Below are 82,524 nucleotides of genomic sequence, written 5' to 3'. Positions count from 1 at the left end.
CCCCTGGCGACTGTTCGAGTTCTGTCAAAGAGATTTTTGTAGTGACCCGTGCTACATAGCGGTCTATTGTGACCAAGGTTGGGACGGTCTACTACTTCCCTCAATATACAAGGTTGGGTGGAGGAACGGAACCCAACATTCACGCATAATTTGTTGGGTTACGCTATCGCTACACCCAACCTTACTATTCTCTTAACTGAGTTGTGAAAAAGTATTCTTTTTAACGAACCGCAAAGGGCGCATAGACACGAAGTGGCTTCCCGAAGGGTAGGACACAAAGAAAGAGAAAAAACCTACGTCAGTTTTGTTGATGTTTCAGGTTCACGTAGTGGTGGTTCACCTCCATTCATCAGAGTGATTGAATCTTCAGCTTCTTCACCCACAGACCACCACCCAGGTACGATTGTTTTATCAGTCTGTGCCAATAGTTCCAGCTTGGGTAATATCTCCTGGATGTTAAGCGCACCCGCAGCAAAACATGACCAAAATCTCACTTCAGCTTCAGCATCATCTAACCCTTGAATAATGACATTCACTGCTTGCTGATATAGATTTGCTGGTAAGTCCTGAGAGAGTTTATTACCAATTCCTTCTAACGCTTGCGCCCTGATAAAAGCAGTTTCAGATGTGTTAGCGGCTACTTCTGTCAAGACACTAATCACTTCTTGATTGACTTCGCAATTTGATAGAAAAGCCAGCGCATACACCACACTATTTCGCTGTATATGATCAGAACTAGTGGATAAAATCGACAATAAAGATTTGAGATGCTTTTCAGTCGCAATTAAACTCAAGGATGTTGCAGCCTGCATCCATAATTCAGAACGTTGACTAGACAAAATACTGATTAAAATATCAGCATCTTGATCATTACCTACTCTGCCTAATAACCAACAAGCTGTTTGTGCTTGTTCAATGTCAAGGGTATCAATCCAATCAGCACTGCGGGAAGCAAAACCGAGGCTTTCCAGTATTTCAATTTCACCCGCCGCTTCTGGAAATTGATGCTTGACTTCTTGAATATTCATATAGGATTTAGATGTGATTTTGGAAATATATTTTAGTAGGTTGGTCAAGCTAAATTAGATTGAGATAATAAACCGCAGATGGACGAGGCAGTGCGTTGGGGAGACAGCGCCGTGGGCGGGTTTCCCGACTTGAGGCGACTGTCGTCGGCTCTGCCGACTCCCTCACTGCCGTGCAGATAAACGCAGATGAAAGAGAAATATTTTTATGATAAATTTCATCTTCCAGCCCTCAATATTTGTTCGACTGTTAGTTTTAAGTCTGGAAATGTTAGGGAAATAATGGTTTGATTACCTCGAAACTGCTGAATTTCATATTCTTCATTCACTAGGGTACAAATAGATAAGGTTGGTTGTTTGGGTTTACCAATGTGTCGAGTACCACCTAAACCTGCGTAGTCTGCAATCCAATATTCAGAAATGCCTAAAACTGCGTAATCTTCAAGCTTACGGGCATAATCATTTTGCCAGTTGCTACTCACAACTTCTGCGACAAATTTAATGGAACTACCCAGGGTTAAAATTGATTGATCAGACCAAAGTGGTTCTTGAGTAAGTTGAGTGCGATCGCTAACTGCAATATCAGGACGAAATGCTGTCATACCTATGTTGTGAGGGCGTAATAGTCCTCGTTGCAGGACAAACCAAGGTAAGTTTTTTGCATCGATTTGGACACATATTTTGGTGGTAATGAAGGCTGCAACTTCTTCATGTAAGCCTGTTGGTTCCAAGTCGAATACTTCTCCATCAATTAGTTCATAACGGTTGTTGTCGCCATAATGGGCGAGAAATTCGTCAAAGCTGAGTGGTTGCTGTTGGGTGAGTTGGTTGATTGCAATGGTCATACCAGTTATGGCAAAATGCTGAGTAAAAACTTAATATTTTCAAGAGTTTCAGCCACAAACATAGTCATAAAATATGCTTCGACTGCCATAAAATATATTTCTTGAGGGAGAATCATCAAGAACAATAAAAATTTATTTGCCCTACTCCCCACTCACTACTCCCTACTTCCTATTTTCACTGCAAGTTTTTTAATAAGATTCATATCTATTAAATACTTGTAGTTCGCCGTTTTTATTAAATCCAATCACAGAAAATGGCTGTTTGGTATCTCCCATTTCCATTCCTGGTGTGCCTACAGGCATGGCTGGAACGGCTAAACCTGCAAGTTGGGGTTTTTGCTTGAGAAAACGCTTGATGTCATCGGCGGGAACGTGACCTTCCATCACATAGCCGTCAATAATTGCGGTGTGACATGAGGCAAATTCTGGGGGTAAGTTGTATTTTTGTTTAATTGCTTCTATTTCATCGGTTTTAATGTCTTGCTTGATTTTAAAACCATGTTTTTTTACGTGTTCGATCCAATCTCCACAACAGCTACAGCTAGGACTGCGATAAACTATGATTTCTTGCTTACCGCCATAAGATTCTGTTTCGTTGTCCCAAATACTAGCTGCGATCGCAGATGCCGAATTACTCGTTATGCTAACTACAGCAATAATGATTATGCTTAGGCAGATATGTAGAATTTTACTCATAATTTCTGATACCTCTTTTTAATAAGTTCCAACAACGGCAGATTTTTGCTTAGTGGTACTTTGTCTATCATACAGTTAGCATCCATTGGCTCTAAGCCTCAAGTTATACCAAGTTACAGCCCAATTTGTAGAGATTTGGACTGGAAGTGGGAATACTGGTTGTAAAAATTACTTAATATTCAAAAGAAAAAATACCTTGACGACTATTTATATTACATTGTAACATAACCATGTTTAGTATCTACCTGCTTGCCATAAAAAACTGACTATACTTGTAGTATGTAGTTATCGCCCCTGTTCATTCAGCAAATTTTTAAGTCTTGTATCAATTTAATGACAAAAATTAAGTTAAGTAATTTTTCTTGGACTGGATATACACATAGCATTCTTGAATGAGTTGTAAATAATAAATTGATTTCCAACTTCCTACTCCCTACTGACTAGTACAGGTCGGCGTAAATAAATAGACCAGAAGGAATTGCTAAAAGCCTTGTAGTATCGTTATTCTTTCTTTTTACTTTTGCCTTTTTACTTTTGCCTTGTTGTACTAGTATCTACCTTTAAAATTAGTTGAAAAATCAAATAAGACTGCTATAGTTGAGCAAACATTTTTACAAAAAGTAAAAATATGGAATTTGATTATTTTAGTGGTAACGAAAGCACATCCAATAACAATAAACAGCAAAACTTACTCACTAGTGGTTGGCGACCATTACAAAGAGATTTAGATTGGGAGTTTTTATGGCAACTGGCGCAGAATGATACTAAGGAATTTGCCCAAAAAACTTTTAATTTAGCCAGTACATTCAGTGAAGTTTTGGGGAGAAATAACTTTACTTGGTGGGCAAACTTATTTGCTGTAGCTTCAGAAAATACTCGTTATGAAGTGGAGAAGTTTTGGAATTATATTACACCAGACCCCCAATCACCAGACCATCGTTATAAAGATGTTTTGAGTACAGAAACACCGATATTACAATTTGTTAGTCGTAACAGTATACCTATTGATTATGTTTTGAATCGCTTACAGGAAATTACTGTTATTAGAGTCTTACAAATATTAGGTAGACCCACGATAATTACTCAGTATTACTCTGAGCGAGATTTTTATTTTCCTGTGGATAAATTTGTCAGTTGGGAACGTTTAGATGTTGTCAATACTGTCAACGCTTATTGGGAAATGTATGATCTTTGGCTGCAAATTGAACCTTACGATCGCGGCAGACGGCAGTATACTTTAATGGCTAGAGATTTAGCACCATTAATTAACAAAGCTACCTACGATTTAGCGGTGATGTTAAGTGGCTATCAAAGCCGTGTGGGTAAAGTTCACAGTCAATTCCCCATTCGGACATTTCCCGCCGATATTCAAAGCTTTACCGATAGCTTACAGCAAGCGGTTCTGAATCAAAATCAGTTAGCGGTGGTAGTACACGGTGAACCGGGTACAGGTAAAACTGCTTGGACTCAAGCCGTAGCCAAAGAAATTCTCATGCCTTTGGGGTTTGTGATATTTATTTTGGATCATGATGCGATCGCTAATTTTGTCCCGCCAACTTACTTAGAACGGATTTGTATTATCATTAACGAGGCTGATAATTTAGCGCAGAATCGTGCTTCAGAAATTGCCCAATCTAATAACAAAACCGAACATATTTTGAGTTTGTTGGATGGTACTTTATACCAAAGCGTTATTGATGAATCTGGGCTGCAAATGAAGCAGAGGTTAGTAGTATTGATGACTTGCAACACCACAGAAAGATTAGACCCGGCTATGTTACGCAAAGGACGGGTGGATTTGATTGCGGAATTTACTCAGAAGTTTGTATAAGTTGAGTGTGGTGGGCGTTTAGGCAAGGGAGATGAGGGAGACAAGGGAGACAAGGGGGACAAGGGAGACAAGGGGGAGTATTGACTAAGCACTCAGCACTTTCAACTTTAATAATCACAATGTCACAGCATTACTCTGTCACTGTAGACGATGTAAAAGCAGCACAGGCGCGACTGGCGGGGGTTGTGCATCAGACTCCGGTGCTGACTTCGAGAATGGTGAACGATCGCACCCAAAATGAAGTATTTTTTAAATGCGAAAATTTTCAACGCGCAGGTGCATTTAAATTTCGGGGTGCGTACAATGCCTTAGTACAGTTATCAGAAATTCAAAAACAGCAGGGTGTAATTACATTTTCCTCTGGAAACCATGCCCAAGCGATCGCTCTGGCGGGAAAGTTACTCCAGATTCCCACAACTATTGTTATGCCTGATGATGCGCCAGAAGTGAAGCAACAAGCCACCCGCAGTTATGGCGCAGAGGTGATTTTATACAGTCGCCATGAAACAGACCGCGAAGAATTAGCCAAAACCTTAGCCAGCGATCGCCATCTTACCTTGATTCCGCCTTACGATCATCCCCACGTCATCGCCGGACAAGGAACCACAGCTTTAGAACTCATTCAAGAAGTTGGGCAACTAGATTATTTATTAGTTTGTTGTGGCGGTGGCGGCTTAATATCAGGATGTGCGATCGCCACAAAAGCTTTATTACCTATGTGTAAAGTGATTGGTGTCGAACCAGAACTTGCTGATGATGCAACTCGTTCCTTTCACAGCAAAACTCTGCAAACTGTAATTAATCCACCTACAATTGCCGATGGTGTGCGGACTCCCAGCTTGGGTAAGTTAACCTTTCCCTTAGTGCTGAATTACGTCGATGACATGGTGACAGTTTCAGAAACAGCCATTATTAATAGTATGTTTTTCCTTTGGGAACGTCTGAAAATTGTCGTCGAACCCACTGGTGCATTAGCAGCCGCCGCCTTACTCAGCAATGTGCTGTCAGTAAAAGACGCAAAAATAGGTGTAATTATTAGTGGTGGTAATGTAGATTTAGCAAAGGTAGCTAAATTTATCCAGTAATTCACTGAGGAGATTTTGAACTTTTTTTCGCATTTGCCAGTCAAATAACGATGTGTTCGCCAGCCGAGAAAGGATAACTCAAGTTATGACAGTCAAACCCAGATATTTGGTATTGTTGCTGTTCATCTTGTTGGCAGGAAGTGACCCCATCTATGCAGCTAATAAGCCTGTTGACCCAAAAATATTACACATAATTAATCGGTTGAGTTTTGGGGCAAAACCTGGAGATATTCAAAAAGTCGAGTCTGTAGGTGTAGAGCGTTATATTAAAGCCCAACTTTCACCCAATTCCATATCAGAACCACCAAGCCTTACCCGCCAACTTTCGCAACTAGAAACACTCAGTTTAAATACAGTCGAAATTAGAAACTATCTTAAGGCTCCACCACAAGCAACCCCAGAAGAAAAGAAAGCCCTGCAAAAGAAAGGCGACAAAATTTTACAACAAGCAGTTAAAGCGCGGTTACTACGAGCCACTAGCAGTAACCGCCAACTGCAAGAAGTGATGGTGGATTTTTGGTATAACCATTTCAATGTTTATTCTGGTAAAGGAAATGCTCGCTACTGGGTGGGAGCGTATGAACAAGAAGCAATCAGACCTTATGCTTTAGGGCGATTTCGGGATTTACTCGGAGCCACAGCCCATCATCCTGCAATGCTAGTTTATTTAGATAACTCGCAAAACAAAGCTAGTCGTCGTCCTGGTGCTACGCCACGGGTAAACGAAAACTATGCGCGAGAATTGATGGAACTGCATACTCTGGGTGCAGATGGTGGCTACACACAACAAGATGTAATTGCTTTAGCGAGAATTTTTACAGGCTGGGGAATAGCGCGTCCAGGTGAACAGACAAATGGCAAATCGGTATTTTACTTTGACCCCAAGTTTCATGATCCCAATGATAAGGTTTTTTTAGGACGCACTATTAAAGCTAGTGGTCAAGCTGAAGGCGAACAAGCTTTAGATATATTGGCGCAAAGTCCAGCAACAGCCCATCATATTAGTTATCAATTGGCTCAGTATTTTGTGAGCGATCGCCCACCTGCTAGTTTAGTTGATCGTCTGGCACAACGCTTTCGTAATACTGATGGCAATATTCGCGCAGTTTTAGAAACTTTATTCCAAAGCCCAGAATTTTGGGATAAAAAATATTTCAACGCTAAATTTAAAACCCCATTTCAATATACTGTCTCCGCAGTCCGGGCTACAGGCCTAGAGGTTAACAACACCATACCTCTGTCTCGCAACCTGGAACAGTTAGAAATGCCTGTGTACGGTTGTCGCACTCCAGACGGGTACAAAAATACACAAGATGTCTGGTTGAATCCCGAAGCGATGAACCGTCGCCTGAGTTTTGCCACTGCGTTAGGTAGTGGTCGCTTACCACTGTTAGGTACAGCCAATAATCAACCCAAAAATAAAAGCATTAACCGTGTTCAGCCCCTGGATGCAACGCAGCTAATTAACACCTTGGGCAATTCTCTATCGCCTAAAACCCAAAGTGCGATCGCTGCTAGTCCTCCAGAACTCAAAGCCGCATTAGTCTTGGGTAGCCCCGAATTTATGCGTCGTTAGCCCCGACTCATACTTCGACTTCGCTCAGTGAACAGCACTCAGCACTTTAGATTACCAATATGAAAAGACGTGATTTTCTAATTCAAGCAGGACTGTTTTCGACAACTGCGATCGCTTCTGTTAGTTGTAATACTTGGGTAGTGCATTCTGCTACCAAGAAAAGCGATCGTCAGCGTTTGATTGTGATTTTTATGCGTGGTGGTGCAGATGGTTTAAATATTGTTGTGCCTTATGCAGAGCCAGCATACTATCAAGCCCGACCAAAAATCGCCCTTGCCAAACCCGGACAAGAAAAAGGCGTTTTAGATTTGGATGGACACTTTGGTTTACATCCAGCCCTAGCCCCATTAATGCCCTTCTGGAAACAAGGAAATTTAGCCTTTGTTCATGCTGCGGGTTCCCCTGATCCTTCGCGTTCCCATTTTGACGCACAGTTTTATATGGAAATTGGCATTCCTGGGAACCAAAGAGTGAGCGAAGGTTGGATGAATCGCTTAATGGGTACTATCTCTAATAAAACACCCATCCAAGCCGTGAGTGTGGGTACAACCAAACCGCGCATTTTAAATGGTCAAATGCCAGTTGCTAATTTAGCCTCCGGGAGAAATGCTAACAAACCAATCGCTATAGATAGACCACAAGTAAGTGCCGCCTTTAACCGATTGTATGGTGGTAACGATGCCCTCAGTCAAACTTACCATCAAGGACGCATTGCCCGTGAAGCCTTAATGACAGACTTAGCCCAAGAAATGAAAATGGCTAATAATGGCGCACCCCTACCCGATGGTTTTGTGGGTGATGCTCAAAGATTAGGCAAACTCATGGCTAAAGATCCGAGAATTGAATTAGGGTTTATGGCCTTGGGTGGTTGGGATACCCATGTCAATCAAGGTAGCGATCGCGGTTATTTAGCCAGAGGCTTAGGCAGTTTAGGTAAAGGATTAGCAGCTTTAGCTCAAAGTTTAGGCCCCGCCTATCAAAACACAGTCATTTTAGTCATGTCAGAATTTGGCAGGACATTACGCGAAAATGGCAATGGCGGTACAGATCACGGACACGGCAATGTGATGTGGGTTTTAGGCGGTAAAGTCCGTGGTGGCAAAGTTTACGGCGAATGGCCTGGTTTAGAAACAGCCCAACTTTATGAAAAACGAGACTTGGCTGTTACCACCGATTTTCGAGACGTAATTTCTGATGTCTTAGCACGACATCTATCTGTAAACGACACCCAGCTAAGTAAAGTCTTCCCCAGTTATACACCCAAGCAAAAAATTGCTTTGTTGTAAGTAGGTGAGAGGTTACAGGTTACAAGTGAAACTATTAAAAGCCTTGTCTCCCTTGTCCCTCTTCTCTCACTAAGGTTCAGTTAGTAGTAATTTGTTCTTCTCTTCGCGCTCTTTGCGCCCTACCCTGCGGGAAGCCGCTACCGCGTCTATGCGGTTCGTTTAAAAAGTGTCATTAATCACATTTTTTAACCAAATACTGAATACCAAAAGTCTCTGCTAAGATAATTGGTTACATAAGTTAACATTCTTTTCTATGACCACAATTAAGACGACTTTCCAGACACATCAACAAGAAGTCACGCGCTTGTTTTCGCATGTGCAGGTTGAGGGTAACAAACTAACTCATCAACCGGGGAGTGTTCTGGGAAGCACCGCCTTAGTTGCAGGTACAACCGTAGGCGCGGGAATTTTGGCGTTACCTGCGGTGACATTGCCTTCTGGTGTGATTCCTTCCACAGTCTTGTTAATTGGTGTCTGGCTGTATACTTTAGTTTCTGGTTTATTAATTGCCGAAGTTAGTGTTAATACCATGCGTTCGTCTGGTCGTCCCAGTGTGGGCTTAATGGCAATGATTAAAAACACCCTGGGAACTACGGGAGCAGGGATAGCTGGTGTGGCATATATGTTACAGCACTATACTTTATTAGTAGCTTATGTTACTCAAGGCGGTGAGATTTTGATGTCTGCGGTTTCTCATCTTTGGGGTGGAGAAAATGATTTACCTAGCTGGGTTGGAACAGCAGCGTTTACATTGCTGTTCGGCAGCATTATGTACTTAGGACGGGAAAAATTTATTGAAAAATTGAATAACTTCTTGGTGGGAATTGTCATTGTGTCTTTTTTGGGACTCTTTTTATTAGGAGTTACCCAAGTCCAAGGTGTACATTTCCTGTTTCAAAACTGGAGTGCATTAGGGACGGCGGTACCAGTCATGTTAGTTGCCTTGTTTTACCATAACGTTGTGCCGGTGGTGGTAACGCAGTTAGAAGGAGATAGTCGTAAAGTTCGCCAGTCAATTATTGTTGGTTCAGCAATTCCTTTGGTGATGTTTTTAGCTTGGAATGCTGTGATTTTGGGCAGTGTCAGTCCAGAGACGATTCCTAGTACAACTATTTTCGACCCCATCCAAGTGCTGCGGGCTGGTGGCGGTGGAGAATTATTAGGAGTGTTAGTTTCTATTTTTTCAGAATTTGCGATCGCTACATCCTTTATTGGCTTTGTTTACGGTTTGTTAGACTTCTTTCAAGATATTTTTGCCAAGACACAAACCAAACCCACCAGCCGCTTACCCTTATATTCCCTGGTGTTACTACCACCCCTTGGTTTAGGTGCAATTAACCCCAGCATTTTCTTTACCGCTTTAGATTTTGCTGGCACTTTTAGCATCTCAATTTTAGGTGGCATTATTCCCGCATTAGCCACATGGAAACAACGTCAACAACTGCAACACACAAATCAGTTTGTTCCTGGTGGTAAGCTGACACTGATTTTAATGATAGGAGTTGCAGTAGTTATGATATTGAAAGAAATTTTGGCGATGGCAAATTTCTGAGTGCTGAGTTAAAGATTCTACTTCTTACCCTGTCACCTATCACCTGTCACCTGTCACCTGCTATATGAATACTCCCCGCCTAGTCAAAATTAGTAAATTCTTAAGCAAATATCTCCGCCACCAACCAGAATCTTTAGGTATTAAACTTGCGCCTGGTGGTTGGGTTGCAGTGGAGGAACTTTTAGCCGCTTGTGCTAAACATAAGTTTCCCATTACTCGCCAGGAATTAGTAGCAGTAGTCGCCACTAACGATAAACAACGCTTTAGTTTCGACTCTACTGGTACTTTAATTCGCGCCAACCAAGGACACAGCGTCGAAGTTGATTTACAATTACTACCTGCTGTCCCACCTGATGAGTTGTATCACGGTACTGGACACAAAGCTGTTGAGTCTATTTTGCAAACTGGACTCAGCAAAATGTCTCGCCATCATGTCCATTTATCACAGGATATAACTACAGCCACAACTGTCGGCGCAAGACATGGTAAACCCGTAGTTTTTGCGGTGGATACAGCAACTATGTATCAGGCGGGTTACATCTTCTACTGTTCTGACAATGGTGTGTGGTTAGTAGATGCTGTTCCGCCTGAATATCTCCACCAGCTTTAAAATCTACTACTGGGGAAGAAGAGTAAATCTACGGCTTCACCAATAAATAAACCTGTTCCCGCCAAGAATGTTAACACCCGAAATGACTCTTTTTTGTCGAAGCCAGCAAAACGCATTTCTAAATCTGCTAACAATGTAGTTGCGATCGGTATTAAAAATAAACTAAACAATACTGACCAAGTTGCAACCAAAGCTACTGATGCACCTAAAGTTAAAATCACAATTAAAATTTTAGAACCAAAAGCCGTCAACTCTTCCAGCCAAGCATTACTTCTGCGGACAACTGCGATCGCCACAGCCGCAATAAAAGCCCCCACTAACCAAGCAATGTGATGCACTGCTAAATACCATCCTAGTAAGGCATAAGCCAACCACAATAGTACAAGCGGCAGCATAGGAATCTTATGCACAAATCCCGCGTTCATATTGTTGAATAATAGAAATTTAAAAAATTACTTACTTAAATTCTAATCAGAAATTGATGACAGCAATTTCTTGTCCATAGTACTTAATAGTTTGTAAATATCTCATACAAAAACGCAAGATTAGAAAACATCAACAATCTGCATATTAATACTTGCGATATTTTACTAATTGTGCATCTCAAAAACCGGAGAAATACTTTTATCCTAATTCTCAAGAAAAGTATAAAAATACACTTTATTTACGATTGCCAGAAAATAAGTTTACACAAAATTTACATAATTCATCCACCAATGATGATGATTAAGTCCTGTAAATTAGGCATTTATCACTGAATTGGTAGGAAAATGAGTAACTTGTGAACTTAAAGATTTAATAAAAATTTATAAAGAACTTTGATTATATTTACTTAAGTAGCATTATAAAATACTATGCTTATTAAAGAAAATTACTGGAAAATTTTGATCACAAATTAATAGTCATTATTTATTTAATCTAAAAAGTACATGAAAGCAACTCGCATTTTTCACCAACCACTCACCAAGCCTCAAATGTGGTTATTAGGAATAGGTGGAGGTTTAGTTGCAACACTTTTAACGATCATTTGGAAAGCAGATGATGATTCTCATTTGGGAATGACAGTTTTAGCTTTATTCGCTGTCTTCTCACTATTAGGCGATAAAAAACATAACCTGAAATTAGAAAGTGAAGTTATTTCTAGTGTTTTAGGTACAGTTTTAATCGGTGTTGTACTTTGGTATAGTACTCACTTTCCGCCTGGAAAATTATTTGCAGTTTACACTCACGTAGCGCCTTTTGTGGCGGCGTTGGGACTCAGTTTACTGGCTTCTGGCTGGCAGGGCTTAAAGCAATATTGGCAAGAATTAGTAATTATTTTTTTTGCTGGTGTTCCTAAAGTTTTAATCTTTGCTTTACTAGATATTAAACCCTTATCTATTTTAACTGCCAAATTATCTACATTAATGCTTTGGTATGCTGGGTTTGAAGTCTATCTCCAAGATGTCTATATAAATTTACCCACAGGTGGCATTAAAGTAGCAGAAAACTGTGCCGGTATAGAGTGGATATGTCATCTTTTAGGGTTAGCTGTAATTGGTTTATTAATGTTTCCTCCAGAACGAAAAAAAAGAATATTTGTACCGATAGTGGCTGTCATTATTGCTTTTATTGTGAATGCAGTCAGAGTGGCAATTTTAGCTGTTATGGCAGCGAATCAAAATCATAATTCTTTTAAATTTTGGCATGTCGGAGACGGTTCTTTAATATTTGGGATGATTACAGTCATACTTTTTGGTATATTTTACTGGTTCTTACTCAATCAAAAAGCAGATAAAGACAAGAATATTACAAGGGCTGAAAGCTAATGGAAATTTGGAGTAAACTGCGGATTTTATTATTAGTTGTCACTCTAGGCTGTGTGGTTGTAGTTTTCTTGAATGCTCTCCAAAAGCAGCCATTTAAAAAGCCGAAATTGGAGGAAATCAGAAGCGAAGTTTACATTGATGAACTTCATACAACAGAAATTACAAGTCAAACTTAGATTTTATCGTTACATAACATTTGCTAGAAATTATGACCAAATCAAACACTGATAAACTGATTCCCGTAATTCAAGAGTTGCAGGAATTTGCCTTCAACCAAGTAGGCTCTATGACGATTTTACGAGTCCTTGGTTATGGATTATTGTTATTGGCGTTATTTGATATAGTGGAAACTTTTGTGCCACCTAGTATTATGAATCCTGTTTGGGAATTTCAAGCTTTTGGTGCATTAGTTGAAAGAATACCTGTAACTTTAATTGGTTTAGCGTTAGTATTTTTTGGTGAATTAAATGCTAGAGCTAAATGGGAATTTTTGGCTGTCAGGTTGCTATCTTGGTTAAGTTTGTTATTAGCAATTATTTTTATATTACTGATTCCTGTAGGTGTAAGTAATACTGTTAGGCTAAGTAAACAAAGTTATAATCAAATTAACAACTTATCTCAGCAGCAAATAACTCAAGCCGAACAAGTTGAACAGCAATTGAGCCAAGCTAAACCAGAGCAAATCGAAAGTTTTCTGAAAAGTCAAGGTCGTTCAGTAGATGCAAGTAATCCCCAAGAATTAAAAACAAAAGTTTTGTCTGAAGTTTCTCAAGCTAAAGAGAGAATCAAACTACAAGCGCAAGCTAATCAATCGACTCAGCGATTAAATTTACTCAAAAATTCTGTGAAATGGAATCTTGGGGCTTTAGTTTCAGCTACTTTATTTTTTGTCTTTTGGAAAACTACCAGTTGGGCGAGAAGCAAGTCATAGTGATGAGTGATGAGTAATGAGTAATATGTGAAGGAAGGGAACCCAACATTCACGCATACTTTGTTGGGTTACGCGATCGCTACACCCAACCTACTATTCTCTTAACTAAACCGTATTGATTTATAGGATGCTTAAAATTTAAATTTAGTAAAGCAAAAAAATAGGGTGGACAATTTAATATTGTCCACCCTGTTTTAATTAATGCAAAACTTTATGCAATTACACTTTTGCTAGTTCTGGTGTGGGGCGTTTGCTGTTGCGGATATTGGTGATTGCTTCCGCATAATCTTTAGCGTTGAATACAGCAGAACCAGCCACAATTGCATTAGCGCCTGCTTCTAAAACTTGCCAGGTGTTGTTGGCTTTGAGTCCACCATCAACTTCAATCCAGGGGTTGAGTCCGCGTTCGTCGCACATCTGACGCAGTTTTCTAATTTTTGGTAATACACCAGGAATGAAGCTTTGACCACCGAAACCGGGGTTAACGCTCATGATGAGTACTAAGTCACAAAGTTCTAGCACGTACTCAATAAATTCTAAGGGTGTGGAAGGATTGAGTACTACCCCTGCTTGTTTACCAAGTTCTTTAATCTGACCGAGTGTGCGGTGTAGGTGTGGGGAAGCATTATGTTCAGCGTGTACAGAGATAATATCTGCACCTGCTTTTGCAAAACCTTCGACATATTTTTCTGGTTCCACAATCATCAAGTGGACATCCAGAGGCTTTGTAGTAACTGGACGAATCGCCTCCACAACCAGAGGGCCTATCGTAATATTAGGTACAAAACGACCGTCCATTACATCAACATGAATCCAATCTGCTCCAGCTGCGTCTACTGCGCGAATTTCGTCACCCAGACGACTAAAATCGGCTGATAGGATAGATGGAGCAATCACAATGGGCTTTTCAGATCGGTTTTGGGTCATGGCTAGTGGGTTTTTAAGCGTCCTCGTCTGTAGGCATTGTAACAAAATGGTGTAACAAAATATTGAGTAATTCTCGTTAATTTAGTTTTGCTTTGTCAGGAAATGGTGAGGGAAGTGTGGGGAGTGTGGGGAGTGTGGGGAGTGTGGGGGGAAAGATTTCTTCACCATCCTCCCACACCTCCCACACCCCTGGATTTCTCTCTTGTGAGAAATCCAGGTAGTGACAAATGACTAATGACTAATGACCATTGACTAATAACTATGAACAAAAAACTAAACTGGCTAATTTGGGGTTTGAGTGCTTCTTGTTTGAGTGTGCCTGTAATGGCTTCAGGTTTACAAACTTCTTTAGGAACAAATGGTATTGATGCTTTAAAACTACATCAGCCTCCTTATAATTTAATCGGTCTTAAGATAGCCATTGGTCAAGTAGAAATCGGTCGTCCGGGAATGTTTGGGTGGGATAAGGCGGTCTCGAAAAATCGCACGATATCTTTGGCGGCGGTTTTTTTACGCAATGGCCCGGCGAAGTCAAATACGGGTGTTGACCCCCACGCTTATAATGTGGCTGGGGTGATGGTAAGTACAGATAAGGCTTTACCAGGAGTAGCACCGGGAGCGAGGCTGTATTCTTCGGCTGTAGGATCTACGAAAAATATGGGTCAGCCAGAAGAGTGCATATCAGCACAGCACATAGCACTACAAAACGGTGGCGATATCCGTGCGATTAACTTTAGCTTTGGCGAACCCCTCAACCGTGATCCACGACCGGACGCTGTTCTAGATGGGAATGCTTTGTTAACGATGTGCGTTGACTGGTCGAGCCGGGTTCACGATGTTTTGTATGCGATCGCCGGCAATCAAGGTAAAGGTGGTATTCCGATTCCTACAGATAATTTTAATGGAGTTAACGTGGCTTTTTCATCCCGACGGGGTGGGATTTTTAATAAAGTAGATGTTTCTAATCTGGCTGGGCTAAATCAGGGAGTGAGTGGTAGGTTAGCCGGAAGAGAATTTAATGCTGATGGTCGTCGTGCTGTTAGTATCGTTGCGCCGGGGAGTAATATCCCTTTGCTGAATCCTGACGGCAAACTTAATAAAGCGACAGGTACAAGTTTTGCTGCGCCTCATGTTACAGCAACTGTAGCGTTGTTACAGGAATTTGGCGATCGCCAACTCCGAACCAAAAAACCTAACTGGAGTGTTGACAGTCGTCGTCATCAAGTGATGAAAGCAGTTTTACTCAACTCCGCCGAGAAAGTCCAAGACAGTGGAAATGGCTTACGCTTGGGAATGACGCGGACACTCATCGATAAACAAAATCTCAATTGGTTAGAGTCTGATGCTTACCAAGACCCGAAAATCCCTTTAGATGCTCAAATGGGGACTGGTCATTTAAATGCTTTTCGGGCTTATCAACAGTTTAGTGCGGGTCAGTGGGAACCGACAAAAGCTGTTTCCGCAGTTGGTTGGGATTATCGCCAAGTCACGGCGGGAAATGCAGTTGATTATCAGTTAGCTAAACCGTTGAAGCAAGGAAGTTTTGTTTCGATTACACTGGCTTGGGATAGATTAGTTGAGTTGAGCGATCGCAATCAAAACCAGATGTTTGATATTGGCGAAGGTTTTAGCGATAAGGGGTTGAATAATCTTGACCTATATCTAGTCAAAGCTGATGCGAAAAACTCTGAAACTGCTGCTGTTTGTTCTTCCATTAGTCCAATTGATAGTGTAGAACATATTTTTTGTCCTGTTCCGGCAAATGGTAATTACAAAATTCGTGTGCAGTTTCGCCAACAAGTCAACCTTCCCACTCAGCCTTATGCTTTGGCTTGGTGGACGGCGAATTGAGGTGTGAAGGTAAGAGGTTACAGGTTAAAGGTTACAGAAAAAGAAGGTCTGTCATTAATTCTGTTTAATTACTTAGTAGAGACGTTGTATACAACATCTCTACTGTTTATCACCTGCTATACGTGAACGTAAACGTTCAACATCTTTCACTGGTGGCGCACCGAACATCCGAGAATATTCACGGCTGAATTGTGATGGGCTTTCATAACCGACTTGATAAGCCGCATTCGTCGCGGCGGAGTTTTCGACAAGCATCAGACGACGTGCTTCCAAGAGTCTTAATTGCTTTTGATATTGCAGTGGACTCATGGAAGTAACTTTCTTGAAATGGTGATGGAAAGACGAAACCGACATACTCACCTGTTCTGCTAAATCTTCGATTCGCATTGGTTTGGTATATTCAGTTTTGATCAGTTTGATGACCTCAGCAATGCGCTGCATATTACTACCAGATGTAGCTATTTGGCGTACAGCTTCTCCTTGTTCACCCATCAATAGCCTGTAATAAATTTCTCGAATCATCATGGGTGCGAGGATGGGAATATCTTGGGGCGTATCTAAAAGCTTTGTGAGTCTGATGGCGCAATCAAGTAAAGATGCTGAAGCATTACTGATGAACAAACCTCTGACAGAGTGTTCTTTTTTAGTGGTATTTGGTTTAGTTTGGGTAATAATCTCACAGAGTTGAACTGGGTCTAAATTCAGCTTGAATCCTAAATAGGGTTTATCTGGTGTTGCTTCTACTACAAATCCATTAATAGGTAAATCAACAGAAACAACCAGATATTGACCTTCGCCATAAAAATAGCTTTCTTCACCCAGCAGCGCCTTTTTTTTACCCTGAAGCACGATCGCTAAAATTGGTTGATAAACAGCGCAGATTGCTGTATTTGGTGACGGTTCCCGCATAAATTCCATCTGAGAAATCGCTGTTTTGTGAGTCCCGTTTCCTTTAGCGGCGGTGTGCTTTTCTATTAATGCTGCTAGTTGTTGACATTCATCGATAACTGGAGTTTGCGTCAGCAGTTCCATCCCCATAATAATTTCCCATTCCTCTTCACTCACTCATTATATGAGTAAATCTTTGGAGGATTAGGCAAGGAATTGCGATATTTGTGCATTTCAACATCTTGGTATTGCCAATATTATGAACATATACAAAAGGGCAGGCGAAAGAATTAGGCAAGTAAGTAGATGCCCGAAAAATCAAGCCTCCCAAGATATATGTCTTTGAATACCAAGGAAAATTATTATGTCCAACGTGGAAAATAAAGTTATTGCCATTACAGGTGCTAGTAGTGGGATTGGAGAAGCGACTGCTAAATTATTGGCAAAACACGGTGCAAAAGTTGTTTTAGGCGCAAGACGAACTGAAAAGCTAGAAAAAATTGTTGCAGAGATTCACACCTCTGGCGGTCAAGCAGAATTCAAAGCGGTAGATGTCACTAGTCGCCAAGATGTGAAAGCGTTTATTGACTTTGCAGTAGAAAAGTTTGGGCGGATTGATGTTATTTATAACAATGCAGGTATTATGCCTTTGTCGCGGATTAACGACTTGAAAATTGACGAATGGGAAAACATGATTAACGTCAATATTCATGGTGTATTGAATGGAATTGCCGCAGGTTTACCGATAATGGAAGCCCAAGGTAGTGGTCAGTTTATTAATACTGCATCCATCGCGGCTCATGCGGTATTTCCTACGGCTGCTGTTTACTGCGCGACAAAATATGCTGTGTGGGCGATATCAGAAGGATTGCGCCAGGAATCCAAAAATATCCGCGTCACGACAATTTCTCCTGGTGTAGTTGAGACTGAACTTGGTTCTGATATTAGTCAAGAGTCAGGCAAAGATGCGTTAAAAGAATTCCGCAAAGTTTCACTGCAACCAGATGCGATCGCACAAGCAGTCTTGTATGCTGTGTCTCAACCAGATTATGTAGATATTAATGAAGTAATTGTCCGACCAACAGCCAGCCCTGTATAATTCCGTTTCACTTTAAATAGCCAGGGATAAATGCAGAGTTTTTTCTTTTATTTCTGTTACTTGGAAAGTAACAGAAGAAGGATAAATACCTCGAATAATGGATGACTAGGTGATAAGGAAAGAGATTATGCTGAAAGATTCTATTTTCTCTTTCCAATTACTGAATAGGAGATTGTTAATGAAAACTAGAAAGCTAGGGAAACAAGGGTTAGAAATTTCAACTATCGGACTTGGTTGTATGGGAATGTCTGAGTTCTATAGTGGTCGTGATGAAAATGAGGCGATCGCCACGATTCATCGAGCATTGGAACTAGGTGTTAATTTTCTTGATACTGCCGATATGTATGGGCCTTTTACTAATGAGCAATTAGTAGGTAGAGCAATTAAAGGTCGCCGGGATCAAGTAGTTTTAGCAACCAAATTTGGCAATGTCCGCACTGAAGATGGTGGTTGGAAAGGAGTTAGTGGCAGACCAGAATATGTCCATCAAGCTTGTGATGCTTCGTTACAACGCTTAGGAGTTGAAGTGATTGACCTCTATTATCAACATCGGGTAGATCCAACCGTACCTATTGAAGATACTGTAGGGGCAATGGCAGAGTTAGTGCAGCAAGGAAAAGTGCGTTATTTAGGACTTTCGGAGGCTGCACCTGCCACGATTCGGCGGGCTGCGGCAGTTCACCCCATTACTGCGCTACAAACAGAATATTCTCTTTGGAGTCGAGAACCAGAGGATGAAATTTTGCCGACTGTGCGAGAATTAGGAATCGGGTTTGTTGCCTATAGCCCACTAGGAAGAGGGTTTTTATCAGGTGCAATTACTAGTCCTGATGATCTTGCACCTGACGACTATCGCAGACATTCTCCTCGCTTTCAAGGTGAGAATTTTTCTAAAAATCTGCAATTAGTAGAGCAAGTCAAGGTAATTGCTACCGCAAAAGGGGTAACTCCTAGTCAGCTTGCACTAGCATGGCTTTTAGCTCAAGGAGAAGATATTATCCCCATTCCGGGTACAAAACGCCGTACTTATTTGGAAGAAAATGTTGCAGCTACCGAAATTACCCTGACTGAACAAGAGTTAAATCAACTTGAAACTGTTGCACCCAAAAATGTGGCAGCAGGTGAGCGATACTCTGATATGAGTAGTGTTAACCGTTGACCTCTCTGAGTGCTAGAGTTTTTTAGATTTTACTTTTGATGAGTGATCATTTCCCAATACAAAAGCGGCTAAAAATTCGATCTAAAACCGACTCGGTAACTTCTTCGCCAGTAATTTCTCCTAATGCTTGAATTGCACCACGCAAATCAATTGTCCAAAAGTCGAGGGGTAATTGTTGATCAATTGTGGCTTGTACTTGTTCTAAAGAAATTTTAGCTTGAGTTAAAGCAGCCGCTTGTCTTTGATTAATGGCTAAATCCATATCAGCCGCTTGCAGTTTACCGAGTTGGACTTTTTCTAAAATCGCCGTTTCTAAATCATCAATTCCGCGATTTTGTGAGGCGGCGGTGAGGATTTTAGATTTTGGATTTTGGATTTTGGATTGGAGGTTTTTGCTTGTAGTTTCATCAACTAAATCAACTTTATTAATGACTAAAATTAGGGGACGGTCTTGTACTTGGGCGTAAATTTCTTGGTCGCCTCCAGTCCAACCTGCACTTGCATCGATGGTGAACAAAACTAAATCGGCAGCACTAGCAGCACGACGCGATCGCTCTACGCCGATTTTTTCCACTTGGTCGGCGGTTTCTCGAATACCTGCTGTATCTAGCACTTGTACAGGAATACCGCCCACCACTAACTGCGATTCCACTACATCGCGGGTTGTGCCTGGTAAATCGGTGACAATGGCGCGATCGCTCCGACTCCAAGCATTCAACAAGCTGGATTTGCCCACATTCGGACGACCGACAATTGCCACTTTTAAGCCTGTACGCAACAATTCCCCCTTATCTCTAGTTGTTAATAAATGAGTAATTTCTGCGGCAATCTTTTCTATTGTCGATATGATGCCTTTATCATCCAACGGGGGTAAATCTTCCTCAAAATCAATTCTCGCTTCAATTTCGGCCAAAATATCTAAACAGTTGGCGCGTAACTGGCGGATGGGATGAGCTAATTTTCCTTGTAAACCAGCTAAGGCAGTTTGGGCGGCTTGGGGAGATTTCGCCCCGACTAAATCCGCAATACTTTCGGCTTGGGTTAAATCGAGTCTGCCATTTAAAAATGCCCGTAAGGTGAATTCTCCCGGCTGTGCTAATCTTGCGCCATTTTCCAGACATAATTGCAAAACTTGTTGGACAGCAATAATTCCACCATGACAATGAAATTCCACCACATCTTCGCGGGTGTAAGAACGCGGTGCTTTCATTACTAACAGTAAGACTTCATCTATTAGTTGTTGCGTTTGGGGATGGCGGATGTAACCGTAGAGAATGCGATGACTTTCCCAAACTTGCTTTCCTGGGGCGTGAAATAATGTTTGGGCGATCGCCATTGCTTGGGAACCAGACACACGCACAATACTAACGCTACCTTGTTGGGGGACAACAGCAGTAGCGATCGCGGCGATGGTTCCGGTGGTGGCAAAGATTTCGGGCATTTTTTATTTATCTCACGCAGAAGCGCAAAGGTCTTTTTGAGAGTTAATTCTTCAGTGCCAAGGTCAAGCCGTCGGCGATGGGAATTAAACTGAGGGTGATGCGGGAATCTTGGTGGAGTTTTTGATTGAAAGCGCGGATTTTTTTGGTGCGATTGTCTTGGACTTCGGGTTCTGCAACTCTACCCGACCATAAAACATTATCAATGGCAATTAATCCACCCGGACGGACTAATTTTAGCGATCGCTCATAATAATTATCATAGTTACTTTTGTCAGCATCAATGAAGGCAAAATCAAAGGTTTCGGCTTCACCACTGGCTAACAAACTATCCAAAATTTCCATTGCTGGGGCGAGATGTAAGTCTATTTTCTCGGCGACTCCGGCTTGTTGCCAATAACGACGAGCGATCGCAGTAAACTCTTCACTAATATCACAAGCTACGACTTTGCCTGTTTTTGGTAGTGCTAACGCCACAACCAAAGTACTATAGCCCGTAAACACACCAATTTCTAAAGTTTTCTGCGCTCCCATTAACTTTACCAGCAAAGACATCAACTGCCCTTGTTCTGGTGCAATTTGCATTCTTCCCATTGGATGTTGGGCGGTTTCTTGGCGTAATTGCGTTAATACTTCTGGTTCCCGCACAGAAACAAATAGCAAATATTCATATAAATTTTCTGCTAAACCCAATGTTTTAGTAGTCATCAAGATAAAAGGTGTTGTACTTGAGAATACATAGCAATTTTAAATCACTCTGGAAATAATCTCTCATTCTCTCTGTGTTCTCCCGAAGTTTGCTCAACGCGACGGCACTTCCTTCAACGGGGGGAACCCCCGCAACGGAGTGCCTTGGGAACCCGCGCACGCAACTTCTCTCTGTGTCTCTGCGGTTCGTTCTCAATATTTTTATATTTCACTCTTCAGATTGAGTTAGCAAATAATCGCTTTCCATCTAGAGGGTGATTAATACTCATAACTTAATAGATACCTTAAAAATAGATAAAGAGACTTTAATTCTTTATCGATAAGTAGAGTTGTGTACTTTATTTTCCGTGGTCAGATTAAGAGCGTGTTTAGGGTGTGGGGAGAATTAATGTCAGTAGATTAAATTTGGCTAATATCCGGGGTAAAAATGCAGCCATTTACTATATGTAAGTGAAAGCGAAATCTATCAATAAACCTTGGTTTGAGTTTTCGATCCAAGGTTTATTTATTCCTCTTTAAGAAGGCTTTTAGTTCTGACTTTTATATCGGCGAATTTTGGCACAATATTAATAGTAAGGAAAATGCGATGACCGTATCAACACAAAAAGAAACATTACAACCACCACAGCAGCAACAACCACCAGGTACTGAATCTAAGATGCAGCCAAGACCCAAAGCTGAAGATGAACAGTATCGGGGTAGCGGGAAATTAAAAAATAAAGTTGCATTGATTACAGGTGGAGATAGTGGTATTGGTCGGGCTGTAGCGATCGCATTTGCTAAAGAAGGTGCAGATGTAGCGATTGTTTATCTGAATGAACACGGAGATGCAAGAGAAACCAAAAGTTTGGTAGAAGAACAAGGACGGCGGGCGCTAACGATAGCTGGTGATATTACCGATGAAGCTGTTTGCCAAAACGCAATCCAACAAACTTTAGGTGAGTTTGGTAAACTAGACATTCTAGTAAATAATGCGGCTGAACAACACCCTCAAAAAAGCATTGAAGATATTACCAAAGAACAACTAGAACGGACTTTTCGCACTAATATTTTTTCAATGTTTTACTTAACGAAAGCAGCATTAAAACATTTGAAAAAAGGTAGTGCTATTATCAACACTACTTCTGTGACTGCTTATAAAGGCAGTCCCCAACTATTAGATTACTCTTCTACCAAAGGTGCGATCGTTGCTTTTACTCGTTCGTTATCTCAAAATTTGGTAGAAAAAGGAATTCGGGTAAATGCAGTAGCACCCGGCCCTATTTGGACACCATTAATTCCCTCAACTTTTCCTGAAGAGAAAGTCGAGAATTTTGGTAAACAAGTACCCATGCAAAGAGCCGGACAACCAGAAGAAGTCGCACCCAGTTATGTATTTTTAGCTTCTGATGATGCTTCTTATATATCTGGTCAAGTCATTCATGTAAATGGCGGAGAAGTTATTAACGGTTAACTTCAGCCACAAACATTGTTGGTGAAGATTGGGTGTAGGGGTTTTGCATACATCCCTATACCCTAATCCCCAAGAATATGAAGAAAGTGGTAAGGCGTTGCATAGTAGAGTTATTACCTCACCACTTCCTTTCATCAGTATGTTTTCACCTGCTTATCTCCAACTGAGTCATGTTTTACGCACCCTGGTTGAGATTCCAGAGGATGAACTGGCAAAATTAACCCAAATCTTTCAACCAGTCAGTTGTAAAACTGGAGAGTTTTTCATGCGTGCGGGGGAAGTTCCCAGTCAAATTGGATTTGTGATTTCCGGGATATTTCGTCTTTATTATGTGAATGCGGCGGGGACTGAATTTACTAAATCATTTTGTCCAGAAAATCATTTTGTGACTGCCTATAGTGCGCTGATTTTAAAACAACCTGCTCAGTTTTTTATTGAAGCTTTAGAAGATTCATTATTATTAATTGCGGATTATAGTCAGTATGTTCAACTATGTGCAGCACATCCATGTTGGCAGGCGGTGAATCATAAATTGGTTGAGGCATTATTTATTAAAAAAGAGAGGAGAGAAGCAGAATTACTTTTAGATGATGCCACAACCAGATACCAAAAGTTTTTGCAAGAGTATCCTAAGTTAGAACATAGAGTTAAGCAATATCACATTGCCTCTTATCTGGGTATTTCGCCTGTGTCTCTCAGTCGGATTCGGAAAATTCTTCAGCCGAATTAACATAGGTTAATGACTTCGCCATGATTTGAGATTACATCTAAACAAGATGTTATGAAATGCGATCGCTCAAACCGGGCAATAGTGAAGACAAAACTACATCCTTTTATCCTCTACACAGGCTTTCTGGCATTTTTAGGCTTCGCAGTCCTAAATCCAATTATGCCGATTTTGGCGATCGCTTTTGCGGTTGCTGTTAAGCCATCAGTACAAAAATCTTCAATGCCAACTCAAGGCAATACAGTGTTAATTACTGGAGGTTCATCAGGAATTGGCTTGGCATTGGCTAGAAAATTTATCCAAGCCCACAATACAGTAATTATTACAGGACGTGATGCCAAGAAATTAGCTGAAGTCAAAAAAATCTTGCCAGAAATTATTACTGAAGTTGCTGATTTACGAGATTTAAATGCTTTACAACAGCTTGTTAATCGCTATCCAAATGTAAATATATTGGTTAACAATGCCGGGATTCAATACAACTATGAATTTGTCAATCTAGAGATTTCCCCTGAGTTGATTGAGGAAGAATTACGCACCAATTTAATTGCACCATTGCAATTGATTAAACTGATGTTACCCCATCTGTTAACAAAGCCCAACGCTGCGATTGTGAATGTATCTTCTGGCTTGGGATTAGTCCCGAAACAAACTGCGCCTGTTTATTGCGGTAGTAAAGCAGGATTACATATTGCCACTAAAGCCCTGCGCTGGCAACTGGAAACCACATCAATTAAAGTATTTGAAATTATTGCCCCTTTAGTTGATACACCAATGACTCACGGTAGGGGTAAAGGGAAAATTTCACCAACAGCATTGGCGGATGAATTTTGGCATAATTTTAGGTGCGATCGCTATGAAATGCGAATCGGTAAAACCAAACTGCTGTTTTTCCTCCAACGTTGGTTTCCTCAAGTCGCCGAGAAAATTCTCCGCCCTGGAATTTAGATGGATTGTTGCCAAGTTAATCAGTAAACTTTACAAACATCACTCTACCTTGTCTTTGTTCATTTATTCAATATGGATTTCTCAGTTTTTGCTGTAATCTCAGTGTGTCTATTTCTTGTCTTTGTTGTAGCCTGAGTCTGTCTATTGCTAATTGTTCAAATTTTTGTGATCTGAATTGATTCTCTAAGCGAAATTGTTCGACTCGATGTTGTTGTTGCAGTCTAAGCTCATCTTGTCGCTGTCTAAATCTTTCCCATAATTCTTGAGAAGGCGATTGTCTTTTTACCTGTTTTCTTTTTTGCTCTAGATACTGTTGATTGATAATTTGATGAGTATTAGCCTTTACAGGAGCATTTATTCCTAAATTTGTTGTCACAATAGCTAGGAGTAGCACTGATTTAATTTTCAATAAATTATTCATACATAGGACTCATATTTAATTTCTGAAAAAAACAGTACATTCAAAAATCCTCTTTCCTACTCCCTACCTATACAGATAATTTCAAAAATCAAACCGACTTGTTATATTTTGCTTTATGCTTCGATTTAGGTGGCGTTCTATGCGCCCCAAAGTATTTCTCACTCCGATAACGTAGCCATACACGTAACACTTGCGGAATCTGCTCTTTTTCTTCCTTAGTTAGTTTGTTGTAAAGAGCTAATGCTCGTTCACGTTCACCTCGACAAGCAGCATTATTATGAGCATCCCAATAGCTACGTGCAACGCGAATTCGCCGACAGACTTCTTTGATTAACGCTTCACCGACAAGTGGAGTTTCTTGTTTTGTCATTTGCAAGATACTGGGATTTTTCCAATGATTACTAATGATATCGTAGCGATTTTAACTAATATGAGCAAATGACAACTCAATTTTTCATAACTGCCGGACTCAACATTATTTCCTATTTACTGAATGTTTTTGGTAAGTACCGTGCTAAAGTTATTGTTCTTGCTGCCATAAATAAAGACATAGATAGCCATAGCAGATGACTATTACGGAAATACCAAGCTGTAATCGCTAAGGGAATAAAATAGAACCCGCGTAGGCGGGTTTTGTCTATGTGCAAGATGAACCGCAACTTCAGTCGCTTGGTGTAAAATATGTACACATATAAACTACAAACCGACTAATTCTCGTGATTCATAATCAGTAAGTTGTTGGGCGATCGCTAATCTTGCCTCTAACTTCGCTACACTAAACTGGTTACGCAGATATTCTAAATGCGCGATCGCATTAGCTTTTTCTACAGTCAGTTGAATTTGGGTATCCACCGCCTTTTGATATTCGTGATTCAACAGTAGCACTTCAAACCGCCGCGCCTTGCGTTGAGCATCATTTTTCAAATCCACATCAAAAGCCGCCGCGCGATCTGCATTTCCTTCAAAGCGGTTAATTTGCTGCTGTACAGCCATCAACTGCGAGTCTAGTTCATTTACACGTTGAGCAGCCTGAGCGATCGCAGATGGATAATGATTCATTTGCATCATCAAATAATCTTCCTCTAAAAATCTCAATTCATCACATAGCAAAAGACATATCAGAAGTATGTCTAAATACTTCTATTTCTCTGCTTTCAAACTTCTTGTGGAGTAGTGAAAAAATAGTCACATCTTGAAATCAAAAAGATGCTTTTTGGCGTAGAAGACTATAACCTGTACTTGATATATCTATTATAGTAAAAATGTACTTAAATTGCCACAAAAAACCGTCTTTACAGACTAGAGTTATACAGAAATTAGTTAAAATTTCCGCTCAAGGCATTCCATCTCCCTTGTCCCCCTCTTATCCCTCAATGACGGCATAGACCAAAGACCAATTACGTAATCTTACTTAATATTATCTCAACAGAGTATTAGTAAAATTTTAATCATCACCTAAATTTATTGGGTTAAGTAAATTTTCGGTATTACTCTCAAAACCAGTGCTTATCAACTCCCAAACCAGACTAATTGCAAAAGCAAATTTTGGTTTTTTCAGTAAAAACCAAAATGAATAGGCGATTTTAAATTTCTAGTCCTGATTTACTTTTCCCTACTCCAATTTACGCAATCAGTCTACACCAGCCTCATCTAACTGGTGTCTCTCCAAAATTGTCATTAATTGTTCCCATACCCAAAAAAGCACTGTTCCTAACAGCGCCGTCATTTTGCGTGTTTAGCGAAAGTAAGCAGCCAAAAAGCTTGCTCATATTGCTGACACAACCAAAACCAATAGGAGTGAGATAAACAATGGCTACCTTTAACGTCACCAACACCAAAAGCAGTGGTCTTGGTTCATTACAGCAAGCAATCTTAAATGCCAACGCCTCAGCCGGTAAGGACTTAATTAGATTTACAGGCGGACTCTTCACCGACAACATCGCCGATACTATCAGCCTTGGCGGTAGTAGTTTGCTCATCACCGATGACTTAAGTATTGATGGCAGAGGTTCAAACTTACTGACAGTTAGCGGTAACTACAATTTTGCTCAAGATAACAACATATCTCGTGTATTTGAAATTGCTAACGGCATCACTGTTGACATTGAAGGATTAACAATTGCTAATGGCTATGCGACAGATACAAGAGGAGGTGGCGGCGTTTACAATGCTGGTAATCTGACATTAAGAAACGTCACCATTAGCAATAACTTTTCTGGTGGTCAAGACAGTTCCGGCAACAATGGTGGTGGTATCTATAATTCCAACTCTGGAGTTTTAAGGCTTAACAACAGTACAGTCACAGCTAACTACGCAGGTCAAGTTAATGCTGAGGGTACATTCTATGCAGGTGATGGGGGTGGCATTTATAACGCTGGTATCGTCACTCTTAACAACAGTGCTATTAATGGCAACTCTGCCGGGTACTACAATGACTCATATTTCCCTGATAACTTAGGCAACGGTGCAGGTATATATAACACTGGGACTTTAACAGCTAAAAACAGCACCATCAACAATAACAGAGGCACAGGTGATGGTACTGGTATCTACAGCACTGGCACTGTAACTTTAAATTCTAGCAGTGTTAATGGCAATGAATCCAGCAACCCATACTACAACGCATTTAGCGGCATTGTAAGTAATGGCAGCCTCACGATTAAAAATAGTAGTGTTAGTAATAATAGAGCAATTGATGTTAATGGTGCTTCATCTGGCATTGATAGCTCAGGCACACTGATCATCAGCTACAGCCACATAGATAATAATCAATCATATTGGTCGAGTGGAGTCATTCATTCAGGAATCCTGACAGTAACTAATAGCTCGATTAATTACAATAGCGGACGAAATTCTAGCGGACTTATTGCTACTGGTACTAGCAAAATAGACAAAACCACCATCAATGGCAACTATTCATACTACGACTTTAGTAGTGCTGGTCTTAGTCTTTCTGGTACAGCAACAGTAAATAATAGCAGCATCAGTAGTAATTCGTCAGACTACGGCAGAGCAGGTTTCAGTACTAGAGGCAACGTCACAGTGACCAACAGCACCATCAGTGGCAACATAGGAGGTTTCAATTTAGCGTTAGGATCTATTTATAGTAGCGGCATCTATAACTCTGCATCTGGCAATCTGACAGTCATTAGAAGTACCATCACTGGTAATTCCAATCCAGATGGAGCCGCAAATGGCACGATTGTTAATTATGGCACCATAACCATCATTAGTTCTACTATCAGTGATAACTTAGCAGGGTTAGGAGGTGGTATCCTCAACTACGGCACTGCATCTGTAATTAACACCACCATTAACAACAACATCGCAGGTATTGGCGGTGCCATTAACAACTCTGGCACTCTAACTGTAGTTAACAGTACCATTAGTGGCAATCAGTCATACTCCGAAGGTGGCGGAATTTACAACTCTGGTACTTTAACCGTTAGCAACAGCACGATCGCCCTCAACAAGTCTTACTATGATGAAGAAAATACTGTATCTAGCGGTGCAGGCATCTACAACGCAGCCACAGGTACAGCCACCATCAAAAACAGCATCATAGCAGGCAATAACGATGGTATTCCTGGTGCAGTTAACCCCGATGTCTTCGGTAACTTTATCAGCAACGGCTATAACCTGATTGGCAACCTTGATGGTAGTACTGGCTTTAACCCCAGCGAACAATTGCAATTCAGCATTTCCCAAGTTATTGATACTATCCTGCGTGACAATGGCGGCCCAGTCAAAACCCACGCCTTAGTTTATGGTAGTCCCGCCATTAACTCTGGTAATAACGCCGATATACCAGCCGACATTGCAGACTTAGACAGAGATGGCAATACTACCGAAGGCATACCTTTTGATCAACGCGGTAGTGGTTATAGACGTATTTTGAATGGTCGAGTAGATATTGGAGCTTATGAAGCCTCTGTAATTAATGGCACAGCATATCCTGACAATCTCCAAGGTACGGCTGCCAATGATTTGATAGCAGGCTTGAGAGGCGCAGATATGCTAACAGGAGGTGCGGGTGCAGATAGCTTTGTTTATACCAGCCTTGCTGATAGCGGCGATACAATTACAGACTTTGCCGTTGGTACAGATAAAATTGTCTTACAAGCACTCTGGCGGAGTTTAGATTTGAGCAACTTGAACTTCGCCACAGCCATTGCTGGCGGTTACTTACAGTTGCAAACATCAGGAACAGACACCTCAGTTTTAATTGACTTAGATGGTACTGCTGGTCAACGTGTGGCTTTGGAGTTAGTAAGGTTACGCAATGTATCTGCTAACGCTTTGAACGACTCTAGGAATTTTGTGTTTTAAAGTCATCAGCATACAGATGTTGAAATGCAGCGTCTGTATGCTGATAATTCGCTACGCTGCTTCTCTCATTGGCGATTGAACAGCCACCTCTGGAAAAGACAGCGAAAGTTGTTCAGCTTGCGGTACTGCGGCTTGTTCTAATACCTGTATTTCAATATTTACGCTGATTAAATAACTTCCTGTATCAGCACCAACTGCTTCGGCAATTAATCGGGAGAAGTCTGGACGTTTTGCAGTCAGTGGGTCACGTAAAATACAGCGATCCCATTCGTGCTTGGCAGTTGGATTGAGGTTGAGAATGTAATGCTTGATCATAGTTGCACTGCACTAGGATTTGTGGATGCTATATCTATTATAGTACAAATGTACTGCATTGCCCAGAGGTTGTTTTACTTGCCAATTAATTTAGGTGGGCAATTTTGCCCACCCAACAAGATTTTGACTATTGACCATTAACTGGAAGAGGCAGGGGAAAGATTCTCCCCTCTGCACCCTGCCCCCTGCTCCTTTTCCTCTTATTGACCATTGACCATTGATTCATTCCCTTTACCATTCATCTGTGCATTCAATACCTGTGCATCATTTACCCAGATGGCTTGTTGTGGTACTGGGATATTAATTCCGGCTTGGTCAAGGGTGATTTTGAGGCGGCGGCGATATTCGCGGGCGACATCCCATTGTTTAAGAGGTTGGGTTTTAATCCACACACGAATAATTAAACCGCGATCGCCAAAATTATCAATACCCAAAACCTGCGGAGTCTCGATAATTTGATGTTTCCATTGTAAATCTTGATCCATCTCTAAAGCGACTTTTTTAATCAAGTCCAAAGCATGGTCAATATCAGCTTCATAGGCGATAGGAACAGTTAAATCGGCGCGTGACCAACGGCTAGAGAGGTTAGCGACAATTTTAATTTCACTATTGGGAATGGTGATTAAGCGTCCTTCAGAATCACGCAGTTGTGTCATCCGCAAGTTGAGATTTTCCACTAAGCCGCCCACATTGCCCACATTAATCACATCACCTAAAGCATACTGGTCTTCCAGGATAATCAAGAAGCCGTTAATGGCATCTTTAATCAGGTTTTGGGAAGCCAAAGATACAGCCACACCAACTAAACCTGCACCTGCAAGTAGAGGAACAATATCTACCCCCAGAGAAACAAGGGCGAATAAAATCCCAACTCCTACCCAGATAATAGTGATAATACTTTTAGTCACGCCTGAAAAGGTAGAGACTCGTAAACGTAGACGTTCAGAAGTATCGGAGGTTAATAAAACCCCACTACTGATGAGTGTCGTTGTGAAGCGATCGATTAAAGCATAGCTGAAACGGGTAGCGACATAAGTCCCCAAGGCCACAACAGCGAGTTTTAAGGGAATTTGCGCCGCCGAGAGTATGGCTACTTGCAACGGCCGAGTGTAGGGAAATAGCCCCAAAATCAGAAAATTACCCCCTCCCCAAATTCCAGCTTGAGTCAACTGAAACAAACGCTTCTTTACTTCTTGAAAATGACGATGTTGCTGTTGATTCAGTTGAGTCGTAATTGGTTGCGCTGTCGAAGAAACTGATGGAGCTGGCTGTGCTGTTTCTTTACGAGAGCGACGCTGCCAATAATATACACCCCAACTTGTGATCACCATCACCAGGCCAATGCCAGCAGAAATTTTACCTTGATTGAGCAGATATTGAGTTTGTCGTTCTTGTTTTGCCCGTTGTAAGTCTTCTTGTAAAGCATCAGCAATTTGATTCGCTGAGATCAGCTGATCTTCTTGTCTAAGTTCTGCATCCTCAGAGGTGACAGTCATCAGATATTCACCATTTACCTGAATGACGGGTATTTCGTTAACTTTCCGCACCTCTACCTTGATTTCTGTTGCTGAGGATTGAAAGTAATTCTGGCTAATTTGATTCAAGTTTCGCTGAATATTTTGTAAACGCTCTGGCAAATTAGTTTTGGTGGCGCTGATTTGAAATAAACGACGACCATCTAGATAAATCCAGCCAGAAACATTTCTATTCTCAGATTCATTACTCAGACTGCTGGGAGTTTGCAACAGTGGTAACAACGGAATCTGAGCAGTTACTGGTGTTACAGCAACAACAGAGACTGTTATTGAACCAAAAATTGCCAAAAAATGCCAACGCACTCCAACACCTCCTTGAAGAAAATCTATTTTTGATTACTTACTTAGCCATACTCCAAAATTGACTTTAGTAATTGTACCTATCTAAAGTTAAGTTTTCTGGTTAAAGATTGCAAATTATGACATTTGCTGTTGTTTAAGTCTTTAGATAGATGACAAATAGATTCATCAACTTTTGGATATAACTGAGCAGAATATGTGATTATACTCTCACAAAAAATAAATTAAACCAAAATCCCAATAGCTTGTTATTTTTGAGTTCGGTTTCGTTTCACTCACTACATCTCAACTAATACAGGCAGATAAAGTAGTTGTAGTTAATGCCCAATCAAAATTGTTCTTGAGCAATATTCATGCTTTAAAAATCAGAGCTTTAGTTTAAAATATTGAACTTAAAGGGCTAATAATACTTCATGCGTCGAGATTCAATATTTTACAAACTATTTCAACAATCTCCTACACTCTTATTTCAATTATTAGCAACACCACCCAGCAATGCAGAAGCATACAGATTTGATTCAGTAGCCGTCAAAGAACCCAAATTTGAAATTGATGGTGTGTTTCTCCCGCCAGAAAATCAAGGTGCGGGAGTTGTGTACTTCTGTGAGGTACAATTCCAAACAGATGAACAGCTTTACGAAAGAGTATTTGCTGAATCTGCACTCTACTTTTACCGCAATCGTGCTAGATTTAGCGATTGGCAAGCAGTCATCATTTATCCATCACGCAATATCGAACAAAGTGACATTCATCCACATCGTTCCTTCCTCAATGGTGGACAAGTGCATCGAGTGTATCTGGATGAATTAGGCAATATTCGCTCTTTACCGATATGGATAGCGTTGATGGTGTTGACAACTCTAGAGGAAAATCAAGCGCCAGAAGAAGCGAGATATCTGTTAAATAAAACTCGCCAAGAAGTCACAGAGCCAGGGAATCAAGCCATAATAGAGATGATTCTCACGATTATGGTGTACAAGTTTGAACAATTAACCAGAACGGAGGTTGAGTCAATGCTGGGAATTACACTCAAAGAAACCAGAGTTTACCGAGAAATTAAAGAAGAAGGACGTGAAGAAGCAACAGTTAATCTAGTTATTCGGCTCCTAACCAAGCGGTTTGGCGAATTATCGGAAGAAATGCGCTCTAAAATTGCTGGTTTGCCTTTGCCTGTTCTGGAAGATTTGAGCGAAGCATTGCTAGATTTTACCAGTTTGGCTGATTTACAGGCTTGGTTAGACAAGTGATAGATTAAATGAGAACAGTCGGATTCATCGAATCTTATCGGAAAAATGGGGTAGGGGAATTGTAGAGTAATCTATAGTTCTAGAATCTAACTACCCTCATCGTTACATAATGAACGCTGAAGCAGCATTAGCATGGTTAGAGACCATCATTCCTGCTCAAACTGGGGAACGGTTGAGCGAATTGCAGAAAGTTATTCTTCAGCAGGTTTGGTTGGGTAGAAAATATTTAGATATTGCCCATGCTTACGGCTGTACGGAAGGACATGTTAAGGATGTTGGCTCACAGTTATGGAAGTTACTGTCTCAGGTATTGCGACAGAAGATTACTAAAAGTAATTGTCGCGCTACTTTGGAACGAGTTCTGAGAAAAACTTCTGCAATATCAGGGTTGATTAATGAGTCATTATCACCGCCACAAACTGTCCCCAGATTAGAAGATACTAATTTTATTGGGCGACAAGATGCGATCGCTCATTTGAATACTCTGGTAAATCAAGGCGCGAAAATAATTGTCATCCAAGGTGAGGGAGGTTTAGGCAAAACGACTCTCGCCCAGCAATATCTACAAACCCAGGGTTTTGACTTGGTTTTAGAATTATTAATGGCGAAGGAAAGCCAAAATATCACTGCGGCGGAACGAGTGGTAGAGGAATGGTTAAAACAAGACTTTGGGGAAGAACCGGGGATAGAGTTTGGCGTAACATTAGGACGATTGAAGCGCCAACTGCATAATCGGCGCATTGGAATTTTAATTGATAATTTAGAACCCGCATTAGATCAGCAGGGAAAGTTAATTGCACCTCACCGCAGCTATGTAGAACTATTGCGGGTTTTGGCTGATGTGCGGGTGCAGGCTGTCACCTTAATTACTAGCCGCGATCGCTTGTGTGAACCAGGGTTGAATGTCCATCATTATCGGCTTCCCGGTTTAGATCAAAGCACTTGGCTAAAGTTTTTTAGCAACCGTGGGCTAACGATTAATCTTTCTACTTTGCAACAAATACATCGTACTTACGGCGGGAATGCCAAAGCAATGGGTATTTTGTGCGGTGCAATGCAGGAGGATTTTGGCGGTGATATGAGTCTATATTGGCAAGCAAATCATGATGATCCTTTAGCCGCCACCGATTTAAAAAATTTAGCCGTTAGCCAAATTAATCGTCTACAAGCCCTTGATGCTCAAGCTTATCGTTTGCTGTGCCGTTTGGGTTGTTATCGCTACCAAGATATCCCTACGATTCCATCTCCAGGGCTGTTTTGTTTACTTTGGGATGTTCCTCCGACTGAACATCGTCAAATTATTGCTTCTTTAAGAAATCGTTCGTTAATAGAGTGCAATCAAGGTGAATATTGGTTACACCCGGTAATTCGCGCCGAAGCGATCGCCCGGTTACGTACTAGTGATGAGTGGGAAATTACAAATCATAAAGCTGCCGAATTTTGGACAGCTAGTGTTACACAAATCGCTACGTTTGAAGATGCTTTACAAGCTTTAGAGGCATACTATCATTACATCGAAATTCATGAATTTGAGTTAGCAGGTAAAGTTATTCTCAAAAGTCGCAATAATCAATGGCAACAGTTTTTACCTTTGGGTAGTACGTTATATCGTATGGGATTAATTCAGCCTATTTTGACGGCAATTAATCAAGTAATAAATAATGTTGAATCAGAAGAAAATATTATTGAATTATACAATATTTTGGGCGATTTGTATTGGATAAACGGGAAAATTAATCAAGCGATCGCCTGTCAAGAAAAAACTATCAATTTAGCCACACAAGCACTAAAATCACTTGTACCGCAGTTAGAGAATAAACATCAAGTCTATTATCTGCGAATGTTAGAAGTCGATTCACTGTTAAGTATTGGTCTTTACAAAATAGACTTATGGGAACTAGAATCAGCCCTCAAGTTATTTCAACAAGTAATTTATCTAGCTCAAAATACCGCACATCATCGCTGGGCAGAAAAAGCCTCTGTATGTTTAGCATTAGTTAATTCCTATTTAGGATTTTGTGATGTGGCTAATGAATTAGCAAATGCAGCTTATGAAAATATTGCAAATGAAAAATTACTCAAGACAGGAAGATTTGCGTATTTCATCCAAATTTTAGGTCAAACATATCTCAATTTAGGTAATTTATCTCAAGCTAACCAAATTTTTCAGCAAGCGTTGACTTTTGCAGAAGCAGGTCATTATATGCAAGTTAAGGCAAAAACATTAAATGGTTTAGCAGAAATTTATCGCCAACAAAAAGACTATCAATTAGCCCTTGTGCATCATACAGAAGCCATCGAACGTTTAGAGCAAATAGGTGCTAAATGTGACTTAGCAGAAGCGTATTTTCAGTTAGGTTTAACTTATCAACAACTCGCCAAGGCTGATATCAGCCAAATGTATTTTCAGCAAGCAATTCAGTTATTTACGGAAATCCAAGCACCGAAGCAAGTTGAGAAGATATATAAAGGTTGGTCTGTTGAGAATAGACAAGGATGACAAAGAGGACAAGGTAGATATAGAATTCTAAATCATTTATGAAATTCTCTTTCTTCTCTTTGTTTTCTTTCTTTGTGTCCTTTGCGTCCTTTGCGGTTCGTTAAAAACAATATTTTTTCACAACTCAGACAGGATTGCTATAGAAGTGTGGATAATTTATTGTTTGGAATACCCTAAACACGAAACATAAAAAAGCATGGTATTAATTAACTAATACCATGCCCATCAAATTATCCAGTAAATCTAGCGTGCCATGCCATGAGCCGAAGCGGCATCAATTGGCTTCATGAAGTACAACTTCAAGAACTGCCAACCATTGGAGACGTATAATGGCAACTTCTGGAAGAATTGTAAGAATTTAGGTGTTTTGGAGTTAGCGATCGCGCTCAATTTTTCGTTATTCTGAACACATAAATCTAGGCGATCGTAAAACTCTGGATTTTCCACATCCAACATTACCGGGAAGACTCTACCTGCGGTTTCATTGGTTTTCTTGATGACGTAGATATCATATTCCCGTGCATCTAAACCAATAGAAGCATAAAAGTCTTTGCGCTGTAAATCATTGAGATACATTGTCACAAATACAGACAACAAGAAAAAGCGACTCCAAAGTTTTGCTTTCCAGTCGTTCAGCATTTGTGGCTGCGCTCTCATGATGGCATCAAAGAAGTCACCATGACGGTTTTCGTCTTGACACCAGTTTTCAAAGAACCGGAAAATTGGATAAATTCTGTCTTCGGGATGCGATTCTAGATGGCGGTAAATGGTGATATAACGCCAATAACCAATTTTTTCGGAAAGGTAAGTGGCGTAGAAAATAAATTTTGGTTTAAAGAAGGTATAATTGCGGCTCTTTGTCAAAAACCCTAAGTCAAGAGACAAATTAAAGTCTGACATCGCTTTGTTCAAAAAGCCGGCGTGACGTGCTTCATCCCGTGACATCAGGTTGAAACACTCAGCTAGGACGGGGCTTTTATCTTTTAAACGACGGCCTAATTCTTTGTACAGCAAGAAGCCAGAAAACTCTGCTGTACAAGAACGCTCTAGAAATTCAATGAACAACTGGCGAGTTTCCCCGTCGATGTGATCCCAGGATTGTTCAAACTCGGCATCCCGAACGAAGTGATGGCGGTTATAGTCAGCGCGGAACTCTTCTAAGATGGCGATTAACTCATCTTCGTTTACAGAGATGTCCATCCGCGCCATCTCATCAAAATCGGTAGTATAAAACCGTGGTGTTAATAAGGTTTCTTTTGCCGGGACTTTAATCCCTGGCCGTATTTCTTCAAAGCCTGGTTTTTTGAGGGAATCTACCATGTCTTGATTGCCACGAGTGTCTTTATTATCTTGATTACGCCCTTCGGGTTTTGCAGTTTAGACTGCTTAACCTGAAAGTCAATGGTAATACTTTCATTGGGCGCAGCAAAGGACAATAATTAATTTGTATAAAATTCAGTCTACCAAGGTGTAGAGGAAAACTGGTATGTGAAACGTTAAGAGTTGCAACAACTCTACATAAATCCTCCAAGCTTTTTCCCAGCAACTCTGAACAATCGGCAGTTATTTCATCGTTCTTGCTTTGGACAAGCATAAGGATTGGACTTTAAAAGATTTTCCTCAGCCCCAGATGCGTGAGAAATCAGGGTAACTTCACCCGCGCTATTGAAACGCCAACCATTAGCAGGTGCGATCGCCACTGTTTTTTCCATAGCAGGTGATTTAATATTTGTGGGTTGATTTCGCCTAGCTGTCATTTCTCGCGTGCGAGTATCTGACCACACCACATCACCACCCAAAAGTTCGTAGGGGTTAGCAGGTAAACCACCACGTCCTGTTACCACAAATTGACTATTGTTATTTTCGTCTTCTTGTGAACAATCAGCAGCTAGTAACGTTGAACTGTCGACAACACTAGTTGGTAATTCACTGAACCCCTGAATCGGATCAACTTGTAATGTATTAATAGTCACCTCTCCATTGATTCCTAGTTGAGAACTAGCAGTAATATCACTAAATTGCGTATTTCGGAAGCGTGACGCAATCCCAAAAATGCTTTGTGCGGTAATATCTACTCTGCCACCTCTACCATTAAAAGCATTGGCGCTAATATCGCTATTTTCCCCAGGAACAGCAATTAAAAATTTAGTTTTGATGTTGATGTTTCCGCCATTACCGCCTGCGTTAGCTGTACCTGCATTGGCAGAAATACTACTATTATTTCGCAGCAATACAACATCTCTCACGTTGAGGTTAATATTTCCGCCTGCACCAGCCGTTGTTCCTGTTGTAATTGTTCCCTGATTATCCAGCCGTAAAAAACGAGTATTAACTGTTATATCACCAGCATTAGCGCGTTCAGTTCCGCGCACACGCGCAAATAAACCACTATTAGCACCGTCATTACTAATTGAGTTAATACCAAATTCTGCCACACGTGCTGCAAAAGTCGGGTCACTACCACTAATGTTCACTCTATTCTTTGCTTCGATGGTAATGTTCCCTGCATTTCCAATATTGGAAGCACTGGTTAAAATTTGACCACCACTAACTAAGTCAACGGTATCGGCAATAATATTAATGTTACCACCCCTACCACCGCTACTACTACTAGCACTAACTAATGCTCCATCTGTTATCTGCAAACTACGAGTTTTAATATCAATATTCCCCGCTTTACCAATCGCATTACCCACAGTGTCAGTCAATAATCCTGAAGAGGAAAATCTGAATCTTGGGTCTGAAGAAAATCCTAGCAGTTTGACCGAATCAGTAGCATTAATTTGAATGTTTCCGCCATTTCTTGACCCAGTAGTTATAGATGAAATTGCTGCACCATTCGTTAAAGTTAGGTTTCTAGTATTAATATCAATTAGTCCAGGACTAGCCGTTCCATCTACAGGAGTTCCAATAAAACTCCTGTTATTCAATAATATATTTTGAGCATTAATGATTATGTTGCCAGAAATACCCGCATTGAAGGCAGATGAGTCTAAAGAGGAAGCATCCAGAAAAATGTCTCTAGCTTGGATATTGAGGTTACTAGCATTGCCTGTACTCTCATTAGTAGTAGTAGTGCTGATGGAACTATTAGTTAAGACAACAGAATTATTAGCTCTTATCAACACTCCATCTGTATTACCTTGTCCTGAAGAAATAGCAGTTAATCTACTATTACCATTATTACTACCTAAAGAAACCGAATCACCTAGAATTTGAATACCACCTGTGTTGCCTATTGCATCACTATTAACATCACTATTAATAGCACTGTTATTTGCATAAATAGTACCCTTTGCTTCTATCAAGATTCCGCTAGTATTTCCGGTTCCATAAGTACTAGCACTCAATGTCGTATTATCCAATAATATTGAACCAGATTGAATATAGATCCCGTCAGTATTACCTATGGCTGGAAAGAATGAAGAGAAACTATTGCCTACATCACTGCTAATTGAACTATCATTCAAAAATAGTAATTTAGCTTTGATATAAATGCCACCAGTATTACCTGTGCTTGAAGTAAGAAAGTCTCCCACACTATTGGTGATGCTAGTCTGTGCAATATTTATTTTTTCTGTGGCATCAAGGATAATATCTCCCGCCTGAGTTCCATTATTGCTCAGACCACCTGTTAGCTGACTATTTATAATTTCTATATTTCTGCCATTGATGCTCAAACTACCACCACTATTAGAACTCACATTCACATTGGCAGATCCATTAATAATCAAAATATTACCTCGTGCTAAGTTATGGGCATATCTCAAACTAAGATTCTGATTATTGATATTTAATTCTACAGTTCCTCTTCCTGCTACTGCTCCTAACTCAATTCTTCCACCTGGAGCCGATAAATTTCCACCATCTATAGAGACATTACCGCCTAATAACAATAAGCTTTGACCAGGATCAACTGATAGACCAACTACAGATTGTGTGGATGGATTTTTATATCGAGATTGATTAATAATTGATGAATTACTAATTTGATTGAATAAAAAAGCCGAGGGATTAACTGTGAGTAATGTAGGATTATTAGGGACAGAAGCACTAAAAAATCCTTGATTGCCAAATGCGATCGCATTTGCTGTGGTAGCGACAAATGAGCCACCAACATTTAAACTAGCATTAGGGCCAAATAAGATCCCATTAGGATTAAGCAAAAATAAGTTTGGACTACCAACTCCAGAAGTTTTGAGAGTTCCGAAAATATCAGAACGACTGCCACCTGTTACCCGCACTAAAATATTTTGAATATTTGCACTAGTATTTATAAAATCTGCTGTGTGCATTTCAGGAATACTAAATTGCTTAAAACTATGAAACCGGTTATTACCTGCTACAGTACCTTCTGTAATTTTAAATGTTGTATTATTAGGTGTAACAACAGAGTTTTGCGGTAGTGTTGTATCTGGAACAATTTGAGCTTGAGTGACGTTTATTGTATTCAAAAAACACCAGATTATTCCACTAACTAAGCAACAATTAAAAATATAATTATTCATAATTATGTGTACTTGAGTTAATTAGGAAGTTATTTCAAAATATCTATGTGGTAAATAACTGAAAAATTATACAGATAGCTATTATTTACATATATATCGGTAGTCAAACACACTTGATTTTTTGGCAAATTTAGGGGTGAAAAGTTGTTCACCCCTACTAAATATTGATGCGAAAATCAAATCAGATTGCTATATTTTCTTGGCTAAGAAGGGCAATAGTCAGGTGAAATTTGGTAATTAACCTTATAACCTTTTAAATCCATTGTATTGGAAGTCACAGTTGGTGGAATACTAAGTCCAGAAATTGTTTGCTGCGCTTGAGTTTTGGTTGCAGCATCAGCAAACTTTACTGTTGTTGTTGTCGTGAAACATGTATTAAGATTCAGTGGTACTTCTTGTCCTGGAGCGAGTGATAAAATTTCACTTTTTTTCACACTAACTCCTTGGACTTCAACAATTACTATTCCTGCCTGACTACTAGAGTTTTTTATGGATGTTACACGCATATAGCTCCGACCTAATAGTGCTATGACAAGGGGTTTTTGCATAACTGTTTTATTGATAATTTCTATTTGTCCTGGAATTTTACTTGTAAAAGTCTCTGCTAATGCAGCATTTCCAGGAACTAGTATGATTATAGATAAAGTAACGACGAGCAATAATTTCCATAGCTGATTTAAACAAACTTGCAACATATCAACTAACTCCTGAATAACCGCAATAAATTTCGCCTATCAGTTACAAAATAATGTAATTCTCCTATATTTTGACAGCTATACTATCCGTAACATTTAGCTTATTTCACGTTATTCTGTATAACTGATTTTATAGAGAACTGAGGCTTGGATTTATACTACGGCCAAAACAGGATATTTGCTGGTTAAATTTTGTATTTTATCTAGATAAAAATAATTCAAACCAAATGAAGCATCGTAAATTTTTGGTAGCAGAAAATTAATTAAAAAAGCTCAGAAAGTAGAAGGAAAGTTGAAACCAATGTCTTCCTCTTACTGCCTGAGCAATTATTCTTTTACTAAAGCAAAGTATTGGTTTGTAACAATAGTTTACTTAGTGGCTCTTTTTACAATATCTAGTTTCTGCCAAGCCATTTTTGACTGTTCAAACGCCGCACTAAACCAAATACCAACAAATCTAGTGTAGTTTTACGTTCGTCAATTAAGAATGACTCAAGGGTACTGGGTCTTTTGCCTTCGTTGCAGGAAAAGCCTTTTTTCCCTTGAATATCTTCGTCGGGAAAATACACGTTAAATTGACGCTGACCGTTTTGCCAATTGCCAATAACTTGCCAGTATTCTTCACCGGAGGGTAAGCCAGCGATGGGCAGTTTTTGTTTAGCAAAAGTTAATTGTAAATCTTGTACGCCTTCCTCCGCGATCGCCTTTTGCAACGCTGGTATGTATTCTTGCTGGATAAACTCTGCAAACGGCTTATCTTCAACGGCTGGGGCTTTCTCTTTTTTGGCGGCTTTAGCGGCGGCTGGTTTTTCTGCACCATCGGCGGCTTTAGCAGCGTTAGGGTTAACTTTTGGGTTAGCTGCTTTGGGGTCTGGTGCGTTAGCAGTAGGTATATCTGTGGCTACTGGTTCGCTGGTACTGGGGGCTTTTGCTTCGGCGACAGTCGGAGCTTGTTTGTCAACAGTGCTGGGAGCTACCTCTCCCGCTTGATTGTGATTGGTTTCGTCTGCCATTGCTCAGGTCAATCCTTTATCTAGCTTTGAAAGCGATCGCTCACCTTTGTGTACTAATTTATCTTGATTTTGACATATCAGAGCTAGTTGATAATCAAGAGTTAATAGTCCATAGTCAAAAGTCAATGGATGCTAGTTAAATTTCCTATATTTCTAGGGAGCAAGTGTACTTTTAGTAGTTTAGGCGATCGCTTCTTGAATATCTCTGATTAATTCATCCATTCTGGCTTGAGTCGTATTCCAAGAACACATAAAACGCACTCCACCTACACCAATAAATGTATAAAATTGCCAATTTTTCTGTTTTAACTTTTGAATAACTGGCTGTGGTAGTTTAACAAATACAGCATTAGCTTCACGGGGAAACATAATTTCCACACCATCTATTTGTAATAGTTGATTTTCTAAATATTCTGCACATTGGTTAGCGTGCCGGGCATTTTTCAGCCATGCACCTGTTTCGAGTAAACCCAACCAAGGCGCAGAAATAAACCGCATTTTAGAAGCTAACTGTCCTGCTTGTTTACAACGATAATCAAAATCTTCCGCTAAATTTCGCTTAAAGAAAATAATTGCTTCTCCCAAAGCCATACCATTTTTTGTCCCACAAAAACACAACACATCTACACCACTTTTCCAGGTAATTTCTGCGGGGCTTTTATTCATCGCCGCAACAGCATTGGCAAATCGAGCGCCATCCATGTGAACTTTTAATTGATATTTTTGAGCAACTTCTTTAATTTGCCAAAGTTCTTCAATCGTATATACTGTGCCTAATTCTGTTGATTGCGTAATACTAATGACTTTAGGTTTAGGAAAATGAATATCTGTACGCTTAGTAACAATAGATTCGATGCTTTGTGCGGTTAATTTGCCATTTTCTCCTGGAGCTAGTAGCAGTTTAGAACCGTTAGAAGCAAATTCCGGCGCACCACATTCATCTGTTTCTATATGCGCCGTCTCATGACAAATCACACTATGATATGACTGACATAATGCTGCTAAAGATAAAGAATTTGCAGATGTGCCATTAAAGGTAAAAAATATCTCACAATCAATTTCAAATAGTTCCCGAAAATAGTCAGCCGCTTTTTGAGTCCATTCATCATTCCCATAAGCCGGCGCACTACCAATATTAGCTTGAAGCATATACTCTAGTGCTTCTGGACAAATACCAGAGTAATTATCACTAGCAAACTGTTCGGCGTTATTACTCATATTTTTTGGAATAGAAAATTACTGCAATATCTACAGCAGAATTCAGGAGTCAGAAGTAAGAATTCAGGGGGGAGAATAAACTCTCTACCTAGCTTTGAGAACTCAATTATGTACTTCATTCACTTGAAATTTGCTGTAATTTTTAGTTTGAACTATAGCAATCCTACACCCCCACACCCTGATACTGTTTCACTTTAAGTTTGATACAAATAGACCGCAGGGGGGCAGGGAGCAGGGGGCAAGGGGAAAGAATAAAAAAACCATGAATTTGTATCATTTTTTTCGTGAAATGGTATGACACCCAATCTTTGTGCGTAAATCCTAGCCATATTCAATAGTCGCAAAACAAAATCCACCTAAACAATTGTTTGGTGGATTAGTTGGTTAATTTAAGTGGATCCGAGCAGAGTCGAACTGCTGTCCAAATTGGGTATTGACCCCCCGCTCATTCACAGGTTTAGCCTTTCTGACCCTCAAGGCGGGAATCGTTCATTATCCCGAACGTAGGATGCTCTGATTAAGTCTTAGCCAGCAAGCCAACCAGAGAACACCTGCTGGAGCATCCGTTGGGGTTGGTCTCTAGCCCTTAACGGAGTCAGACTAAAGACGCTCGAACCTATAAGAGGCTGTTAGGCAGCTACTAGAGCATCCTTACGAGCAAATTTTACGATGTTATTCGCATTTACTTTTTTTTGAGCCTGATATTTGCGAGAGAAGACTCACTCTCGACCTGAGTCACAGAGTAGCGTTCGCCAACCTGTCGAAACCGTTACGGACCCATTTGCTTTATATCTTTATTATAATTCGCGGTGAGGAAAATGTGTTACAAGATGACAAAGAAATCTTAAACTCTCATTCTGTACCTTTAACTGTTATGAGTCAGACTACAGGCAAAGTTCGCTGGACAATTCAAGATGTTGCAGCGTTACCTGATAACGAATGGATTCGGTATGAAATTATTGACGGAGAGTTATTTGTGACGCGATCGCCCCACCACAAACATCAGCATATAATAGGATGTATTTTTTCCGTACTCAACACTTGGTCTTTAGAAAGTGGTTTGGGTGAACCATCCATTATGCCAGGACTGATTTTTTCGGACTCTGATAATGTAGCGCCTGATGTGGTGTGGGTGAGTTATCAACGGTTAGCACAAATTCAAGATGAAGCTGGTCATTTTCGTGGTGCGCCAGAATTAGTAGTAGAAGTGCTATCGCCGGGAAAAGCCAATGAAGACCGCGATCGCTTGGCTAAGTTAAAACTGTATTCGGTTCAGGGAGTGCGGGAATATTGGATTGTCGATCGCATTACTCAAAGAATTGAAGTTTATCGCCGAGATAATGCTCAGTTAAAACTAGTTAATACATTACTCATCAATGATGTGATTACCTCACCGTTATTGCCTAACTTTGTTTGTGAAGTAGCAAGGCTGTTTGTGTCACGAGGTTAGGAACAATTATTGAGTCTTTCTTTAGGTGCTAGAAAACAAAGCCAGATTCAAGATAAATTGTTATAAAATCTTGATAAACTCGCGCTACTGTGGATATTTCCATTTTTGTACAAACATTTATTGCGGTGTTTGTCCTAGCAGATGCTGTCGGCAATATACCAATAGTTTTAGCTTTAACCAAGGGTATGGAACCAGAAGACAGAAATAAAGTGATTGATAAAGGAAGTATTGTAGCGATCGCAGTACTGTTGTTGTTTGCCTTTTCTGGTCAATACATTTTAAGCTATCTCGAAATTAGTATGGCATCTTTGCGGGTAGCGGGCGGGTTATTGCTGCTGTTGATTGCTTTACAAATGTTGCGGGGAGAACTCGAAACACCCATTCACGAAGCAGGACGGGATATTTCTATTACACCCCTAGCTTTGCCATTATTAGCCGGGCCAGGTACACTGACAACTGTAATGCTATTAATGTCAAAATCCCACAGTCCCCATTTGGGTGTAGTGTTGGGTATTGTTGTGGCGATGTTTGTCACCTGGTTGATTTTGCGCTTGGCAAACCAAATTGATAAATTAATTGGTGTGGAAGGTACAGTAATTGTCACCCAGCTATTAGGTTTTTTATTAGCAGCTTTGGCAATAGAAATTGGCAGTACAGGCATTAAAGAGTTATTTCTCCACTAACATCTGAAGTATTAAGGGCAGGACTTACGCAGAATCATGAAAAAACGTAGACGCGCAAGCGGCTTCCCGTTCGCCGTCAGGCGTTCCCGAAGGGTAGGGTACCGCAAAGGGCGCAAAGGACACGAAGTTAAGAGGATTCGAGAGGGTTTTTGCGTAAGTCCTAAAGGGTTTTGTATGTGTAGCCACGACTTCAGTTCCTGGGTGCAAGATGTGAATATAAGAGTGTAGTCCAGGTGTTGATTCTGACTCCTGAATTCTGACTTCTTATTCAACCCCATAATCTTCTACCCGCTTTACCTTGTAATTTTTCATGAGCATCATTTAATAAAGCTGGAATATCTAAGTTTTCAGGACATCTCGGTAAACAATCACCACATTCTGTACAGCGATTAGCTTTCATACCGGGGAACCAATGACCAGCATTTTCAAACATTCCATAACGATACTGCCCGTAATCTGTCATATTGTATGCCACTGCTAAATTACGTAACCGCAATACCTCTGGAATATTGATATTTTCTGGACAAGGTAAACAAGCATAGCATTGACTACATTTATCAGCCCCTAAAATATTTTTTTGATGATTTTCTAAGCGTTGAAAAATCGAAATTTCTGCTGATGTTAATTCATTATTTCTATCAGCAACTTGTAAAGGTGCGATTAATTCTTCTGGCTTGGCTGCGCCAACACTCAAAGTTGTAATCCGGCTATCACTCAGCAAAAATCGATAATTTAATTCTAATGGTGAATAGGGCTGACATAAATCTTTGAGGGTTTGGGGTGGTGTGTAGAGTTTTCCACCTTTGTCAGCCGGGGAAATAATAAATACGCCCATATCTTTTTTTACAGCTAACTCAATTGCTGGGGCGTGACGTTGAAAAAAATAGTAATAATGCAGGTTGACAAATTCAAATAAATCTGTACTGATTGCTGCTTGAATTAGCTCTAAGGCTGCGTGGGTGGAAAAGCCAACGTGTCGCACTCGACCATCTGCAATTGCTTCTTGGACAGCTTGCATACAACCACCTTTGGCTTGCACCCACTGTAAATGCTCCCAAGTATTTAAACCGTGAATTCCTAAACAATCCAAATAATCTAGATGTAGTCGCGCTAGAGATTCATCAATGTACCGCCGCATACTATCAGCATCGGCTGTTGGGGGAATTTTCGTGGTGATGTACAGTTGGGAACGCGGTACAGACAACCCATTTTGCATCGCTTGGCCAAGATACTCCTCACTTTTGCCATAACCTCTGGCTGTTTCTATATGATTAATTCCTAGAGCTAAGGCTTGAGCGATTGTTTTCTGAGCATTTTCAGCATCAGCCAAATAGCGCATTGTCCCTAAAGAAAAAACCGAGAGGTAGAGATTTGTTTTGCCAAAGCGACGGTATTGCATGAGTTCCAGTGACCAAAATTGAGTACTAAATTCTGAGTATAAATACAATTAAGAGCAGTTACACTGAGAATGAAGTGTGAAAAAGAAAGCAGGAGAATTATCAGAATAAAATTCAGGAGTCAGGAGTCAGAAGTCAGAATAAAACTTTCTGCAATTCTGGATTTTTCTTTAATTCTTGAACTCTTTCTTTCTCAGCACTCCGCACTCATTAATTAGCACTTTCTTTAGCTATCGCCATTACCGAAACGCTTAATCAAATCTTCAGGACGGAGATTGGAGATAAATTCACGAAACGCTTCTTGTTCTGCTTCATCCGCATCACGATCTACGGGAATTGAGGCATCAGCAACTACTTCTTCCATAACCCAAATAGGCGTATTTGTACGGAGGGCTATGGCGATCGCATCACTGGGACGTGCATCAATTTCTTTTTTGACTTCGCCTTGCTGCACAATCAAAGCTGCATAAAATGTGTCCTTCTGCAAGGAATGAATAATCACCTTTTCTAGAGTCATATTCCACGTCTCTAGAATATTTACCATTAAGTCATGAGTTAACGGTCTGGGCGGCTTTTGATTCTCTAGCGCCCCCATAATTGCCCTAGCCTGTTCTTGACCAATATAAATTGGTAAAGCACGCCGATCTGACGCATCTTTTAACAGTACAATCGGGCTACGAGTTATGGCATCTAATGCTATGCCAGCGACTTTCATTTCAATCATTGGCGAAGCCTCTACAATTCTGGGAGAGCTTGATGTATTGGTAACATTTTATACCTTCTTGGGGTGTGTAAAGAGAAGAAGTAAACATAGGCAGGTTTTCTATAATTGCTTCTATTAAACTCCTAACTTGGTGTGAACACCAGAGTAAGTTAAAGGAGTCTACCTAGACAATAACCTTCTTAACCAAGTATGCCTTGAGAAAGAGGTGAATGTGTTATCAACCTTATAATAAAAACAGTCAGAAATTATACTTAAAATGTCTTGCATTCTTGTAAGAAATACCAGTTGATTTTCGGCAAAATTAGGCAATAAATAGAGTTAGTTTCACAGAACAGCCGTGTTTACAGGATTAGTCCAAAGTTTAGGAACAATCAAACCCCTAGGGGGCGATTCTTGGCAAATTACTTGTGTGAGTCAGTCATCTAATGTAATTATGCAGGATTTAGCTTACGGTGACAGCGTGGCTGTAGATGGGGTTTGCTTGACTGTTGAAGAAATTTTAAAAGATGGGTTTATAGCCACAGCTTCTCCAGAAACGCTGCGCCGCACTACATTAGGTCTAGAAGAAACAAAACAAAGTTATGTGAATTTAGAAGCTTCGCTGCGCGTGGGTAGTAAAGTCGGCGGTCATTTTGTCATGGGTCATGTAGACGGAGTAGGTCGATTACTTACAGCCCAACAGACGGCGACTTCTTGGGAAATGACATTTACTGCACCTGAAGCGATCGCGCGGTATATTGTCCCTAAAGGCAGCATTGCGGTCAATGGCATCAGTCTCACGGTAGCCGCCTACGAACCAGAACTGTCGCAATTTACTGTGGCTGTGATTCCCCTCACCTACGCTGACACCAATCTCAGCTATCTTGTCCCTGGCAGTTGGGTAAATTTAGAAGGGGATATTCTCGGCAAATACGTGGAAAAATTTCTTTACCCTGGCAAAAAACAGTCAACATCATCCGATGAGACTGGATTTAATGAAATTACCCCGACATTTTTAGCAGAACACGGATATTTGTAAAAAGTAAAAGTAAAAAGGCAAAAGTAAAAAGAAAAATCTTTTGCCTTTTACTTTTTACTTTTTAACTTCCTGAGTCGCCACCCACTTGGGCTGTGCGAATGGAGTTTAACAACTGACTCAGACCTGCTTGTAACTGACCGTTGGGGTCAACAGCCACCCATCCATCCTGGGTCAATTGACGCGCTTCAAAGTGCAAGTGTGGCCCTGTAGAGTTGCCTGTACTACCTACTCTGCCAATCACCATTCCTGCTTCTACCTCTTGACCAGGTTGGACAAAGATTTCGGACATGTGACCGTAAAGAGTTTGTTGGGCAGAATTATGATTCAAAATCACTGTCAAGCCATAACCACCAACCCAACCAGCTGTCTCTACTTGACCTTTAGCCGCCGCCAAAATTGGTGTACCCATCGGCGCACCTAAATCTGTACCCGCATGGAAACGACGATTACCCGTAATTGGGTGAATTCGCCAACCAAACAACGATGTAATTGTGGCTGGAACAGATAAGGGATAGCTGATACCTGTACCACCACGATAGGCAATGGTATTTGTAAAGGGAATTTGGGGCAGAACGGAGGCTAAAGGAATATCGTAAGCCACAGTACTGACACGGGGTGCTAAGTTTCCTTCGATTGTTGGTGGAGGTAAAGCACCGGCGCTGGGTGCAACGGGTGTGGCGCTAACTTTGGTTGCACCAAAATCGCTGGGATTGGGGATAAAGCGATTGGGACTAAAGGCTGTCTTGACTTCACCACTAGAAGCAACACGAGTTGTAGGGGTTTTACCAGTACTATTGATAGGCCGCGCTAAGGGAACAGTAGCTAACTGAGCATTTTGACTTTTTTTCAGCCAAGTGGGGGCAGGTTTGCTTTCAGAGTTAGCGACACGCTGATTACCAACAGGTTGAGCTTGGTTACAAAAACCGAGGGATATAGCTTGTCCAGATGGCAAAATTGTGCGGCAACCACTAGAACGTTCTGTGATGATTACAGAATTGGGTGCTTGATAAGTATTTGTCGCCTCAGTGCCGTAATTGTTGGAGTCAATGTAGGCGTTGTTAGAATCTTTAACTTTTCCAGTTGTGGCTTCAACTGTGCTGTTAGAGTTATTAACCGGTTGAGCAACTTTGGGAAGTTTTTCTGGTACAGTGCGCGGCGCTACTGGTTTAACTACCTCTTCTCTGGCACTGGCGCTTGGTTGAGTAACCTCCAGCTTGGGTTTAGCGGTGCGGACACTGGATGGTTTTGGCTGTGCAGTTGGTGTTGGGGTACGTTCCTGCCGAGTTGTAAAAACTGGCTCAACGGCTGCTTCAGCTTGCGGTTTTGACTTTCTAACAGGCTCTTTGGATTGTGCAACCTCTGGTTTGCGGAGTCTTTGGTTGAGGTTAGCTCGTCTTTGGGAAAATTCCGACTGCGCCTTGGGGGCTGCTGGGATAACAATATCTTTTTTGATGAAATTTGTTTTACCTGTTGGTTGGGAATTTTCTACAGGAACAATGTTATCGATGGATGTTTCTGTTTGGGCAAAAACGAAGCCACCACTAAGCAAGCTAACGCTACTTAGTAAACAGAGACTCTGGGCTGGCAGGGTAGATACAAAACGTTTTTTGGTCATACCTTGCTGGTTCGAGCCTTGGGAGGGATTATGGGCAGATGTATTGCGCTGCGTCATTGGTTCTCTCAGTTATTTTAAATTTGCCTCAAGAGATGATGCCAGTGGTTTGTCTTGCCCAAAGAGCTAAATTCATAACAAACCTATAATGGGACAGAAGATTTACGGTATCCCAGACTGATTGTACCGGGTTCAATATAAAGTTCTGTTGTTTTTATGTCTGTTGTATCATAAGTTTCCAGAGAAATACGTAATTCACCCTGAGAAGTAACGCCGACTACAGTGCCTGCCAAATCATTAATACATACTTTGTCACCCACATTGGTGAGTAATTCCAAATAGCGAGACAAGAGTATATTTATTCCTTCTTTAACAAGGCATTTCATACCGGACTCTATCCCCCGTAAAACGATGGAAGTGAGAGTTTCCAGACAAGAAATCGGTTTGGTAGCGTAGCAGGCTTGCCACATTTCGAGGTTAATTCCCGTTTCGGGTACTGGGTTTGTCCAGTTAATGCCAACTCCAATTACTGCTTGATGAATATAGCCATGATTGATTTTGGTTTCTGTTAAAATGCCGCCTAATTTACGACCATTTAAAACTAGGTCATTAGGCCATTTAATTCCCACATCCACGCCATAACAGCGCAGTTGGTTAGCTATACCCCAAGCACTAGCTAAAGTTAGTTGATAACTGGCACTAGCTTCTAGTTTAGGGGCGATCGCCACTGAAAGGTATAGCCCACCAGGGTGAGAAATCCATTGTCGTCCCCATTGTCCTCTACCTGCGGTTTGTTGTTGGGCAATTACCACAGACCAAGATTCTGCCCCCTGCGCTAACAAATTCCACAAGGTTTGATTAGTGGAAGCAAGATGATCAAAAATATGTAGCGAAAATGATGAATTTTCCCCGTTTCTTCCTGCTTGCAATGCTAATTCTAACTTTTGTCGATCAAATTCCACAGACATGAACCGCAAATACCGTTGTTCAAGTTAACATTAATTGGCTGATTTTGATAAAAGGGAATAGGGAGTAGGGAGTAGAAAAATTTTTAATGCCCAATACCCAAAACCTCATACTCAATACCCTTTATTTTTGGTTAGGTTCAAGATGCACACTTGGCACTGGCGCAATTGGGAAGGACTGCCATACCTTACCTGTAGTCTTTTAGCAAATTGGCAACACGGCTTTTTTACTCACCAGTTCTGGCCGCGATCGCCCCAAGATTTAACTCCCGTTCTGCACTCAGAAGCATCGGTGTATCGTTTAAAACAAGTACATGGCAATACAGTTCTCACGCCCCAAGAAGTTGATTCCCAAGTCAGGGAAATTACAGGCGATGAGGAATCTGCTTTTGCCTTAGCTGATGGTTTAATTACCGAACAACCTTTACAGGCAATTTGGGTAGCCAGTGCAGACTGTACACCTGTATTAATTGGGGATGTGCGAACTGGACAGGTAGCTGCATTACACGCGGGTTGGCGAGGGACGGCGGCGAAGATTGTCCCCCAAGCGATCGCACGATTACAAGCCCAAGGCAGCAAAATAGCAGACTTAAGAGTTGCCCTTGGCCCGGCGATCGCTGGTGAAGTTTATCAAGTATCGGTTGAGGTAGCTGCGGAAATTGGAGCCAGTATTATATCACAGAATGACAACCAAAAAATTGTTCAGGCGTTACATGAATTACCCAATTCTCCCTTATTAGCTGACCCAGAACCAGGAAAAGTGAGAGTTGATGTGCGGCGGGTAAATACTTTGCAGTTAGAAAATTTAGGCATTAGTGCCGAACAAATTGCGATCGCCCCTTATTGTACATACCAAACTCCTGAACATTTCTTTTCCTACCGTCGTGAACAACAGAAAAAAGTCCAATGGTCAGGAATTGTGAGCGGGAAAACATAACTTTTAGGAGTGCTGAGTGAACCCCCATGACTAGCGTATGGTTCCCGACGCGAAGCACACTGGGTTGACTTTAGACTCTATGGGCTGAGTGCAATTCATTCTACTTTTTACTCAGCACTCAGACCTTTCATATTCTGTTGATTAAATAATCAAATTTTTACATGCTCTCTGTATGCTTTTGGTGTTATCCCCATAAACTTGCGAAAGACATTGGTAAAATGACTTTGGCTTTGAAAACCAACTTGTTCTGAAATTTGTTCGATTGTTTTTTCAGTTCCAGTTAAAAGTTTTTTTGCTTTAGTAATTCGGCAATTAATCACATATTGATGGGGTGCTTGACCTGTAGATTGTTTAAATAAGCGGGAAAAATGATACATACTCATCCCCACAACCGCAGCAATTTCCGTTAATGTCAAATCCCGTTCGAGGTTGTCATGGATGTATGAAACAGCTTGACGTAACTTTCTGGGCGAAAGACCTTTGTGATTCACCAACTGCGGGACTTTATTACTGGCGGCTGAGTGGTGTTTTAGTAGGTGAACACAGAGTGTAGTTTTGAGAGACTCAATATATAGTTGGCTACCGACACCACCTGATTCTAATTCTGACTTCAGTGCTAAAGCTATTTGCTGAATTAACGGTTCCGGTGCAGCAAAGTAGGGTGTTAACTCCACACCTTGTAAATCAACAGATTCTAAGATAATCTGATTGAAAAAAGTAGGGTCTAAACTCAGGAGTAGAAAATCAGTTTCCGATGTCCAACGGCAGACATGAGGGGTATTGGCGGGAATAATGGCGACATCACCATGAAAAATATTTTCTTGCTGAAAGCGTCCGTCTAAAACTCGTTCTGTTTGGAGGAGATGATAGTCTAAGTTAATTGAGATAATATGTTGTTGGGGCGAATGTTCTGGGGTTTCATGGGCAGGCTGGTGATGAATGTCTAGACGAATACCATCCCATTTAGCATTGTAACTAGAATTTATATGCGATCGCGGCAAAATTTCTGCACAAGCATCTTCTTGAGTAAAATCAACTTTTAAAATTGTCTCTTCCAGCATCATCTTCACCGCAGAGATAAGAAATTTATGTGTAACGATATACTTAAAGCGTAATCCGAAAAAAGTGCTATTTAAATGAATTATTACGTAATATATGACGGAAATTGCAATCTCTGCGTTACCTTAGTGCAATTTTTAGAAACTTTAGACCAAGGTACGCTATTTCTTTATGCTTCCATGCAAGATGAACACACACTTACACAATGGGGCATCACATCCCAAGATTGTCAACAAGGAATGATATTGATTGATGCTAATTCCCCGGAACGGCGTTGGCAAGGTAGTGATGCGGCGGAAGAAATTGGCAAGTTATTACCGATGGGCAGTTTGTTTGTGGATGCTTACCGCGCTATACCGGGGATGAAATGGGCAGGCGATAGGTTTTACGAACAAATCCGCGACAATCGTTATACTCTGTTTGGCAAACGTGATACTACTTATCAGTCAACATACTGCGTGGATGGTGGCTGCAAAATTGGTAATGATTAGTGTATGCACAAGTTTTGACAGTCTACTTTAGGGGGTTGGTATGACAGTAAGTAAGCCAGATTTAGAAATCACATCCCAAACGACTGATATCGTAGATGATATTGTGGACTGGCAACCCCCTATGCCACCCACAGATTTAATATTTGATGATGGAGAACCTTTGGAGTCAAATCGCCACCGGATTGCCATGAATGTCTTGATTCGGTCATTGCAGCAAGCTTGGGCTGACCGAAATGACTTTTACACAGGTGGTAATATGTTCATCTACTACAGCAGTACCCAAGCACGTAACAATGATTTTCGCGGCCCAGATTTTTTTGCAGTGTTGAATGTTGATGGTACTATCCCCAGACAAGGTTGGGTTGTTTGGGAAGAAGACGGCCGTTACCCAGATGTCATTGTCGAATTAATGTCACCATCTACGGCGCGGGTTGATAAAGTGACCAAAAAAGCAATTTATCAACAAACCTTCCGCACCCCAGATTACTTTGTCTATGACCCCTTTGACCCAAATTCTTTACAAGGCTGGCATTTAGATGCTAATCAAAATTATCAGCCCCTGACAGCAAATGAACGCGACTGGCTATGGTGTCAGCGTTTAGGCTTATGGCTGGGGACTTGGGAAGGGACTGTAGATAGAGAAACAGCCATTTGGCTGCGGTTTTACGATACTGATGGTAATCTTGTCCCTTTGCCAGAAGAAGCCGCACAAGCTGAAGCTGAAACTGCCCAAGCCCAAGCTGAGGCTGCACAGGCACAAGCTGAGGCTGCACAGGCACAAGCTGAAGCTGCACAGGCACAAGCCCAAACTGCCCAAGCACGCGCTGAACGTTTAGCCGCCCGTTTACGAGAATTAGGCGAAGACCCTGATGCTTAGTTATAAGTGCTGAAAGTTATGAGTCTGAAGGCTAAAGAAGAGAATTTCACACTTCAGACTTCATACTTCACACTTCAGACTTCTCATTAAACAGTTCTAAAATCTGCCGACAAAATTGTTTTAGTTGTTCGCCAATTTGTGCAGAGGGGAGAGACTCACCCACAAAATTCCAGTTTTCCACTGTCGAAAGTCGCCACGCCTCGCCGCGATGATCAAATCCAGCTACTTCTATACCAATTGCCCGACGTAAGTTTGTTATCGGATCTTGATGAAAGCGAATTTGAGTCAAAACACTCCGACTCCGCCAGGATTTGCTGATTCCAGGAAAGTGAAAGCCAATGTCTATAGAATCTGGATCAACTAATTCTCTGGTTTCTGGGTCATTCTGCCAAGGTTTTAAATCCGATTTCGCGTCGGGAAACTGGAGTTTGAATAAATTCACTACCGTAGCAATCTTGCTGGCGAGTTCAAGGTTAGTTGCCTGTTCAGCTGCGTTCACGAAAAAACACTCCTAAATAGTTGAGTCAGCTAAGGGGAATGCGACGACAGAAAACCGCCAGAAGGCTTATCTTATTAGTGTTTCAGCTTATCAATACGTTTTAAATTTCGCAACTATAAAATTGCCTTTTCTTAACAATTGATTAAGTGTGAAGTATGAAATTTTTGCTATATGAGCAATTATACTTAAATAAATTAGAAAAGTGTTTGACGTTGGATTAGTCTGAAAAAAATCTGAGAATTTTCCGCAAAATCATCTACTTGCTAGAACGAGAAATTACCTTGGCGATCTAAAATTACACTGTTAGCTGGCAAACGTTAAAAAAAGTTAAGTTCAGTTTATGGCGCGTCAACGCTCGATTTTCTCAATCATTCTGGTATTATTGGCTACATTCTTGATAAGTTGTGGTGGCCCTGGGGTCGCATCTGCACCTCCAACTTATACAGCAGATCAAATTGCCCAAATTCAGGAATATGTGCCTGAAGTTCAGACTGTGCGCGATCGCGCAGCAGAACTCAAAAACCTCATCGAAAAAAATGAGTGGATTAAGGTGGGTAACTTTATTCATGGCCCAATGGCAGAAGCTAGGCTGACCATGACTTACATCACTCCCCATCTTTTACCCAAAGACCAAACTACAGCTCGTCAAATCACCAAGGATTTACTGACCCACTTGGTTAAAGTTGATCAAGCGGCTAGTAATGGCAATAGTCTAGTTGCCTTGAGTAACTACAAAGCTGCTTTTACAGATGTTGACAAATTCCTACAACTGTTACCTGAAGGTAGCAAACAAGCAGACTCTTAGTCATTCTTGAATGATAAGTTATGAGTTAGAAGAAAAAGGCTGAAGTCTGAAGTTTGAAGTCTGAAATGAAGAAACCTTTTGATTTTTGACTTTTGACTTTTAACTTCACGGCGGCTCTAACTCATAACTCCTCAATATCCAAGCAATGAGTCATGTAATTATTATCGGTTGTGGTGTCATTGGAGCCGCGATCGCCTATGAACTGAGTCAAGTAACAGGGTTGCAAATTACCGTTATTGACCAAAACCAACCCGCACAAGCTTCTACAGGTGCAGCCCTTGGGGTTTTGATGGGTGCTATTAGTCAAAAAATCAAGGGTAAAGCTTGGCGGCTAAGACAAACCAGCATTGAACGCTACGAAACCTTAATCCCCGAACTAGAAGCATTAACTGGGCGTAAAATCCCCTTCAATCGTCAGGGTATTCTTCATTTGTCTTGGGAAGAGGAAAATTTTGAGAATTGGGAAAAACTAGTAAAAATTCGCTCCTCCCAAGGTTGGAATCTGGAAATTTGGGACAGGGCGAAACTCAAGAGTATGTGTCCCCAAGTCCATAATGACAAAATTACTGGCGCAGTTTATTCACCTCAAGACCGTCAACTCGACCCCACAGCTTTAACCTTAGCTTTAGTAGCAGCCGCCCAACAAAAAGGCGTAACTTGCCAATTTGGTGTAAATGTTCTCAATATTTCACCAACATCAGTCGAAACGACAGCAGGAAAAATAAATGCTGATTGGGTGATAGTGGCGGCTGGACTTGGTTCTACACTTCTAACCGCCCAGTTAAACCAAAAAGTTGATATCCGCCCCGTTCTTGGACAAGCATTACAAGTACATTTAGCAAATCCAATTGGAAATCCTGAGTTTCAGCCGATGATTACCTGTAATGATGTGCATATTGTCCCGGTAGGTGGTGGAGATTATTGGATAGGCGCAACAGTGGAGTTTCCCACTGATGGCGGTGAAATCCCTCCTAATGATGAATTATTAGAGGAGGTTAAACAACAAGCGATCGCCTTTTGTCCAGAACTCGCCACAGCCACTATCACCCGCACCTGGTCTGGGTTACGCCCCCGCCCGGAAGGTCGCCCAGCCCCCATCATTGAAAAACTACCAGGATTTAACAATATCCTCCTCGCCACCGGACATTATCGTAACGGTGTGTTACTAGCCCCTGCAACAGCATCTGCGATTCGTGAGATGATTATTTGAGAATTCAGAAGTCAGGAGTCAGAATTCAGAAGAAAAACTGACTGCTGAATTCTCAGTTTTTATTAGGAAAGTAGCGTGGCTGTAACAGAAAATAAAGTAAAAATTGATTCTTTAGAGTGGTTTTATCGGGAAGCTGAACCGATTGGACAAAGTGATTTATTACCTGTAATTCTGCTGCATGGAATAGTTTCGCAAAGTTACAGTTGGCGTAATGTTCTGCCTGCTTTAGCTAGTCAAGGAACAAGAGCGATCGCACCAGATTGGATTGGCTATGGCTTTTCATCAATGCCAGAAAAACGCGATTTTGCCTACACACCCGACGCATTTATTACAGCTTTAGAAAAATTTATTCAAACTCTAAAAATCGAAAGATTTTCTTTAGTTGTCCAAGGTTTCTTAGGTTCTGTAGGCTTACAATATGCCTTACGTCATCCCGAACAAATTGCCAACATTGCTATTTTAAATGCCCCCATTTCCACCGATGCTAAATTACCTTGGAAAATTCAACAAATGGGTTTTCCACTAGCAGGTGAAATAATGACTCAAGACCCTTTATTAGTTGACCGTACTCTAGAAGGTGGTAGCCGTTATCGCATCGAAGATCAAGACTTAGATGTGTATCGCCGACCTTTTTTGAAAACATCTGCATCTGGTAGAGGATTACTATCAACAATTCGCAATTTACAACTCCCTCAAGCAACGGCGGAAATTGCATCTGGCTTTCAAAAATGGGAACAGCCAATATTAATTCAATGGGGGATGATTGACCCTTGGTTATCTGTAGACATAGCACAAAAATTTAGTGATTCCGTACCCAATGCAGAATTAATAAAACTTAATAACGTTGGACATTACGCGCAAGAACATTATCACCAGACAATTTTAGAAGATTTACTGCCCTTTGTCAGACGTGTAGATAATTAGGCAGAAATAAATTTTGGCAAAATCGATATTATAAAAAGTGAAACCATAGATAAACACAGGTAAATTATCTGTGTTTAATAAATAGCTCATTAGATGATTCAGCACAGTTTCTAATGCTATCGTAAGCAAATATAGAGATTTTTCTGATAACTTACGAATGTATTATATCCACCTTAATGGAGATGAGAATTCATGGCTTATTCTTGGTTTAAAGCATTTCATATTATTGGCATTGTAGTTTGGTTTGCTGGACTATTTTATCTGGTGCGTTTGTTTATCTACCACGTTGAAGCTGAACAAGAACCAGAACCAGCACGCACGATACTGAAAAAGCAGTATCAAATTATGGAATTACGTCTTTATCGCATTATCACTACTCCGGGAATGTTAGTTACAGTAGCGATGGCGATCGGTTTAGTGAGTACCGAACCAGAAGTCTTAAAACAGGGTTGGCTACACTTCAAACTACTATTTGTCGCAATTTTATTGGCTTATCATCATTACTGCGGTCGCTTAATGAAAAAGTTAGCCAATAATGAATGTCGTTGGACTGGTCAACAGTTACGTGCTTTAAACGAAGCGCCTACAGTTATGTTGGTGGTGATTGTTTTATTAGCTGTGTTTAAAAACAATCTACCCACAGACATCACCGCTTGGGGAATTTTAGGCTTGATTATTTTTATGGCGGTGACTATTCAGCTATACGCCAAAAAACGCAAACGTGATAAAGAACAATTAATGGCGCAAATCAACCAAGTTCCTCAAGAACAAAGTTAGACAAAAACGCCTGGGATATCTTACATTAAGAAATGTTAAAAAATTTATTTGATATCTCAGGCGTAAATCAATGTCAGCAAAAGATTTAGGTAAACCCCGTCCATTGTGGCGAGTAATTTTCTTGTCTGTGATTACCGGGATGCTGTATTACGGCTGGTACAAGTGGATTATTCAAGAAGAATTACGGCGTTATAACGGCTTTGGTTGGTCAGGAACCCTGAGTTTAGCACCCTTTGTTTTCGGAGTCGCCATTCCCCAAGCTTTACGTATCTTTGATCCTGACGTACCTGGGTGGTTCGGGTGGTTTTCGCTGCTGGGTATTGTGTGGATTTATATTGTGCAGTTTAAGTTATATAAAACTGTGAATGAACTGTACCGCCAAGCAGGTTTAAAAGAACCTTTAGTAGTTTGGTGGCTATTTATCCCTGGATTGAATTTAATTGTTGGTTTACGACAAATCCATTTTTTAAGCCAGTTTTGGGCAAAACAACAAGGTGTGACTGTTCCAGATTATATTGCTGAAAATATTCCTTTCCTTTCTGCCAACGCTTAATATAGGTAGGACTTACGCAGACTCTACGAATTCTTGGCGTTCTACCCTGCGGGAAGCCGCTTGCGCGTCTAATGCGACTTGGCGGTTCGATAAATTAAGCTTTTTGGCAATTTTTGCGTAAGTCCTGATAGGAATCTGATTTGATTTTTGGAATATACGTATGATTTGTTAGCGACAGCGTAAAGCATCTACAGCAAAGCTTTTGGCGCGTTATGGTTTATGCTTCTTAACACACCCTATTGGCTATCACCTGTCACCTATTACCTCTCACCTTCTTATTGTCTATCGATGCTGATTAGCATGTAAAATATGACAGTTGTATTCTGCCGCGAACGTTGATTGAGCGTTATACCTTGCCCGAAATGGGCAACCTGTGGACTGAATTTTATAAGTTCAAAACCTGGCTTCAGGTAGAGATTGCAGCTTGCGAAGCCCAAGCTGAGTTAGGTTATATTCCCTCTGGTGCAGTTGAGGAAATCAAAGCCAAGGCTAATTTTGAGCCGAAACGGATTCTAGAAATTGAAGCAGAAGTCCGTCATGATGTCATCGCTTTCTTGACAAATGTCAATGAATATGTTGGTGAAGCTGGACGTTATATTCACTTAGGACTGACTAGTTCTGATGTCCTAGACACAGCTTTAGCACTGCAATTAGTCGCCAGCTTGGATGTGATATCCCAAAGACTGGCAGATTTGATTGAGGTGATTCGCCAAAAGGCAAGAGAACACAAAAATACTGTGATGATTGGCCGATCGCATGGTATCCACGCCGAACCGATTACCTTTGGTTTTAAGTTAGCTGGCTGGTTAGCAGAAGTATTGCGCCATCAAGAACGCCTCAAAATTTTGCGGGAAACCATTGCTGTGGGTAAGATTTCCGGTGCAGTGGGAACTTACGCCAACATTGAACCCCGTGTAGAAGCGATCGCCTGTGAAAAACTGGGACTCAAACCCGATACAGCTTCCACCCAAGTAATTTCCCGCGATCGCCACGCCGATTATGTCCAGCAATTGGCATTACTAGCTGCATCCATTGAACGTTTTGCCGTCGAAATTCGCAACCTGCAAAAAACAGACGTTCTGGAAGTAGAAGAATTTTTCGCCAAAGGGCAGAAAGGTTCTAGTGCTATGCCCCACAAACGCAATCCCATCCGTTCCGAACGCTTAACTGGGATGGCGCGTTTAGTTAGAAGTCATGCTGGTGCAACTTTAGAAAACGTCGCTTTGTGGCATGAAAGGGATATTTCCCACAGTTCTGTAGAACGGGTAGTCTTGCCAGATGCGTGCATTTTAACGCACTTCATGTTAATAGAAATCACTGACTTAGTAAAAAATCTGCTGGTGTATCCAGAGAACATGGCGCGAAATCTTAATTGCTATGGCGGTGTAGTCTTCAGCCAAAGAGTACTACTCACCTTAGTAGACAAGGGTTTAAGCCGCGAAGAAGCTTATGCGATCGTCCAGCAAAGCGCCCATACTGCGTGGAATAAACCAGACGGTAATTTTCACGATTTGATTAGCCAAGATCCGCGAGTCACAGCCCAACTTTCCCCCGCAGAAATTGAAAAGTGTTTTGATCCCCAACACCATCTCCAACATTTGGAAGCAATTTACCAGCGTTTGGATATTTAGTTTCTTTCAAGAAATACTAGGAGTGTAGGGTTGTCAAGGTATATTCACATCTTGCACCAAGCGGCTGAAGTCGTGGCTACAGATACAAAACCTTTGACTTTACGTTAGTCCGCGCAGGCGGACTATCCTGCGGGAAGCCGCTTGTGTGTCTATGTTTTTATAGCCTAGCCAGTGCGTTGGGCGGCTTTGCCGACTCCCTCACTGGCGTGCGAATTCCATTCGTCGGAGATAGTGCTACTACAGAGCAAAATTTAGTAATTTAAATCACAATAATTACTAAATTATTCCTCTATGTGCTGTAATTTTGAGCAACACTGGGTAGTATAAATAACAAATCCTTATCTAGCAATTGCCCTCATGGTTGAAATACTTGCCATGCTTTCTGCTTCTGCGGCAGCAGGATTAAGAATAGGCATACCTCTATTAATTATCGGACTGTTGCAGGGCAGTAATTTGTGGTCGCAGACTCCGATTTTATCTCACATTTCCCCCAAGATTTTGTTGTGCTTACTTACCAGTTGGTCATTACTGGAATTTTTTGGCAGCAAAAGATTTCTGGGACAAAGAGTAATACAGGTAGTTGAACTATTGTTATCTCCATTAGTAGGGGCAATTATGGGTTTAGCTGTTGCTTCTGCTACAGATACACCAGACTGGTTGATTGCTTTAACGGGTGGATTATTAGCTTTAGTATTACAACTGGTGCAAATTGGTTGGTTTTATCGCTTACGCGGCTTACCTTTGTGGGTGGCTTTTCTGCAAGATACTCTCTGCATTGCCTTAGTTTTATTTGCCTTTGATGCACCGTGGCAAGGAGGAATAATTGCTTTAGTATTGTTGTGGTTTGCTGTGCGTAGTGCTAAACAATGGTACGACTGGCGTTATCAAAAGAATAATATTTATTAATAGAGTAGACTTTAAAAGTCAGAATTCCGAATAACATGAGTGCTATACTAAACTTCATATACCCGACTTCTTAAAGAAGTCGGGTATCTTGTTATTGACGCATAATTTAGGATTGCTATATCTAGCTTGAAAGATGGGAAAAAGTAGAAAAATTATTGTGCAATGATTCTACTTTTTAATTACCTTTTAACCCAAAAATTAATATACCTGAACTTGGGCTAAACCATAGGGAACTTCTCGTGATAAACCGATGTGTCCACCGGAAATATCATAGTAAACAAAGCTTCTATTAGGAAAGGCATTGGTAAAATCTATATTCCTAAAAGCAATATTGAGATTAGTGCCAGGAGGAACTGGTTGAGAGAAATTAATTCTAATCATTCTCTCATCTTGTCTAGAAATGTTAGCCTCAACACGACGACCAGATTGATCAGTCACGTCAATATCATTGCTAACTTTTAGAGCATCTGAAGGTCTAACTATCAGGTAAGATAAAGGCTGCATACCTGTGTAAACAGTAATAGTGTGAGTACTATCGTAACCACTGGTACTGCTAATTCGCGGAGCAGTGTTATTGTAAGATATATCTTGTCTTTGAGCTTGAGCTGGAAGACAGGTAGCTGCGATCGCAACACTCAGGCTAGACAACAAAATCAATCTTTTCATTACGAACCTCCAAATAATTCAATACAACAGCAAACAGAACTTAACGAGAAACAAATAATAAGGAACAGTGACTGTCTATGAGGGATATTTCAGCTCCCTTTTGCGACTTATAATCTTCCAAGGTAGGGGACTCAAACAATGATGGTGGGAAGAGGGAACAAACGGACTTTCCTTTTACCCATCGCCTGTTAAGAGTTTTCACTACCCTAAGGAGTTAAAGTTCAATATCCTTGTTGATGAGCAATATTTAATTAGATTTACCAAGCAGAGAAAGAATAAATCTTGTTTAATTAATTTCTAGATTAAAAATATTTGAATGAAATTACTTCTCACTCAGGGGATATTCCCTAGCTCATTCTGAGGTTTGACTTGTAGGTGAAAAATTAGGGAATAAAGTTAGAAAAAATCCACTAGACAGTAGTGGACTGACACAACTAATTTAACTTGAGTTCGACGGAGCAAAAAAAGAGCAGAGCTATCATTTAGATGTAGATTTGAAAAATGATGCTCAACGCAAGGCGCGGCGGTTTGAGGTATTACTGTTGAATCACGAATATCAAAAGGCGGTGGATACCCAAATTCAACTAACTGTAGAAAAAGCCAATGCGATCGCGCATTTAGAATATCTGCGTAATCAGTTTAGTGTAGCGAAGTTAGAGGCAAGATTAGCGATCGCACAACAACTTACTGATTATGAATCACGAGAATTAGTTGGTTTGTAATCAATAATTGAGCAATAAATAGATACCCACAAGAAGTTGGGTATCTGAATTTTAATATTTTTATTGAGAACTTAAAAGTTGAGCAATTTGTTGATTAATAGTGGCGATATCAAAACGCTGACTGGCAGTATTTTTGGCATAATCAGCGATCGCTGTAGTTATTTCTGTTTCTTGAACACAGGTGTTAATTACTTTGGCTAGTTCTTGGGAATCGCCGGGTGTGGTTAAAAAACCATTGACACCATGTTCGACTAATTCAATCGCGCCGCCGGCTTTAGCTGCGACTACAGGTGTACCGCACAACATCGCCTCAACAATTACTCTACCAAAGGGTTCTGGTGCAGTGGAAGTATGCGCCACTAAGTTACAAGCTGACATTAATTGTGGAATTTCAGCACGAAATCCTAAAAATTTGACGCGATTTTCTAACCCTAGTTTGGCAACTTGTTGATGTAATTCTTCTACATAATCTTGTTCGCCAAATAAAGCATCACCAACTAAAAGTGCTGTGACTTGTGGTGGAGATTGTGCTAATGCTTCCAAGAGAATATGTTGTCCTTTCCAGGGTGCGAGACGGCTGAAATGTCCGACAACAAATTTGTCTTCTAAGTTTAAATCTTGTCGGATTTTTTGAATTTCAACATCAGAAATTTGATATTTTTTACTTTCAAATCCGTTATAAACAACTGCTGTAATTTCCGGCTTACCTCTAGCTTGCACAAATGCTGTTTGACTAGCCTGAGAATTAGCGATAACTAATGATGCAAAAGTATTAGCTAAGGTAACGGCTACTCGTAAGTTGATTGGGCTAAAGTGTTCTAAAGAAAGAATATCGTGTAAATGATAAACTAGAGGACGATTTGCTAAAAAACTTGCCAGTGCGCCAATAACTAGTGCTTTTTGGGTATTGGCATAAATTACATCATACTTTTTCGCTAAGTTTACAACTTTAATTAATAAAGGTACTAGTTGTTTAATACTGGCTAGTGCTTGCAATAAATTACTTTGCTTTTGGACTTGAATTGGTTTTGTTGTTAATACTTCAACTGGTATTTGATTTTGCTGGAGTAAGGTTTTAAAATCGCCATCAGCGAACAAACCAACTAAAGCGCGATCGCGGTATGGTTTAGCAATATCAATTAAGCAAAGTTCTGCACCACCAGGCTTACCACTTTGGTCTAAAAATAGAATTTTCATAAAATATTTAATACTTTAAAATTGAGATTTTAAGCTAAGATAACATCACGAACTTTTTGGGCGATTAAAGACCAGTCATAATTAGTTACAGCATAATCACGGCAAGCCTGCCGAGAAGGAATTTGAGTTTTACCTAAGAAAATATTTTCTAACTTTTCAGCAATGTCATAAACTTCTATTGAACTAGTAATCAAATCTGGTGAAAATTGCGTTAAAATTTCTGGCATTCCCCCTACAGGTGTACATAAAACAGGTGTACCACAAGCTAAAGATTCAACTACAGCTAAACCAAAACCTTCAAAAGATTGACTAGGCATAACTGTTAAATCAGCAGCTTGATAGGCTATGGGTAATTGCTCATCTGGGAGAAAACCTAAAAATTTAACTGTATTTTCTAAGCCTAATTCTTGTGCTTGCTGTTGTAGTGAACTTTGCATATAACCACGACCAGCAATTGCTAACCAAACATCAGGAATTTTAGGTTTAATTATAGCTAAAGCTTGCAGTAATTTATCAATACCCATGCGATAAACTAAGCGGCGAGATGTAAATAATATTGGTCGATTATCTGGCCAGCCTAGTTGCTGTCTTGCCTCTTTTGGCGATAAGTTCGGCTGAAAGCGATGAATATTCACACCACCAGGAATAATATGAATTTTTTCCCAAGGGACTTGATATTGTTGATATAAAATATTACCAAATGCTTTACTCAGAACAATAAAGCGATCGCAGCGATGATAAGTGCTTTTTTCAATTAATAACCGCTTGATAATAATACTCAATTTATTAGTAGTTACTTCTTGCTCACTTTCTGATGCCCAAGGGCCATGAAAGTTAAAAGTAATTGGTATATCTTGCGGTAAAATATCCATAATCGGAAAGCTATATAATGCAAAATGTAAGTTAATTGCATCTGGTTTGCCGATTCTACTGTTTTTAAAGTTATTCCGAATAGACCAGAGTCTTTGCCAAATTGGCAGATCAGGAGAAGCTAAGTTAGTTAATTTTATTGGTGAATTTACATCAATTTCTGGTAAACCAACTCCACATAATTCTATTTGGTCTTGACGGTTTGCTAATTGATGAGTTAGTTCATAAATATATCTTTCTAATCCTCCTGGTGTTTGAGGGAACCAACCCAAACCTAGTGTCAGTATAGATGCAGACTTAGTATTAAAATTTTCGTTTTTACATCCCACTTTTTACTCTCCTATGATTGTTTGAGTGTGTGTTTGATTACCATCACTCTCAAGTGAATTCTTTTTAATTTTGCAGTAGATTAATCAGACTAATATTTATATCCTGTAATTTTTACCAAAATCAGCATTCTTTGGGTCTTACTAGATGCAGATTTTGATTTTAGATATCTAACTACTAAAATTTTAAAAGCCAATCATCAAAGACAAGTGTTTTTGCAGAGGACAATAATTTATAAACGATTTAGATTCTGGTGTCAAGCAGGAAATTTGTGATTTAAATTACATGATTTCTGGTGTTCAACAGTCTTTAAGTTATCAAAAATATTTATTTTGGGTAAAATTATTGATTCAATGTATTCACTTTTACTTTTTTAGCTATTGTTAAGTAAGTTTAGCTACAAATATAAAGATTTTTCTAGGAATTTATCTTGACTACTTGAAAAACATGTGTGGTTTTCATGAATTTTAGGTAAATATCAATTTTAAAATACCCAGTGTTTGTTATTTATGTAATATGTCCTGGGAAAATTAGGCTGAAATACTGGTCTTAATTTTTGAAAGCTTCCACAGGCAGACTAATATCAGGTGAAAAATCCATAACATCCTACCATTAACAATCATAAATCAGGGTCTTTGAGCATCATCTATTGATACTTAGTTGTGTTGATTGCATCAATCAGCACAAAAGTATCTGCACGCCATTTTTTGATAGCTAATTTGTCGCCATACCTATTTAAATGGCGAACTTTTTGATATCTGATTTTAATTTACATATTAAGTAGATTATGCCAAAAAATACACATAACAAGTTGCTGAAAATCAATCAACAACTGCATAAATACATTCAAAAAATATTCAAGTTAGGCAATAATCGACAGTTCAAACCAATTTCTTTTATGCTGATGGGAATAGCTGTGATATTTCTAGCTTTTTCCCTTGATATAACCACTGAAATCAGCGTTACAGGAGTAGCAGCTAGTACCTATAAAACTTCTTGGATAGGTAATAGTTTTGGCGGTGGAAATAAGTGGGTACAAAATAATATTGAAGCAATGTATGTTGCACCAGATGGCACAGTTTATACTAACAGTCATTGGGATGAAGCTGGGAGAGAAGCAGGTATATATAAAGATGGCAATGTAATTGGCATTGTGGAAGATACTCACGGCTGGAGTCGCACTGGTGGTAAAGCAGTCACAGCCAATAGTAAATATATTTATATTGCCTTAGCACAAGGTTCAGTTGGCAAAACAGATCAAGATTATCCCCCAGATAAGACGACTTGGTACACTGTCAGACGCTATAACTTAGAGGGAAAACCAGCACCTTTTAATGGGGGAAGGGGTTGGGATAAAAGTATGTTAATTATCAGTAATCAAAGTGAAGTTACTGGATTAGCAACTGCGGGAAATGAGTTATATGTGAGTGATTCAGCAACGAATAAAATTCGCGTTTACAATAGCGAAACTATGCAGGAACTACGTAGTTTTAGTGTAGTGCGTCCTGGTGCGATCGCTATTGATAAACAAGCAAATCTCTGGGTGATTCACAACCAAAACAAAATTTCGCGCTATTCCCCTACAGGTAAGTTATTAGCGTCACAAATTACCAATATTCCTAAACCAACTGCGATCGCCATTGATCATCAAGGTAGACTTTTAGTTGCAGATAACAGTCAACGTCAGCAAGTATTAATTTACAACATCAAAAATCAGCCTGTGCAGGTTGGCACTTTTGGAATTAAAGGCGGGGTTTATGCGGGTACACCGGGAGAAGTGCAACCATTAAAACTATATGGAATTACCGGAGTGGGTTCAGATAGTTCCGGGAATATCTATGTTAATAGTAATGGATTTAACAACTCAGGTACAGATTTACGCAAGTTTTCTGCATCAGGGAAACCAATATGGCAATTACACGGATTATTATTTGTGGATAACGCCGACGCAGATCCCAAAACCGATGCTTTAGAAGTGTTCACCAAACAAGAACACTACTTGATGGACTATAACCAACCTTCAGGGAAGCAATGGACTTACAAAGCTTACACCTTAAATCCCTTCAAATATCCCCAAGATCCCCGCTTACATACTTCTCCAGACGCTACCTTTGTTCGCCGCATTCAAGGTAAGCGGTTTTTGTACCTAACAAATATGTATGCCAGCTTTATGCAAATTTACCGCTTCGACTCTGGGAAGGATGGTAAGATTGCGATTCCGGCTGGAATGTTTGTTGGGACACATGGCGGTGGAGAAAAATCCATTAGTGGAAATTGGCCTCCTTATCAACCAAATAAAGGAGAATGGATTTGGGGCGATCGCAACGGTAACGGTAAATTTGATCAAGGTGAGTATGATCAAAGTGAAGATTATCCCTACTTGGGTGGTTGGTGGGTTGATAGTAAAGGTAATATTTGGAAAGCTTTACGCACTCAAGATGGAATTGGAATTCGCCACTATCCCTTACAAGGACTTGATAAGCATGGAAATCCCATCTATAGCTATAGTTCTATGGAGAAGCAAAAAACTCCTAGCATGATTACCGATGTCCGCCGCATCGAATACTTTCCCGAAACTGATACGATGTATTTATCAGGCTTTACGGTTGATCATCCTGCGATCGGTGATGATAGCGGAGTCGTCGGTTCCGAAATTCTCCGCTTTGATAATTGGCGTAAAGGTAATAATCCCACACTCCGGTGGCGGGTTGTCGTTCCCCACGACACTACAGGTAAGCGCGAAGTCGCCACCGCCGCGATGAGTGTTGCTGGTGACTATGTATTTGCGGTGAAAATGAAAACCGCAGAAGTTTATGTTTACAATGCCAAAACAGGCGCTACTGTCAAAACACTAAAACCAGGAACAGAAGTTGCAGGCGAAAGTGGTTGGATTGATATACCCCAAGGTATCCGCGCTTTGCGACGTTCTAATGGTGAATATGTAGTGTTTGTAGAAGAAAATTGGAAAGGGAAAGTAATTATGTATCGCTTCAAAAGTTAGCTTTTCTTGTAAAAGTGATTGTGTTTTAGATCCCCGACTTCTTTAAGAAGTCGGGGATCTGTTTATGCAAACAAACCGATGAAAATTGTATTATATTGCTACCAAAACTCAATATTTATTAATAATAGAAATTGCTTTACATTGAATGCTATTTTTTCATCAAATAAATAAACAGATTATCTTTATTCTCTGTCAGAAGTGAATTATCATACTAAATACATTTTACTAGAACCGCCGCATAAAGTTTATGTACAGTCGCCAAAAACAAGCTGAAAAATCAGAAATAAAAAGTATAGAGAATATAGCTCTAATTTAATTTGCTAATCATCATAGATTATCAATATACCCAGATTGTTTACCTAAATATATATGCAGATAAAAACTTATTTACAACAATTACAAAAACTAGTGCCAACTATTGTGCTGGAACGGATGCAATATATTCACTCCAGCTTGATAACACGTTGGATTTTATTACAAAGCAGTCAGTCATTAAAATTTAACCAAAAATCTGTAATGGTATTTTCTCCCCATCAAGATGATGAAACATTTGGCTGTGGAGGAATGATTGCTTATAAACGTGAGCAGAATATTCCAGTAATAGTGGTGTTTTTAACCAATGGTCAAGGTTCAAGAGATATAGATGCAGAATCAAGAAACAAAATTATTCAAACCCGTAAACAAGAAGCAATTAAAGCCTTAAATATTTTGGGTGTCGAGACATCAGCAATTCACTTTTTAGATAAAGCTGATGGGTATTTACAAGCTTTAAATAGTGAAGAAAAACAAGCAGCGATCGCCCAAATTACGGCACTACTCAAACATTATCAGCCAGAGGAAGTTTATCTACCACATCGCAAAGACTGTCATCGAGATCATGAAGCAACATATCCATTAGTAAAAGCAGCAATTAAGCAAGCAAAAATTAATGTTGAAATTTTCCAGTATCCAATTTGGTTATTCTGGAGAGCGCCATTATTTATTATGCTCAAATTATCAGATATAGCCACCGCTTATAGTTTTTCTATTACCTCAGTACAGCAGCAGAAAAATCAGGCGATCGCAGCCTATACCTCTCAGCTTGAAAGCTTACCGTCTGGCTTTGTTAATCGCTTCTTAGGTGCTTATGAGATATTTTTTAAAATTGAATCTTAATTATTATCCAATACAGTTCAGTTAAGGCTAAAAACTTCGATTGGTGTAGGTTGGGTGGAGGAACGGAACCCAACATTCACGCATACTCTGTTGGGTTACGCTATCGCTACACCCAACCTACTATTCTCTTAACTGGATTCTGCATTCTGAATTCTTTCCTATCAATTACATCTGTAGAGAAAACATCCTATGAAAATATTACATATTACAAATCACGTAGAAAAAATTGGTAATGGAATTGTGAATGTAGCAGTAGATTTAGCCTGTCTACAATCACAAGATGGACATGATGTAGCTGTTGCTTCGGCTGGCGGTGGATTTGAAATTTTACTAGCACAACATAACATCAAACACTTCCACCTCAATCAATCCAGACAACCCCTCAACTTAATTAAAGCTGCTTGGCGTTTTAAAGAGATTATCCAGCAATTTCAGCCAGATATTATCCATGCACATATGATGACAGGCGTTGTACTCGCCGGAGTTTTACGCAAAGCTTACAACTATCATTTAGTCTCTACAGTCCACAACGAGTTTCAACGTAGTGCTGTCTTAATGGGATTGGCAGATCGAGTCATAGCCGTCAGCCAAGCCGTATATAATTCTATGGTGCGTCGTGGTATACCTGAGAATAAATTATGCGTAGTTGCCAACGGCACATTAGGTAGTCCTCGCCACCCCAGCATTCAAGATTACCAACCCCTACCCTTACATCGTCCAGCTATCACCACCGTTGCCGGGATGTATACTCGTAAAGGCATTGCAGAGTTAATCACCGCATTTACCAAAATTGCCCCCAACTTCCCCGCAGCACACTTATATTTAGTTGGTGACGGCCCAGATCGTTCTATCTTTGAAGCAATAGTAAACAACATACCCTGCGGCAAACTACGTCAACGCATTCATTTTGAAGGTTTTCAGCCAGAACCCCAACGTTATATGCTGGCTAGTGATATCTTTGTTTTGGCTTCCTACTGCGAATCTTTTGGTTTAGTCTTAACAGAAGCAAGAGAAGCTGGCTGTGCTATTGTTGCCAGTGATGTAGACGGCATTCCCGAAACATTAGATCATCGTCAAGCTGGCATTCTTGTACCACCAAAAGACAGTCAAACCTTAGCCAATGTTCTCACGCAATTACTTGGTGATCCTGTACAACTCCAATATTGGCAAAACCGCGCCAAACAAAATTTAGAACGCTTCAAAGCAGCAAGAGTGCATGAAGAAACAATGAATGTGTATCGTGAATTAGTCAAAAACTATAGCACCCGTACCGTTATGAATACACAAGAAGTTTTACTCATCAAAACTCCCACCGCCCCAATGCGTTAAATTAACTGGGAAGTTCTGGTGATGTTGCGATCGCTTACACAACTTTCAGGAACCTCCAACTTCAATCACGCTTTAACGGACGTGGCGCACACTCATCAAGCAGAATTCGCATAGGCTGTCAACATTTCCTTTGCTAATTCAAGGGCTGCGATCGCCTGTTCTCGACTGACACTGGGGAAATGGTCTAGAAATACTTCTAATGAATCACCAGCCTCAAGATAGTCAAGTAAGGTTTTCATTGGCACACGGGTTCCAACAAAAACAGGGGTTCCACCTAAGATGTCAGGATCGCTATGAACGATACGGGACGTTGATGCCATAACAAATACAGCCCAAACAGCTATCAGCTATTACAGAAATTGTATCCTAAAGTTATTTCATAAGTCTTATTATGATGAGGCTGGCAAGTGACACATCAGAATGACGCAGACAACTTCTGCATCACAATTTAAGATAAAACACCGAAACTCTTTATCCCACTGCACAACCTCAGCAGCTAACATTGTGTGCGGCGATCGCTTTGGCAACAACACCAATAACCTTTTTGTGATGACGCGATAAAGTTTTTCTTACGGCACGATCTTACAAGTTCTTTCAGAGCAAAACCTACCAATGTCTTTTGCGTAGAAAGATTCCTAAGTTCAAAGGCTTTGTTAAGGATAGACTCGTCAAGTTTAGCGTAATTTGCATAGCTGCGGTGCTGCTGAGTCTAATTCAAAATTATAGCGATTCACCTTTTTTGAAACGAAAAACCACAACGCCGCGTTTTCCTCTAACCCAACCCTCTTCAACTTTCAAACAGTAGTCTTGATATGCTGACTCTTGTAACCAACCCTTGCAGGTTTCAATATCTACAACAGACCCGTCAGGCAGTAAGCAATTCACTTGATATATCTCTCCAACAATATCAAATAAATCGTTCCAAGCCTTGATCCATCGCTCTTCAAGTTCAATATTTGTGCTGTCCAACCTATTAATAATCTTTAAATCTATCTCTAGCATAACCTCACAGCCAACTAGCGAAGTCGGCCGAGAAGTGTTCGGCAAGGAATCGGCAGGTATCGTCATACATGAGAGAGATTGTACAACTGATTACACTGATTTTATTTTGAGTAAATCTAAAGTTTGATGAGGTATGGTAGGGCGATCGCTACAATTATTCAACCGCCGATTGGTAATTGAAGTATATAAAACTTATTATACTTGGACTTTCAGTATAATCTTTTTTTCAATCTTGATATATAAAGGATTAAATGATTGGCCTATAATAAATTTTTCATGTCTAAGTATAAAAAATCATCACTATGGCATATAGCATTGTGAGATTGGTGTTAGAGGCGCTGAACTTATGGAAGCGATGGCATCTAGCCCATGACGATTACCCTGTAATTAACTACGCAGAAATTTCTAGGGCTAATTCTGAAGCATGGCGTTGGTCTATTCCCAATGCCGAACTGAATCTAAGGTTGGAAGATGAACCAAATGTAAGTCGAATCTATTTACCACATCGTCTGACCGCAATAGAAATTACTATGATTTTATTTGGCTATGCTCATTTTGGATTTGGCGTTGTATTTGCCATTAAAATCTCACTAGAAAAGTGGAATTTTCTGGGGATGATAACTATATTTGCTCTCTTCGGCATTCTAGGTTGGATGTTTTTGCTGGTTGGTAGTCGGATTATTCGTTTAGAGTTAACACCCACTGATTTAACAATAGTCACAAAAGTTGGATGTCTATTTGAAACTAAATATCGTTATCGTTGTCTGCCTACATTAAAAGTTAGAGGTGCATATCAACACATGCTAACAATGGCACGAGATCAAATGATGCCCGACTACAACCTATGGTTAAAAAAAGGTCGTTTCGGCGGCGAACACAAATATGCTACAGCCTGCAATCAAACCCAAGGTGCTTGGTTAGTAGCGGGAATTGAAATGTGGCGCGATCGCTCCCAAACTGATATAGATAATAGTTAATTAACTCTCTGCGACTTTGGGTGATGATACAAAAGCGTAAACTTATGGAGTACGACTTCAACGCATTGGCGGAACTGTACAAAAACGCACTTCTGAATGACGTACTCCCATTTTGGGAAAAGCACTCATTGGACTCTGAACAAGGCGGTTACTTTACCTGCTTAAATCGGGGAGGCCAAGTTTACGACACCGACAAATTTATCTGGTTGCAAAACCGCCAAGTCTGGACTTTTTCAATGTTGTGCAACCAATTAGAAAAACGAGAAAATTGGCTGAAAATCGCCAGCAATGGTGCTAAATTTCTTTCTCAACATGGCAGAGATGACGAAGGAAATTGGTATTTTGCCCTGACGCGCGAAGGTCAACCCCTAGTCCAGCCTTACAATATTTTCTCTGATTGCTTTGCGGCGATGGCATTCAGCCAATATGCTTTAGCCTCTGGTGAAGAGTGGGCGAAAGATGTGGCAATGCAAGCTTACAATAATGTCTTGCGTCGCAAAGATCATCCCAAAGGGAAATATACTAAAACTTATCCCGGTACAAGACCAATGAAAGCTTTGGCTGTGCCGATGATTTTAGCTAACCTGACTCTCGAAATGGAATGGTTACTTCCCAGTGAAACTTTAGAGAGTGTTTTAGCCACAACTGTTCAGGAAGTGATGAGTGATTTCCTCGACCAAGAACGAGGACTAATGTATGAAAATGTTGCCCCCGATGGTTCCCACATCAATTGTTTTGAAGGCAGATTAATTAATCCCGGTCATGGTATTGAAGCGATGTGGTTTATTATGGATATCGCCCGTCGGAAAAATGATCTTCAAACCATTAACCAAGCTGTTGATGTGGTGCTGAACATTTTAAATTTTGCTTGGGATGAAGAATACGGCGGCTTGTATTACTTTATGGATGCTGATAGACATCCGCCACAGCAATTGGAATGGGATCAAAAGTTGTGGTGGGTACATCTAGAATCGTTAGTTGCATTAGCAATGGGTTATCGCCTGACAAAACGTGCAGCTTGCTGGAAATGGTATGAAAAAATGCACGATTACGCCTGGAAGCACTTTGCAGATCCCGAATATGGAGAGTGGTTCGGCTATCTCAATCGGCGTGGAGAAGTGCTATTAAATCTCAAAGGTGGTAAATGGAAGGGATGTTTTCATGTACCCCGCGCTTTATACCTGTGTTGGCAGCAATTTGCGGCTTTGAGTTCTGAGTCTGTTTAATCTGAGCTAGGGTACAAGTAACACTAAAATTAGCGATTGGTTATGAGTGTTGTAACAACCAAGCGATTCTCTATTGATGAGTATCATCGGCTGATTGAATTGGGATTTTTGCAGGAGAATGATCACATTGAATTAATTCGCGGAGAATTGATCCAAATGGTAGCCAAGGGAACGCCGCATACAGTTTGTGGTTCTATTTTATGTCGGCAACTAGATCGATTGCTTGGCGATCGCGCCGTCATTCGCGGCCAAGATCCAATTACTTTACCAAATCAAAGTGAACCTGAACCAGATGTAGCGATCGCACGCGGAATGGATGAAGATTATCTCAGTCATCATCCCTATCCCGAAGATATTTTTTTGGTGATTGAAATCTCAGACACAACCTTAGATTACGACCAAACCACAAAACTAGAAATCTACGCAGAAGCCGGAATTTCTCATTATTGGATTGTCAATTTAAATGCGCGTCAGCTTGAGCGTTACAATCAACCTTATCAAAATGCTCAAGGTAAATTTAACTATCTCAGCAAACAAATTTCCTTACCTCATCATTCCGTCGCCATTCCTGGGTTTGAAGATATTATCTTGGACTTGAATCGGATTTTCCCTACTGTTATCAATGATTGACGAATTTAGGAGCGATGTCCTGAGCTTGTCTAAGGGAACTTGTCGAAGTGTCACATACAATTTAATTCTGAATTCTGACTCCTGAATTCTGTTTGATAACAAAAAACCCCGGCGAAACTAACCGAGGTTCAACGAGAAGGTCTGAATGTCGATGGGAGATACCGATACCGAAGTCTAAAACTCTTAGCTAACTGCAAAACCGAATAATACTAAACCTGTTACAAACAAACTTGCAACTGCGCCTTGGATAACATAACGACGCTGTTCCCAAATTGCTGGGTATTCAGCGTAGTACATCTGGGGTTCGGTTGCATAGTTATTTAAAACGCCATCTTCATTAACGGTGGTATACATAGTTGTTTTCCTTGCTTATTAACTTATGTAAATAAATTTAACAAATTTGTTACAAAACGTCAACTAGACTTGACAAAAAAAAATTTATTCTTCTCATTACACTGACTTATCAACTTGAGGACTGACGCAGTAAGACGAAAAATCAAGGGTTTGGACACCCTCATGCCCATTCTTCACAGACAACCTTTGTGCGTGTGGTACTAAACTGAAATCTGGAGTGAAGAGGAAAAAGTTGATGCGATTGTTAATTAGTACATTAATTGCCAGTGTTAGCCTTGGGCTGTCTGCATTACCTGTTCCCGCACAACAGTCGGTTTCTGCAACTCAAGTCGCAGCGATGGTAGAAGCATTGCGAAAAGCTGCACCCCAAACGGGTAAAGTCAACGATGGCCTTTATAGCGACTGGCAAGTTCAACCTGGTACAGTCAAAGCTTGGTCAAAATTTTGTCTGAAAAAAGAAATTACACCAACACAGTTTGAGAATAATCCAGCAACTGCTCGTCAAATTATTTCTTGCATCACACGCCGGGAGTTAGACAAACAATTACGCACTACAAACAATAATGAAACTGCGGCGGTTAATGGTGTAGCTTGTTGGTGGATGACTGGCAACTATACCGGTTGCAATAGTGGTTTTACGGCTGCTTACGTCCGAAAAGTTATGGCTTTTTATCAGCAGCAACGTAATAAACCCTCTGCGACTCAATCATAGAACTTAAAATCAAAGGTTTGGGGGAGGGTGTAGGTGTTCAAAAACTTTATACCCTCAAACCCGAATTTCTCACGCATAGGTAGGGGGTGTGGGGAAGTTTGGGGGGAAAGATTTCTTCACCACCCCTCGCACACCTCCCACCCCCCTGGTGACACCCATCTTTTGTGTATCAGCCCTAATAAATAGCGTTTCTCTTAATATATTATTAGTGCAATGATGTGGCATTGATATATAGATAAATATCAATGGTTATCTATTAAAAATTAAGATGGTAAATTCTGACAAAGAAATGCCAAAATAAGCGAAAATGCTTATTGAAAGTGAATTAGATTTTAAATTCACGGTTGAGCAGAGTCTAAGAAAAATCATGTTCTCAACCACCTCCTGTTTAGGGAGAATTGGGGAGTATGCAAAATTCTGCATACTTCAATTGTTGTATATGCAATTGATTTTCTGTTGAAAACAAAAACCAATTAAATACACATCATAATAGTTAATTTTAAAAAAAGAAATTACATTCAACTCTCACACCACAGGCAATTATTGTGTTAGAAGCATGTATACTCGCAACCATTTTTTGCGGATTTTTCGGCATAATTTTCAAAAAAAATTTGGTCATGAAAATCATCTCTATGGATGTGATGAGTACCGGGGTGATTGCGTATTACGTGCTGATTGCTTCACGGGATGGTTTGTTTACGCCAATTCTTGCCGATGTTAAACGAGGTGCTTATGCCGATCCGGTTCCGCAAGCCGTGATATTAACTGCGATCGTGATTGGCTTTTCGATTCAAGCCTTAATGCTGGTTGGTGTCATGAAACTAGCACGGGATAACCCAACCTTGGAAAGTAATGAAATCGAGAATAACAACACCCCATGAATACCATAACGATCGCCTGGATTGGCTTACCATTTTTTATTGGGTTTGTGATTTATCTCCTACCCAAACTAGACCGCTATCTCGCCTTGGGTATGGCTTTTGCCTCGGCGGGATATGCCTTACAGCTATTTGTCACACCACCCCTCACTCTCAAATTACTCGATAATTTTGGCGTAACTTTAACAGTAGACCAATTAAGCGGCTACTTTATTTTGACCAATGCTTTGGTAACAGCCGCCGTCATTCTTTATTGTTGGCAAAGCGACAAGACAGCTTTTTTTTACGCCCAGACCATCATTTTGCATGGTAGTGTAAATGCTGCCTTTGTCGGTTCAGATTTGATTAGTTTATACGTCGCCCTAGAGGTAAGTGGCATTGCAGCGTTTCTGTTGATTGCCTATCCCCGCACGGATCGTTCGATTTGGGTGGGCTTGCGCTATTTGTTTGTCAGCAACGTGGCAATGCTGTTTTATCTCATCGGTGCGGTGTTAGTCTATCAGGCGGATCATTCCTTTAGTTTTACAGGTTTACGAGTCGCACCACCAGAAGCACTGGCATTGATTTTTTTGGGACTCTTGACAAAAGGCGGAATTTTTGTATCAGGCTTGTGGTTGCCATTGACCCACTCGGAATCAGAAACGCCAGTATCGGCATTGATGTCGGGAGTTGTGGTGAAAGCAGCCGTCTATCCCTTGGTGCGATGTGCGTTGATGGTGGCAGAAGTTGACCCGATAGTGAGAATCTTTGGCGTTGGGACTGCACTTTTGGGCGTGTCCTATGCCGTCTTTGAAAAAGATACTAAGCGAATGCTGGCATTTCACACAGTTTCCCAGTTGGGTTTTATTCTCGCAGCGCCAATTGTCGGTGGGTTTTACGCCCTGACTCATGGACTGGTGAAGGCGGCGCTGTTTTTGATTGCTGGTAGCTTACCCAGTCGCAACTTCAAAGAACTGCAAAATCGACCAATCAATACGGCGGTGTGGATTGCTTTAGTAATCGCTAGTTTCTCAATTTCTGGTTTTCCCTTGTTGTCTGGGTTTGGGGCAAAGGTATTGACAACAAAAAATCTCTTACCTTGGCAAGCGATCGCGATGAATCTAGCCGCCCTCGGAACAGCAATCTCCTTTGCCAAATTCATTTTTCTGCCCTTTGGCGGAGAAGGCAAGACAAAACCCAGTTTTTGGGCAGCTATAAGTTTATTAATTGGTGGGCTGTTTATCGCCAATATTGCCTATTACGAAGCTTACACCATTGAAAATATCATCAAACCTCTTGTCACCATTGGTATTGGTTGGTTAGCTTACCTGCTAATTTTTAAACGCTTAGTAATTAAGCTACCGCGTGTACTGGAGGAATTTGATCATCTGATTGGTGTGATGAGTTTAGTGTTAATGCTGCTGTTCTGGAAGGGATTTGCATGGTTACCTATCTAAATTTGATATTGCGATTGGCTATTTGGTTTTTGCTGACTGCTAACTTCAGTGTGGCAAATATCATCATTGGCGTAAGCATCGCCCTGTTACTGCCCGGTTTACCCAAAGTTTCAGGCACGTTGAAAGATTGGCTACGTGTGCTATGGGAAATCATCGTCGCCATTCCCCAAGCTTATATAGAAGCCTTGGAAATTATCTTCCGTCCCCATAACTACGAAGAAGTAACACTCGAACAAGTCAAACCACGCCGCACTCCGGGGCTAATATTCCTCGACATCTTTTTGATTACATTTACACCCAAAACAATTGTTTTGAAATATCACGAAGCAGGCTGGTATGAAGTCCACTGGGTACGCCGGAGGAAAAAAGTATGATTCTGAATCTGCTGTTGTTTGCCATGATTGCCGCACTCCTCATCCCCATGTATGAAGCTTGGCAGGATGATGATATTTGGCAAAAAATGTTGGCATTTGCCAGTATTTCTACCAAAGCAGCCATCATGATTTTAGTTGTATCTGTCTTGCGTGATGATTGGATGATTGGTGTAGTGGGAGTGATTATCCTGAGTGTGGGAAATGCGGCCTTAATGCTGTTAGCCCAAGTCATCAAACGGATGAGTGATGTTTTGCAGGAGTGAACTATGATCAACGCACTGAGTTATTTCTGCATTGGTTTAGGGATTGTCTTTTGGTTTTGGGGGACTTTTCCCTTATTGGGTGATCGCTCGGTATTATTCAAACTGCATGGTCTGACGGTAGCAGATACCCTCGGCTCGATGAGTATCATTGTTGGATTGTTGCTGAAGATACCTAGTGAATGGCCGCTACTGATTCTGGCGCTCATTTCCTTAGCAATGTGGAACACCATGTTGGGATATGTTTTGGCTTATTGTTCCAGTAGTGAGGAAAGTCATGACCGATAACTATATCTATGTGATCATTCCTCTGCTACCCTTAGCTGCGTCTATGGTGATCTTTCAATCCAATCCTTACCATGCCTTGGTGATGCGGGGGATATTAGGAGCAATGGCCGCATTTGTTTATACAGTGTTGGGGGCGGCAGATGTGGCTTTAACCGAGGCGCTGGTGGGTACAATGTTGGCGATTACGCTGTATGCGATCGCAGTACGTTCATCACTAGTTCTGCGTCTGGGATTACTTCAAGAAGATGAAAATGCAGACTTTAAGCCACTGATTGAGAGTTTCCGTGCAATTTTTAGTAAACGTTATTATCTGCGTCTGGAATTAGTGCCATACACAGATATAGAAACCTTAAATCAGGCATTAAACAACAAAGAAGTCCATGCAATTTGTCTACCACAGGCAAAACATGATCCTCAAGATGAGGAAACGCAACCATATCACACCATCACCAGAATCCGCCGCATTTATGACATCATACAAACTCAACTGAAATCACCAATTACCAGTTTGAGTTATGCCAGTACATCACCAACCAACACACCAGATTTAAAAACACCTGTTTTGGGAGAGCATTCATGATGAAATGGCTCTACATTATTGCCGGAATCGCTTTGTTTGGCAAATTTCTGTTTATCGCTAACCCGTCCTTAGATTTACCAGATATCTCAATTTTGGAAGTGGTTGTTCAAGATAGTGGTATACCAAATGCCGTGTCAGGGATTATTTTTCGCAATCGCCTGTATGACACTATTTTTGAAGTGGTGGTATTTACAATCGCCATCATGGGAGCTAATTTTTTACTGGCGAATGAGAAACCATCCACCACAATCTATCGTTTCACCGATCAACCATCAATTGTATTGGCCAGGTTGGGTGCAACTATCGCTGCTTTAGTCAGTATCGAACTGGCGATTCGCGGACATCTCAGCCCTGGTGGTGGTTTTGCCGCCGGGGTGGCTGGTGGAACGGCAATTGGCTTAGTAGCAATTACTTCATCTCCAGAGTGGATGCAAGCAATTTACCAACGCTGGCAAGCTGCTACATGGGAGAAAATTTCGGTATTAGTTTTTGTGGTTTTGGCGGTGATTAATTTGTCTGGAGTGGAATTACCGCACGGGGAAATGGGCGCACTAATTAGTGGCGGTTTTATCCCCATATTGAATCTCTTAGTTGCAGTTAAAGTTGCGTTGGGTTCCTGGGCGGTGATTTTGATTTTTATTCGTTATCGAGGATTGTTGTAATACAAAATTTCAGACAATCACAGAGACAGCGACTTTCATCCTAGTGAGGTATGTTCTTCTAGTCTCCAACTTCTATTACCTATATGCTTGTACGGCACATATCAATAGTGCAGTAATGTAGCATTGATATAAATTTGTATATCAATGCTACATTATAGAAAATAAGACTAAAATTTTTAATGAAAATACGACGAGATAGACGCACTGATTAGTGGTAGTTTTATCCCCATACTCAAAAATACATAGTAAATGTGCGATCGCATACCTGCCCGCCGGAATAAAGTAACTACTCTCCTGATGTCCAACTTCGTAGTTTAGTTAGTGCAGGCTTAGAAGGTGTAGACAAATTGAGTCGGTATTGGAATATTGGGACATAGGAACCATTACCCTCGCGGACGGTAACGAGAAAAGCTGTTTTATTGCGTGGGTCTTTGCTGATTTTATCAATGTAACCAGACTGTATTTGTTTTATGTTTAAAGGTTTTGCTTGTTTAAATCCTGGTTTTGAAATACAAACAATAGGACTTCCATCTTGATATCTACCTGAGTAAAACCAATATGTTTGCCCTTTGGTTTGAAATTCGGATTTATAGAAAACAGTAAACCTGTCAAATTCATTTAATTGCTGATTTTGTTTACAGTTATTGTCAATGTATATTTCTTGAGCAACAGTTGGAGGACTGGAGAATAAAGCTATTATTAAACTGAGAGTAAGTCCAGAGAATAGTTTTGTTTTAGACATAAATTTATTAATCAAAAGTGGTTGAGTCGATGGGCGGTATTATCCGCCGCACCTCTCATTTAAATCTGGACGTGCCCATTTCTGTGCATCCAGCTTCCGATGTTCTTAGCTAGAGCTTTTGCTTATATGCAAGTAGTCATGGCAGCTTTCGTGAACGGCTAAAAGGTTATTTTTCTTCCAATTATTATGGTTTCCATCTATGTGATGGAGATGTACCTTCTCGTCACTGAGCATTTTTAATCCACAATGTCCGCATGTATGGTTTTGCCGTTTAAGGGCAAAAAAGGTTTCGCCATCATAGAGCTTGCTGTTGCGTTCGCTCCAGTAGGTTATGTCTCCATCGTAGGGTGATTTCTCTCCCTTGACATTGACGTATTTATTTTCGGAGTAAGGAACAGTTGGGAATGCCTTGTTGAGTAATTGCTTACTAGTTTGGCGATTCTGCTTGGTTTCCTTATTGAACACCTTAAATGCACTATGTTGGATGTGGTACAGCGAGAATCGTGACCCATCCATTTTGCAGTAGCGATGGTAGTTCCTCCAACCTCTAACCACAGGGGCTAATTTAAGAGCCTTGGTTGTGGCACCATAATTCGAGTTGTTGACGATGGCTTTTACTTTCTTGCGGAATATTCTGTAGTTGTCCACTGAGGGCGTACATCTGAACTTTCCGTTTTTCTGGACTTTGAAGTGCCAACCGAGGAAGTCAAAACCATCTGTCGCGGCAGTTAGCTTTGTCTTTTTCTCACTGACGTTCATTCCCCGCTCTGCTAGGAACTGACTAATTTTGCCAAGTATTTCCTGTGCGTCATCTTTTGGCTTGAGTATGATTACCATGTCATCCGCATAACGAATGGAATGGTGTATTGACTCTATACCGTTTAACGCGATATTCGCCAAAAGAGGACTTACCACGCCACCCTGTGGGGTTCCTTGTTCTGGAAACTCGCTGGTAACTCCAGCTTTGAGACATCGGAAGATTCCTTGTCTTATGCTCATTGGAGCAATGAGTTTTTCCATAATGGCTGAGTGGTTTATCCTGTCGAAGCATTTTTCGATATCTAGCTCGATAACTTGCTTTTCTTTTCCATTCTTGCTGGAGTTTAGGTTGTTGAACAGGATTTTTTGGGCATCGTGTGTTGCTCGTCCCGTTCGGAAACCGTAGCTTCTAGCATGGAAAGTTGCTTCGTGCGCTGGTTCCAAGGCATATTTGACAAGACATTGCCATGCCCTATCCGCGATGGTGGGGACTTTGAGAATTCTGGTTTGACCATCCTTTTTGAGGATGGGTATTTCTCGTAGTCTCTGGTGTTTCCAGTTATTACCTGTGACTCTGAGTTGTTCGCTCAGTTCAAACCTTTGCTCGATTGTGAGCGCGGTTTTACCATCTATTCCTGGTGTCTTTTTCCCAGCATTTAGCTGCGTTACTTGACGAACTGCCAATAATCTCGCTGCGGTGGATTTCAGGATCAGCTTTTGAAGGGACTGAGCTTTGCACTTGTCGCCAACTTGAATCGCTTTGTACACTCGCTTTTGTAGGCGGAATAGATTACGGCGGAATTGCTTCCACGGTAAGTTCTTCCAAGATTCACTCGTGTTGCCACTGTGCCTAATCATGCTCTGCTCCAGTTTGTGTACTCTGAACACCTCAGACCAATTACGGTCTGTCCTACCCGAATTAAGGGAATTCCGCTGCTCGTCTAGCCTACCAAGGGTTTCGACCTTTCCCTAGACCCTTAATTCGTTTTTATTCGTTCCCTCGGTTAGATTGTTCGTTCCTTTAGGTGCAGCCAATTCAACCATTGGATTCCCTAAACTCTTGCCACTGTTGAGGAAATACGTGGCGGGAATTGTCTCCAATGAAGTCGGGGGTTTTTATGATGCGCCCCGCTTTTCTTTAGGTTCCTTTTCTAGGCTCTGTTTCACCATAGGAACTCCCCATTAGCACCAGTGTCATCCCGCATCGGATGTCTGATTGTAGTTGGGTAAGGTTTGAGCGTCACCGCTCTCCCCTCCCCTGAGAACCGTGCGTGAGACTTTCGTACTCACACGGCTCAAGCCTTACTTCAAGCGAGTTGACTTGGTTTTTGAAT

The 82,524-nt window shown here is 40.6% G+C and carries 79 protein-coding genes, 1 other RNA gene and 1 pseudogene; 46 read left to right on the top strand and 35 right to left on the bottom strand.

Annotated elements, in window-relative coordinates:
• Positions 1-293: 293 nt before the first annotated feature.
• The 3 genes from H6G74_RS20750 to H6G74_RS20740 all read right to left on the bottom strand — a co-directional run bounded on the left by H6G74_RS20750 (position 294) and on the right by H6G74_RS20740 (position 2,566).
• Positions 294-1,028 carry a HEAT repeat domain-containing protein gene (locus H6G74_RS20750; RefSeq protein WP_190969464.1) on the bottom strand — a complete coding sequence of 245 codons (735 nt, stop codon included), beginning with the start codon at positions 1,026-1,028 and terminating at the stop codon, positions 294-296.
• 215 nt (positions 1,029-1,243) lie between these two features.
• Positions 1,244-1,870, bottom strand: coding sequence for a Uma2 family endonuclease (locus H6G74_RS20745; RefSeq protein ID WP_190969463.1), 627 nt, complete (start codon positions 1,868-1,870; stop codon positions 1,244-1,246).
• Positions 1,871-2,059: 189 nt separating this feature from the next.
• Entirely contained in the window at positions 2,060-2,566 is a 507-nt protein-coding gene (locus tag H6G74_RS20740) for a DUF411 domain-containing protein (RefSeq protein WP_190969462.1), read from the bottom strand.
• A 628-nt stretch (positions 2,567-3,194) separates the two neighbouring features.
• Here H6G74_RS20740 and H6G74_RS20735 point away from each other — a divergent pair.
• From H6G74_RS20735 to H6G74_RS20710, 6 genes are all read left to right on the top strand, one after another.
• A complete protein-coding gene (locus tag H6G74_RS20735; RefSeq protein ID WP_190969461.1) occupies positions 3,195-4,397 on the top strand; it encodes an AAA family ATPase in 1,203 nt (400 codons plus the stop codon).
• A 119-nt stretch (positions 4,398-4,516) separates the two neighbouring features.
• On the top strand, positions 4,517-5,482 hold the full coding sequence (locus H6G74_RS20730) for a threo-3-hydroxy-L-aspartate ammonia-lyase (RefSeq protein ID WP_190969460.1): 966 nt from the start codon (positions 4,517-4,519) through the stop codon (positions 5,480-5,482).
• Between the two features lie 85 nt (positions 5,483-5,567).
• A complete protein-coding gene (locus tag H6G74_RS20725) occupies positions 5,568-7,058 on the top strand; it encodes a DUF1800 domain-containing protein (RefSeq protein WP_190969459.1) in 1,491 nt (496 codons plus the stop codon).
• Between the two features lie 59 nt (positions 7,059-7,117).
• Positions 7,118-8,344 carry a DUF1501 domain-containing protein gene (locus tag H6G74_RS20720; protein ID WP_190969458.1) on the top strand — a complete coding sequence of 409 codons (1,227 nt, stop codon included), beginning with the start codon at positions 7,118-7,120 and terminating at the stop codon, positions 8,342-8,344.
• 253 nt (positions 8,345-8,597) lie between these two features.
• Positions 8,598-9,896 carry an amino acid permease gene (locus H6G74_RS20715; protein WP_190969457.1) on the top strand — a complete coding sequence of 433 codons (1,299 nt, stop codon included), beginning with the start codon at positions 8,598-8,600 and terminating at the stop codon, positions 9,894-9,896.
• A 64-nt stretch (positions 9,897-9,960) separates the two neighbouring features.
• Positions 9,961-10,506 (top strand): RNA 2'-phosphotransferase, encoded by a 546-nt coding sequence (locus tag H6G74_RS20710; RefSeq protein WP_190969456.1) that lies wholly within the window; start codon positions 9,961-9,963, stop codon positions 10,504-10,506.
• On the opposite strand, the gene H6G74_RS20705 is transcribed toward H6G74_RS20710, so the two are convergent.
• On the bottom strand, positions 10,503-10,931 hold the full coding sequence (locus H6G74_RS20705; RefSeq protein ID WP_190969455.1) for a hypothetical protein: 429 nt from the start codon (positions 10,929-10,931) through the stop codon (positions 10,503-10,505). The genes H6G74_RS20710 and H6G74_RS20705 overlap by 4 nt on opposite strands.
• Positions 10,932-11,435: 504 nt before the next feature.
• Between H6G74_RS20705 and crtA the strand changes: the two genes are divergently transcribed.
• From crtA to hpsJ-A, 3 genes are read left to right on the top strand one after another with little or no spacing between them, the layout of a single operon-like run.
• Positions 11,436-12,314, top strand: a complete 879-nt coding sequence (gene crtA / locus H6G74_RS20700) for a cyanoexosortase A (RefSeq protein WP_190969454.1) — start codon at positions 11,436-11,438, stop codon at positions 12,312-12,314.
• Complete coding sequence (locus H6G74_RS20695) at positions 12,314-12,490, top strand: hypothetical protein (protein WP_190969453.1); 177 nt, start codon at positions 12,314-12,316, stop codon at positions 12,488-12,490. Before crtA ends, H6G74_RS20695 begins: the two co-directional genes overlap by 1 nt.
• A gap of 32 nt (positions 12,491-12,522) precedes the next feature.
• Complete coding sequence (hpsJ-A, locus tag H6G74_RS20690; RefSeq protein ID WP_190969452.1) at positions 12,523-13,245, top strand: HpsJ-like protein, cyanoexosortase A-associated; 723 nt, start codon at positions 12,523-12,525, stop codon at positions 13,243-13,245.
• Positions 13,246-13,464: 219 nt separating this feature from the next.
• Here hpsJ-A and rpe read toward each other — a convergent pair whose 3' ends face one another.
• On the bottom strand, positions 13,465-14,172 hold the full coding sequence (gene rpe / locus H6G74_RS20685) for a ribulose-phosphate 3-epimerase (protein ID WP_062288635.1): 708 nt from the start codon (positions 14,170-14,172) through the stop codon (positions 13,465-13,467).
• 261 nt (positions 14,173-14,433) lie between these two features.
• Between rpe and H6G74_RS20680 the strand changes: the two genes are divergently transcribed.
• Positions 14,434-16,023, top strand: coding sequence for a S8 family serine peptidase (locus H6G74_RS20680; RefSeq protein WP_190969451.1), 1,590 nt, complete (start codon positions 14,434-14,436; stop codon positions 16,021-16,023).
• Positions 16,024-16,122: 99 nt separating this feature from the next.
• On the opposite strand, the gene H6G74_RS20675 is transcribed toward H6G74_RS20680, so the two are convergent.
• Positions 16,123-17,088: an AraC family transcriptional regulator gene (locus H6G74_RS20675; protein ID WP_313888500.1), complete on the bottom strand. Its 966-nt coding sequence runs from the start codon at positions 17,086-17,088 to the stop codon at positions 16,123-16,125.
• A 187-nt stretch (positions 17,089-17,275) separates the two neighbouring features.
• On the opposite strand from H6G74_RS20675, the gene H6G74_RS20670 reads away from it, so the two are divergent.
• A complete protein-coding gene (locus H6G74_RS20670; protein WP_190969450.1) occupies positions 17,276-18,010 on the top strand; it encodes an SDR family oxidoreductase in 735 nt (244 codons plus the stop codon).
• 178 nt (positions 18,011-18,188) lie between these two features.
• Positions 18,189-19,169 (top strand): aldo/keto reductase, encoded by a 981-nt coding sequence (locus tag H6G74_RS20665; protein ID WP_190969449.1) that lies wholly within the window; start codon positions 18,189-18,191, stop codon positions 19,167-19,169.
• 46 nt (positions 19,170-19,215) lie between these two features.
• Here the strand turns inward: H6G74_RS20665 and mnmE are convergent, their stop codons facing one another.
• The gene (gene mnmE, locus H6G74_RS20660; RefSeq protein WP_190969448.1) at positions 19,216-20,610 is read right to left on the bottom strand and encodes a tRNA uridine-5-carboxymethylaminomethyl(34) synthesis GTPase MnmE; all 1,395 of its coding nucleotides are present in this window, start codon (positions 20,608-20,610) and stop codon (positions 19,216-19,218) included.
• A 43-nt stretch (positions 20,611-20,653) separates the two neighbouring features.
• Positions 20,654-21,316 carry a class I SAM-dependent methyltransferase gene (locus tag H6G74_RS20655; protein ID WP_190969447.1) on the bottom strand — a complete coding sequence of 221 codons (663 nt, stop codon included), beginning with the start codon at positions 21,314-21,316 and terminating at the stop codon, positions 20,654-20,656.
• A gap of 586 nt (positions 21,317-21,902) precedes the next feature.
• Here H6G74_RS20655 and H6G74_RS20650 point away from each other — a divergent pair.
• From H6G74_RS20650 to H6G74_RS20640, 3 genes are all read left to right on the top strand, one after another.
• On the top strand, positions 21,903-22,769 hold the full coding sequence (locus H6G74_RS20650) for an SDR family oxidoreductase (protein ID WP_190969446.1): 867 nt from the start codon (positions 21,903-21,905) through the stop codon (positions 22,767-22,769).
• Positions 22,770-22,812: 43 nt separating this feature from the next.
• Positions 22,813-23,499, top strand: a complete 687-nt coding sequence (locus H6G74_RS20645) for a Crp/Fnr family transcriptional regulator (protein WP_242051295.1) — start codon at positions 22,813-22,815, stop codon at positions 23,497-23,499.
• A gap of 81 nt (positions 23,500-23,580) precedes the next feature.
• Positions 23,581-24,444, top strand: coding sequence for an SDR family oxidoreductase (locus H6G74_RS20640; RefSeq protein ID WP_313888499.1), 864 nt, complete (start codon positions 23,581-23,583; stop codon positions 24,442-24,444).
• A 67-nt stretch (positions 24,445-24,511) separates the two neighbouring features.
• On the opposite strand, the gene H6G74_RS20635 is transcribed toward H6G74_RS20640, so the two are convergent.
• The 3 genes from H6G74_RS20635 to H6G74_RS20625 form a co-directional block, all read right to left on the bottom strand.
• Complete coding sequence (locus H6G74_RS20635; RefSeq protein WP_190969445.1) at positions 24,512-24,865, bottom strand: hypothetical protein; 354 nt, start codon at positions 24,863-24,865, stop codon at positions 24,512-24,514.
• An 88-nt stretch (positions 24,866-24,953) separates the two neighbouring features.
• Positions 24,954-25,235 carry a Precorrin-3B methylase gene (locus tag H6G74_RS20630; RefSeq protein WP_190969444.1) on the bottom strand — a complete coding sequence of 94 codons (282 nt, stop codon included), beginning with the start codon at positions 25,233-25,235 and terminating at the stop codon, positions 24,954-24,956.
• 326 nt (positions 25,236-25,561) lie between these two features.
• Positions 25,562-25,933, bottom strand: a complete 372-nt coding sequence (locus tag H6G74_RS20625) for a hypothetical protein (RefSeq protein WP_190589715.1) — start codon at positions 25,931-25,933, stop codon at positions 25,562-25,564.
• Positions 25,934-26,674: 741 nt separating this feature from the next.
• Between H6G74_RS20625 and H6G74_RS20620 the strand changes: the two genes are divergently transcribed.
• The gene (locus tag H6G74_RS20620) at positions 26,675-29,194 is read left to right on the top strand and encodes a beta strand repeat-containing protein (protein ID WP_190969443.1); all 2,520 of its coding nucleotides are present in this window, start codon (positions 26,675-26,677) and stop codon (positions 29,192-29,194) included.
• Between the two features lie 51 nt (positions 29,195-29,245).
• Here the strand turns inward: H6G74_RS20620 and H6G74_RS20615 are convergent, their stop codons facing one another.
• Entirely contained in the window at positions 29,246-29,509 is a 264-nt protein-coding gene (locus H6G74_RS20615) for a hypothetical protein (protein ID WP_190969442.1), read from the bottom strand.
• Between the two features lie 200 nt (positions 29,510-29,709).
• Positions 29,710-31,347, bottom strand: coding sequence for a mechanosensitive ion channel family protein (locus tag H6G74_RS20610; protein WP_190969441.1), 1,638 nt, complete (start codon positions 31,345-31,347; stop codon positions 29,710-29,712).
• Between the two features lie 410 nt (positions 31,348-31,757).
• Between H6G74_RS20610 and H6G74_RS20605 the strand changes: the two genes are divergently transcribed.
• Together H6G74_RS20605 and H6G74_RS20600 are read left to right on the top strand one after the other, a co-directional pair.
• Complete coding sequence (locus H6G74_RS20605; protein ID WP_190969440.1) at positions 31,758-32,591, top strand: Rpn family recombination-promoting nuclease/putative transposase; 834 nt, start codon at positions 31,758-31,760, stop codon at positions 32,589-32,591.
• Positions 32,592-32,700: 109 nt separating this feature from the next.
• Positions 32,701-35,091: a tetratricopeptide repeat protein gene (locus H6G74_RS20600; protein WP_190969439.1), complete on the top strand. Its 2,391-nt coding sequence runs from the start codon at positions 32,701-32,703 to the stop codon at positions 35,089-35,091.
• A 243-nt stretch (positions 35,092-35,334) separates the two neighbouring features.
• On the opposite strand, the gene acsF is transcribed toward H6G74_RS20600, so the two are convergent.
• From acsF to ssrA, 6 genes are all read right to left on the bottom strand, one after another.
• Complete coding sequence (gene acsF, locus H6G74_RS20595; protein ID WP_190969438.1) at positions 35,335-36,411, bottom strand: magnesium-protoporphyrin IX monomethyl ester (oxidative) cyclase; 1,077 nt, start codon at positions 36,409-36,411, stop codon at positions 35,335-35,337.
• A 248-nt stretch (positions 36,412-36,659) separates the two neighbouring features.
• Positions 36,660-39,545 carry a two-partner secretion domain-containing protein gene (locus tag H6G74_RS20590; RefSeq protein WP_190969437.1) on the bottom strand — a complete coding sequence of 962 codons (2,886 nt, stop codon included), beginning with the start codon at positions 39,543-39,545 and terminating at the stop codon, positions 36,660-36,662.
• A gap of 257 nt (positions 39,546-39,802) precedes the next feature.
• Complete coding sequence (locus H6G74_RS20585; RefSeq protein ID WP_190969436.1) at positions 39,803-40,294, bottom strand: hypothetical protein; 492 nt, start codon at positions 40,292-40,294, stop codon at positions 39,803-39,805.
• A 395-nt stretch (positions 40,295-40,689) separates the two neighbouring features.
• Entirely contained in the window at positions 40,690-41,307 is a 618-nt protein-coding gene (locus H6G74_RS20580) for a DUF2996 domain-containing protein (protein WP_190969435.1), read from the bottom strand.
• 180 nt (positions 41,308-41,487) lie between these two features.
• Positions 41,488-42,525, bottom strand: a complete 1,038-nt coding sequence (locus H6G74_RS20575) for a threonine aldolase family protein (protein WP_190969434.1) — start codon at positions 42,523-42,525, stop codon at positions 41,488-41,490.
• Positions 42,526-42,916: 391 nt separating this feature from the next.
• Positions 42,917-43,304: a transfer-messenger RNA gene (ssrA, locus tag H6G74_RS20570) on the bottom strand.
• 95 nt (positions 43,305-43,399) lie between these two features.
• On the opposite strand from ssrA, the gene H6G74_RS20565 reads away from it, so the two are divergent.
• On the top strand, positions 43,400-43,975 hold the full coding sequence (locus tag H6G74_RS20565; RefSeq protein ID WP_190969467.1) for a Uma2 family endonuclease: 576 nt from the start codon (positions 43,400-43,402) through the stop codon (positions 43,973-43,975).
• Between the two features lie 89 nt (positions 43,976-44,064).
• Positions 44,065-44,658 (top strand): MarC family protein, encoded by a 594-nt coding sequence (locus H6G74_RS20560; protein ID WP_190969433.1) that lies wholly within the window; start codon positions 44,065-44,067, stop codon positions 44,656-44,658.
• Positions 44,659-44,926: 268 nt separating this feature from the next.
• On the opposite strand, the gene H6G74_RS20555 is transcribed toward H6G74_RS20560, so the two are convergent.
• Together H6G74_RS20555 and H6G74_RS20550 are read right to left on the bottom strand one after the other, a co-directional pair.
• Positions 44,927-46,057, bottom strand: a complete 1,131-nt coding sequence (locus H6G74_RS20555; protein ID WP_190969432.1) for an aldo/keto reductase — start codon at positions 46,055-46,057, stop codon at positions 44,927-44,929.
• Positions 46,058-46,281: 224 nt separating this feature from the next.
• Positions 46,282-46,779 carry a bifunctional nuclease family protein gene (locus H6G74_RS20550; RefSeq protein WP_062294732.1) on the bottom strand — a complete coding sequence of 166 codons (498 nt, stop codon included), beginning with the start codon at positions 46,777-46,779 and terminating at the stop codon, positions 46,282-46,284.
• 337 nt (positions 46,780-47,116) lie between these two features.
• Between H6G74_RS20550 and H6G74_RS20545 the strand changes: the two genes are divergently transcribed.
• The gene (locus H6G74_RS20545) at positions 47,117-47,797 is read left to right on the top strand and encodes a riboflavin synthase (protein WP_190969431.1); all 681 of its coding nucleotides are present in this window, start codon (positions 47,117-47,119) and stop codon (positions 47,795-47,797) included.
• A gap of 61 nt (positions 47,798-47,858) precedes the next feature.
• Here the strand turns inward: H6G74_RS20545 and H6G74_RS20540 are convergent, their stop codons facing one another.
• Positions 47,859-49,469 (bottom strand): M23 family metallopeptidase, encoded by a 1,611-nt coding sequence (locus tag H6G74_RS20540; RefSeq protein WP_190969430.1) that lies wholly within the window; start codon positions 49,467-49,469, stop codon positions 47,859-47,861.
• A gap of 83 nt (positions 49,470-49,552) precedes the next feature.
• Entirely contained in the window at positions 49,553-50,377 is an 825-nt protein-coding gene (locus H6G74_RS20535) for a biotin--[acetyl-CoA-carboxylase] ligase (RefSeq protein WP_190969429.1), read from the bottom strand.
• 142 nt (positions 50,378-50,519) lie between these two features.
• Here H6G74_RS20535 and pgeF point away from each other — a divergent pair, with 142 nt between their 5' ends.
• The gene (gene pgeF / locus H6G74_RS20530; RefSeq protein WP_190969428.1) at positions 50,520-51,311 is read left to right on the top strand and encodes a peptidoglycan editing factor PgeF; all 792 of its coding nucleotides are present in this window, start codon (positions 50,520-50,522) and stop codon (positions 51,309-51,311) included.
• A 149-nt stretch (positions 51,312-51,460) separates the two neighbouring features.
• On the opposite strand, the gene H6G74_RS20525 is transcribed toward pgeF, so the two are convergent.
• Positions 51,461-52,375 carry a helix-turn-helix domain-containing protein gene (locus tag H6G74_RS20525; RefSeq protein ID WP_390849972.1) on the bottom strand — a complete coding sequence of 305 codons (915 nt, stop codon included), beginning with the start codon at positions 52,373-52,375 and terminating at the stop codon, positions 51,461-51,463.
• Between the two features lie 72 nt (positions 52,376-52,447).
• Between H6G74_RS20525 and H6G74_RS20520 the strand changes: the two genes are divergently transcribed.
• Together H6G74_RS20520 and H6G74_RS20515 are read left to right on the top strand one after the other, a co-directional pair.
• Positions 52,448-52,861 (top strand): thiol-disulfide oxidoreductase DCC family protein, encoded by a 414-nt coding sequence (locus H6G74_RS20520; RefSeq protein ID WP_190969427.1) that lies wholly within the window; start codon positions 52,448-52,450, stop codon positions 52,859-52,861.
• Positions 52,862-52,901: 40 nt separating this feature from the next.
• Positions 52,902-53,738: a Uma2 family endonuclease gene (locus tag H6G74_RS20515; RefSeq protein WP_190969426.1), complete on the top strand. Its 837-nt coding sequence runs from the start codon at positions 52,902-52,904 to the stop codon at positions 53,736-53,738.
• A 67-nt stretch (positions 53,739-53,805) separates the two neighbouring features.
• Here the strand turns inward: H6G74_RS20515 and H6G74_RS20510 are convergent, their stop codons facing one another.
• Complete coding sequence (locus tag H6G74_RS20510; protein ID WP_190969425.1) at positions 53,806-54,237, bottom strand: hypothetical protein; 432 nt, start codon at positions 54,235-54,237, stop codon at positions 53,806-53,808.
• Between the two features lie 340 nt (positions 54,238-54,577).
• Between H6G74_RS20510 and psbQ the strand changes: the two genes are divergently transcribed.
• From psbQ to H6G74_RS20475, 7 genes are all read left to right on the top strand, one after another.
• Positions 54,578-55,042: a photosystem II protein PsbQ gene (gene psbQ / locus H6G74_RS20505; protein ID WP_190969424.1), complete on the top strand. Its 465-nt coding sequence runs from the start codon at positions 54,578-54,580 to the stop codon at positions 55,040-55,042.
• A 145-nt stretch (positions 55,043-55,187) separates the two neighbouring features.
• Entirely contained in the window at positions 55,188-56,252 is a 1,065-nt protein-coding gene (locus H6G74_RS20500; RefSeq protein WP_190969423.1) for an NAD(P)/FAD-dependent oxidoreductase, read from the top strand.
• Between the two features lie 75 nt (positions 56,253-56,327).
• Positions 56,328-57,176: an alpha/beta fold hydrolase gene (locus H6G74_RS20495; protein ID WP_190969422.1), complete on the top strand. Its 849-nt coding sequence runs from the start codon at positions 56,328-56,330 to the stop codon at positions 57,174-57,176.
• A gap of 192 nt (positions 57,177-57,368) precedes the next feature.
• Entirely contained in the window at positions 57,369-57,953 is a 585-nt protein-coding gene (gene hemJ / locus H6G74_RS20490) for a protoporphyrinogen oxidase HemJ (protein ID WP_190969421.1), read from the top strand.
• A gap of 70 nt (positions 57,954-58,023) precedes the next feature.
• Positions 58,024-58,506 (top strand): hypothetical protein, encoded by a 483-nt coding sequence (locus H6G74_RS20485; RefSeq protein WP_190969420.1) that lies wholly within the window; start codon positions 58,024-58,026, stop codon positions 58,504-58,506.
• A 335-nt stretch (positions 58,507-58,841) separates the two neighbouring features.
• Positions 58,842-60,137 carry an adenylosuccinate lyase gene (purB, locus tag H6G74_RS20480; RefSeq protein ID WP_190969419.1) on the top strand — a complete coding sequence of 432 codons (1,296 nt, stop codon included), beginning with the start codon at positions 58,842-58,844 and terminating at the stop codon, positions 60,135-60,137.
• Between the two features lie 357 nt (positions 60,138-60,494).
• Positions 60,495-61,043 (top strand): DUF4126 domain-containing protein, encoded by a 549-nt coding sequence (locus H6G74_RS20475; RefSeq protein ID WP_190969418.1) that lies wholly within the window; start codon positions 60,495-60,497, stop codon positions 61,041-61,043.
• A 198-nt stretch (positions 61,044-61,241) separates the two neighbouring features.
• Here the strand turns inward: H6G74_RS20475 and H6G74_RS20470 are convergent, their stop codons facing one another.
• Positions 61,242-61,709 (bottom strand): DUF2808 domain-containing protein, encoded by a 468-nt coding sequence (locus H6G74_RS20470; RefSeq protein WP_190969417.1) that lies wholly within the window; start codon positions 61,707-61,709, stop codon positions 61,242-61,244.
• 488 nt (positions 61,710-62,197) lie between these two features.
• Between H6G74_RS20470 and H6G74_RS20465 the strand changes: the two are divergent.
• Positions 62,198-62,431: pseudogene (locus tag H6G74_RS20465) on the top strand (hypothetical protein); the annotation flags it as partial.
• 60 nt (positions 62,432-62,491) lie between these two features.
• Here the strand turns inward: H6G74_RS20465 and H6G74_RS20460 are convergent.
• Positions 62,492-63,628, bottom strand: coding sequence for a glycosyltransferase family 4 protein (locus H6G74_RS20460; protein ID WP_190969416.1), 1,137 nt, complete (start codon positions 63,626-63,628; stop codon positions 62,492-62,494).
• Between the two features lie 29 nt (positions 63,629-63,657).
• The gene (locus H6G74_RS20455; RefSeq protein ID WP_190969415.1) at positions 63,658-64,827 is read right to left on the bottom strand and encodes a glycosyltransferase family 4 protein; all 1,170 of its coding nucleotides are present in this window, start codon (positions 64,825-64,827) and stop codon (positions 63,658-63,660) included.
• A 785-nt stretch (positions 64,828-65,612) separates the two neighbouring features.
• On the opposite strand from H6G74_RS20455, the gene H6G74_RS20450 reads away from it, so the two are divergent.
• From H6G74_RS20450 to H6G74_RS20440, 3 genes are all read left to right on the top strand, one after another.
• Positions 65,613-67,826 carry an SMP-30/gluconolactonase/LRE family protein gene (locus H6G74_RS20450; protein WP_190969414.1) on the top strand — a complete coding sequence of 738 codons (2,214 nt, stop codon included), beginning with the start codon at positions 65,613-65,615 and terminating at the stop codon, positions 67,824-67,826.
• Between the two features lie 369 nt (positions 67,827-68,195).
• Positions 68,196-68,981: a PIG-L deacetylase family protein gene (locus tag H6G74_RS20445; protein ID WP_190969413.1), complete on the top strand. Its 786-nt coding sequence runs from the start codon at positions 68,196-68,198 to the stop codon at positions 68,979-68,981.
• 189 nt (positions 68,982-69,170) lie between these two features.
• Positions 69,171-70,310, top strand: coding sequence for a glycosyltransferase family 4 protein (locus H6G74_RS20440; RefSeq protein WP_190969412.1), 1,140 nt, complete (start codon positions 69,171-69,173; stop codon positions 70,308-70,310).
• A gap of 95 nt (positions 70,311-70,405) precedes the next feature.
• Here H6G74_RS20440 and H6G74_RS20435 read toward each other — a convergent pair whose 3' ends face one another.
• The 4 genes from H6G74_RS20435 to H6G74_RS20420 form a co-directional block, all read right to left on the bottom strand.
• A complete protein-coding gene (locus H6G74_RS20435; protein ID WP_190969411.1) occupies positions 70,406-70,630 on the bottom strand; it encodes a DUF433 domain-containing protein in 225 nt (74 codons plus the stop codon).
• 69 nt (positions 70,631-70,699) lie between these two features.
• Complete coding sequence (locus H6G74_RS20430) at positions 70,700-70,843, bottom strand: hypothetical protein (RefSeq protein WP_190969471.1); 144 nt, start codon at positions 70,841-70,843, stop codon at positions 70,700-70,702.
• Positions 70,807-70,971, bottom strand: coding sequence for a hypothetical protein (locus tag H6G74_RS31295; protein ID WP_313888501.1), 165 nt, complete (start codon positions 70,969-70,971; stop codon positions 70,807-70,809). The genes H6G74_RS20430 and H6G74_RS31295 overlap by 37 nt, the downstream gene beginning before the upstream one ends.
• Before the next feature lie 59 nt (positions 70,972-71,030).
• Complete coding sequence (locus H6G74_RS20420; RefSeq protein ID WP_190969410.1) at positions 71,031-71,312, bottom strand: hypothetical protein; 282 nt, start codon at positions 71,310-71,312, stop codon at positions 71,031-71,033.
• A gap of 302 nt (positions 71,313-71,614) precedes the next feature.
• On the opposite strand from H6G74_RS20420, the gene H6G74_RS20415 reads away from it, so the two are divergent.
• Genes H6G74_RS20415 through H6G74_RS20405 form a run of 3 tightly spaced genes read left to right on the top strand, consistent with a single transcriptional unit; the run spans position 71,615 to position 74,145 of the window.
• Positions 71,615-72,289 carry a hypothetical protein gene (locus H6G74_RS20415; RefSeq protein ID WP_190969409.1) on the top strand — a complete coding sequence of 225 codons (675 nt, stop codon included), beginning with the start codon at positions 71,615-71,617 and terminating at the stop codon, positions 72,287-72,289.
• 44 nt (positions 72,290-72,333) lie between these two features.
• Positions 72,334-73,515: an AGE family epimerase/isomerase gene (locus tag H6G74_RS20410; protein WP_190969408.1), complete on the top strand. Its 1,182-nt coding sequence runs from the start codon at positions 72,334-72,336 to the stop codon at positions 73,513-73,515.
• Positions 73,516-73,557: 42 nt separating this feature from the next.
• A complete protein-coding gene (locus H6G74_RS20405; RefSeq protein ID WP_190969407.1) occupies positions 73,558-74,145 on the top strand; it encodes a Uma2 family endonuclease in 588 nt (195 codons plus the stop codon).
• Between the two features lie 183 nt (positions 74,146-74,328).
• Here H6G74_RS20405 and psb34 read toward each other — a convergent pair whose 3' ends face one another.
• Positions 74,329-74,499, bottom strand: a complete 171-nt coding sequence (gene psb34, locus H6G74_RS20400) for a photosystem II assembly protein Psb34 (protein WP_190969406.1) — start codon at positions 74,497-74,499, stop codon at positions 74,329-74,331.
• Positions 74,500-74,734: 235 nt separating this feature from the next.
• Between psb34 and H6G74_RS20395 the strand changes: the two genes are divergently transcribed.
• The 8 genes from H6G74_RS20395 (at position 74,735) to H6G74_RS20360 (ending at position 79,689) form a co-directional block, all read left to right on the top strand.
• Complete coding sequence (locus H6G74_RS20395; protein ID WP_190969405.1) at positions 74,735-75,211, top strand: hypothetical protein; 477 nt, start codon at positions 74,735-74,737, stop codon at positions 75,209-75,211.
• 545 nt (positions 75,212-75,756) lie between these two features.
• A complete protein-coding gene (locus H6G74_RS20390; RefSeq protein ID WP_190969404.1) occupies positions 75,757-76,092 on the top strand; it encodes a cation:proton antiporter subunit C in 336 nt (111 codons plus the stop codon).
• Positions 76,089-77,525, top strand: a complete 1,437-nt coding sequence (locus H6G74_RS20385) for a cation:proton antiporter (RefSeq protein WP_190969403.1) — start codon at positions 76,089-76,091, stop codon at positions 77,523-77,525. Before H6G74_RS20390 ends, H6G74_RS20385 begins: the two co-directional genes overlap by 4 nt.
• Positions 77,510-77,899 (top strand): Na+/H+ antiporter subunit E, encoded by a 390-nt coding sequence (locus H6G74_RS20380; protein ID WP_190969402.1) that lies wholly within the window; start codon positions 77,510-77,512, stop codon positions 77,897-77,899. Before H6G74_RS20385 ends, H6G74_RS20380 begins: the two co-directional genes overlap by 16 nt.
• Positions 77,896-78,162, top strand: a complete 267-nt coding sequence (locus tag H6G74_RS20375; protein WP_190969401.1) for a hypothetical protein — start codon at positions 77,896-77,898, stop codon at positions 78,160-78,162. Before H6G74_RS20380 ends, H6G74_RS20375 begins: the two co-directional genes overlap by 4 nt.
• A gap of 3 nt (positions 78,163-78,165) precedes the next feature.
• Complete coding sequence (locus H6G74_RS20370) at positions 78,166-78,447, top strand: monovalent cation/H(+) antiporter subunit G (RefSeq protein ID WP_190969400.1); 282 nt, start codon at positions 78,166-78,168, stop codon at positions 78,445-78,447.
• A complete protein-coding gene (locus H6G74_RS20365) occupies positions 78,437-79,027 on the top strand; it encodes a DUF4040 domain-containing protein (protein ID WP_190969399.1) in 591 nt (196 codons plus the stop codon). The genes H6G74_RS20370 and H6G74_RS20365 overlap by 11 nt, the downstream gene beginning before the upstream one ends.
• Entirely contained in the window at positions 79,027-79,689 is a 663-nt protein-coding gene (locus tag H6G74_RS20360; protein ID WP_190969465.1) for a Na(+)/H(+) antiporter subunit B, read from the top strand. Before H6G74_RS20365 ends, H6G74_RS20360 begins: the two co-directional genes overlap by 1 nt.
• 286 nt (positions 79,690-79,975) lie before the next feature.
• On the opposite strand, the gene H6G74_RS20355 is transcribed toward H6G74_RS20360, so the two are convergent.
• Positions 79,976-80,431: a hypothetical protein gene (locus H6G74_RS20355; protein ID WP_190969398.1), complete on the bottom strand. Its 456-nt coding sequence runs from the start codon at positions 80,429-80,431 to the stop codon at positions 79,976-79,978.
• 105 nt (positions 80,432-80,536) lie between these two features.
• On the bottom strand, positions 80,537-82,048 hold the full coding sequence (locus tag H6G74_RS20350) for a group II intron reverse transcriptase/maturase (protein WP_190969397.1): 1,512 nt from the start codon (positions 82,046-82,048) through the stop codon (positions 80,537-80,539).
• Positions 82,049-82,524: the final 476 nt, after the last annotated feature.

The sequence above is a fragment of the Nostoc spongiaeforme FACHB-130 genome (assembly GCF_014698475.1).
In the GTDB taxonomy this organism is placed as follows: domain Bacteria; phylum Cyanobacteriota; class Cyanobacteriia; order Cyanobacteriales; family Nostocaceae; genus Nostoc_B; species Nostoc_B spongiaeforme.
This window is presented reverse-complemented; position numbering and strand designations above follow the sequence as displayed.

Excerpts from the sequence above, each read along its gene's own strand:
- H6G74_RS20750 (WP_190969464.1), bottom strand. The coding sequence starts at position 1,028 with ATGAATATTCAAGAAGTCAAGCATCAATTTCCAGAAGCGGCGGGTGAA.
- H6G74_RS20745 (WP_190969463.1), bottom strand. The coding sequence starts at position 1,870 with ATGACCATTGCAATCAACCAACTCACCCAACAGCAACCACTCAGCTTT.
- H6G74_RS20740 (WP_190969462.1), bottom strand. The coding sequence starts at position 2,566 with ATGAGTAAAATTCTACATATCTGCCTAAGCATAATCATTATTGCTGTA.
- H6G74_RS20735 (WP_190969461.1), top strand. The coding sequence starts at position 3,195 with ATGGAATTTGATTATTTTAGTGGTAACGAAAGCACATCCAATAACAAT.
- H6G74_RS20730 (WP_190969460.1), top strand. The coding sequence starts at position 4,517 with ATGTCACAGCATTACTCTGTCACTGTAGACGATGTAAAAGCAGCACAG.
- H6G74_RS20725 (WP_190969459.1), top strand. The coding sequence starts at position 5,568 with ATGACAGTCAAACCCAGATATTTGGTATTGTTGCTGTTCATCTTGTTG.
- H6G74_RS20720 (WP_190969458.1), top strand. The coding sequence starts at position 7,118 with ATGAAAAGACGTGATTTTCTAATTCAAGCAGGACTGTTTTCGACAACT.
- H6G74_RS20715 (WP_190969457.1), top strand. The coding sequence starts at position 8,598 with ATGACCACAATTAAGACGACTTTCCAGACACATCAACAAGAAGTCACG.
- H6G74_RS20710 (WP_190969456.1), top strand. The coding sequence starts at position 9,961 with ATGAATACTCCCCGCCTAGTCAAAATTAGTAAATTCTTAAGCAAATAT.
- H6G74_RS20705 (WP_190969455.1), bottom strand. The coding sequence starts at position 10,931 with ATGAACGCGGGATTTGTGCATAAGATTCCTATGCTGCCGCTTGTACTA.
- crtA (WP_190969454.1), top strand. The coding sequence starts at position 11,436 with ATGAAAGCAACTCGCATTTTTCACCAACCACTCACCAAGCCTCAAATG.
- H6G74_RS20695 (WP_190969453.1), top strand. The coding sequence starts at position 12,314 with ATGGAAATTTGGAGTAAACTGCGGATTTTATTATTAGTTGTCACTCTA.
- hpsJ-A (WP_190969452.1), top strand. The coding sequence starts at position 12,523 with ATGACCAAATCAAACACTGATAAACTGATTCCCGTAATTCAAGAGTTG.
- rpe (WP_062288635.1), bottom strand. The coding sequence starts at position 14,172 with ATGACCCAAAACCGATCTGAAAAGCCCATTGTGATTGCTCCATCTATC.
- H6G74_RS20680 (WP_190969451.1), top strand. The coding sequence starts at position 14,434 with ATGAACAAAAAACTAAACTGGCTAATTTGGGGTTTGAGTGCTTCTTGT.
- H6G74_RS20670 (WP_190969450.1), top strand. The coding sequence starts at position 17,276 with ATGTCCAACGTGGAAAATAAAGTTATTGCCATTACAGGTGCTAGTAGT.
- H6G74_RS20665 (WP_190969449.1), top strand. The coding sequence starts at position 18,189 with ATGAAAACTAGAAAGCTAGGGAAACAAGGGTTAGAAATTTCAACTATC.
- mnmE (WP_190969448.1), bottom strand. The coding sequence starts at position 20,610 with ATGCCCGAAATCTTTGCCACCACCGGAACCATCGCCGCGATCGCTACT.
- H6G74_RS20655 (WP_190969447.1), bottom strand. The coding sequence starts at position 21,316 with ATGACTACTAAAACATTGGGTTTAGCAGAAAATTTATATGAATATTTG.
- H6G74_RS20650 (WP_190969446.1), top strand. The coding sequence starts at position 21,903 with ATGACCGTATCAACACAAAAAGAAACATTACAACCACCACAGCAGCAA.
- H6G74_RS20635 (WP_190969445.1), bottom strand. The coding sequence starts at position 24,865 with ATGAATAATTTATTGAAAATTAAATCAGTGCTACTCCTAGCTATTGTG.
- H6G74_RS20630 (WP_190969444.1), bottom strand. The coding sequence starts at position 25,235 with ATGACAAAACAAGAAACTCCACTTGTCGGTGAAGCGTTAATCAAAGAA.
- H6G74_RS20625 (WP_190589715.1), bottom strand. The coding sequence starts at position 25,933 with ATGATGCAAATGAATCATTATCCATCTGCGATCGCTCAGGCTGCTCAA.
- H6G74_RS20620 (WP_190969443.1), top strand. The coding sequence starts at position 26,675 with ATGGCTACCTTTAACGTCACCAACACCAAAAGCAGTGGTCTTGGTTCA.
- H6G74_RS20615 (WP_190969442.1), bottom strand. The coding sequence starts at position 29,509 with ATGATCAAGCATTACATTCTCAACCTCAATCCAACTGCCAAGCACGAA.
- H6G74_RS20605 (WP_190969440.1), top strand. The coding sequence starts at position 31,758 with ATGCGTCGAGATTCAATATTTTACAAACTATTTCAACAATCTCCTACA.
- H6G74_RS20600 (WP_190969439.1), top strand. The coding sequence starts at position 32,701 with ATGAACGCTGAAGCAGCATTAGCATGGTTAGAGACCATCATTCCTGCT.
- acsF (WP_190969438.1), bottom strand. The coding sequence starts at position 36,411 with ATGGTAGATTCCCTCAAAAAACCAGGCTTTGAAGAAATACGGCCAGGG.
- H6G74_RS20585 (WP_190969436.1), bottom strand. The coding sequence starts at position 40,294 with ATGTTGCAAGTTTGTTTAAATCAGCTATGGAAATTATTGCTCGTCGTT.
- H6G74_RS20580 (WP_190969435.1), bottom strand. The coding sequence starts at position 41,307 with ATGGCAGACGAAACCAATCACAATCAAGCGGGAGAGGTAGCTCCCAGC.
- H6G74_RS20575 (WP_190969434.1), bottom strand. The coding sequence starts at position 42,525 with ATGAGTAATAACGCCGAACAGTTTGCTAGTGATAATTACTCTGGTATT.
- H6G74_RS20565 (WP_190969467.1), top strand. The coding sequence starts at position 43,400 with ATGAGTCAGACTACAGGCAAAGTTCGCTGGACAATTCAAGATGTTGCA.
- H6G74_RS20555 (WP_190969432.1), bottom strand. The coding sequence starts at position 46,057 with ATGCAATACCGTCGCTTTGGCAAAACAAATCTCTACCTCTCGGTTTTT.
- H6G74_RS20550 (WP_062294732.1), bottom strand. The coding sequence starts at position 46,779 with ATGATTGAAATGAAAGTCGCTGGCATAGCATTAGATGCCATAACTCGT.
- H6G74_RS20540 (WP_190969430.1), bottom strand. The coding sequence starts at position 49,469 with ATGACGCAGCGCAATACATCTGCCCATAATCCCTCCCAAGGCTCGAAC.
- H6G74_RS20535 (WP_190969429.1), bottom strand. The coding sequence starts at position 50,377 with ATGTCTGTGGAATTTGATCGACAAAAGTTAGAATTAGCATTGCAAGCA.
- pgeF (WP_190969428.1), top strand. The coding sequence starts at position 50,520 with ATGCACACTTGGCACTGGCGCAATTGGGAAGGACTGCCATACCTTACC.
- H6G74_RS20525 (WP_390849972.1), bottom strand. The coding sequence starts at position 52,375 with ATGATGCTGGAAGAGACAATTTTAAAAGTTGATTTTACTCAAGAAGAT.
- H6G74_RS20520 (WP_190969427.1), top strand. The coding sequence starts at position 52,448 with ATGAATTATTACGTAATATATGACGGAAATTGCAATCTCTGCGTTACC.
- H6G74_RS20515 (WP_190969426.1), top strand. The coding sequence starts at position 52,902 with ATGACAGTAAGTAAGCCAGATTTAGAAATCACATCCCAAACGACTGAT.
- psbQ (WP_190969424.1), top strand. The coding sequence starts at position 54,578 with ATGGCGCGTCAACGCTCGATTTTCTCAATCATTCTGGTATTATTGGCT.
- H6G74_RS20500 (WP_190969423.1), top strand. The coding sequence starts at position 55,188 with ATGAGTCATGTAATTATTATCGGTTGTGGTGTCATTGGAGCCGCGATC.
- hemJ (WP_190969421.1), top strand. The coding sequence starts at position 57,369 with ATGGCTTATTCTTGGTTTAAAGCATTTCATATTATTGGCATTGTAGTT.
- H6G74_RS20485 (WP_190969420.1), top strand. The coding sequence starts at position 58,024 with ATGTCAGCAAAAGATTTAGGTAAACCCCGTCCATTGTGGCGAGTAATT.
- H6G74_RS20475 (WP_190969418.1), top strand. The coding sequence starts at position 60,495 with ATGGTTGAAATACTTGCCATGCTTTCTGCTTCTGCGGCAGCAGGATTA.
- H6G74_RS20470 (WP_190969417.1), bottom strand. The coding sequence starts at position 61,709 with ATGAAAAGATTGATTTTGTTGTCTAGCCTGAGTGTTGCGATCGCAGCT.
- H6G74_RS20460 (WP_190969416.1), bottom strand. The coding sequence starts at position 63,628 with ATGAAAATTCTATTTTTAGACCAAAGTGGTAAGCCTGGTGGTGCAGAA.
- H6G74_RS20450 (WP_190969414.1), top strand. The coding sequence starts at position 65,613 with ATGCCAAAAAATACACATAACAAGTTGCTGAAAATCAATCAACAACTG.
- H6G74_RS20445 (WP_190969413.1), top strand. The coding sequence starts at position 68,196 with ATGCAGATAAAAACTTATTTACAACAATTACAAAAACTAGTGCCAACT.
- H6G74_RS20440 (WP_190969412.1), top strand. The coding sequence starts at position 69,171 with ATGAAAATATTACATATTACAAATCACGTAGAAAAAATTGGTAATGGA.
- H6G74_RS20435 (WP_190969411.1), bottom strand. The coding sequence starts at position 70,630 with ATGGCATCAACGTCCCGTATCGTTCATAGCGATCCTGACATCTTAGGT.
- H6G74_RS20420 (WP_190969410.1), bottom strand. The coding sequence starts at position 71,312 with ATGCTAGAGATAGATTTAAAGATTATTAATAGGTTGGACAGCACAAAT.
- H6G74_RS20415 (WP_190969409.1), top strand. The coding sequence starts at position 71,615 with ATGGCATATAGCATTGTGAGATTGGTGTTAGAGGCGCTGAACTTATGG.
- H6G74_RS20410 (WP_190969408.1), top strand. The coding sequence starts at position 72,334 with ATGGAGTACGACTTCAACGCATTGGCGGAACTGTACAAAAACGCACTT.
- H6G74_RS20405 (WP_190969407.1), top strand. The coding sequence starts at position 73,558 with ATGAGTGTTGTAACAACCAAGCGATTCTCTATTGATGAGTATCATCGG.
- psb34 (WP_190969406.1), bottom strand. The coding sequence starts at position 74,499 with ATGTATACCACCGTTAATGAAGATGGCGTTTTAAATAACTATGCAACC.
- H6G74_RS20395 (WP_190969405.1), top strand. The coding sequence starts at position 74,735 with ATGCGATTGTTAATTAGTACATTAATTGCCAGTGTTAGCCTTGGGCTG.
- H6G74_RS20385 (WP_190969403.1), top strand. The coding sequence starts at position 76,089 with ATGAATACCATAACGATCGCCTGGATTGGCTTACCATTTTTTATTGGG.
- H6G74_RS20380 (WP_190969402.1), top strand. The coding sequence starts at position 77,510 with ATGGTTACCTATCTAAATTTGATATTGCGATTGGCTATTTGGTTTTTG.
- H6G74_RS20375 (WP_190969401.1), top strand. The coding sequence starts at position 77,896 with ATGATTCTGAATCTGCTGTTGTTTGCCATGATTGCCGCACTCCTCATC.
- H6G74_RS20370 (WP_190969400.1), top strand. The coding sequence starts at position 78,166 with ATGATCAACGCACTGAGTTATTTCTGCATTGGTTTAGGGATTGTCTTT.
- H6G74_RS20365 (WP_190969399.1), top strand. The coding sequence starts at position 78,437 with ATGACCGATAACTATATCTATGTGATCATTCCTCTGCTACCCTTAGCT.
- H6G74_RS20360 (WP_190969465.1), top strand. The coding sequence starts at position 79,027 with ATGAAATGGCTCTACATTATTGCCGGAATCGCTTTGTTTGGCAAATTT.
- H6G74_RS20355 (WP_190969398.1), bottom strand. The coding sequence starts at position 80,431 with ATGTCTAAAACAAAACTATTCTCTGGACTTACTCTCAGTTTAATAATA.
- H6G74_RS20350 (WP_190969397.1), bottom strand. The coding sequence starts at position 82,048 with ATGATTAGGCACAGTGGCAACACGAGTGAATCTTGGAAGAACTTACCG.